This is a genomic window from Aeromonas enteropelogenes (assembly GCF_020097295.1).
In the GTDB taxonomy this organism is placed as follows: domain Bacteria; phylum Pseudomonadota; class Gammaproteobacteria; order Enterobacterales; family Aeromonadaceae; genus Aeromonas; species Aeromonas enteropelogenes.
In genome coordinates, this window is the sequence record NZ_CP083625.1 from 2419550 (window position 1) to 2532617 (window position 113068).

The window sequence follows — 113068 nt, forward strand, 5'->3', positions numbered from 1 at the left end:
CCTTCTGGGAGAGATCGCCGGGCAGGAAGCCGAGCTTCTCACCCGCTTCCACCGCCGGACGGGTCAGCAGGATACGGCGGATCTCCTGGCGCTCCAGGGCATCCACCGCCGCCGCCACCGCCAGATAGGTCTTGCCGGTACCGGCCGGACCAATGCCGAAGCAGATGTCATGGCGCACGATATTGGCGATGTACTGGGCCTGGTTGGGGCTGCGTGGCTTGATGAGGCCGCGCTTGGTCTTGACCGTCACCTCCTTGCCATAGGGGATGCTCGGCGTCGGCTCGTCATCCTGCTCCAGCACCCGCGACTCCAAAATGGTCAGATGAACCATGTCGGGGGTGATGTCGGTCACCTTGCCTCCCTTGAGGGGCTGGGTCTCGACGTAGAGGTGCTTAATGATGACGGCGGCGGCATCCACCTGGGCCTGCTTGCCCAGCAGCTGGAAGTGGTTGTCGCGGTAGCTGATCTCGATGCCGAGGCGGCGCTCCAGCTGCTTGAGGTTGTCATCGAAGGGGCCGCAAAGGCTGGCGAGGCGCTGGTTGTCGGCGGGCTCCAGATGCAGATTCAGGGTCGAGATGTGTCGGCTCACGGTATCCTCGTCTCAAGGCGCTCCCCCTGCGCCCGGGCGCAGGGGGAGGAGGGGATTAATGGGGAGTGAAGGCGGCAACGCCCAGCTCGTCCGGCACGTTGTCGGGACGACGGGCCAGGATCTCGCTCGGGGCGGTGGCGATGCGCAGGTTCATCTCGCTCTCGCCGCGGATGAAGGTGCCGCGCAAGGAGTTGGGCAGCACCTCGGTGATCTCCACGTCGGCAAAGCCGCCGATCAGGGTGTGCGGGCCTTCGAAGTTGACCACCCGGTTGTTCTCGGTGCGACCGCACAGCTCCATGGGATTGAGCTTGGAGGGCCCCTCCACCAGGATGCGCTGGGTGGTGCCCAGCATGGCGCGGCCAATCTGCATCGCCTGGTTGTTGATGGCGTGCTGCAGGCGGGACAGACGGGCTTTTTTCACCTCCATGTCGACATCGTCGGGCATGTCGGCGGCCGGGGTACCGGGGCGCGGGCTGTAGATGAAGCTGAAGCTCATGTCGAAACCGACATCCTCGATCAGCTTCATGGTGGCCTCGAAATCCTCATCCGTCTCGTTCGGGAAACCGACGATGAAGTCGGAACTGATGGTGATGTCGGGACGGGCGGCGCGCAGGCGGCGGATCTTGGACTTGTACTCCAGCACTGTATGCGGGCGCTTCATCATGGTCAGGATGCGATCAGAGCCGCTCTGCACCGGCAGGTGCAGGAAGCTGACCACTTCCGGCGTGTCCTTGTAGACCTCGATGATGTCGTCGGTGAACTCGATGGGGTGGCTGGTGGTGTAGCGTACGCGGTCGATGCCGTCGATGGCCGCCACCAGGCGCAGCAGCTCGGCGAAGGTGCAGATGCCGCCATCGAAGGTGGCGCCGCGATAGGCGTTGACGTTCTGGCCGAGCAGGTTCACCTCGCGCACGCCCTGCTGGGCGAGCTGGGCGATTTCGTAGAGCACGTCATCCATCGGCCGGCTCACCTCTTCACCACGGGTGTAGGGCACCACGCAGAAGGAGCAGTACTTGGAGCAGCCTTCCATGATGGAGACAAAGGCGGTGGCCCCTTCGGCGCGCGGCTCGGGCAGGCGGTCGAACTTCTCGATTTCGGGGAAGCTGACGTCCACCTGGGCGCCACGGCCCTCCTGAACCTGTTTGATCATCACCGGCAGGCGGTGCAGGGTCTGCGGACCAAACACGATATCCACGTAGGGGGCGCGGCTGCGAATGGCATCGCCCTCCTGAGAGGCAACGCAGCCACCCACACCGATCACCAGATCGGGCTTGCTTGCCTTGAGCTTCTTCCAGCGCCCCAGCTGGTGGAACACTTTTTCCTGCGCCTTTTCGCGAATGGAACAGGTGTTCAGCAGCAAGACGTCTGCCTCTTCGGGCTCTTCGGTCAGCGTGTAGCCATTGCTGGCATCCAACAGGTCAGCCATCTTGGACGAGTCATACTCGTTCATCTGGCAACCCCAGGTTTTAATGTGAAGTTTCTTGCTCATTGCTTCTCTTGACTGGTTTTGAAATCGGCATGGTCAAAGGACCGCGCATTTTACTCCGCAATCGGGGTGCTGACCAGTTAATATCCAGCTGCCATGGTGGCCAGCGAGCCTCTTGTTCAATCGAAGGTGCATCCCTTTCCCCTTGATTTGACGCGGCAATTCTCCGTTTGCCTCACTGTTTCCGGCGCGTCCTTGCGTTATGATGCCCCCATCAGGTTCAGGCTCGCGTCATCGTCGGGCCACCCCTCTTCAGGAACAACGTTATGGAACACTGTGATATTGCCATCGTTGGTGCCGGCATGGTGGGCGCCGCCACCGCCTGCCTGCTGGCGGCCCAGGGCCTCTCGGTGCGGGTCATAGAGACCCGGCTGCCGGAATCCTACGACCCGGCGCAGCCGCTGGATCTGCGGGTCTCCGCCATCAGCCAGGCCTCGGTGGCGCTGCTGGAGCAGGCCGGCGCCTGGCAATACCTGCAGCAGATGCGGCTGTGCCCCTATCGCCGGTTGGAGACCTGGGAGCTGGACGGTTTCGCCACCCGCTTCAACGCGGCCGACCTTGGCCTGCCTCAGCTCGGCTACATCATCGAGAATCGGCTGGTGCAACTGGCGCTGCTCAAACGGATGGAGGATTTTCCCAATATCCAGACCCACACCCCGGCGGCGGTGCTGAGCCTGCGCCAGAGTACCGACGATGTGATGCTGCAGCTGGACGATGAAACGATGCTCTCGGCGCGCTGGGTGCTGGCCTGTGACGGCGCGGAATCCCATACCCGCAAACTGGCCGACATCGGCGTGTCGCGATTCGAGTATCGCCAGCACTGCATGCTGATCAATATCGATACCGAGTTCGCGCAAGAGGACATCACCTGGCAGCAGTTTACCCCGAGCGGTCCGCGCGCTTTCTTGCCGCTGCCCGGCCGGCATGGCTCCCTGGTATGGTATGACAGCCCGGTCCGCATTCGGGCGCTGGCCGCCATGAGCAACGAGGCGCTGGCGGCCGAGGTGCGTCGCCACTTCCCGGCTCGCCTCGGTGGTTTTACCGTAACCGGCAAGGGGAGCTTCCCGCTGGTGCGTCGTCACGCCAGCGACTATCACGCCGGGCGGGTGGTGTTGCTTGGCGATGCCGCCCACACCATCAACCCGCTGGCGGGGCAGGGGGTCAACCTCGGCTTCAAGGATGTCGCCTGCTGGGCGGATTTGTTGCACAGTGCCGGTACCGGGTGGCACAAGCCCGAGCTGGCGACCCGCTATGAACGGCGCCGACGCCCGGACAACCTGCTGATGCAGTCGGGGATGGATCTCTTCTACGGCGCATTCAGCAATGAGATAGGCCCGCTCAAGCTGGCCCGCAACCTGGCCCTCAATGTGGCGGACAAGGCGGGGCCGCTCAAGGAGATGGCGCTGCGCTATGCGCTGGGGCTGGTTTAAGGCGCGTGGCGCCATCATGAGGGAGGAGAGCCCATGAACAAGGCATTGCTGGTGATCGATTTCATCAACGACATCGCCCACCCGGACGGGCGCATCGCCGCCTCGGCGGCCCATGTGCTGGAGCAGGACGCCATCGCGCACGCCAACCAGGCGCTGGCCCATGCCCGCGCCCACGGCTGGCTGGTGGTGCAGATCAAGGTGGGCTTTGACCCGCACTATCTGCTGCTGCCCAAGGGCTCCCCCATGTTTGGTCGGGCCCACCAGTTCGGGGCGCTGTCGCTGGCCGACCCCGGCACCGACTTTCACCCGGATCTGGATGTGCAGCCCGGCGATCTGGTGCTGGTCAAATCCAGGATCAGCCCCTTCTACGGCACGGCGCTGGAGCCGGCGCTGCGGGCCAATCACATCGAACACCTCTATCTGTGCGGCGTTAGTACCGGCTGGGCGATTCAGGCGGCGGCGCGGGATGGTCACGATCGGGATTACGCCATCACTATCTTGGAGGATGCCTGCGCGTCAGCGGATGCCAATGAGCACCACGCGTCGCTGCGCCTGCTCGGCCGCATCGCCGAGATCATCAAGGTGGCCCAGCTGGCCTGATCCCGGCGACAGACGGAGTTTGCTCACTGTTTTGACATTTTGTCTGCGGCCCCTGTCGGGCCGCGTCCATTTTGGGCGACATGAAGCAAGCATCGATGGCCACAAGGATGGGGACATGCGTTATCAGGGACGGATCGTGCGCTGGAACGAGTCGCGTGGCTTTGGTTTTATCGCACCCGAGCAGGGGGAAGGTGCTGAAAGGGGCCTAACTGTTCGTGCACATCTCGGCTCGCTGGGTGCAGGCCTGTGACGGCGCCGAATCCCATACCCGCAAGCTGGCCGGTATCGGCGTGTCGCGTTTCGAGTATCGCCCACATGGCCACAACGACAAGGGGGTCGGTTCTGGTGAACCGACCCCCTTGTGTATCAGGCCTGTCGTTACTGCAAGATTACGGATGAGCCGCGCGATAGAGGGTCCACTCCTCGACCACCTGGCCATCCGGCAGATGGCAGTAACCCACGGCGCCATCGGCTTCCTGCTTGATGATGACCTTGCCTCCCTGTTCAGCGCAGTAGACCGAGGCCGGATTGGCCATGCCGACCGGGGCGGGCGCTTTCTCGCTGGCGCAGCCGGCCAGCAGCAGGACGGGCAGTAGCGCAATAACCGTTTTTATCATGTTGATCTCCCTTCAGATGTTGGCTGGGTACTTGCTGCCCCATCTTATGCCTCCCTCATTGGCAAGGCAAAAGATGAGTCCGGCTTATCGTTTGGTCGCGGGGCAGACAGTCGGGTGGGCCTCCAGAACCAGTTGCAGGAAGCGATCCCGGATGGGATCGGCAAATTCCGGGTTCCACACCAGACTGATTTCCCACTCCGAATAGGGACCCGAGAGGGGGTAGAGGGTCACATCCGGGCCTGCAATGAAGCTGACGCTGCGCGGCAGTATGGCGTTGCCGATGCCGGCGGAGACCAGGGCGACCAGGGTCTGGACATCTTCCGTCTCCTGGATCATGCCGGTCAGCCGGTTGGCGCCGAGGAAACCGGCGATCTGCTGGCTAAGGCCGGGGCAGCGATGGCCGACCATCTGCAACAACGGCTGGCTGGTCAGAGCCTGTTCGACGTCGAAATTGGCCGGATCCGATCCCGTGACTTGGGTGGGAACGGCCAGCACCAACCGGTCGGTCAACAACCTGTGCTCCTGCAGTTGCGGCGCCTGGGGCCGACGCATGAAGCCCAGCTGCAGTTGGCCACAGAGCAGCTGTTCGTGCTGGATGGCGGAAGGCATGTCTTGCAGATGGACCATCACCTCGGGAACCAGCTGCCTGAAGCGGGCCACCAGCGAGGGGGCCAGCGCGAAGCTGGACAGTCCGAAACCTATCTTGAGCCGCCCGGCGATGCCGCTCGCCAGCGCCAGGGCATGGCGCTCGAATCCCTTGCCGTGTTCGACCAGGGCGTTGGCCTGGGTAAGCAATTGGGCGCCAAGGGAGGTCAGCTCGGCGCCGTGCCTGCCCCGGTGAAACAGGGTGCAGCCAAGGGCCTGTTCCAGCCCTTGGATCTGCTTGGTGAGGGCCGGCTGGGTGATGAAGAGCCGGTTGGCGGCCTCCCGGTAGTTGGCGGTCTTTGCCAGCATCACGAAAGCCTGCAGTTGCCTCAAGTCGAATTTCATTCCAGTTGGTTATCCAATGTGGCGATTTATTGATTATAAATTATCACACCTCCTTGTTGTAATGGATGTGCGGCGGGCCTGTTGCCCGTCCGGCACACAAGGAGTCACGCCATGTCTAGCGAACGCTATCTGTTCTTAATCAAGGGATCCCTGGTGATGGCACAGCCACTGGCCGCCCCCGAAACGGGAGAGCTCTTGACGAGTCTGCTGCAACAGGGTTTTGCGGTTGGTCCCCTGCAAGTCTGGGCAAGCAACGCCGAGCAGGCCCTCACCTGCTATGAGCGAGCCGCCCAGCAGCGGGCCTTCGGCGATATCCTGGCGGGGGACGAACCCGCCGTGGCAGGCGTTTTGTCATGAGCAGGCTAACCCTGCGGGCCGCTGCCCTGCTGCTGGACATGGATGGCACCCTGGTGCACTCCACCGGTGAGGTAGAGACGGTGTGGCGGCTCTGGTGCCGCCGCCACCGGCTGGCTCCCGAGCCCGTACTGGCCATCTGTCACGGGGTGCGCTCGCGGGAGGTGATCCGCACCCTGACCCCGCAGCTGGACCTGGCGCAGGAGGTGGCCCTGCTCGACGAGTTGGAGATCCATCACACCGGCCAGGCTGAGGCCCTTTCCGGCGCCCGTACCCTGCTGGCAAGCCTGCCGACTGAGCGCTGGGCGCTGGTGACCTCGGCCAGCCAGCGTGTGGCCCGTCATCGGCTGCTGAGCGCCGGCCTGGCGTTGCCCACCCTGCTGGTGGGGGCTGACGATGTGGTAAACGGCAAACCGGATCCCGAACCCTATCTGCTTGCGGCAGAGCGGCTGGGAGTAGTGGCCGCTGATTGCCTGGTGTTTGAGGATGCACCGGCTGGCATCACCAGTGCCCTGCGGGCCGGTTGCACCGTGGCACAGGTGGGAGGGAGACAGCGGCTGGATCCCGGCGTCAGTGCGCTGATCCAGGATTGGCGTCAGGTGAGCATGGTGGAGGCAGATGACGGCCTGCAGCTGACGTTGTTGACCTGAGCGGTCATAAAAACCCCCGGCGAACGGGGCGGGCAGAAGGGTAGCCTGTTGAGTGATGGCTGTCCGCTGTGTGGGAGACTTTGTCACCCTGTTGTTTGGATGGGGTGCCTGATGTCGGCCAGTGATGGATGTCTTTTGCCGCGCTCGCAACAAGCCTCTTTGGTTGAAGTTTGCGGAGAGCTCATGAGCTTCGCTCTTCCCAACACGCGATATTACCTGCGGGGGGGGGGGGGGGGGCCGGGTTTTGCCCGGCTCAGCGGCCATACTCCTGACTGCAGGTCGTGTCCTGATACCACTCTACCCGGTTGCGGCCGTTGTGCTTGGCGCGATAGAGCGCCGCATCTGCGTGGGAGAGCAGCTGTTCCAGGTTGAGATGGCCGGGCTCCCGATAGGCGAGCCCTATGCTGACCGTGATCGTGACGGGGCGCATGGCCTCGTCAATGACTTGCAACTGCGCCACCTCGCTTCGCAGCCGATCGACCAGATCCCAGGCCTGGGACGGCGGGACATCGGGCAGCAGCAGCGCAAACTCCTCGCCACCGAGCCGTCCGAGCAGAGTGCTGCCGGGCATCCCCTGGCTGATGGCCATGGTGAATGCCTTGAGCGCACGGTCCCCCGCCTCATGGCCGTGGTTGTCATTGAGTTGCTTGAAGTTGTCCAGATCCAGCATGCAGACGGCGACCGGCTTATGTTGCTGATCCAGCTGTGCCAGCATTTGTTGGGCGCTCGGCCAGAAGCCCGCACGATTGAGGGCGCCGGTCAGGTGATCGTGGTGGGCCATGTACTCCATCTGGCGCAGCAGGGTGTTGCGGGTCGCCATGATGCTGGCTGCCGTGAGAGGGGTGAGGCCGATCAGCATGATCCCGATCCGCACCGAGAACATCCAGTACTGGGTCTGGGCGTCGTGGTTGATGACGAGATAACCGCTGGAGATGGCAAGCAGGGTCAGGGTTGTAAAGCCGAGCGACAGCAGGGTGGTGGTAAAGAGCGAATAGCTGACGGCGCACCACAGCAGGGCAGGAACCGGGAAGGCGAGGGAGCCCGGACCCGAGACGATCTCCGCCAGCAACAGGGAGCAGATAAACATCAGCAAGGGCAGCACTCTTGCCCAGGAGACGTGCGGCAGCCACAGTGCCTTGAACCAGGTTCGTATCGCGCCGGCATGGGGCAGGGTCAGGAGTACCGGCAGCAAGGCCATGTAGTTGACCAGTTCGCTTGCAAACCAGAAACCCAGTCCGTGCAACGAGCGGCCATTGAACAGGATGGGGTTGATCAGGGCGCCGACCAGCCCGGCGGCAAACGAGGCGGCCATGCTGATCAGCAGCAGGTAAACGATGGCGTTGGGGTGCCTGAGGCGCACATTATCCCTGCCTAGTCGCCGGTAGAGCAGATAGCCGACCCCGACGCCCACCAGGTTGCCCAGGGTCAGCAGGCCGGTTTTCAGCAGCGAGTCATCGGTGAAGAGAGCCGCCAGCAGATAACCGGCTATTCCGCCCAGCCAGCCGGCGGGTGAGGCCAGAATGGGATAGCGGATCATGATGCCGAGGAACACGGCGTTGGCGGGCCAGAAGGCGGCCAGCATGTCGGGAGGACGGGTGAAGATCCCGGCCAGTGAAAAGAGGCATATCAGGGTGGCCATACACAAGAAGGCGCAGGGAGGGGCGCGGAGTACGTCTATGTACGAGGGTTTTATCTCTTCCATGAGAGACTCCTGATGGCGACTTTGGCCATGGCGGTGTATGGAGATGGCTGCGAAAGAATCCATAAAAGCATAGAATAATCATTGCGTTAGGCAACTGTTGATTTCACTGTTATTTAGAGTGGAATGCTGATGCCGGTCAATGATTGATTGTATTTATTGCTTTTAGAATGAGGGTCTCTCCATGGTCATCCAGAGGTACATGTGTGAGTCTCGCTCCTCCCTGCAAACGGTATTACCTGCTGGTACCCATGACCCTGCTGCTGGGTGGCCTGGTACTCATCACGACACTGATATTGGGCGTGCAGGGGTTGCTGCGCGATATCGACAGGACGATCGCCAGTTATGGCCGCATCGCCGCCTCCATCGAAGCCACCCTGATCCATGAGATGATACAGGTCAGTGAGCGCCAGATTACGGTGCTCGACGATTCGCTGGACAGGGAGGCGATTGCCCGTGGCGAGTCGGCCCTGAACCCTTACTGGACCATAGCGCACCGGATCCAGCCCGATGATCACTTCATCTATTTCTATAACCTGCGTCATGATCGCATCGATACCTATCCCGCCTGGGAGCGTCCGCCGCAATTCAAGGCCACCGAGCGACCCTGGTATGCCGCAGTCACCCAGGTCGGGGAAGAGCCATTATGGCTGGGCCCCTATCTGGAATATGACACCAGGGTTCAGACCCTCACTCTGGTCAAACGGGTCATGGACAAGGAGGATCGCCTGCTGGGACTGCTGATGGTCGACATGCAGTTCGCATCCCTGCAGCGGGCGCTGCAAAACTCCCTGGGCGATGAGCAGGCGGTGGCCATCTATCTGACTCCTGCCGGCGGTGATGATGTCATTGTTGCCAGCAACCTCGACTTGCTTGCCCGGCGCGGGGAGAAGCCAGAGGGCATTTGGAGCTGGCTGGGCTTCGGCGTGCTTGGCAACGGGGTGCATCTCACTCATCCCTTGCAGGACATAGGATGGGATCTGCATATCTATCTTTCCGCCCCCCTCTTTCGCGCCATCCTCGGGGAAGATCTGCGGATGCTGGTGTTGCCCCAGCTGCTGCTTGCCGTCATCTGGCTGCTGAGCCTGCTCGTGCTGGTCAGGATCTTCCGGCTGGAGCAGCGTCTGGTGGCCGGCTCCCTCAGCGAGATCTCCCGGGATGTCAAAAGTGGCCGGCGTTTCCTCGGTCACAAGACCTGGTTTGTCGATGACAGCCTCTCCAAGGTGGATCTGGTCAGGGCCAATCTGCTGCGCGGACAGGATGCCCTGCACCACGACCCTCTCACCGGGATCATGAACCGTCGGGCGTTCGATGCCAGGCAGCAAACCCTGCTGAAAGAGGGGCAGCCTCATTGGTTGCTCCTGCTCGATGTGGATTTTTTCAAGAACATCAACGACACCCATGGTCATGCCTGCGGCGATCAGGTGTTGCGCCGGATAGCGGCTCTGCTGGCCGAGCAGTTGGGTGAGGGGAATGTCTATCGCTTTGGCGGGGATGAGTTTGCCGCCTTGCTGACCATGGAACGGGCCGATTTGGAGGGGAGATTGCGACAGCTCTTCATCCGGGTGCGCAACCAGCAGTGGCGCGAGAAGCGGATCGCCGTCACCCTGAGCGCAGGGGGAGCCCACTATCCGGAAGTGCACCACAACCTGTTCGAGCGGGCCGATGAGTACCTCTACCAGAGCAAGCGGCTGGGGCGTGATCGTTGGTCCCTGCCAGCACAGCTCCAAAATGAGCAGAGTAACGCGGGTAGTGCTGACAAATTCTGTCCGAGCGATGATGGCTAAATGCTCCCTGCCTGTCGGGGAACCTTGTCACCAACTTCTCGCCAGCTTTCTGATAAAGTTATTTTTTGATTTAAATTCAATGGATTATGAATTTATTATCCAGGGCAAGAGAGGCACCTGTCGCTCTCCTGCGACACTGGTACATCCTGTCGTAAATCGTATAGTTCGGGAAAATTAATCAGCGTTGACAGGAGTATCCATGAGGATGAACAAGCGTGGCCTGAGTGCCCTGACTCTGTTGGGTGGCTTGTTGTTGGGAAGTTCGGTGGCACACGCCTCCGAGACACTCAATACCATCCTGGGGGGCGGTGCCGGCGGCGTGGCAGGCACCATGATCGGCAAGGAGCTCGGTGGCGACACCGGGGCACTGGTGGGGGCCGCCATTGGCGGTGCGGCCGGTGGTGCAGCAACAGCCAACAGAGGCAACAAGAATGAAGCCGCCCTCGGCGGCGCCGTTGGAGCGCTCGGTGGCGCCGCCATCGGCAAGAGTGTCGGCGGTGATACCGGTCGGCTGATCGGGGCCGGGGTGGGAGGTGCCAGTGGCTCGGCCATCGGTGCCAAGACGGGGGATGGCCACAAGAGCCGGGATCGTTATTACGACGACGATGATCATCATCACCGCCACTACTACAAGAAACACAAGAAGCACAAAAAACACAGATGGCACGATGACGACGATGATTGATGCCCTCCGGTGCGTGTGAATGAAGACGGGGCCTGCAGGCCCCGTTTCTGTTTCTGGCTCACACCAGCCGGTGTTGGCGCCGCCCGGCGGCGAAGGCATTGATGTTGTCGAACAACTGATCCGCGAGGCGCTGCATCGACTCCTCGCTGGCCCAGGCCACATGGGGGGTCAGGATGAAGTTGGGATATTGCAGGGCCTGCATCAGGGGGTGATCGGGGGGCGGCGGCTCGATGCTCGCCACATCGAATCCGGCGCCGCCGAGACGGCCGTTGGCCAGTGCCCGCAGCAGGGCGGCTTCATCCACCAGGCCGCCGCGTCCCACGTTGATCAGCAGAGCGCCCGGTTTCATCAGCCCTAGTTCCCGCTCGCCGATGAGGTTGCGAGTATAGGGGGTGAGCGGGCAGTGCAGGCTCACCACATCCGAGCTTTGCAGCAGGTCATCCAGCGGCAGCCGGTCCTCATCCGCGTTGCCTCCGATCTGGCTCTGGGCGTAACGCACCTCCATGCCTATCCCTTTTGCCCGCTCGCCCAGCGCCTGGCCGAGCGTTCCCTTGCCAATGATGCCAAGCCGCTTGCCGTGCAGATCCGCAATGGGGTGATCGAAGAAGCAGAACTGGCCGCTCTGCTGCCAGCGTCCCTCCAGCAGCGACTGGCGCCAGGCAAACAGGTTGCGCGACAGTGCCAGCATCAGTGCCATGGCGTGTTCCGGCACCGAGGGGCCCGAGTAGTTGCGGATGTTGCACACGCCGACGCCGGCGGCGCGGCAGGCCTCCAGATCCACGTTGTCGCTGCCGGTGGCCGCCAGCGCGATGAGCTTGAGTTGGGGCAGTCTGGCCAGTTCGTCGGCCCCGATACGCACCTTGTTGATGATGGCGATGCTGGCGTCCTGCAGCCGCTCGACCACCTGCTCTGGCGTGGTACTCGGATAGCTCTGCCAGTGATGGGGGAAGTCGGGATGGTGCAGGGTGATGCCTGCATCCAGGGTATCGCTGTCGAGAAACACAATCTGCTGCATGGTCCTTCCTGCCATGAACGGGGCCGAACGGTCATGATGCCAAATAGGGTGCAGCCAGAGCCAGTGTCGCGGGGCGCGAAGGAGGGCTTTCTGCGGCAGATGTGACCGTGCCCGCGCTTTGGCGTGCAGGGGCAGGGCTGGGTCAGAGCCAGCCCAGGTGGTTGAGCCAGCCCTGAATGCGGGTTGGCGTCTCCGCCAGCTCCATCAGGGCGTAGGGGCGATAGTTGAGCTTGTGGCTGCGACGGGTCTCGCTAAGGCGCTCTGCCGCCGCGAGCTGCGGCCATCTGCCGCCTTCTTCCTGATAGAGATCCAGGGTGGGGATGGTGGCCTGGGCCACCTGCTTGGCCAGGGTCTGGTTGCTCTGTTGATTGGGGAAGAAGCCGTCGAGCAGTACCAGCGCATCGGGGGCGGGCAACTGCTCGCTGGCGATGAGGTTGGTGGTCCAGGCAGCCCCTGTGCCCTGGGCCAATATCAGCTTGAAGCCGCCATCTTGCAGCTTGGCCTCGGCCAGCTTGCTGATCCGCTCGGCAAACTGCTTGCGAAAGGCGTCGCTGTCTTTCGCTTTCTTCTCGGCGGCCGGGTCGAGCTCGGCCTGCTCGGGAGAGGGGAGCAGCAGCAAAGTATCGAAGCCCAGCAGGCGAAGATCCCGGGTGAGTTGCCATAGCTGGCCGCTGCGTTGCCAGTCCGGCAGCAAGATGGCGAGCCCCAGATAGTTTTCGCTGTCGTGCTTGGCAAACAGCACCGTCTGCTTGTCGATGCGGGTGACGTCGGGCAGCCCTTGCCAGTCGCTCTCCTGCCAGTGATCGACGGGGGCGGGCGGCGCGACCTCGATGGCTTGCGCGCCATGGCTGGCCAGCATCGTCAGTAACAGCAGTGATAAGGATAATCTGGCCATAGTGTGCTCCCCCGGTTATCTGGGTTAGCGGCCACGGCGTCATTTTCTGAAGGTGCGAGCAAGGGGCAATAAAAAAGCGAGCCGGTGGCTCGCTTTTTTGCATCCTGTTCAAGGGGTCAACTTAGTTGACGCGACGCTTGAATTCACCGGTGCGGGTATCGATTTCGATCTTGTCACCGATCTCTACGAAGGCTGCCACAGACAGCTCGTAGGTAGTGCCTTTCAGACGGGCAGGCTTGGTCACTTTACCGGAGGTGTCGCCACGGGCAGCCGGCTCGGTGTATTCCACTTCGCGAACGATGGTGGTCGGCAGTTCTACGGAGATGGCTTTCTCGTTATAGAAAGTCACTTCGCAGATGTCTTCCATGCCGTCTACCAGGTAGTTCAGCACGTCACCCAGGTTGTCTTTCTCTACGTCGTACTGGTTGTACTCGGTGTCCATAAAGACATACAGGGGGTCGGAGAAGTAGGAGTAGGTGCACTCTTTACGTTCCAGCTGAACCACGTCCAGCTTGTCGTCGGCCTTGAAGACGGTCTCGGTGGCGCTGCCGTTCAGCAGACCCTTCAGCTTCATTTTGACCACGGCGGAGTTACGGCCGGATTTGTTGAATTCAGCCTTCTGGACCACCATCGGCTCGCTGCCGATCATGACTACGTTACCAGCGCGGATTTCCTGTGCGGTTTTCATGTAAAAAATTCCTGTTCGTGAAACGGACGGATAAAAACTGCCAGATTATATACGGCTTTCCAGAAATTTCACCAATCGTGTGACGAGATCCCCATCGTGCTGCAACTTCTGTGACCAGCTTCGCCCATGTTGCTGCCAAATGGCGCTATAGCGTGGCCAGTTAGCCCAGAGTGCGCGGCAATCCTCGCCCCGATTGAGGGCGAGATTGAAGTCGCGCAGCCACTGGCCGCACTCGGCAGGCAGATCGGTAAGATAGTGGTCGAGGAAGTGCGCCAGCTTGATCAGATGGGCCTCTTCCTCCTGCTGGTAGATGTGCCACAGGAAGGGGCGGGCGGCCCACTGGGCGCGTACGAAGGAGTCTTCCCCGCGCACCAGGTTGAGATCGCAGCTCCACAGCAGCCGATCGTAGTCGGCTTGATCCGTCATCGGCAGCAGCTTGATGGCGAGGTTGCCCGAATGGAGCAGATCGCCCGCCCTGGCCGTAGGGATGGCATCTTCCAAACCTGCGCCACGCAGCACGTCGTGCAATGAGCGCCCCAGCGGCAGCAGCAAGGTGACCGGCGTGGCGCTCTGGCACCAGCTTTCGACCAGGCTCACCAGCGCCTCGCTCTCGTAGGTAAAGAGACTGACCCGCAGCTCGTTCTCTTGTTTGGGCGGCAGGCCCAGGCTCGCCCAGTAGGCGGCAAGGCCAGCGTCATCCTGTTGCCAGCGATCCCGCTCGGCCAGCAGCGCACGCTCGCAGAGCAGGCCGCCGGTTCTGGCGCTAAAACCCGGGAAGAAGAAGTATTTGTCGAGGCTCCGGTTGCCCACCCGCTGGGGGGAGGCGAGGCCGTGGCAATCCTCGACCCAACTCTCGGCCGAGAGGTACTCCAGATTGATCCAGCAGGGGGGCGGGCTCTGCTCGGCCATGCGTTCGACAAAGGGGGCGGGCAGCTCGCAGGCAAAGGCCTCGATGACGACCTTGGCCGGGGTGATGTCGGCGGGCAGGGTTTCATGCCAGTGCTGGATATGGATACCCTCGATCCATTGGCCGTCCCGCGCAGGGTTGAGCCCCGGGCAGATGCGGGCGAAGCTCGCCAGATCGTCCACCCAGAGCCGCACCGCACCATGCCCCTCCTGCTCCAGCTGGCGGGCGAGTCGCCAGGTGACGCCGATGTCACCGAAGTTGTCCACTACGCAGCAGAAGATATCCCAGTCGAACCGGGGTAGGGGGCTTGTCATGTCGGGGATCCAGATGCAAAGAAACCGGTGCGCAGGGTAGCACACCGGTTGGCTGGCTTCTAACCGTAAGCAGGTCGCGGGTGGTCTGGTAGATCACTCCTTGCCGTAGACGTTGTTCTCCTGCTCGCGCACCCGGATAAAGGTGGTGCGTGCTTTGTTCAACTCTTTAAGCTGGCTTTTGCCGGGCCAAAGGATTCAAAAGCAGATGAACTCGGTTTACTCCTTGCCGTAGACGTTGTTCTCCTGCTCGCGTACCCGGATAAAGGTGGTGCGCTTGGTCAATTCTTTCAGCTGGCTGGCACCGACGTAAGTACAGGTGGAGCGCACGCCCCCCAGGATGTCGCGCACGGCATTCTCCACCGGGCCGCGATAGGGCAGCAGCACTGTCTTGCCCTCGGAGGCACGGTACTCGGCGACGCCGCCGGCGTGCTTGTCCATGGCACTCGACGAGCTCATGCCGTAGAACTTCATGAAGGGTTCGCCATCCACATCGATGATCTCGCCGCCACACTCCTCATGGGCCGCCAGCATGCCCCCCAGCATCACGAAGTCGGCGCCGCCGCCGAAGGCTTTTGCTACATCCCCCGGGCAGGTACAGCCGCCGTCGCCGACGATCTGGCCACCAAGGCCGTGGGCCGCATCGGCACATTCGATGATGGCGGAGAGCTGGGGATAGCCGACACCTGTCTTGACCCGGGTAGTGCAGACCGAGCCCGGGCCAATGCCTACCTTGACGATGTCGGCGCCGGAGAGGATCAGCTCCTCCACCATCTCGCCGGTCACCACGTTGCCCGCCAGGATGACGTGATTGGGGCAGGCCTCACGGATTTTGCGCAGGAACTCGACAAAGTGCTGGGAGTAGCCGTTGGCCACGTCCACGCAAATGAAGCGCAGCGCCTCGGACATGGCGAGGATCTGGCGGGTCTTGACGAAGTCTTCGTCCGAAGTGCCGGTCGATACCATCACATGACCCAGCAGGGCCGGGTCGGTCTCATTGACGAAGGTTTGCCACTGCTCGAGGCTGTAGTGCTTGTGCACCGCCGTCATCATCTCGAAACCGGCCAGGGCGCGGGCCATGGCGAAGCTGCCGACGGTATCCATGTTGGCGGCGATGACGGGCACCCCCTGCCATTGGGTCCGGGTGTGCTTGAAGGTGAATTGACGGGTCAGGCTGACTTGGGAACGGCTCTTGAGAGTAGAGCGCTTGGGGCGAAACAGGACATCCTTGAAACCGAGCTTCAAGTCTTCTTCGATACGCATTGCAAATTCCTTATTGAGCCTTGAGTGATTCGTCACTGTTGCAGTGGCAAATTTTCGGCAGGCACAAAAAAACCGGGGGTTTTTCAGGGCCTCCGGTTTACAACAGTGTAGGCAAAAATCCCCCCGGAACAAGACTGATATTTCACCAACTGTTATGGTAGCCTTTGGCGTCACAACCTGAGGTTGGCCGATGGTTTCATCCAAGGCTAACCTGGCGTTTCTCTCCCCCCGCCATTTCCCGTCGCCAGACATTGGTTGTCGCCTCGTCATCCCCCTTCGCCCTCCTGGGCTAGCGTCCGGCACAAAGCGATGTCCCCTCGCAAGACAGTGTGATAAGTCTGGGCCTCACCTTGTGAAGATGAGATGGCTGAGGTTGTGGTATGAGCAAGTGGATAGCAGGCACGGTACTGATATGGGCCCTCTGCGGCAGCGCACTGGCGGCGCCGCAGGAAGGACTCGGCTGGGTGGAGAAAGGGCTGATCCTCCCCACCGGCGTGGCGGTCAAGATGAAGCTGGATACGGGGGCGCGCACCTCTTCGATGGATGCCCGGGAGCTACATCAATTCAAGCGCGATGGCAAACACTGGGTGCGCTTCTGGCTGCGGGTGACCGATGTCGACAGCGGCAAACAGGTATCCCAGCAGTTTGAACTGCCGGTGGAACGTCACGTGACGGTGCGCGGCGCCGGGGGCAAGGAGAAACAGAAGCGGCCAGTCGTGACCATGTCCGTCTGTGTGGGGAATCGGGTCTATGAGGGTTGGTTTACCCTGCGGGATCGCAGCAAGATGATCTATCCGGTGCTGCTGGGGCGCCGTATGCTGGAAGAGATGGGGCCGGTGGATGCAGGTCGCACCTTCACTCGCCAGCCGGATTGTCGCTAAATCTGCGCTGCCAATGTGCAGCCAAACAGATGTGCAGCCCAAACAGAGGGGCCGCAGCAAGCGGCCCCTCTTGTTATCTACTTGGTAATCTATTTGGCGCTGACTGACAACGGCAGCCAGAGACTCACTTCCAGACCCCTGTCCGGCAGGTTGTGTACATCGAGATCGGCACCATGCAGCTGGGCGATGCGCGAGACGATGGCCATGCCAAGGCCGACCCCGTCCCCCTGCTGGGGATTGACCCGATAGAAGCGCTCGCACAGTCGTGACAGGGCGTGGTCCGGGATGCCGGGCCCGTTGTCGCTCACATCCACTCTTACCCGGCTTCCCTCCCGCCGCACCTGCACCCGGATCTCGCTACCTGGCTGGGTGTAGCGCAGGGCATTGTCGATGAGGTTGCCAAACAACAGCTCGAGCAGGGTGGCCTGCCCCATTACCCGCAGTGGCGTATCGCTCTCGAGCGACAATTGCTGATCCTTTTGCAGGGCGATGGGAGCCAGGGTCGCCAGGGTACCTTGCAGCAGGTGGCCGATCTCCAGCTCGACCAACACGACCTCCTGCTGGTTGTCGATGCGCGCCTGGGTCAGCAGTTGGCGGATCAGGCGATCGCTGCGATCCAGCGCCTGCAGCATCTTGTGCAGCGACTGGCGGCGGCTCTCCTCATCGTCCGCCGCCAGGGCGTTTTCGCTGTGGATCCTGAGCACCGCCAGCGGGGTGCGCAGCTCGTGGGCCGCTTCGTTGGTGAACTGTTTCTCCCGCTCCAGAGTTTCGGCCAGCGCTTGCATCAGGCGGTTTATCTCGTTGACCAGCGGCGTCAGCTCCTGGGCGTCCGCCTTGAGGTTGAGGGGGGTCAGGTTGGCGGGGTGGCGCTCGCTGATGGCCTGGGCCAGCTGACGCAGGGGGGCCAGGCCATGGGTGATCAGCCACCACAGCAACCCCAGCAGGAAGGGCAGGGTGATGAGCAGCGGCAGCATGGCGAGGGTCGCCATCTTGCTGGCCAGCTCGCTGCGCTCGTCATCCCGCTCCGCCACCACCAGCCAGGTTCGCTCCTCCTCGTTGTAGAGGGTGAAGGTGCGCCAATGGTGGTGATCCTTTTCCACCGTATCGAAGCCGCGAGTCAGGGTGACCAGCGGTTGGCGCGGGGCGCTCGGGGAACTCAGCAGCAGATTTCCCTGCTCGTTCAGCAGTTGAAAGTAGAGGTTGCGTTCGAACTCGTGACCATAGGGGGTGATCTCCCTGTCCTCGCCGGTGATATTGAGGCTCTTGTCTTTCTGCCAGCCATCGGGATTTTGCTGTTCCCACTCCTGATAGATAGTGCCATCCAGGGGGAGCGGCCCCTCCTGTGCCATGTAGCGTGCCAGCAGCTTGTTGGTGATGCGGGCCGACTGGGCAAGACGAGCGTCGAACAGCTCCTCCATCTCGTGGCTTGCCTCCATGTAGCCGATGAAGGTGCTGATGGTGAGGCTCGCGCTCACCAGGGTCAGGATGCCGGTTAGCAGAAAGCGGCGAATGGAGCTCGAGCGTCTCATCGTGCCTGGTTCCGTCCTGCCTGATCGAGCTGGGGAATGATGTAGCCGACCCCGCGGATGTTGCGGATAAGGTCGCTGTAGAACTTCTTGCGCAGGTGGTGGATGTGAACCTCCACCGCGTTGCTCTCGGCCCCCTCATCCCAGCCATAGAGGCTCTGCTGCAACTGCTCCTTGCTCAGCACCCGGCCGCTTTGGCTCAGCAGCTCCAGCAGCAGCTTGTACTCGTGGGGAGTGAGCTTGACCGCTTCCCCCTGATAGGTGACCTGCTGGGATTCGGGATAGATGAGGATGTCGCCATACTCCACCATCGCCTGGGCCTGCCCCTTGCTGCGGCGCACCAGGGCGCGCAGGCGGGCGTTGAGCTCCTGCAGGGCGAAGGGCTTGACCATGTAGTCATCGGAGCCTGCATCCAGCCCGATCACCCGATCGTCGAGGGCATCGCGGGCGGTGAGGATCAGCACCGGCAGCTGGTGCCCCTCCCGGCGCAGCTTGCGCAGCAGGCTTAGGCCGTCGATGTCCGGCAGGTTGAGGTCGAGGATGAGGGCGGCAAATTCGTCGCTCTTGAGGGCCGCCAGGGCGGGCAACCCCTGTTGCAACCAGTCCACCGTGTATCCGCTGTGGCGCAGGGCATCCTGCATGCCATCGCCCAGCATCACGTCATCTTCTACCAGCAGGATGCGCATCTCTCTCTCCATCACGTCAGGGAACAAGCCGGTTACTCGGCTTTACGACATAAACGACTCTGCCCACCAGTATGCAAGCTGGTGGGCAGAGTTTAAATAGCTGTCTGATCAGGCTGGCTTTTTACAGCTTGGCGAGGCGCGCGCGAATTTCGCTGCGGCGACCCTCGTCGGCCAGCTCGCGCCCCGGGCGGGCTGGGGCGGCCAGCGCCTTGTCCAGATAGGTTTTCGCTTCTGCCTTGCGCCCCTGATCGAGCAGGAAGTCGCCATAGAAGAAGTTGGGGTCGATGCCGGTGGGGTTGATGGCGAGCGCCTGCTTGAGCAGCTGCTCCGCCTTCTCGTCATCGCCGAAGCCGACCGGCCAGCCGGGCACCTGATAGTAGAGGGAGCCCAGGCTGGTGTAAGCCGAGCCGTCGAGGGCCTTGGGATCCTGCTTGAGGGCCAGCTCCAGCTTGGCCTTGGCCTCCTTCACCAGCCCGAGCGCCCCCAGGCCGCCCTTGGCGCCGGCCCAGGTGCTCTTGACGATGGCCGACCAGATCAGCAGATCGGTGCGAAAGGGCTCCTTGGCACTGGCCTGTTCGGCCTGGCCGCTCAGGGTCTCCAGGCAGTGCTCCTTGGCCTTGTCGACCTGCTGGTACTGGCAGACGGCCCATTGCTGCTGGATGGGGATCAGGGCATCGTCTGCCGCCTGGGCGCCGGCGGCCCCCAGCAGGATGGCGAGGACGCCGTATTTGCAAGCAATCCGGGTCATATCAGGACTCCTTCTTGGTCGGGATGGAATGGGGCAGCGCCTCATGCGGCAGATGCCGGGCATAGCGTTCGATGATGGGCAGCTGCTTGGCCAGCGCCTTGTCGACGATGCCGGGCAGCAAGGCGTTGAGACGCACGAACAGCTGCTCCGGCCAGCCGAGCCAGCGGCGGCGGGTCTCGTTGCACAGGGCGATAACCGCCTCTTCGGCCACCTCCTGGGGGCTGTCGGTGTGGGTGCCGAGCTCGGCATTCATCTCGTAGGCGGCCTCCGAGTTGAGACGGGTGCGGGTGGCGCGGGGGGCAAAGTGCAGCACCTTGATGCCGCTTCCCTCCAGCTCCCGTCCCAGCGCCTCGCTAAAACCACGCAGGGCGAACTTGCTGGCGCAGTAGACGCTGTAGCCGGGGTAGCCGATGCTGCCAAAACTCGACCCCACGTTCATGATGATGCCAGGTTTGCGCATCTGCGGGAGCAGGGTCCGGGTCAGCTGGATGGGGGCCTCGATGTTGAGCCGCAGCTGCCGTTCCACCTGTTCGCTGCTCTGATCCTCGAGCCAGGCAAACTGGTTGCAGCCTGCGTTGTTGATCAAGACGTCGATCCCCTCTTCCAGCAGGGGATGCTGCAGCAACCTGGCCCGCTCCTGGGACGATCCCAGATCGGCGATCAGCACCTGGTGGCGCTCCGGATGGGGCAGGGACTTTCGCAGCCGCTCCAGTGCCGGACCTCGTCGTCCGTTTAACAGCAGATGGGCCCCCTGGGCGGCCAGCTCCTGCGCCAGCTCTTCCCCTATGCCGCCGCTGGCTCCGGTGAGCAGTACGCGTTTCCCTTCAAGTTGCATGGTATGTGCTTCCTTCACTGTGGGCGGTTCACGCCCGGGCGGTCAGGTTGTAGAGCATCTCGCCATAGAGGCGGTAGACCACGCGGGCGGCATGGATGATGGCGGCCTGGTCGGCAGGGTTCTCCACCCGGTTCATCAGGGATTCGAAGAACTTGAGATGCTCCTGATCCAGGGCACCATGGGAGCTCAGGTAGCTCATCGCCTGGGGAGGCAGTCCGAGCCCGCTCTTGATCTGATCCGCCACCGTCAGGGCGATGGCGACGCTGGTTCCTTCCAGCACCTGCACCATGCCGAAGAAACCCATGGGATTGCCCCGCTGGATCTGGTCGTAGAGGAAGGCCACCATCAGCTCGATGGGCAGACCGGGCTGGCCGTGGCGCACCGCCTCGGCATCCCCGCCGCAGGCGCGGATGTCGCTTAAGATCCACTCCTGATGGCCGTACTCCTCCTCTATGTACTCCTTGATGGCCGCGCGCACCCACTCGTACTCCTGACCCAGCTTGCCACCGGTTGCCATCAGCAGGGGAACCGTGTGGCGCACGTGGTAATAGGCTTCGGTCAGGAAGGCGAGGTAGGTCTCGCGCTGGATGTCGCCACGGCGGCAAGCCTCGATGATGGGCGCATTGAACAGGTGCTCGCGCTCCTGGGAAGTGGCTTGTTGCAGGGTCTGGTAGAAGCTCATGCTGATTCTCCTGTGAGGCCTTCGCTGAGGCACTGGCTGATCTGCCGGGAAAAGTGTTGATAAATCTCGTTGCGACGGGGCCGACCGTTGGCAGTCAGCAGTCCGGGGGACTGATCCAGCGCTACCGGCAACCAGTGGTGCAGGCGGGCGTAGTCGGGCAGCCGGCTGTTCAGTTGTGCGATCTGGCGGGGCAGATCCCCTTCGCTGCCGGGCAGGGGCTGGATCAGCGCCACGTTGGCCGGCTGGCCGTCGCCAAAGACTACGATGCGGGCGATGGCGGGACAGAGCTGGGCCTCGGCCTCTACCCACTCGGGGGAGAAGTTGCGGCCAAAGGCGGTGATCTGGACATTCTTCTTGCGCCCGGTGATGTGCAGGTAACCATCCTCATCCAGGTAGCCGAGATCGCCGGTGGCGATGGTGGCGGCCTCATCGTGGGCGGCATCTCCATGGCCGAGATAGCCCAGCATGGCGTTGCCGCTCACCAGGATCTCGCCATCTCCGGCGATGGTGACCCGGCAGTGAGGCAGGGGGCGACCGACGCTGCCGGGCCTGTCCGCCTGCGGGTTGTTGAGCGCCACCACGGAGCAGCATTCGGAGAGGCCATACCCTTCATAGACGGGCAGACCGGCGGCGCGGGCGCGGGCGATCAGCTCGGGGGCCACCTTGCCACCCCCGACGGCGATAAAACGCAGCCCCTGCAACTGGCGCAGCAGCGCCGGGTTGTTGCCGGCCAGCACCAGCAGCAGGCGCAGCAGCTCGGGCACCAGCACCAGGCTGTGGCTGGGCCAGCGCAGCAGCGCCTGGGCCAGCATGGCCGGGTTGAGGGCACTGGAGCCGGAGAAGCCGATCTCCCCGAGTGACGGGATGCGGCTGCAGGCACCGGTCAGCAGGGGCACGTAGAGGCCGGTCAGGTTCTCGAGCAGGGTCGCCAGCGGCAACAGGGTGAGGTGCTGCTCCACCCGGGCCGGGGCGACCCGTTCTGCCAGCGACTGGCAGACCGCCATCATCCGGGCCAGGGAGAGGCAGACCCCCTTGGGTTGCCCCGTGGTGCCCGAGGTATAGGTGATCTTGGCGGTGCCTGCGGGCAAGGCCGGCGGGTTGAGCGGGACGTGCCGCCACAGGGGGATGGTCAGCTCGCCGGGCGTACCGTCGGCGAGGGAGGTCACCGTCAGCACAAGGGGGGCGGTCGGGTGCCAGTCAGGATGGGACGGGCCCACCAGAGCATCGGCGCCGCTGCTCTCGAGCAACCACGCCTGCTGGGCCAGGCTGAAGAAGTGGGGGACGGGGATCACCACGATTCCCGCCCGGGTGCAGGCCAGATCGATCAGCGCCCAGGGCAGGCCGTTGTCCAGTTGTAGGGCCAGGCGCCGGATCTGCGCCTGTTGCAACTCGTCGGCCAGACGCAGGATCTGCTGCCACAGCTGGCGGTAATCCAGCTGCTGCCGGCTATCCATCAGGGCCGGCTGTGTCGGGTTCTGCTTCGCCGTGCTGGCGATGGCATCAAACAGCGTCATTGGGCGCACCTTTTATCACGAGCCATACGGCAGGTCTCTCGGGAGTCGTCGAACAGGGCGGGCATGGGGGCCAGCAGGTTGAGCAGCAGGCTGCTTTGGGCGAGCACCTCGCGCCCCTGATTGAGGTCACCCACCATCACCCTGGGCTGGCAGCGGTAGTATTCCCCCCAGGCGGCGGCATCTTCTCCCACCTGATGCGCCTGGGCGGGAGCCAGCTCCACCGGATTGAGGCGCAGGCGATGAAAGCTGTTGCGCAGCTTGGCGGTACCGGTGAACACCACGTAGTCGAGGGCGTTGTCGCACAGCAGGCGACAGAGCGCGGCAAACATCAGGCGGGCATTGCCCGGCTCGCTGCAGGCCAGATTGCCCACCTCTATGATGCGCTGGCGTTCCGGGCGTACCCCGAGGCGGGTCTCGATGGCCGCCTCTACGGGGTGCTCCAGATATTGCTCCAGATAGAGCGCCCCCGCGCTGGCCAGGTTGAGACCACAGGCGCCGACCAGTACGCCGTCGGCACGGTAGAGCCCAAGCAGGCAGGGCAGGAAATGGGGAATGCGGGCGTTGAATTCCTGGGTGTAGGCCGCCTGGATATAGGCCTGCAGCGCCATGACCTGCTGCGGGGAGTCGGCCAGCATCAAGCGGTAGGGTGCCTGGATCTCTGTGGTCATGGAATGCTCCTTCTCTTGCGATGAGTTGAGCCTAAAAGGGCAAACTTAAGAAAGCCTTAAGGGGCGCAAAAAGTTGCCATGACCGGATGGAAGTCATGACGGTGGGCAAAGGGCTGCTTGCCTTTATATGCGGTGGCGTGGCGGCGATAAAACAGTTGCCAGCGGCGGGGCGGGCAGGCAATCTGCCCGGCTGTCACTTGCCAGAGGTATCGTCATGTCATCCACCCCCTGCTGCCCCCTGTGTGCCAGCCATCAGGCCTACCCCCTGCCGGTGGCGGGCAAGTGTTATTACCGCTGCGAGCGATGCGAGCTGGTCTGGCTGGATGCGGCGGATCATCTGGATGCCGAGGGGGAGAAGGCGGTCTATGACGGCCATGACAACCGGGTGGGTGATCCCCGTTATCGTGCCTTTTTGATGCGGGCCTTTGGCGAGGTGCTGGCCCGGGTGCCAGCGCCTGCCAGTGGCCTCGATTTTGGTTGTGGCCCGGGGCCGGCCCTGATCGCCATGGGCCAGGAAGCGGGCTATGTGATGGCGGGGTATGACAAGTTCTACGCCGACGAACCGGCGCTGCTGGCACAGCAGTATGACTTCATCACCAGCACAGAGGTGATCGAACACATCGCCGAGCCACGGGTTGCACTGGATCTGCTGTGGCGCTGCCTCAAGCCCGGCGGCATTCTGGTGTTGCAGACCCAGCGGGTGCTCGGTGACGAGCGCTTTAAAACCTGGCGCTATCGCCACGATCCGACCCACATCGTCTTCTTTGCAGAAGCGTCGTTTCGCACCCTGGCGGTCAGCTGGCAGGCAGAGGTTGAGTTTCCCCACGCCGATGTGGCCCTGTTCACCAAACCCTGACCCCGCCATTTTCATTTGGCGATGAGTTGGGCATGCTGATGATCTGATACCAAGGAGCGGTGATCCATGTCCATTCCCCATCTGTCGTTGCAGGATGCCCGTCATCTGCAACTGGCAGCCCAGGGCCTGCTCGCCCCGCGCCGTAGCAAGGCGCGTCCGGCGGATCTGCTGGCTACCATCCGCCGCATGGCGCTGTTGCAGATAGACACCATCTCGGTGGTGGCGCGCAGCCCCTATCTGGTGTTGTTCAGCCGGCTCGGACAGTACGAACCCGGCTGGCTCGAGCAACTGCTGGCCGACGGCGACATTTTCGAATACTGGGCCCATGAGGCCTGCTTCATTCCCCGCGAGGATTACCGGCTGCTGCGTCATCGCATGCTGGATCCTGCCGCCATGGGCTGGAAGTTTTCTGCCCACTGGCTCGCTACTCATCAGCAGGACATTGACCGGCTACTCGAGCAGATCCGCCAGCAGGGGCCGGTGCGAGCAGCCGACTTTGCCCGCAAGGGAGAGAAGGGCAACGGCTGGTGGGACTGGAAGCCGGAGAAGCGCCATCTCGAGGTGCTCTTCACCGCGGGGCGCCTGATGGTGCGCGAGCGGCGCAACTTCCAGCGGGTCTATGATTTGGCAGAGCGGGTCATGCCCGGCTGGTGCGACGAGCGGGATCTGCCGAGCCCTGAGACGGCGCAGCGAGAGATGGTGCGTGCCAGTTGCCGGGCGCTGGGGCTGGTCAAGGCCGGCTGGGTGGCCGATTACTATCGGCTGCGGCGCGGCAAATATGATGCCCTGCTCCATCAACTGGCCGACGAAGGAGAGCTGTTGCCGGTGCGGGTGGAGGGATGGCAACACGGCGCCTTCGTCCACGCCTCGCTGGCTGACGAGCTGGCCAAGGCGCAGGCGGGCAACCTCAGGGCGACCCATACCACGGCCTTGTCGCCCTTTGATCCTCTGGTGTGGGATCGCAGGCGGGCCCGCGAGCTGTTCGAGTTCGACTACCGCATCGAGTGCTATACCCCGGCGCACAAGCGCCAGTACGGCTACTTCGTGCTGCCGCTGCTGCATTGCGGCAAACTGGTGGGCCGGATGGATGCCAAGGCCCATCGCCAGCAGGGAGTATTCGAGATAAAGAGCCTCTATCTGGAGGCGGGGGTCAGGGTGACTCGCACCCTGGCAAGGGAGTTGGCAAATGCGTTGCAAAAGCTGGCGCAGTGGCACCAGACGCCGACCTTGGCCTATGGCGATATTCCGCCCCCCCTGTTGGCGCTATGGCGCCCGGGGCAGGGGCTGTGAGGGTAGCACAGAGGGCAAGACGCTCTGCACTCAGGGGATTGGCACATGGGGGAAGAGGGATGAAGGGATTCTGGCTGCTGTCGGGCGTGATCCTTGCCATGCTGATGCCGGTCGCCTCGGCACAGGAGAGTGACGCGCCGGTGCGGATCTGCCTCGGCAATGGCAGTGAATGGCCTCCCTACACGTATTGGGTGCGCCACAACGGCGTGCCGGAACCCGAACGGCTGACCGGGGCGGCGGCGACCCTGGTGCTCGATGCCCTGCTCCAGAATGGTCTGTCTCACCAAATCCGCTACCTGCCATGGGCCAGGGTCAAGCAGGAACTGGTCGACTATGACCAAAACGGCCTGTGCGAGCTGACCTGGGATGCCAGCTACAAGCCGGAGCTGGCATCCCATGTTTACTACAGTGTTCCCCTCTATCACACCCGTCTCGGCCTCTTCTATCTCAAGCGCCGCTTCCCCGAGGCACCGGATCTGGAGATGGCCAGCCGCGGCCGGATGTGCGGACTGCTCGGCTACAACTATGCCCCCTATGGCATCAACAAGAAGCTGCGGCGGGTCAAGCGGTTGCAGCAGGCACTCGACCTGCTGGCGCGGGGGCGCTGCGATTTTCTGCCAAACTCGGTCGAGCCGCTGCTAAGCGGCCTCAGCCTTGGCATCTACCAGAGTGAACCCGGCTTGACCCATCTGCGCCTACCCAATCGCAAGGGGTTCTATCTGATCGTGAGCAAGGGATCGCCACGGGCCCGGGAGCTCATTACTCAGCTGGATCAGACGCTGGTGGCCTTTGAGGAGGAGGGGCATACCCGCGAGGTGATGGCGAAGTTTCTGCCGCCGCTGGAGTGACGGCGTCGCCGGATATAAAAAAGGCCAGCCGGTGCAAACCGGCTGGCCTTGGTCATGGATGGGGATATCACGCAGCCAGGCGGGTCAGCACCTTCACCAGCAGCTCGATGCGCGGGGCAATGCTCGCCAGATCCAGATACTCCTCGTCACTGTGGAAACCGGCGCCGATAGGGCCCAGACCATCCAGGGTCGGAATGCCGAGGGCGGCGGTCAGGTTGGCATCGGAGCCACCCCCGACCTCTTGCCAGCGAATGGGCAGACCCAGCTCCTGACCACACTCCTCCACGATGGCCATCAGGGCCTTGGTTCCTTCTGACGGTACCATGGCCGGCTTGTGGGCCTCGCGAGTCAGCTTGATGGTGACCCCTTCCAGATGAGGGCGCTCGGCCAGGGTCAGCAGCCGGTCGTTGACCTGGCTGTACTCTTGGTTGTCCCAGAAGCGCACGTCCACCACGGCGCTGGCGTGGGCCGGCACTATGTTGGCGCCATTGCCCCCCTCGACGATGCCGATGTTGAGGGTGGTGCCGCTCTCGAAGTTGGTGAGGGCATTGATGGCCAGGATCCAGTGACCCAGCTCGGTGATGGCGCTGCGCCCCTTCTGCGGCTCGTTGCCCGCGTGGGCCGCCTTGCCGGTGAAATCGAGGCGATAGCGGGCCATCCCCTTGCGCGCCTTGACCAGAGAGCCGTCGGCACGGGCCGCTTCGGCCACCAGTACCTGACGGGCCTGTTTGGCTACCGAGGCCAGCCAGTCGCTGGAGTGCAGGGAGCCAATCTCTTCATCCGGGTTCATGCAGACGCAGATGCTCAGGTTGTCGCGCACCTCGCGGCGCAGGGCGCGCAGGGCATGGACGATGTTGAGCAGGCCGGATTTCATGTCGGAGACGCCGGGACCATGGGCCCGCTCGCCATCGACGCTCATCGGGCGGGCGGCGGCGGTGCCGAGGGGGAAGACGGTGTCCATATGGCCAATCAACATCACATCGATCTGCTCGGCCTCAGGCTGGTTGCGAATTTCCAGTCCCACCCCGGCTACCCCGCAGTCGACCCGCTTGATGTGCCAGCCACCCATGGCCTCGTATTTGGCGGCCATCAGATCAGCCACTGCGGTTATGCCAGGTTGGTGCAATGAGCCGCAATCCAGGTTGATGAGAGGGGCCAGCTCGGCCAGGTATTCATCCAGAGAAAAAGTCATCGGTTGCTCCACTTGTGTGGTTGTACGAAAAGGGTCAGAGAAGGATGTTCATCACCAACATGGCGCCGAAGGCGTTGAGCACTGAGATGGCGACCATGATGGGGATGTAGCGCCCTTCGGTGCCGATGCAGCCGAGGATGCGACCCATGTACTGCACCTGGGAGCCCATCAGGTAGATGGCGGGGGCCAGGATGGCGATGTGGGTACCGTTGAGGATCCCCTGATCGAACAGAGTGATAACAACGCCGACCGCGCCGCCCATGGACATCCAGGCGCCGATCAGCACGGCAGCAGCCTCACCGGGCAGACCGAACACCGCCATGATGGGGGAGAAGATGGCTCCCATGGCGTCCAGGGCGCCGGTGATCTGCAGCGCCTTGATGATGACGAAGGCCATCAGCACGTTGGGGACGGTAGAGGTGGTGGCGATGACCCATCCCTTTTTGGCCCCTTCGACGAAGATATCGGTGACGATGGGTTTCTTGACGTTGGCCTGGCTCATTTGGCTTGCTCCTGGGGGCTGGGGGTCGTGGCGTGCTGGGTGTTGTCGCTGTTTTTGCCTTCGGTCAGGTTGAGGTAGACCCGAAACAGGTTAGCGCCGACAAATTTGAAGGCAAACATCACCACCACGGCGAGACCGATGGAGGAGCTGACCGCCGGGCTGCCATCGGCCAGGGTCAGGGTGAAGAGCACGGCGCCGGAGGAGAAGAAGTTGACTATGGTGGCACCGGCAGAGAACTGGAACATGGTGAAGACATCGGTCTCGCGCTTGCTGATGAGCCCTTCATCCTTGAGCTGGCGGGTCATGGCGGCGCCGGCATCGGTACTCTGCAGGGAAGCGATCAGCGCCAGACCCGTGTTGCCCGGGATCCCCATCAACGGGCGCAGCAGCGGGGTCAGCAGCTTGCGGGCGGCATCCAGGGCGCCGTAGTGTTCCAGCACATTGATCATGCCGAGGGCGAACATCACGGTGGGGATCAGGGTCAGGGCAAACAGGAAGCCGTCGCGGGCGCCATTGCCCCCCTTGCCGCGCATGTCGGTCATGGCGGTCTTGAGGCCGTCGCCGTTCTCGCTGACGCTCTGTACCATGGTGCCGAACGAACCGTTCAGCGTGGTGAAGTCGAACACTCCGTACCACTGGTTGGACTGCAACAGTCCCGAAAAGAAGACGATGGCGAACGCCAGTGCCAGGTAACTGCCTATCGTTACCGAGCGTGATTTGTCAGTCATGATTTAGCTCCATCTGAATAAATATTTAATCGCTCGCAGTATGAATGATGCAATTATCAGTAAATTGATGGCGGTCAAACTGGCGCACTGTCTTTGGTGTTTGTTGTGGTTTTATGTGATGGTGATCGTTGCTTTGATGGATAAAAATCCGGTTTTTGCAGGGATTTTTGAATGGCTGCGTTATGTGGGCGGTATGACAGGGGCGCCGGATGGCGGAAAATAAAAAACCGGGCGCGAGGCCCGGTTTGGTCATGCAAGTCGGTGGTGATTACTGGAATACCAGTACCATCAGCAGACCGATGGTGATGGCGGACACCAGGAAGGCGAAGCCATAGAACACATAGTGGTGCAGCTTGGTGGTGTGGATCCCCAGATCGTGCAGACCGTGATAGATACGGTGCATGCCGTGCCAGATGGGCAGGGCGATGATCACCAGCAGGATGCAGGCACCCCACCAGGAGCTGGCGAAGGCGTGCACGCGATCGTAGCTCATGGTCTCCACGTCCATGATGCCCATGGGCACCAGCAGACCGGTAATGAGGACAATGACCGGCAGCAGCATGGCGACGACCATGCCGCCTGCACCAAACAGACCCCAGTAAATTGGTTCGTCAGAACGTCTCATTGTTTTCTCCTCAAGCCACGATGATCAGGACAAGCAGGGATACCACCGCCAGCGCCACATACTGGGCCAGAACGATCGGTTTCTCCGGCACCAGCTCTTCACCCCGGAAGATGCGCATGGCTTTCGGCGCCAGGGCAAACCAGGTCTTGGCGTGGAACAGGCAGGCCGCCAGGGCAATCACATGGAACAGGATGGCGATCGGGCTTTGCAGGGATTCCAGCCAGCCGTTGAACGCTTCCTGACCCTGTACCAGACGCATCAGACCCCACATCAGCACGACGGCATAGATGGAGACGAAGATACTGGTACCCTCGCGGATCATGTAACCGGTGTAGAAGGCATTCTTCAGCCACCAGTCTTTCTTCATTTCGCGGACGTAAGGCTTACGTTTGCTTTGGGTGTTGTTCATGGTCTCATTCCTGATCTCAATCTGGCTTGAACATGGCGATCATGTAGTCCTTGGCGCTCTCGACCTTGCCAAGCTGGATGGCAGCGGCCGGATCCACGCCTTTCGGGCACACTTCGGAGCAGTAGCCCACGAAGGTACAACCCCAGACACCTTCGTCCTGGCTCAGGATCTTCATCCGCTCCTTGGACGCGCTGTCGCGGTTGTCGGCGTTGTAGCGATAGGCCAGAGCCAGTGCCGCCGGACCGGTGAACTTCTTGTTGATGCCATATTGCGGGCAGGCTGCGTAGCACAGACCGCAGTTGATGCACATGGAGAACTGGTGATACTTCGCCATGTCAGCCGGAGTCTGGGTGTACTCGCCATCGCACAGGCTGCGCGGCTCGCTCGGGATGATGTAGGGCTTGATGCTCTCCAGCTTCTCGATAAAGTCGGACATGTCGACCACCAGATCGCGCTCGATCGGGAAGTTGTTGAGCGGCTCGATAGTCATCTTGCCCGGCAGGTAGTCGCGCAGGAAGGTCTTGCAACCCAGCTTGGGCACGCCGTTGACCATCATGCCGCAGGAGCCGCAGATCGCCATCCGGCAGGACCAGCGGAAGCTCAGGGTCGAGTCCAGGTGATCCTTGATGTACTGCAGGGCATCCAGCAGGGACATCTCTTTGAGGTAAGGCACCTGGAAGGTCTGCATCCAGGGCTCGTTATCCTGCTCGGGACGGTAGCGCAGGATTTCAATTTCGATCATCTCAGCCATTCTTCTTAGCCTCGTCTTGTTTCTCACCCTCGGAACCGTACACGCGTTTCGCCGGTTGGGATTTAGTGATCTTCACATCGGAGTAATCGATGGTCGGGGCCCCTTCATCGTTATAGAAGGAGAGAGTGTGCTTGAGGAAGTTCACGTCATCACGCTCCTCATAACCGTCCAGACGCTGGTGGGAACCACGGGACTCTTTACGGTTGATGGCGGAGTGAGCCATGGCTTCGGCCACGTCCAGCATGTAGCCCAGTTCGATGGCGTACAGCAGGTCGGTGTTGAAGACAGAGGACTTGTCGTTGATCTTGATCTTCTTGTAACGGGCTTTCAGCTCGTTGATCTTGTCGATGGTGCCCTGCATCAGCTCTTCGGTACGGTAGATACCGACACCGGCTTCCATGGACATGCCCAGTTCGTTGCGAATATCGGCCGGGTTTTCGGTGCCGTCGATATCGAGCAGGGAGAGGTGCTGCTTGATGAGCGCCTCGGCCTTGGCGACCAGCGCCTGGGTGTTACCGTGCTGCTGGGTGGCGGCAAATTCGGCAGCCTGTTCACCGGCCACTTTACCGAATACCACGATCTCGGACAGGGAGTTGGAACCCAGACGGTTGGCACCGTGCAGACCGACGGAGGCACACTCACCGGCGGCGTAGAGGCCGGCCAGACGGGTGGCGCACTTGCCGTCAGTTTCGATACCACCCATGGTGTAGTGGGCAGTCGGACGTACCGGGATTGGCTCCTTGACCGGATCCACACCCACGTAGGCCTTGGCCAGTTCGCAGATGAAGGGCAGACGCTCTTTCAGGTACTTCTCGCCGAGGTGGCGCAGGTCGAGGTGAACCACGTCGCCCATCGGGCCCTGGATCACGCGGCCTTTTTGCTGCTCTTGCCAGAATGCCTGGGAGAGACGGTCACGGGGACCCAGCTCCATGTGCTTGTTCTTCGGCTGGCCAACCGGAGTTTCCGGGCCCAAGCCGTAGTCTTGCAGGTAGCGGTAGCCATCCTTGTTCAGCAGGATGCCGCCTTCACCACGACAACCTTCGGTCATCAGGATGCCGGTGCCAGGCAGACCGGTCGGGTGATACTGGACGAACTCCATGTCGCGCAGCGGTACGCCGTGACGATAGGCCAGTGCCATGCCGTCACCGGTGACGATGCCGCCGTTGGTGTTGTAGCGATAGACACGACCGGCACCGCCGGTAGCCAGTACCACGGACTTGGCCTGGATGAAACGGGTGATGCCGTTCTGGATATCGAAGGTCAGTACGCCCTGGACGCGGCCATCTTCCACGATCAGATCAAGGCAGAAATGCTCGTCGAAACGCTTGATGCTCGGGTACTTGATGGAGGTCTGGAACAGGGTGTGCAGAATGTGGAAACCGGATTTGTCAGCGGCAAACCAGGTGCGCGGGATCTTCATCCCGCCGAAACGACGGACGTTGGCCTTGCCATCCGGCTTGCGGCTCCAGGGGCAGCCCCAGTGTTCCAGCTGGATCATTTCGTTGGTGGCGTTTTCGACGAAGTATTCCACCACGTCCTGTTCACACAGCCAGTCACCGCCAGAAACGGTATCGTTGAAGTGGTTTTCCAGGGAGTCATCATCACGGACGACGCCGGCGGCACCACCTTCGGCAGCAACGGTATGGCTGCGCATCGGATAAACCTTGGAGATCAGCGCGATCTCCAGTTCCGGGTGGGCTTCAGCAATGGCGATTGCGGCACGCAGGCCACCACCACCGGCGCCGATGATGGCAACATCGGTCTTGATAATATCCACATCTGCCTCCTTAGGGATAGATTTGCTGGGCACGATTTTGCTCTATGAAAAAAATTCAAGTTTGATACAAGTCAAACAGCTTGGTTTTATTCCATTTTTACTAGTGATTTTTCTATCAAACACCCTGTTCCCTGGATGAAAATGTTGCAATTATCGCCGGTTTTCAGTGTTACTGAGCAATCGAACACACAGCCGCGAAAACTTTAACTACCGGATTGTACGTAGTTTTCTTTCAACAAAATGAGAATTACCTCTCTTTTTGGGTATCCGCAAAAAAGTTTTTAAGTTTTTTATTAAAAATGTTTATTGAGAATTATTACCAGTCATGATTTCGGATTAGTAAATCTAATTTATGTTGTGGGTGTGTGGCGAGGTGACCAGGTGTGGTGCCGTCCCGGGAATCGGGAAGGGAAGGGGGAGAGGTAAATCTGGTCGGTATTGGATTAATCACTGAAAAATAAGGGCTATTATGAAATGAAAGGGGGCCGGTGTGGCCCCCTTTTTAGCGCGTTCAGATGCGGAACATTCCCACCTGATTGTTCAGTTCACCCGAAATATTTTTCAGTTGTTCCGAGAGATGGCGCGAGCTGTCGGCGTCCACCGCCAGTTCGTCAGAGACATCTTTCACCGCCTGAATGTTGCGACTGACCTCGTCGGTCACGGCCCGCTGCTCTTCGGCAGCGCTGGAGATCTGGGTTGCCATGTCGGAGATCTGGTTGATCGAGAGGGTGATCTGCTCGAGCGCCTGGGTGGCGTTGTTGGCATCATCCACGCTGTTTTGCGCCAGCAGCTGGCCCTCGTGCATGGTGCTGACCGCGCCTTGGGTGTTGCGTTGCAGGGTTTCGATCATGTTGCGGATCTCGACGGTGGAGCTGTGGGTGCGTTGTGACAGCACCCGCACCTCGTCGGCTACCACAGCGAAACCACGACCCTGCTCACCGGCACGGGCAGCCTCGATGGCGGCGTTCAGAGCCAGCAGGTTGGTCTGCTCGGCGATGCCCTGAATAGTGGAGAGGATGGTGTTGATCTCCTGGGCGTTCTTCTCCAGTTCCTGAATGATGTTGGAGGCTTGTTCGACCTGGGTTGCCAGATCCGTGATGGAGCGCTGGTTGCGGGCGATGACCTGCTTGCCGTGCTCGCAGCTGCTGGAGGAGGAGCGCGCCGCCTCGGCGGTCTGTTCGGCATTACTGGCCACTTCCACTGCGGTGGCGGACATTTCGTGCACGGCGGTGGCAATCTGGGAGATCTCGTTCTGCTGGCGCGCCAGCCCCTGACTCGATTTCTCGGCCATGTTGTGGGAGGACCTGGCCTGCTGGTTGAGCTGGGTGGAGGAGTTGGAGATATCCTGCACCATGGTGTGGATCCGATCGATGAAGGTGTTGACGTGTTTGGCTACAGTTCCCACTTCGTCGTCCCGCTCGATCTTGATGCGGCGAGTCAGATCGCCATTGCCACGGGAGAGATCGGCAATGGCCTCACCCAGGGTTTTCAGCGGTGCCAGGGAGCCGTGGATGGCCACGTAGGAGAAGCCGGCCACTATGATGATGGTGATCAAGCCTTGCAACAGGGCCGAGGTGACCATGCGTCTGACTGACTGATAGGCCACCGCATCATCCACCACTATGCCGTAGTACCAGTTGGTGTTGGGGATAAGGTTCAGGTCGAACACGCTCAGCTTGCCGCTGATATCCATCTCGGAGATGGTGCCGTCATTGGCAATCCGGTTGACGCCGGCAGCCGTCAGCTCGGGGGAGAGCTCGGTGGCCGGTTTCAGGGTCAGCGAGGTGTCAGGGTGGGCGATGATGGTGCCATTGCTGTCGATCAGCACGGCGTAGGTGCCCTCGGTGTTGACCGCCAGAATGTCGGAGACCAGACCGCTGATGGAGACGTCACCGGCGATCACCCCCTGGGTGTTGCCGCGCTGGAATGGCTCGGCGATGGTGATGATGAGCTGGCCCGTGGTGATGTCGGCATAGGGAGAGGTGATGGTCATCTTGCCCGCAGTCGTGGCGTCCTGATACCAGGGGCGCTTGCGGGGATCGTAACCGGCTGGCAAGTCGGTCGGTTTACTCTGGATCATCCGGCCATCTGTGGTGCCCACATAAACCAGATCGAAGCCGCCTGCGTTCATGGATTGGGCGAGATGGCTGATGGGCTCGTCTTCCTTGGCAAAGGCTTCCTTGGTGGAGCTGACCATGTTCACCCTGGCGTCGAGCCAGCGGGAGATCCCCTTGACGTTGGCAGCAGAACTTTCGTCGATGAAGTTCCAGATCAGTCGTTGAGTCTCGCTGCGCAGTTGCGAGGTGTTGTACCAGACCTGCAGACCGGTGATCACCAGAATGATGACCCCGATGGCGAGGACGAGTTTGTTTTTGATCGACAAGTTCATAATTACATCCTTGTGAGCGTCAGTCTGAAGTAGGTGTATTGCGTTGTTATTGTTGTGAGCCAACTCTTATCGGCCGAGTTTGAACTTTTTGTATCCCGATCAGCTTTCTAAAGTTAGTGCTGATCGGGCGTCTTAGCCATCTACAGGGTCAGGGTGGCCGGATGGGATGAAGCGATCCGGACGATTGGTGAAAATACCGTCGACGCCCCACTGCGCCAGCCGCTGCTGATCGGCGAGATGATCCACGGTATAGACCAGCACCTTGAGCCCCCGTTGGTGGGCATCCTCAATCAGCATCTCGTCGACAAAATCCACATCGCAGTTGATGGACCAGGCCCCCAGGCGTTCGGCGAACAGGGCCAGGTTGAGGGGCAGGTTGGCAGTGAGGGCGCCGAGGCGGATCTCGGGCTGCAGGCCGGCAAACCTGGCCAGCTCGGGGTGATGAAAGGAAGAGACAATCCACTGGGCAGTGGTAAAACCAAGCTCGGCCTCTGCCTTTCTGGTCAATGCCGCGACTGGCTTGGCGGTATTGGCCCCCTTGAGCTCGATATGCAGCTCGCAGCGGCCTCTGATCAGGCTCATCACCTGCCACAGGGTCGGGATGGGCTCGCCGTCGCCTGCATCCAGACTCTGCAGATAGGCGCAGGATTGCTCACTCAGTACTCCCTCGCCATTGGTACAGCGTTCCAGCCGCCGGTCATGGAAGACCCACAATTCGCCGTCGGCGGCCTGCACGTCGATCTCGATGGCCTCAGCTCCCTGTGCCAGCGCCAGGGCGATCGCCTTGAGAGTGTTCTCGGGCGCCAGTCCGCTGGCTCCCCGATGGGCAATGATCTGCATGCTTGCTCCTTTGCGTGCCGGGTCGGGTCAGCCCCGGGTCAGGTGAATGTCTATCTGCTGGTGGGGCAGGGTGAGCCCCTGCTGCTGCAGTTTATCCAGCACCAGCGAATGGACCTCGTGGGTGATGGGCATCCGGTGATCCATGTTGTTGACGTAGAGACGGATCTCGTAGATCAGCGCCGAATCGGTGAACTCGACCAGGAACACCTCCGGGGTCGGGCTCTCCAGCACCAGGGTCGATGCCTGTATCGACTCTTCCAGAATGCGCTGTACCAGCTTGGGATCCCGGGTCAGGCCGATGCGGATGCGCAGCTTGACCCGGGTGATGGCATCCGACAGCGACCAGTTGATGAACTGCTCGGTGATGAATGCCTTGTTGGGGACGATGATCTCCTTCCTGTCCCAATCCACTATGGTGGTGGCCCGGGTCTTGATCTTGGTGACGGTACCGGTCAGATCCCGGATGGTGACGGTATCGCCGAGGCGGATCGGTTTTTCGAACAGTATGATGAGGCCGGAGACGAAGTTGGCGAAGATCTCCTGCAAACCGAAACCCAGGCCCACCGAGAGGGCCGCCACCAGCCACTGGGTCTTGGACCAGTCGATGCCGAGCATGGAGAAGCCGGTGAGGGCGCCTATCAGGATAACCAGGTACTTGCTGACGGTGGTGAGCGCAAAGCCGGTACCCGGCGAGAGGCTCAGGTGCTGGAGCAGGGTCAGCTCCATCAGACCGGGCAAGTTACGGGCCGTCACCACCGTCAGAATGAAGATGAAGGCCGTCATCATCAGATCCTGCAGGGTGATGGCGGAGAGCTGCTCGATGCCGCCTATCTTGTTGCTCACCTGCCATACCTCGATGTTGCTCAGGAAGCTGAAGGCGGAGTTGAGATCCGACCATTGCACCAGCAGCAACATGGTGAAGCCCAGCATCAGCAGGGTGCGGACCAGCCCGAGGGACTGGGCGCTGATGGTGTCGAGGTCCAGCTCCGCCTCTTCCACCACATCGGGGATCTCCGAACTGAGATCGCTGTTGGGATCGTCCCGCTGGGCGAGGATCTCGGCCCGCTTGCTCTTGGCCCGTTCGAAGGCGAGGCGGCGGCGCTGGATCAGCATCCAGCGTCTGGCCAGGTAGTAGACGAGCAGGGCGCCGAGCCCCATCAGCAGACTCAGCTCCAGCTGCCTGAGCAGGGTGCGGGAGGTGTAGAAGTAGCCGAACAGGGAGCCGATCACCGCCAGCAGGGGGGCCAGCATCAGGCTGTTCCAGATGAAATGGTGCAGCAGATGGGGCTTACTCATGTCGCTCTGGCCCCAGGTCAGCGGCAGCCGCTCCCGGTTGAGGCGGGCGAAGAACAGCAGCAGCCAGAGGGCGCCGATGATGAAGGCCAACCTGCCGAGGGAGTCGTAGAAGGCGTGCTCCTGGTAGCTATTCGCCATCCCCTGCACGAAGAAGCTCGGGATCAGCACCAGCAGCAGGGTACGAAATTGCCCCCAGACTCGCTGTACCCGCTCTTTGGACCAGCGGAAGTGGTGGATCAGGATCCCTTTCTCCAGAGTGAGGTGGCGCGCCATCATCAGGGCCAGCAGCAGGAACCAGATCTCGCCAAGCCCCCGGCCCACCGCTACCGCGAAGGGATATTGCCAGACCCCCTCGAGCAGGCCGCGCACCATCAACACCATGGCCGGGAACGGCAGCGAGGCGATCAGGGTACGCAGCAGCAGGCGACTGGTGAGGCTGAACTTGTCCTGGGTGACCTTGCCGATGCGCGGCGCCACGTGTTCGCAGAAGCGGACCAGGTGACCGGCCAGCTTGAACCAGCTCCAGGCCAGCACCAGCAGGCCGATGCCGGCCATCGTGAGGGTCAGGGGATTGTTCTCGGCGATGGCGCGGGGCAGTTGCAACCAGTTGTTCGGGTTGAAGGCCAGCGCCAGGGCGGCGGGGATGCCGAGGATGACCTGGGGGGTGAAGGGGCGTACGTCCGGTAGCCAGAACAGGTGGCTGGCGCTGAGCTCGCGGATCTCGTCGATCTTGCTGTTCTGGCGGCTGTAGAGCAGCTTGAGCCGGGTCTGTTCCTGGATCAGGGTATCGGAGGCATCGTTAAGACGGGTCAGCAGCTGGCGACGGGCCTTGAGCAGGTTGTCGAGCACCGCCAGTTGCGAGCGATCCAGAGTCACCTCTTCGCCAGCCAGCAGTTGTTCGCGCAATTGACGGGGATCGGCAAGGTCATCCTGCTCGGTCTCGTACTGATATTTGGCCCTGCGGGCGTTGACGATGGCCGACTCCAGCTTGTCCAGCGGGAAGTAGGCGGGCAGATCCGCCAGCTTGCTGCGCAGGTTCTCGCCGTAGGCATTGCTGATCTGCAGCCACTCCAGCTGTTCGCGCACCGAGTTGACCAGCTCGTTGAGGGTAAACAGGTTCTTGTCGATGGTGCGCTGCTCGTCCTGAACCCGCTCTATCTCGTCTTCGAGACCGCTGAGTTGCAGGGAGAGGGCCTGGTTCTGCTTTTGTTGCTCTAGCAGCAGCGGCATGTCGGAGGTGAGCTGTTTGCGCAGCCGCTCGCTCTCCGCCAGCGCCTGTTCCGTTTTCTCACGGCGCAGCTGGTTTTGCTGGTTCAGCAGGCTGGTCTGCCACTCATCCTCGTCGGCGATGGCCAGGTTGAGCTCCTGCAGCTTCAGCTTGCCAAGATCGTTGCGTTGTTGAGCCGAGAGCTGCTCCAGCTCCAGCATCTGGATCCGGTCAGAGAGGCTTTGCTCCTTCATGCGGGTCACCAGCTGCTGGGCCTCCAGCAGTCGATCCGACTCGCTCCCCAGACTCAGGCGATCCAGCTGACTGCGAGTCAGCTGCAGCTGCTTGCGCAGATCGTCCACCCGCAGGTGATACTCCTGGCCCGTGCTCTCAAGCTGGTTGAGGCTGTCCATCACCCCCTGGCGCTCCTTGCGCAGGTTGAGCTGGCGGTTGTTGCTCAGGCCAATGGCCTGGCGCAGGGTCTCCTCCTTGAGGCGGGAGAGGGGAGGCCGGGCGGCGGGTTGATAGTTGTGCAGGCTCTCCTTGAGGCGGCTCGACTCCTGGGGATAGTCGATGAGGATCTGCTGGTAGGCCTTGCTCTGCTCCCGGTAGCGTTCGGCCTCTCGGGCAAACTGCAGTGCCTGCTGATAGCTCTCGCGCAGCTTCTGGTTTTCGGGGGTATCGCTTTTGGGCACGCTTTGCAGCAGGGCTTCGGCCTGGGTGACGGCGTCCTCGGCCCAGGCGGATGACAAGGGGACAAGACAGAACAAAAAGAGGGTGAGCAGGCGTTGCAACATGAGGCTCGTTTCTGGTCATGAAGGATGGTCCTAGCCTAAAGCAGTGAAGGGCGGTGGGTAAAGGTGGTTACCCTTAATGATTCATCACATAAATAACAGGAACTCATTCGGACGTTCCGCTATGATGCCGCCGCTTTCTCCTCTTTGAGCCGATTATGTCAGCTGTTGATCTGGGCACAGCCCCCCTCTCTCGCCTCTTCTGGCGTTACGTTACCCCGACCGTGGCCACCATGCTGGTCACCGGCATCTATGTCACCATAGACGGTATCTTCGTTGGCCATGTGCTCGGGCAGGATGGCCTGGCCGGTCTGATGCTGGCCTATCCCATCTGCGCTGTGCTCTATGCGGTGGGGGCCCTGATTGGCATGGGGGCCTCCTCGCTGGTCTCCTTCCATCTGGGGCGGAGCGACCCGGCCAGAGCGCGCCGTATCGTGGGCAACGCGCTGGTGCTGGTGGTGCTTTTGTCGCTCCTGCTCAGCGTTATCGGGCTGCGCTATGGCGGCTCCATGCTGGCCTGGATGGGGGCCGAGGGGGAGATCTTTACCGCAGGCCTCGCCTATCTGCAGGCTTATGCCTGGCTGGGCGGTTTTGCGGTACTCTCGATGACGTTTAGCTCGCTGCTGCGAAATGACGGGCGGCCCGGCTTCGTCAGCCTCATCATGGTGCTTGGCGGCCTGATCAATGTGCTGCTCGACTATCTGTTGATGGTGGTGTTTCCGTTTGGCCTGGCCGGGGTTGCCACGGCCACCATGCTGGCCCAGGCGGTTACTGGTCTGTGCTGCCTGTGGCACTTCTTCACCCCTCGCAGCCAGCTGCGCATCGGTCTGGACAGCCTGCGCCCCGACCCGGCACTGATGGCTGACACCCTGAGGCTTGGTGTCTCCAGCTTTCTGATGTACCTCTATCTGTCTGTGGTGTTGGCGCTGCACAACAAGGCGTTGCTCTCGGTCGGCACCTCCCTCCATGTGGCTGCCTACGGGGTGATCAGCTACACCGAGGCCTTCTTCTATCTGATATTCGAGGGGATTGCCATGGGCATCCAGCCCATCGCCAGCTTCAACGCCGGGGCCGGCCACTGGCAGCGGGTGTTGCGTATACGCAATCTGGCGCTTGGGGTGACCTTGGGCATCGCCCTGTGTGGCATGGTGCCGCTCTACCTGTGGCCGGAGGCAGCTGTCTACCTGTTCGCCGGCGACAACGCGGCGCTGCTTCCGGTAGCGAGCCTCGGGATCTGGCTTTACTTCTGGGGCCTGCCGATGGAGGGATTGTTGCTGGTGGGGGCCACCTATTTCCAGGCCATCAACCGGGCCCGTATTGCCTCCCTGCTGACCGGTGGCAAGCTGGTGCTGATCGGTCTCTTCTTGTGGGGATTCTCCTCCTTGTGGGGCGTGCCCGGGGTATGGCTGGCACTGCCCGGCTGCAGCACCTTGCTAGTGCTGCTGATGTGGCGTGCCATGCGCGGGGAGGCCAGTGCTCACGGGGTGGCGAGCTAGTCGTAGTGATCGGATGGTAGACAACAAAAAGGCAGCCATTGGCTGCCTTTGTCGTCGTGGGGCTTAAGGTTTGAAAGCCCCGATAAAGATGGCGGGATCGACCCGGGTATCGTTGAGGCTGACGTTCCAGTGCATATGAGGGCCGGTGGCGCGGCCGGTGGCGCCCACCCGGCCGACGATGCTGCCGCGGGGCAGGCTCTGGCCCAGCTTCACGTCGACCCTGGACATATGGCAGAACATGCTGATGAGCCCCTGGCCGTGATCGACGAAGACGGTGTTGCCGTTGAAGAAGTAGTCGCCGATGAGGATCACCTTGCCCGCCGCCGGTGACTTGATGGGGGTGCCGGCACCCACGGCAAAGTCGAGGCCGGAGTGGGGATTGCGCTCCTCACCGTTGAAGAAGCGGCGCAGGCCGAACGGGCTGGAGAGGGGGCCATTGACCGGTTTGTCGAACAACAGGTTGCTGGGCTGGTTGGGGCTGAAAGTCTGGTAGGCACGGGTCTGCTCCGCCAGCTCGCGGTTGATGCGTACCATGTCCTCGGCCAGCGGATTGACCTGGCGACCGTTCTTGAGCTTGATGTGCTGCTCGCGGTAGTGCCTGGGAGTGACGGTGAAGTTGAGGATTCGACCATCATTTACCTGCAACTGGTGGGCACCTGTCTTGCTCTTGAGGGAGATGCCGACGATGGCGATCCAGCGCTTGCCCTCTTCACGCACCACCAGCACCGGCTTGCCCTGATAGCGGGCTGTCGGCGCCTGCGCTTCACTGCCCAGCGGCACCACGGCGACACCGCCCGGCACCGGATGATTGAGTAGACGGCTGATAAAGCCTTCGGCCAGTGCCGACTGGCTGGCCAGCAACAACAGACAACAAACAACTCTCATGACGATACCACTCGCGATCAAAACAGGGGAGAAACGGAACTGCTGCAAGGGGCTGATTGTGCCTCGTTCCCGCCGGGACGGCCAGCATGTGAGCCTTCCCGCACCGGTTTTGTGGCGCGGCTGCGTCAGGTTTGTGTGATGAGGGCAGGGCGTTGCCATTGAGTCGCATCCGCCCTGCCTCTAGAATCGGCATCCAGTACTGATGCCCACGATACACAGAGGAGATGACATGAACGGATTACCCACTTTGCGCACAAACCCGGCACGCCACCCAATCGGCCGTGGCTGGGTCTGGGTCCGCAGCGGGTTCGATATCTTCAACAAGGGGATGGGCGTCAGTGTGGCCATGGTGCTGGTCTGGTTTTCGGTCGGCATGGTGCTGGATCAGCTGCCGGCGGGCAGCCTCATCTCCCAACTGCTTTATATGGTGTGGGGGGCGGGGTGGGCCGTGGTGGCCGCTCGGGGCTATCGGGGTGAGGCCCTCAACTTTGCCGATCTGTTTGCCGGATTTCGCCACAAGCTGACCCCGTTGATGCTGGGTGGCCTCCTGGTGCTGGGGCTGTTCAGCCTGATCGGACTGGTGTGTCTCGGACTGCTCTCCAGCTGGGGATTGCTTTCCGTGCTGAGCCAGGATCCAGAGACCATGGTGGTATCGCCCGGCCAGCTGCAACAGCTGTTGCTGGTGCTGCTGGTGGGCACGGCGCTGCTCATTCCGGCGCTGATGGCCGTGACCTTTGCCCCGGCCCTCATCTATTTCCACGATGTGGGCATTGTGCAGGCCGTGCGTCTGAGCTTTGCTGGCTGCTGGCGCAATATGTGGCCCTTCTTCTGGTGGGGGGCCCTGTGCGCCATCCTTTTGCTGTTCGGTGCCGCCTTGATGCTGGTCGGTCTGCTGGTGGTGATCCCGGCGCTCAACTACTCCATTTATGTAGCATATCGGGATATCTTCCTCGATGAGAGCGAAGAGGCGCAGCCGCCCGTCACACCGTTCGGCTTTGAAGCCTGATGCAAGATGAAGAAGGGGCCTCAAGGCCCCTTTTTCATTGTGGTGGTTACTCCTGCCAGAGAGGATCGTCCGCCATGCGCGCCACCAGAAAGTCGAGGAAACTGCGCAGCAGCGGCGACATCTGCTTGCGGGTTGCATAGACACCGTAGACGCCGAGCCGCTTGGGCTGCCACTGGGGCAGCAGGGCAATCAGCTCGCCCCGTTCCAGATAGGGCTGCGCCGAGTAACGGGGTTGCAGGCTGATCCCGGCGCCTTTCAGGGTCGCTTCCAGCAGCAAGTTGGAGATATTGGCGCTGAGATTGCCGCTGACCGGCACCGACTCCGGGCCATCCGGCCCGCTGAACTCCCACAGGCTCTTGCCGAAATAGGTGTAGGTCAGGCAGTTGTGCAACGCCAGATCCTGGGCCTTGTGCGGAGTCGGGTGGCGAGCCAGGTAGTCCGGGCTGGCGCACACCACAGAGTGGCAGGTGCCGAGACGGCGAGCCACCAGATTGGGATCCAGATCGTTGGTGATGCGCACCGCCAGATCGATCCGCTCCTCCACCAGGTTGACGGTTCTGTCGAGCAGCAGAATGTCGACGGCAGTGCCCGGATAGCGGGCAAGGTAGTCGTTGGCTGCCCCTACCAGCAGCGCCTCTGAGAGGGAGTAACTGCTGGTGATCCGCAGCTGTCCCTTGGGGGCGTCATCCCCCCGTATGGCGACCTGCTCCATCTCCTCGCCCAATGTCAGCATGAGGCGGGCGCGGCCCAAGGTCTCTTCCCCCGGGCCGGTCAGGCTCAGACGCCGGGTGGTGCGGTGCAGCAGGCGTGCCCCCATCCAGTGTTCCAGTTCTGCCAGATAGCGGGAGACCATAGCCCGCGACATCTCCAGCTTTTCACCAGCCCCGCTCAGGCTGCCCTGCTCCACGACGGTGACGAAGACCCGCAATGCGGTCAGTCGATCCATGTATGCCCCTCAATATGCTCGATATACGCAACAGTGATGCGCGTTACATGCTGTATTTGCAACTTAATCGTTCCAATAGACTGTGTCCATCCAATGACCCGAATGATGAATGAGGAAAACATGATGAACAGCACCCTGATCCGCAACCTGACCCTGGCCACCACTCTGTTGAGCGGCGCTGCCCTGGCCGGCCCTTTGAGCGTGACCGTTTACAACCCGGGCGAGCAGGGGATCTTCCCCGTCTCCTCCTCCCTGGTGGCGGGCGACAAGGAGGCGATCCTGATCGATGCCCAGTTTGACGTAGAGAATGGCCAGGCACTGGTGGATCTGATCAAACAGAGCGGCAAGAAGCTGACCACCGTCTACATCAGTGGCGGCGACCCGGATTTCTACTTCGGCCTGGAGCCCATCAAGGCTGCCTTCCCCGACGTCAAGGTGCTCGCCGATCAGCATGTGGTGGATCACATCAACAAGACCAAGGATGACAAGCTGGCCTACTGGGGCCCGATCCTGGGTAAGGGGGCCCCGAAAAGCCTGACCGTGCCCGAGGTGATGACCGCTAACCATCTGACCCTCGAAGGACAGCAGATCGAGGTGCGGGAGATGAATACCCCGAATGCCTACCTGTGGGTGCCCTCCATCAAGACGGCGCTGGGCGGCGTGGCGGTATACGGTGGAGTTCACGTCTGGATGGCGGATAGTCAGACCAAGGCGGCTCGCACCGGCTGGGTCGAGGCCCTGAATGGCTTGCTGGCGCTCAAGCCCGAGCGCGTGGTGCCGGGCCACTTCCTGGGCGCCGAGCCCAAGGGTAGCGATGCAGTGACCTTTACCCGCGACTATGTGCAGCGTTTCGAGCAAGAGTTGGCGCAGGTCAAGCACTCAGGCGAGCTGGTCGAGCGTCTGCAGAAAGCCTACCCCGCCTTGCCGGTCGATGACGGCCTGGCCATCGGCGCCAAGGTCAATACCGGCGAGATGAAGTGGTAATACACCGAGCCGTTTCCCTGTGTTTTTTACCGGGCCCTGGGGCCCGGTTTTTTGATCCGGACGATATTCAAGGAAAATTACACCATGAATGCACACACTCTCACTCTGCATTATGTCTATGACTCCCTCTGTGGCTGGTGCTATGGGGCCGCCCCCTTGCTGGCCGCCGCCGCAGGCATCCCGGGGATTGCCATCGAGCTGCATGCCGGCGGCCTCTGGCTGGGGGCCCGTCGCCAGCCGATGGGGATGGCGCTGCGTGACTATGTTCGCCCCCACGATGAGCGGATTGCGGCCTTGACCGGTCAGTCCTTTGGCGAGCGCTACTTCAACGACTTGTTGCTGCGGGAAGGATATATGCTGGACTCCGAGCCTCCCATTCGCGCCATCCTGGCGGTGACAGCTCTGGGGGGAGATGGACTTGCCATGTTGCACCGGATCCAGCAATCCCACTATCGGGACGGCATCTGGGTTGGTGCTCTCGCCACACTGGCCGCCTTGGCGGCGGAGCAGGGCATATCGCAAGAGGCGTTTATCAATGTCTATCAGGAGGTGGATCTGGCCGCTCATCTGGCGGATAGCCAGGGCTGGATGGAGCGGCTGGGTGGCCAAGGGTACCCCACTCTCGGAGTGGAGCAGAATGGCCGGATCCTCGGCATTCGAGTCGCCGATTTTTACGGGGATCCGGAGAGTCTGCGCCGCCAGTTGATGGCCCTGATGCGCTGATCCCGCAGGCTCGATTCAGAGACGCGGAAGAGAGTTTTTTTCATGTGAAATAACATGATGGCAGAAGCGCTATGAGGGACTTCTGTTTTCTGCATGCGGGCTATGCTCTATATGACCATTTCCGGGAGATATTTCGGGAGTGAAGACTCATATCAAGGAAGCCCTCATATGTTCAAAAACATGTCTATTGGCCAGAAATTGAGTGCCGGATTCGCCATTCTGGCGTTGCTTGTCCTTGGGTTGGCCTGGTTTTCCAGCAGTCAGCTGGCGCGGCTTTATGATGATACCGAAACCATCACCAGCAACCTGTTGCCATCGACTCGTCTGGCCGCCCAGATGCATGTTTCCATTCTGGATGCCCGTCGCTCTGAACTGGCCCAGGTGATCGCCAGTCTCAACAAGGATGATGAGGAAGTGAACGAGCGGGCCCGTACCTTTGATCAGGCGAAACAGGAGTTCGAGAAGGCTATTCAGGCATATGGCGCCCTCACGTTCAGTACCAGCGAAGAAAAACAGGTCTATGAGCAGGCGAAGGCGGCCGGAGCCAAGTATTTTGCGGTGCATGACGAGTTAATGAAGGCTTTTGCCGCCGATGATCTGCAGAAGGTCAAGAGTTTGCGTCGTAACGAGACCCGGGTCGCATTGGAGGAAGTCGGCGCCAAGGCATTTCAGTTACGGGAGATCAATACCGAAATAGCCAACAAGATGACCCAGAATGTGGCTGCACTCTACAGCAGTGCCAAGACCATGAGCATCATCGTCAGCCTGGTGACCCTCGGGTTTGTGGTGGCGATAGCCTGGTTGCTGACGGGGCAGGTCCGAAATCCAGTGATGGCACTGCTTGAGCAAACCCGCAAGGTGTCGGCGGGGGATCTCACCTCGCACCTCGACATGCATAAATTCAACAACGATGAACTGGGCACTCTGGCCAAAGGGTTTGGCGAGATGCAGGGCAATTTGCGAACCCTGGTCAGCGAAGTGTCGGGCTCTGTTGTGCAGCTGAGCTCCGCCGCCGAGGAGATAAGTTCGGTAGCCAGCCAGTCCGCCAACAACATGAATGCCCAGCAGCATGAACTGAACCAGCTGGCGACTGCGATGAACGAGATGCAAGCGACGGTACAGGAGGTTTCTCGCAACACCAGCGATGCGGCGAGTGCCGCCACCTCGGCCAGTGAAACGGCCGAGCTTGGCGCAAGAACGGTGAATGATTCCATCCAGCGCATCGAGCGGGTGGCCGGCGCCATCGAAAGCACGGCCGTGGTTATCCGCCAACTGGGGGATGACAGCCGCAATATCGGCATGGTGCTGGAGGTTATCCGCGGCATTGCCGAGCAGACCAACCTGCTGGCACTGAACGCGGCCATCGAAGCCGCCCGAGCCGGTGAACAGGGGCGCGGGTTTGCGGTAGTAGCCGATGAAGTGCGTACCCTGGCCAAGCGTACCCAGGATTCCACCTCCCAGATCAACACCATCATCGCCGAGCTGCAACAGCGCGCCGAGCAGGCGGGCACGACCATGATGCAGAGCCAGGAGCTGATGAATGCGACGGTCGCGACGGCCCGTGAGGCCGGTGAGTCCATCTCCCAGATCAGTGGCTCGGTCAGCAGTATCTCCCACATGAATATCCAGATCGCCACGGCAACCGAGGAGCAGGGGGCGGTGAGCGAGGAGCTCAATCGCAACGTGGTCAATATCAGCCACGCTTCGGAGGAGGTTGCGGCTGGCGCCACCCAGATGGCGCAGGCATGCAACGAGCTCAACCATCTGGCCACCCAGTTGCAGGATATGGTTCGCCGCTTCCGTGTTTGAGGACACTTGAAGGCAAGCCCGGTTACCGCGAGGTGGCCGGGCTTTTGTTATCTGGAGATCGAGTACTTTCCCTTGATGACCTGGGGGCCATGCTTGTTCCAGAAGCCAATCTTGTGCATGCTGATGGCTCTTTTGCCAGTCAGGACTCTTGTTGTATGAATCTTCGCGATCTCGAATATCTGGTGGCACTGGATGAGGAGAAACACTTTCGCAAGGCGGCGGAGCGCTGCTTTGTCAGCCAGCCGACCCTCAGTGGTCAGCTGCGCAAGCTGGAGGATGAGCTGGGGGTGATCCTCATCGAACGTACCTCGCGCAAGGTGTTGTTCACTCCGGCCGGTGATGCCATGGCGCATCAGGCCAGGCGGGTACTCAAGGAGGTGCGTGAACTCAAGAGCATAGGTCAGCACTTCTCCGACCCCATGTCGGGAGAGATCCATATCGGTTTCATTCCCACGGTGGGACCTTATCTGCTGCCCCGCATCATCCAGACCTTGCGTGAAAGCTTTCCCCAGCTTGAGTTCTATCTCTATGAAGAGCAGACCCACGTACTGCTGAAACGGCTGGAAGAGGGGGAGCTGGATTGCGTCATCCTGGCCGAAATGGAGGGGATGGACGGGTTTGGCGCCATCCAGCTCTACCATGAGCCGATGTGGTTGGCCGTCCCAAGCCACCACCCGGAGGCCCAGGCCAGACAGGTACCGCTCGGCAATCTCAAGGGCAAGAAGTTGTTGATGCTGGAAGATGGCCACTGCCTGCGGGATCAGGCGATGGGCTTCTGTTTTGCCGGTGGCATAGGCGAGGATCAGCGCTTCAAGGGTACCAGTCTCGAGACCTTGCGCAACATGGTGGCGGCGGGCAGTGGCATGACCCTGATCCCTCAACTGGCGGTACCGCCCAATCATGATGAAGGTGGGGTAAGCTACCGCCCGGTGATAGAGCCTGTGCCCGGGCGAACCATCGCCATGCTCTATCGTCACTACTCGGTGCGCCGGCCTTGTTTCAACGAGCTGGCCGCCCGCATCATCAAATTGATGGCTGGGCAGTTGACCAAATAAAAAAACCGGCAGCCAAGGCTGCCGGTTCTGTTTTTGCTATGCGGGGATCAGAAGATATCGTCGGTCGAGACGGGGCCTTCGCTGTTTGTGTTGTCACCACCATAGACCTGGTTGCCGTCCGAGCTGGGAGAGGCATAACGGGTCGGTTCTGTCCCCTCCTTGAAGTACTCATTCGTACCGCCACCAGCGGCCAGCAGGCCGGTTTCGCTGTCGATCCTGACCGTCATAATCCCCTCTGGCACAGGCATCTTGTGCTCGGGTACTCCCTTGAGGGCGACTTTCATGAAGTCGATCCACATGGGTTGGGCAGTACCGCCCCCGAACTCGCCACGGCCAAGGCTGCGCTGATGGTTGTCAAAACCGATCCAGGAGGTGGCCACCAGTTCAGGGGTATAGCCGGAGAACCAGGCATCCCTGGATTCGTTGGTGGTCCCCGTCTTGCCGGAAATATCGTGACGCTTGAGGTCACGGGCTGCACGCCAGCCGGTACCACGCCAGCCATTGCCACCCCAGATGGCGCTCGTCAGGGTGTCGGTGATAAGGAACGCGCTCTCGGCACTGATTGTGTGGGGCGCCAGCATGGGGGCGAGGGGCGCCGGATGAGCGTCAGAGCCGGGCTGTTGTGTTGGCTGCGACTCGGGCAGCAGAGCTGCTTGTTGTTCGCAATCGGCACAGGCAATCACGGGGTTGGCCTGATAGAGGATGTGTTCCTGGCTGTCGGTCACCTTGTCGATAAAGTAGGGGGTGACCAGGAAGCCGCCGTTGGCCAGCACAGAGTAACCGCGCACCACCTCGAGCGGAGTAAATTCGGCAGCACCCAGTGCCAGCGACTCATGCGGGGAGATGAAGTCACGCGGGAAGCCGAATCGGGTCAGCCCATCGATGTAGGTATCCAGACCGATGGCGCGCATCAGGCGTACCGACATGACGTTCTTGGACTTGGCCAGCCCTATGCGAAGGGGGGTGGGGCCTTCATAGATGGCGGGCGAGTTTTTTGGTTGCCACATGGGGCCCTTGGACGGATCCCACTGGTTGATCGGGGCATCGTTGATCAGGGAGGCCAGGGTATAGCCGTGCTCCAGCGCTGTGGCGTACAGGAACGGCTTGATGTTGGAACCGATCTGGCGGCGTGCCTGATCGACCCGGTTGAACTTGGACAGCTCGAAGCTGAAGCCACCGACCACGGCCTCAAGGGCGCCATTTTTCGGGTTCATGGCGACCAGTGCCCCGTTGACGTCCGGGATCTGCGCCAGCAGCAGCTCTTCGCCCTGCTCGCGAACCCAGATCTGGGCACCCACTTTCAGGACATCGCGAGCCGATTTCGGTAGATAGCTCTGGCGATCGTCGGTGATAAAGGAGCGAGCCCACTTGATGCCATTCCAGCCAAGCTCTGCCTCCTTGCCATTTTTCAATACCAGAGTGGCACTGCGATCCCCCAGTTTGGTCACCACGGCGGCCATCAGAGGCTCGTAGGTAGGCTGCTTGGCAAGGTGTGCCACTATCTGCTCATAATCCCAGGCCGGTTCACCCGCTTTCCACAACTGTGCAGCCGGGCCACGATAGCCGTGGCGCATGTCGTAGTCAAAGACGCCGTCGATCAATGCCTGTTTGGCTGCCCGCTGACGCTCCGCGCTGACCGTGGTGTAGACATGCAGACCCATGGTGTAGGCATCTTCGCCAAACTGTTCCACCATCTTCTGGCGAACCATTTCACCGAGATAGGGAGCGTTCAGGGTCACCTCGGCGCCGTGATAACGAGCCTTGATCGGCATCTGGGATGCTTCATCAAACTGGGCACGAGTGATCTTGCCAGTCTCCAGCATCCGGCCCAGCACCACGTTGCGGCGAGCAAAGGCGCGTTCGGGGGAGCGGATGGGGTTCAGCATGGAGGGCGCCTTGGGCAAACCGGCAATGATGGCGATCTCGTCCAGCCCCAGATCCTTGACCTCTTTGCCAAAGTAGACCTGAGCCGCAGCCCCGACTCCGAAGGAGCGGTAACCGAGGGGGATCTTGTTGAGGTAGAGCTCGAGGATCTCGTCCTTGGTGAGGTTCTGCTCGATCCGCCAGGCCAGGAACACTTCCTTGATCTTGCGAACGAGCGTCTTCTCGTTGCTCAGGAAAAAGTTGCGGGCTACCTGCTGGGTAATGGTACTGGCGCCCTGGCGAGCCTGGCCCGAAATGGCCCAGACAGAAGCAGCACGGATTATGCCAATCGGGTCAATCCCCGGGTGCTCATAGAAACGGGCATCTTCGGTTGCCAGCACGGCATCGATCATCTGCTGGGGGATTTCGTCAAGGCGCAATGGAATACGACGAATTTCGCCATATTGGGAGATCAATTCACCATCGCGGCTGTAGACCCGCATCGGGGTCGCCAGCTTGACGTCACGCAGGGCGGTGACATCGGGTAATTGGGGTTTGATATAGAAATAGATGCCGATGAGGCTGGCAACACCCAGCACCGCACCCAGCATCATGACAATAAACAGGCGAACGAGCCATTTCAGCATGGAAGAACTACCAATCGTCTTAAAATTAGCCAACGGGCGCAGAGTATAGCCCTTTTGCCATCTGGAATTCGAGGTTTTCCTGTGGCGAGCGACCCACCTAAAAAGGGAGGCGAGAGGTTAGCATTACGGGGAACAATAACCAAGAATGGGATCCCCCTGGCCAGAAAGCGAGGTGGGTCACTTTTCGGTATAAACTTTATGACATTGATACTTAGAGCATTTAGGATTAATCAACCCGTCCTCTTGTGACGAGTGTCCTACACTCAATTCGGGAACAGAACCCCATAACGCATGGATGTGTATATGTTTGGGCTATTTAGCAAAGGCTCCCTCCTCCCCTTGGTGGGCGTTGATTTTGGCAATCAGACCATCAAGGCCGTCACCATCAGCGGACGTCCCGGCAAACTGCACATAGATGCGGTGGCCGATATCGTTACCCCGAAAGGGACGCTGGTCGATTACCAGCTGCAGGATATCGAGCGGGTCAGCCAATCCCTCAAAAACCTCAAACGCCAGCTCTCGGGCCATAGCGACTATGCCGCCACGGCGGTGACGGGCTCCAACGTCATCACCAAGGTGATCCAGATTGATGCCAGCCTGAGTGATAAAGAGCTGGAAAATCAGGTTCAGCTGGAGGCCGAACAGATCATCCCCTTTCCCCTCGATGAAGTGAGCCTCGATTTCGAGGTGCTGGGCACTACCAGCAACAATGAAGATCGCCAGGATGTGCTGCTCAGCGCAGCCCGCACCGAGAGTGTCAATGGCCGGGTCAGCGCCCTTGCCGAGGCCGGTATTGTCGTCAAAGTCGTCGATGTGGGAGCCCATGCGTTGGGGCGTGCCGTGTTGGCCTGCTTGCCTGAGTTGAAGGAGAGCGATCGGCCGGTCGGGGTGATCGATATCGGTGCCAGCGCCATGACCTTTGCCGCTTTGGTCAAGGGGGAGGTGATCTACTCCCGTCTGCAGAACTTCGGTGGGGATCAATACAGTCAGGCGCTCTCCTCTTTTTATGGGATGGCGCTGGATGAGGCGGAGCAGGCCAAGATCAAGGGGACCCTGCCGGTCGACCACGAACTCGATGTACTGATGCCTCATATCAATGCGCTGCTGCAACAGGTTCGTCGCAATATCCAGCTGTTTTGCAGCTCTTCCGGTTATCGCGAGATTTCGAAGCTGGTGCTGACCGGTGGGGGCAGCCTGCTGCCGGGTCTGTCACTACAGGTGCAGGAAGAGGCCAATTGCGAGGTGTTGCACCCGGATCTGTTTGCCATGTTTGGCAAACCCAAAGGGGAAGCCGAAGCGACCCACGGCGCTAAATATATGACGGCATTCGGGTTGGCTCTGAGGAGTTTCACGCCATGTCAAATATAAACCTGCTGCCATGGCGTGAAGCCAGGGCCCAGCGGCAGAAGAAAGAGTTTGGCGCCCTGCTGGGGGCATTTGTGCTGGTGACGGTGGCATTGGGATTTGGCGCCGACTGGTTGGTCAATCGTCAGGTCAGCGCCCAACAGCAGCGCAATCAGCGACTGGTGCAGGAGATGGCTATCCTGGATGCCCAGTTGGGCGAGATCCGCCTGCTCAAGGAGCGTCGCAAGGAGTTGATCGACCGGATGCAGTTGATCGAACAGCTGCAGATGCGCCGCAACCTGCCCGTCCGCCTTTTTAATCAGTTGCCCTCCCTGGTGCCCAACGGGGTTTACCTCAACACGCTCTCCATGCAGAACAACATCATCGATGTGAATGGCAAGACAGAGGCCTATGGCCGGGTTGCCAGCATGATGCGCCGGATCGATGGCTCGGGCTGGCTGAGCCAGTCGAAGATCAGCACTATTTTTGCGGCGGATGTCGCTCCCGTATCCCTGAGTCAATTCTCCATGATGTTTCTGGTGGCCAAGGCCTCCGCGACTGACGATGTGGCCAAGGAGGGCAAATGAATCTTCAGCAATTGAACGAGCTGGATATCAATGACATCGCCAGCTGGCCCAAATGGGCCAAAGGAATCTTCATCTTCTTTTGTTGTGCGTTGACGGGAGGCGCCCTCTATTACTATGTGATCGCCAATTCGCTGACCCTGCTGACTCAGGAGACCGACAAGGAGACCGAGCTGAAAGCCCAGTTTGAAAGCAAGGCGATGCTGGCGGCAAATCTGGGTGCCTACAAGGAACAAATGGTGACGCTCGAGCAGATGGTCGATACCCAGCTCAAGCAACTGCCCAATACCCATGAAGTGGCGGGCTTGCTGGACGATATCAGCTTTATCGCCACCGACAACGGTTTGAAACTCAACCGGATCAACTGGGAACCCGAGGTCAAGCATGAGTTCTCGACCGAGCTTCCCATGCGTATCGAGGTGGTGGGCAGTTACCACGAGATCGGCAAGTTCACCGCGGACATGGCGGCCTTGCCCCGTATCGTCATTCTCGACTCCTTTACCCTGGGGCAAAACAAGGATGCAGGGGATCTGATCTCGATGTCGATGCTGGCCAAGACCTACAAGTACAACGGCAAGACAGGGGAGGCGAAGTAATGAGACGCATCTGCTGGTTGTTGCCTGCCTTGCTGCTGGCTGCCTGTGGTGGCCAGGAGGACATGGATGCTTATGTGGCTCAGACCAAGGCACGCCCTCCCGTCCCTATCGAGCCTCTGCCAGAACTCAAACCCTTTTCTCCCATGGCATACCAGCAGCGGGAGCTGCGCAGCCCCTTCATGGCACCGCAGCCGGAGGCGGCTGGCGGGGGGGACAACAGTGCCAAACTGCAACCGGATTGTGCGCTGGTGGTGAAGGATCGTGAAAAGGAGATGCTGGAAAATTACTCCCTTGCCAGTTTGTCGATGCAGGGTTCTTTGGGCAAAACAGGGCAATTGTGGGCTCTAATCCGTACGCCGGATGGTCAATCGGTACGGGTAGGCCTCAACCAATATATGGGTCTGGATCAGGGGCGCATTATCAAGATCTCCGATACAGCGGTGGATTTGCTGGAAACCATTCCGGATGGGAAGGGGTGCTGGGTAACAAGAGAAACCCAGTTGGCCATGGCCAATATGCAAGAAAAACAATAATCAGGGACGAACAGCAATGAAAACAACAAGAGAGTGTGTAACCAAAGTGGCTCTGCTGTTTTGTGCCAGTGCCTTCTTCGGCCAGGCCTGGGCGGTGGCAACCCTGCAGGAAGTGAAGGTGAATCCCTTGCTTGCAGACCAGTTGCAACTGGAACTCAGTTTTAGCGAGCCTGTCAGCGGCTTTACCGATCGCCTCTCCTACCAACCCAACCAGCTGTTGCTGCATGTGCCCGGTGCGGTGGGTGCATTGAAAGTGAACCCCTTGCCGATCCAGCGCCAAGGGGTCGACAGCATCAAGGTGGAAGGCAAGGGCGCCGGGCTCGACATCAAGATTGCTCTCGATCAGCTGGCGCCCTATCAGGTCAGGCAGCAAGGCAGCAAGTTGCTGGTGTCGCTGGGGGAAGGGGCATCTTCCTCCTCTCTTGGCAGCAATGACAGTGCATTGTTGGCACCCGCAGCCACCGCTTCGACACCCGCCTCCTCCCCGTCGGCACTCATCAATACCCAGGTGGTCGCCAAGTCGATGCCGGCGACAGCGCCGGTGGCTGCCCCGACAGCCTCCAAACCCGTGCTCAACAGTTATCAGAGCAACGGCGGCGGAGCCTATTTCAACTCGGTGACCGGTGTGGATTTTCGCCGCGGCAAGGATGGCCAGGGTGAGTTTCTGGTGACGCTGGACAACAGCTCGGCGGCTGTGGATGTGAGCAGCCGGGGCCAGACGGTGCTGGCCAAATTCCACGGCACCCGGGTGCCGGATGGCTTGCTCAACCTCATCAATGTGCAGGATTTCGCGACGCCAGTCTCCCAGGTGGAGGTGTCGCGTCAGGGCAACGATACCCTGTTTGAACTGTCGGTGAATGGCCAGTTTGACTATCGCTATGATCAGGCAGACAAGCTCTTCATCATCGAGGTGAAAAAGCGTGCAGCTACCGCTGCCAAGCAGTATCAGGGCAAGCCCATCTCCTTGAACTTCCAGGATATCCCCGTTCGTACCGTGTTGCAGTTGATCGCCGATTTCAACAATCTCAACCTGGTGACGACCGATTCGGTCGGGGGCAACATTACTCTGCGGCTGGATGGCGTGCCCTGGGAGCAGGCCCTCGACATCATTCTGAAAGTGCGGGGGCTGGACAAGCGGCTGGATAACAACATCCTGCTGGTGGCTCCTGCCGACGAGATAGCGACCCGGGAGAAACAGCAGCTTGAGAGCCGCAATCAGGTGGCGGATCTTGCCCCGCTCTACACCGAATATCTGCAGATCAACTACGCCAAGGCATCCGAGGTGGCTGCCCTGCTGTCATCCGACAGTACCAAGCTGCTCTCCCCCCGTGGCGCCGTGAGCGTGGATGAGCGCACCAACGTGTTGGTGGTCAAGGATACGGCGGATGTGATCAGCAGCATCAAGCGGATGCTCGACATTCTCGACATTCCGGTCAAGCAGGTGGTGATCGAAGCCCGCATGGTGACCATAGATGATGGCTTTGACGAGGCCCTCGGGGTGCGCTGGGGGGTAACCAAGAACGACGGGCACGGCAACAGCACCTCGGGCTCAATCGAGGGCAACGATGGTTCGGGAAATGGAAGCCTTAATGATGCCGGAAATATCATTACCAACATGACTCGCCCCAGCGCCGATGACAGGCTGAACGTCAATCTGCCGGTGACCAATGCGGCCGGTACCCTGGCCTTCCAGGTGGCCCGTCTGGCCAATGGCACCCTGCTGGATCTCGAACTCTCTGCCCTTGAAAAGGAGAGCAAGGCCGAGATCATCGCAAGTCCCCGGGTCACCACGGCCAACCAGAAACCGGCGTTGATCGAACAGGGTACCGAGATCCCCTATGTGGAATCCTCCTCCAGCGGGGCGACCTCGGTCACCTTCAAGAAGGCGGTGTTGAGTCTGAAAGTGACGCCGCAGATTACCCCGGACAACCGTGTCATTCTCGATCTGACAGTGACCCAGGATACCAAGGGTGAAACCGTACCGACCGGTACCGGCGATGCCGTCTCCATCAACGCCCAGTCCATCACCACCCAGGTGTTGGTCAACAATGGCGAGACGCTGGTGCTCGGCGGCATCTATCAGCAGACCATCAAGAGCGATGTGACCAAGGTGCCGCTGCTGGGGGACATCCCGGGGTTGGGGGCACTGTTTCGCAAGACCACCAGCGAAAATAAAAAGCGCGAGCTGCTGATTTTCGTGACGCCCAAGATAGTGACCGACGCTTTCTGAAGGCTTTACATGTGAAGGTAAAACACATATAACCTTACGCCCCAATGAGGCTGGGGCGTAAGGGCTGCGGTTGCCAGTCCTGATTTCTATTGAGATAATCCCCCTCCTGATCCATCGCAAGATAAGGTTCATAGGTACCCCGATCCAGTATTTATCGGGGTCGTACAGTTTGTAATTACTAACGAAAAGACATGGCTGAGAAACGCAATATTTTCCTGATAGGTCCCATGGGTGCGGGCAAGAGCACCATAGGTAGACATCTGGCAGAACAACTGCATATGGAGTTTTTCGACTCAGATCATGAGATTGAGCGCCGCAGTGGTGCTGATATCAGCTGGGTGTTCGATGTTGAAGGCGAAGAGGGTTTCCGTATTCGCGAAGAGAAGGTGATCGGCGAGCTGTCGGAGCAGCAGGGTATCGTGCTGGCGACCGGTGGCGGTGCCATCAAGAGCCGCGAAACCCGCAACAAATTGTCTGCCCGCGGGATCGTGGTCTATCTCGAAACCACTATCGAAAAGCAGCTGGCGCGCACCCAGCGTGACAAGCGTCGCCCCCTGCTGCAGACCGAAGAGCCGGCACGTGAAGTGCTCGAGCGTCTGGCAAAAGAGCGCAATGCCCTGTATGAAGAGGTGGCCGATTTTGTGGTGCACACCGACGACCAGAGCGCCAAAATCGTTGCCAATCAAATCGTAAAACTGATCGGTATGTAATCTAGAGGACGTCCATGGAACGGTTGAAGGTCGAACTGGGTGAACGCAGCTATCCCATCGAGATAGCCGCAGGCTTGTTGCAGCGCCCCGAGGTGCTGGCATCGGCCATCAAGGGCAAGCGGGTGATGATAGTGACCAATACGGTCGTCGCCCCTCTCTATCTTGAACGGGTCAGCGCCCTGCTGTCGGATTTTCAGGTAGAACACCTGATCCTGCCAGATGGCGAGGCCTACAAGAACCTGGCGACCTTTGAACAGATCATGTCTGCTCTGCTTGAAACCAACCATGGGCGTGATACCACGCTGATCGCCCTGGGGGGCGGTGTGATAGGGGATGTGGTGGGCTTTGCGGCAGCAAGCTATCAACGTGGCATTCCTTTTATCCAGATCCCGACCACACTGCTCTCCCAGGTTGACTCTTCCGTTGGCGGCAAGACCGCCGTCAATCATCCCCTCGGCAAGAACATGATCGGGGCTTTCTATCAGCCCAGACAGGTCATCATCGACACCGAGTGCCTGAGCTCCCTGCCTGCGCGTGAATTTGCCGCCGGAATGGCCGAGGTGATCAAATACGGCATCATTTGGGATGCCGAGTTCTTCAGCTGGCTGGAGCAGAACATGACCCGTCTGCAACGGCTGGACCCTGCCGCCCTCTCCTATGCCATCAAACGCTGCTGCGAAATCAAGGCCGATGTGGTCGGGCAGGACGAGACCGAGCAGGGGGTACGTGCACTGCTCAATCTGGGTCATACCTTTGGTCATGCCATCGAAGCCGAACAGGGTTATGGCAACTGGCTCCATGGCGAGGCCGTTGCGGCCGGCACCATGCTGGCGGCCGACACTGCGCTGGCCAGGGGGGAGATGACCGAATCACAGGTGGCACGCGTTCGCGCTTTGCTGCTGGCGGCCAATCTTCCCATCAAGGCCCCGGCCGAGATGGATTTTGCCGCCTTCATTCGCCATATGCGCCGTGACAAGAAGGTCCTCGAAGGCAAGTTGCGCCTGGTATTGCCGGTGGGTATCGGCCATGCACAGGTGGTGGCCGATGTCTCCGATGCCGAACTGTTGGCGGTGATCGAGTCTGGACGTGACTAATAATAAGCTGCTTAAGCTTCCTTCCCAGCGGCAGCTGGTTGACCGGCTGCTGCATCTGATTGAATTCAATCACCCTTTCATTTTTCTCTCCGGCAAACCGGGCAGTGGTCGCGGCACTCTGTGCGAGACCCTGATCAGCCAGTTACCGGAAAAGGTACGTGTCGTCAGCCTGATTGGCACGCCGGCCATGAAGATGGCGGATGTGCGTCAGCTGCTGCTGCCCCAGGTGGTGGCCCGTCCCCTGTTCAATCCTCAGGACGCGCTGGCAGACAGCTTCTTTCGCATGCTGGAGGGGGCCAAGCCGGCGACCCTGCTGCTGATCATCGAACGGGCCGATGAGCTGCCTGCCGACGTGCTGGGAGAGCTGTGGGCCATCAGTCGTCACAACGACACCCTGGCGGCGCCGCACCAGCTGGCCATCCTGGTCTCGGGCAGTGACACCTGGTGTCGTAGTCAGCGGCCACTGCTCAAGGGACGCGCCATGCCGCCCCTCGAGCTGGAGGTCCAGCCTCTGAGTCCGCCGGAGCAGCGCATCTTCCTGTACGAGAAAGCCAAGGAGCTCAAGATCCCGACGGCCCTCTTGCCCAAAGTGAAAGTGGAAGAGATCCTGACAACGGCAAGTGGACACCCGTCCACCATCATGCAGTTACTGGAGGATATCATGACCGACAGAAGGCCCAAGAAGCGTCAGGCAGAACTGCCTGTCAAGAAGGCTGCCCTCTCTATTGCCGCGCTGGCGGCTGGCCTGCTGGCCCTGAGCTATCTGCTGCCGGCCCTGTTTGGTGGCGACACCTCCACCACACCTCAGGAGTCGACTCAAACGACGGCCCTGCCGCCTCCGGTTCCGGGCGATTCTCCCGTTACCACGGGGGGCGCTGATGACGGAGCCGCCAAGGGACAAGATGAGGGTGCGGCAACCAATCCCAACGCCGTGGTCAAGGATTGGCAGCCGGAGGCAAAAGTACTGCCCAAGTCGGTAGAGAGTGACACTGTCACTACCGAGTCCACCAACTATGAAGGGCGCCGGGTGGTGATCTCCGATGAGGTCGTCCAAAAGCTGATGACGGATCCCGGCGTGAGCGGTGCCCTGCCGACCGAGGTGGTCGACGAGCTGACCGGCAAGAGCACAGTAGCCAGCGGCGCCGTTGCCAGCGCGGCAAGCGGCGCACAGCAAAAGCCTGTCAAGGCAGCCGAGCCTTCGGCCACTACGAGCCAACCGGCCGTTCAACCGGCGGCTGTGCCGGCTCCCAAGGTGGCCCTGACCCCGGTGGCGACCCTGAACAAGAAGGCACGCAACCACTACAGCATCCAGCTGATGGGGGCGAGCAACACCAAGGCGGTGGATCAGTTTGTTGCCGAACATGGTTTGTCCGGCAAGGTCTGGGTTTATCAGACCCAGTTCCGTGGCAGCCCCTGGTTTGTGGTGCTGCAGGGGGACTACGCGACCCTGACCCAGGCCAAGAGCGCGATCCGCAAGCTGTCGCCAGCCCTGCTGAAGGGGCAACCCTGGCCCAAGTCGTTTGCCCAGGTACAAAAAGAGCTGAAGCAATAGCCTTGATACCGGATAAGGGGGTAGAATCATCCCCCTTTTTGGGTCTTGCCTTCTTACACACCGGATTTCCATGAAGAAAACACGCGCTTTTTTAAAATGGGCCGGGGGAAAATACTCCCTGGTTGAAGAGATCGCCGAGCGCTTGCCGGCCGGGCGTGTGTTGCTGGAGCCCTTCGTCGGGGCCGGGTCCGTGTTTCTCAACACCGACTACGACGCCTATGTGCTCAACGACATCAATCCGGATCTGATCAGTCTCTACAATCATCTCAAGCTGACGCCGGATAACTTTATTGACGAGGCGCGCAAGCTCTTTGTAACTGAACACAACCACAAGGCGGCCTATTACCGGCTGCGTACCCAGTTCAACCACACCGAAGACACCTTCGAGCGGGCATTGCTGTTCCTGTTCCTCAACCGTCACGGTTTCAATGGCCTGTGTCGCTATAACAAGAAGGGCGGTTTCAATGTGCCTTTCGGTTCCTACAAGAAGCCCTATTTCCCGGAGAAGGAGCTGTGGGCCTTCGCCGAAAAGGCGCAGAAGGCGACCTTCATCTGCGAAAGTTATGCCGATGCCATCAAGCGGGCTGAGGAGGATTGGGTGATCTACTGTGATCCCCCTTATGTCCCTCTCTCCACTACCGCTAGCTTTACCAGTTATGCCGCCTGCGGTTTTACTCTGGACGATCAGGTGGTGCTGTCGCAGTTAGCTCGACAAACTGCTGCTGAGAAAGGGGTTCCCGTACTTATCAGTAATCACGACATGAAGTTGACCAGAGATCTTTATCGTGGTGCTAGGTTCGACGAGATCCTGGTCAAGCGCACCATCAGCCGCAACGGCGGTACCCGCAACAAGGTGGCCGAACTGCTGGCGCTCTATCCGCCCGGCATCGAGCCCGAGCAGGGGTATTACCCAAGCGACAGCGAGCTGCTGCCGCTGAGCTGATAAAACGGCGCCCGAGGGCGCCGTTTTTTGTTGGCGTTTTGTCATCCTTCAGGCTGGCATTGGGATCGTGGAGGGGATGGCGGGAAGGATTGCCCCCTTTCTCGGCCTTTCGAGTCGTTTTCACCGGATATTTACGCTAAAATTGCGCCGTTTTTTCTCCCTGGCTGCCAATGGATGATGCTGATGAAAGACTTTCTGATTGCCCCCTCGATCCTCTCCGCCGATTTCGCCCGTCTGGGTGACGATGTTGCCAAGGTGCTGGCTGCCGGTGCCGACGTGGTTCACTTCGACGTGATGGACAACCACTATGTGCCGAACCTGACTATCGGCCCCATGGTCTGTCAGGCCCTGCGCGACTACGGTATCGAGGCTCCCATCGACGTCCATCTGATGGTCAAGCCGGTGGATCGCATCATTCCCGATTTCGCCAAGGCCGGGGCTTCCCTCATCACCTTCCATCCGGAAGCCTCCGATCATGTTGACCGCTCCCTCGGTCTTATCAAGGAGCAGGGCTGCCAGGCGGGCCTGGTGCTGAATCCGGCCACCTCTCTCTCCTGCCTCGAGTATGTGATGGACAAGCTGGACGTGATCCTGCTGATGTCGGTCAACCCGGGCTTCGGTGGCCAGAGCTTCATTCCCGGTACCCTCGACAAGCTGCGCCAGGTGCGCCGCCTGATCGACGAGAGCGGCCGCGACATCCGCCTTGAGATTGACGGCGGTGTGAAGGTCGACAACATCCGCGAGATCGCCGAGGCCGGTGCCGACATGTTCGTGGCTGGTTCCGCCATCTTCGGCAAACCGGACTACAAGGCCGTTATCGATCAGATGCGTGCGGAGCTTGCTGATGTCCGTCGTTAATCGTGGATTTGATCTGGTGCTGTTCGATCTGGATGGCACCCTTATCGACAGTGCCGCCCAGCTGGCACTGGCGGTCAACCGTACTCTGGCCGACCTGGAGCTGGCCGAGGCCGACGAGGCGCTGGTGCGCACCTGGGTCGGCAACGGTGCCGACAAGCTGATCCAGCGCGCGCTTGCCCATTGCGAAGCCGATCCGGCGCTGTTTGCCAAGGCCCGTGCCCTGTTTGACGACCACTACCAGGCTTGCCTGCTGCAAGGACTGGGCATGTATGAGGGGGTGGAGCAGAGCCTGCGCCGCCTGCAGAAACTGGGTTACCGCCAGGCGGTGGTAACCAACAAACCGAGCCAGTTCGTGCAGCCCATTCTCGATGCCCTCGGCATTGCCGATTGCTTCGCACTCTGGCTTGGCGGCAACTGCGTGCCCCAGAAGAAACCCAATCCGGAGCCCCTGCTGCACGCCTGCCACGAACTGGGGGTGAGCCCGGCTCGCACCCTGATGGTGGGCGACTCCGAAAATGACGTGCTGGCTGCCAAGGCGGCCGGCATGAAGGTAGTGGGGCTCACCTACGGCTACAACTATGGCCGCCCTATCGCCGATTCCCATCCTGACTGGGTATGCGAGCAGTTTGCACAGCTCGATGCACTTTTGGTCTAATAGCGCAGCTGGGCTGGCTGAATAACAAGGATTACTACTCTCATGACTAAACCTATCGTATTGAGCGGCGCACAGCCCTCTGGCCAACTGACTATCGGCAACTACATGGGAGCCCTGCGTCAGTGGGTCAACATGCAGGATGAGTACGATTGCCTCTACTGCATCGTCGACCTGCACGCCATCACCACCCGTCAGGATCCGGTGGCCCTGCGCAAGGCCTGTCTCGATGCCGCCGCCCTCTATCTGGCGGTGGGGATCGATCCCAAGAAGAGCACCGTTTTCATCCAGTCCCACGTGCCGCAACACGCCGAGCTGGGCTGGATCCTCAACTGCTACACCCAGATGGGTGAGCTGTCACGGATGACCCAGTTCAAGGACAAGTCCGCCCGTTTCGAGAACAATGTCAACGTCGGTCTGTTTGGTTATCCGGTGCTGATGGCGGCCGACATCCTGCTCTATCAGGCCAATCAGGTGCCGGTCGGCAACGACCAGAAGCAGCACCTGGAGCTGACCCGCGACATCTGCACCCGTTTCAACAACCTGTACGGCGAGGTGTTCACCATGCCGGAGCCCTTCATTCCGACCGAAGGGGCGCGGGTGATGAGCCTGCAGGATCCGACCAAGAAGATGTCCAAGTCAGACGACAACGAGGCCAACTTCATCGGCCTGCTGGAAGACCCCAAGCAGATCGTCAAGAAGATCAAGCGTGCGGTCACCGACTCCGATGATCCTGCCGTGGTGCGTTTCGATCCGGAGAACAAGCCTGGTGTCTCCAACCTGCTGACCCTGATGTCCGGGGTGACCGGCCGCTCCATCCCGGAGCTGGAACAGCACTTCGAAGGCAAGATGTACGGTCACCTCAAGACCGAAACTGCCGAGGCCGTGGTGGCCTTGCTGGAGCCCATCCAGGCCCGTTTCCACGAACTGCGTCAGGATGAGACTCATCTGATTGCTATTTTGGCGGAAGGCGCACAAAAGGCGCGCGAAAGAGCTGAAAAAACCCTGACCAGCGTATATGATGTAGTCGGCTTCGTTCCTCGAGCCTGACATACTGGGAAGGTGTAGTTGAAGAGAGCTGGGTATTTGCCTGGCTTTCTTTATTTTCCCTGCTGTTAATTGTTTAATTATTTCCCTTTTTCAACCCGGGTTATTTCCCCAAGAGCAAGTATGTCCGTTCAATCAAATGTCTCCGTTGAAGAGCTGAGTGACAAGGGTCACTGGCTGCGTAAATTCCGCAAGGCTAAAAACCTCAATACCCTGCAACTGATGGTTTCCAATGCCATCGACAAGCATCACAAAACTCCCGCCATCGCTGCCGCCATCTATCTGGCCGAATGCCAGCGTGAACGGGAAATGGAACAGGGTCGTTTTCTCGACCGTTAATTCTCGGCCACTGGTTATCACATGCTGTTATTGATCGATAACTACGACTCCTTTACCTGGAACCTGGTGCAATATTTTGGCGCCCTGGGACAAGAAGTAGTGGTCAGGCGTAATGATGAGCTGACTCTGACCGACATTACGCAATTATCTCCCCGCTATCTGGTTATTTCTCCCGGCCCCTGCACGCCCAACGAGGCGGGTATTTCCCTCGCCGCTATTACCCATTTTTCCGGCCGATTGCCCATTCTCGGTGTCTGCCTTGGTCACCAGTCCCTGGCACAGGCGTTTGGCGCCCGCGTGGTGCGAGCCCGTCAGGTGATGCATGGCAAGACCTCGCTCATTCGCCATCGGGGCGAGGGGGTCTTCAAGGGGCTCAAGGATCCGCTGCGGGTGACCCGCTATCACTCGCTGGTGGTAGAGCAGGCAACGCTGCCCGATTGCTTCGAGATCACCGCCTGGAGCGAGCATGCCGATGGCTCGTTTGACGAGATCATGGGGCTGCGCCACAAGACGCTTGATGTCGAAGGCGTCCAGTTCCATCCGGAGAGCATTTTGAGTGAGCAAGGCCACCAGTTACTGGCCAATTTTCTCGCTCGTTCGTAAAAATTCGTGATCGCCCTCTCAGAATCGAGAGAAGGCAAAAAAAATTTCCCTGATAGTTTATTCACTGCCCCTCCTGCCCAAATTATCTCTTGCCAAGCCCCCTTGATACGTTATGCAATGCGGTTGCCTAAAATCTCAAGGCTAATCGAAGATTGTTCCCCATAGTCCGTTTTGTTACAGACTTTTTACTTTATTTCTGTGATAATCCCGTCACGTTTACACGGATTTAACTTTTGGGCGGTGGATTATTCTGCTGCCAGTTCGAAGGAGAGCTATATGTCAGAGTTGTTGGCAGTGACACGTGAAGTGTTTGATGAAGTGATGGTTCCCAACTATGCGCCGGCCAAGATCATCCCGGTGCGTGGTGAGGGGTCGCGTGTCTGGGATCAGGAAGGCCGTGAATATATCGACTTTGCCGGCGGTATCGCGGTCAATGGCCTGGGTCATTGTCATCCCAAGCTGGTCGACGCCCTGAAAACCCAGGGCGAGAAGCTGTGGCATCTCTCCAACGTGATGACCAACGAGCCGGCCCTGCGTCTGGCCAAGAAGCTGGTCGCCGCCACGTTTGCCGACAAGGTCTACTTCTGCAACTCGGGCGCCGAGGCCAACGAGGCGGCCCTCAAGCTGGCTCGTCGTTACGCCATCGAGAAGTTTGGTCCCCACAAGACCCAGATCATCGCCTTCCATCAGGGTTTCCACGGTCGCACCTTCTTTACCGTGAGCGTGGGTGGCCAGGCTGCCTACTCCGACGGTTTCGGTCCCAAGCCTGCCGACATCACCCATGTAACCTACAACAACCTGGAAGAGCTGGCTGCCGTCATCTCCGAGAATACCTGCGCCGTGGTGATGGAGCCGCTGCAAGGTGAGGGTGGCATCATTCGTCCCACCGACGAGTTTGCCAAAGGGGTGCGCGAGCTGTGCGACAAGCACAATGCACTGCTGGTTTACGATGAGGTGCAGTCCGGTGTCGGTCGTACCGGTGAGCTCTACGCCTATATGGGCCTGGGCGTGACGCCGGACATCCTCACCAGCGCCAAGGCCCTTGGCGGCGGCTTCCCCATCGGCGCCATGCTGACCACTACCGAGATCGCCTCCTACCTGAAAGTGGGCACTCACGGCTCTACCTACGGCGGCAACCCGCTGGCCTGTGCCGTCGCCGAGGCAGTGCTCGACGTAGTCAACACCCCGGAAGTGCTTAGCGGCATCAAGCAGCGCGAGCAGCTGTTCCGCGACGGCCTTGAAGCCATCAATGCCAAGTACCGTTGCTTTAGCGAAGTGCGTGGCCAGGGCCTGCTGCTGGGCGCCGTGCTGAACGAAGACTACAAGGGGCGCTCCCGCGATTTCCTGCTGGCCTCCATCGATCAGGGGTTGATGGCGCTGGTCGCAGGGACCAACGTGGTGCGTTTCACTCCGTCTCTGGTGATCCCGGAAGCGGACATCAAGGAAGGGTTGGCCCGCTTTGAGAAGGCGGTTGCCCAGGTGGTTAACGCCTGATCCAAATTGAGGTGGGGAGTCCTCCCGGCTGGAGCCGGGGCCCCACCTGTCGTCAATGAAAGGGAGTTGTCATTTATGTTGGTTATCCGTCCCATCGAGCAAAAAGATTTTGCCGGGCTCAAGACCTGCGCCGTCGAGTCCGGCACCGGCATGACCTCGTTGCCCGTCAACGATGAGTTATTGCAGCGCAAGATCGATGCCTCGACCCAGACTTTTTCGGACAAACCGGCGGGCAAGGGGGATTGCCTCTACTTCTTCGTGGCCGAGGATCTGGAGACCGGCGAGATGGTCGGTACCTGTGCCATCGACGCCGCGGTCGGCCTGTCCCAGCCGTTTTACAACTATCACATCGGCAAGGTGGTGCACTCTTCCCCCAAGCTCGGTGTCTACAACGTGGTGGAGACCCTCACCCTCTCCAACGACTACACCGGCAATTCCGAGCTCTGCACCCTGTTTCTGCGTGAATGCGCCCGCGAGGGGCTCAATGGCCGCCTGCTCTCCAAGCACCGTTTCCTGTTCATGGCCGAGCACCCAGAACTGTTTGACGAAACCGTCTTCGCCGAGATGCGCGGCGTTTCGGACAGCGATGGCCACAGCCCCTTCTACGAGTGGCTGCAGACCCACTTCTTTTCGATGGATTTCCCTACCGTCGACTATCTGACCGGTATCGGCAAGAAGCGCTTCATCGCCGAGCTGATGCCCAAGTACCCCATCTACGTCAACTTGCTGAGCAAGGAGGCGCGTGCCGTCATCGGCCAGACTCACGAGAAGACCCGTCCGGCCATCAAGATGCTGCAGGACGAGGGGTTTGTGAACCGTGGCTATGTCGACATCTTCGACGCGGGCCCGGCGGTGGAGTGTGAGCTGAAGAACATCCGCAGCGTGCGCCGCAGCCAGAAGCTGCGCGTGCTGATCGGCGAGCCAATCGGTGGTCACCCTTACCTCCTCTGCAACACCCGCTTCGAGCAATACCGCGCCTGCTACGGCAATATCCGGGTCGATCACGACAAGCAGGAGGCCATCATTCCACCCAAGATGGCGGCGGCCCTCATGGTGCAGGATGGCGACATGGTGCGAGCCGTCGATCTCGACTGATCCGGCTGGCGGCAATACCGAATATGAAACAGGCAGCCTCGGCTGCCTGCACACCACAGGGAGTGAATGGATGAGTCATTTAGTGCAGTTTATCGATGGCCAGTGGCTGGCCGGTGAAGGCAAGCCGTTCGAATCAAGGGATCCGGCCAAGAATGAAGTGATCTGGCAAGGGGAAGCTGCCAGCCCGGCCCAAGTGGATGCCGCCGTCAAGGCCGCTCGCACCGCCTTCTACCATTGGTCAGATCTGAGTCTTGAGGCGCGTCTTGACGTCGTGCGCCGCTATGCCGACCTGCTCGGTGAGCACAAAGAAGCACTGGCGCTGACCATCGCCCGCGAAACCGGCAAGCCGCTGTGGGAGACCCGCACCGAAGTGGCTGCCATGCAGGGCAAGATCGCCATCTCCATCCGCGCCCATGACGAGCGCACCGGTACGGTCGAGAATCCCATGCCGGGTGCCAAGGCCTTCGTGCGCCACAAGCCCCACGGCGTGGTCGCCGTGTTCGGCCCCTACAACTTCCCGGGCCATCTGCCCAACGGCCATATCGTCCCGGCGCTGATCGCCGGCAACACAGTCGTGTTCAAACCCTCCGAGCTGACCCCCATGGTGGCCGAGGCCATGGTCGAGGTGTGGCAGGAGGCGGGGCTGCCCAAGGGCGTGCTCAACCTGGTGCAGGGTGAGGTCGAGACCGGCAAGGCGCTGGCGGGCAACCCCGGCATCGACGGTCTCTTCTTTACCGGCTCTTCCCGCACTGGCCACCTGCTCCATCAACAGTTTGCTGGCCAACCGGGCAAGATCCTGGCCCTCGAGATGGGCGGCAACAACCCGCTGATCGTAAAAGGCGTGAGCGACATCGACGGTGCCGTTCATGCCATCGTGCAATCCGCCTTCATCACCTCCGGCCAGCGCTGCACCTGCTCGCGCCGCCTGTTTGTCGAGCGCGGCGAGCGGGGCGATGCCCTGGTCAAGCGGTTGGTGGATGTAGTCGGCCAGATCAAGGTTGGCCATTACGATGATGCGACTCAACCCTTTATGGGCGCTATGATCAGCGAGAAGGCTGCGCTGGGCATGGTGGCGGCACAAGCCAACCTGCAAGCGCTGGGGGGCGAGAGCCTGCTCACCCTCAAGCACCTGGAAGCGGGTACCGGTTTTGTCTCCCCGGGCATCATAGACGTGACCAGGGTCGCTGCGCTGCCGGATGAAGAGTACTTCGGCCCGCTGCTGCAATTGGTGCGTTACGACGACTTCGATGCCGCTATCGACCAGGGCAACGCCACCAGTTTCGGCCTCTCGGCCGGCCTGCTTGGCGACAACGAGGCGGACTGGCAGCACTTCTTCAAGCGCATCCGCGCCGGCATCGTCAACTGGAACAAGCCCATCACAGGTGCCTCCAGTGCCGCGCCGTTTGGCGGTATCGGAGCCTCCGGCAACCACAGGGCAAGCGCCTATTACGCCGCCGACTATTGTGCGTATCCGGTAGCCTCCGTCGAAGACAGCAAGGCGAGCATGCCGGAGCAGCTGTCCCCCGGCCTGACTTTCTGACAATAACGAAAAAGGGGCACCCTTTGGGTGCCCTTGTCTGTACCCGCAATCAAAGGAAAGAGAGATGCAAAAGGATATCGATACCCTGTTCAGTCATCTGTGGGACAACTACATCAAGGTGACGCCGAGCGCCCTCAAGGTGCACGCACTGCTGGGTGGCGGCGAGCCCATCATCAACGACCACGTGGCGTTTCGCACCTACAACTTGCCCAAGCTGGGGCTGGAGAAGCTGGCGGCCCACTTCCTGGCGCTCGGTTACGAGCAGAAGGGGGAGTATGAGTTCAAGGCCAAGAAGCTCTACGCCAAGCACTTCGAGCACAAGGATCCGGACGCTCCCAAGGTGTTCATCAGCGAGCTGAAGGTGGAGGAGCTCTCTCCGGCGGCCCAGGCCATCATTCACAAGCTGGTGGATCAGGTGCCCGACCATCTGACCGATACCCATGCCTTCCTCTATGCCGGTGCCCCCTGGCAGGTCTCCTGGGCCGACTACCAGACCCTGCTGGCGGAGAGCGAGTACGCCGCCTGGATGGCTGCCTGGGGTTATCGAGCCAACCACTTCACGGTCAACATCAATCAGCTCAAGGAATTCGACACTATTCAGCAGGTGAATGGGGTGCTGAAAGCAGCCGGCTTCGTGCTCAACAGCGTGGGTGGCGAGGTGAAAGGGGACCCGCAGGTGATGCTGGAGCAATCCTCCACCATGGCGGACAAGGCCGAGGTGGCCTTCAGCGACGGTGTACACACCATCCCGAGCTGCTTCTACGAATTTGCCCTGCGTTACCCGCAGGCCGACGGCACCCTCTACCCGGGTTTCGTCGAGGCGTCGGCCGACAAGATTTTCGAATCCACCAACGCCATGTAACGACGCTCTCGTCGCCCATGCGGCGATAACCAGAGTGACATAAGCAACGCCTCCTTTCAGGAGGCGTTTTTATTGCTGGCGAGAGAATGGGGACAGTTGTCGAGAATGGGAGAGAGGGAAAGGCTCCTGTAAGTATGTCCATTTTGTTGGCCAAATTGTGAAGGGGATCACCAATTGCGTCCCGGGCAGGGATGGGAAAAGGGGTAGAATGGCGCTTTCTTTTTAGGGGGGTCGTTCGATGCCTTACTATCATTTTTTCAAGCAAGGTCAGGCTCTTACCTATCTCGATGCCAATGCGCCCAGCTATGGTGACGAGCGTGGCCAGCTGATTGAACAGGGTTTTTCCCCCCTCGCGGCCCCCACCTTTGCCGACAGTCCGGCAGCCGCCCTGGCGCAACTGCAAAGTCAGGAGGAGATGGAAAACGCACCCGGGGCACATGACGACTTTTATGTGGCCAACTCGCACCCTGCTACCATAACCGGCGTGTCGGGAGTCTGATCCCGCCTTCCCGGCCAATCGCCTCTCTTTTCCTCGCTTGTGGGGAGCGTTCGCTCAATCTGTACTATCGCGGATCCGGCTCTCCCTCAATCACCAGCATGGTTTCCATCCCTGCCGCCTTGCCGGCTTCGATCCCGATCCGGGTGTCCTCAAAGACCAGGCAGTTGGCCGGATTGACCCCAAGTTGTCTGGCCACCTCCAGGAAGGTGTCCGGATGTGGTTTGTGGTTACTCACATCATCGGCGCTCACCACCACCTGGATATAGGCATCGAGCCCGGTGCTCTTTAAGATCGACTCCGCCTGATTGCGCGGCGACCCTGTGCCAATGCCCATAGGTATCTTGCCGTGGCACTGCCGGACCAGCTCCCACATGGCAGGAAAGACGCTGACCCGATCGATCTGTTCCAGATAGAGAGCAATCTTGCGCCGGGCGAAGGCCTCGACGTCGACCGTCAGCCCCTGCTGCTCGGCCAGCATGGCGATGATCTTGCGGGTCGGAATGCCGCCATACTGGTAGAGCTGAGCGCGCTCGAAGGGGATGCCGAATTCGGCACAGGTGAGCGCCCAGGCGTCCAGATGCAGGGGCATGGAGTCCACCAGAGTGCCATCCATGTCGAAGATCAGGGCGTCGTAATGGGCAAAGCTGTCGTAGGCATGCATGGTGGTTCCTCGGAGCAAATGGGGCAGACTAGCAGATTGGGTGCGGCATGAGTGGGATCTGCTTCATGGTTGTGCGGGGGAGGGCCATTTTTGTCCTCTTGCTGATTTGTGTGACAATGATCTGCCCGTGATAGGCCGAGTTGGCCAGCCTGAATAGCGAGTCGTTCCATGTCCCCAAAAACCATCTTCTCGAGCGTGGCGCTGGTGATCGCCCTGGGCTCACTGGAAAAGAGCATAGTCACCACGCCGCTGCCCATGATAGGCGCCGAGCTGAACGCCGGTGCCGCTCTCACCTGGGTGGTCACCGCCTACTTGCTGGCTGCCACCGCAGTGCTCCCTCTCTATGGCAAGCTGAGCGATCAGTTCGGCCGGGTGAGAATGCTCAACATCGGTATTGGACTGTTTCTGACAGGTTCCGTCGCCTGTGCACTGGCCCAGGATCTGCCGACCTTGCTGGCTGCGCGAGTGCTGCAGGGGATGGGGGGAGGGGGGCTGATCGCGCTCGCCTTCACCGTCATCGCCGACACCATACCGCCGCGGGAGGTGGGCAAGTATCAGGGCTATATCTCGATGGTCTATGCGGTTTCGAGCATCGCCGGGCCCCTGCTCGGCGGCTACTTTACCGAGCAGCTGAGCTGGCGCTGGATCTTCTGGATCAACCTGCCACTGGGGGCGCTCGCCCTCTGGCTCATCAACCGCAACCTCAAGCAGCTCAATGTGCGTCGCCACAGTCGCTTCGACTGGAAGGGGGCGGGCCTGCTCATCACGGTCACCACTCTGACTCTGTTGCTGCTGTCGCCCGAAACCGCCCTGCCCGCCATCTGGCTGGCCGCCGCCCTGGTGCTCGCCCTGTTGTTGCTGATCCTGATCGAACGCCGTGCCCACGACCCCATACTGCCGGCCCATCTGGCGCGGCTGCCCGGTTATCTGGTGAGCGTGCTGCTGGCGATGCTCTCTCAGCTGCTGATGTTCGCCATGCTGGTCTATCTGCCCCTCCAGATGCAATGGCAAAAGGGGATGAGTGCCAGCGAGAGCGGGGTGAGCCTGGTGATCTTCATGGTTTGCATCACCGTCGGGGCTTTCGTCGGTGGCAAGCTCATTAGTCACACCGGCCGCTACAAGCGCTTCGTGGTGGTCGGGTTTGCCCTGGCGGCGCTGGCTCTGTGGCAAATCCACTTCGACGCCTGGGTCAGGTTGGCCCTCGGCTTTGCGGGCCTGGGGTTGGGACTGGTGCTGCCCGCCCTCTCGGTGGTGGTGCAAAATGCCCTGCCACGGGAGGATCGCGGCATCGGCATGTCGTTGTTCAACTTCGGCCGGGAGCTGGGGGGCGCGGTCGGGGTTGCCATCTGCGCCGTGCTGTTCCATTCCGCCCTGCCAACAGGCACCAGCCACAATCTGGCCAGCCTGAGCCCGACCGTGCTGGCCCCGGGTTTCAGCACCACCTATATCGGCATGGCGCTGATCGCCAGCGCCGCACTGCTCATCACGCTACTGGCGTTGAAACGCCACGAGCTGGCCGACATGCACGCCTGATGGCAAGGCAATAGATAAAAAGGGCTCCAGCGGGAGCCCTCTTGTCATTGTGCCTGTTGTACTCAGCCCGGCAGCCGCACCGGGCGCAGGGCGAGGATGGCCCCGCCAAACAGCAGCAGGGCCAGCAGGGCCATGGCCATGGGGCCGGCGCTGTAGGCAAAGCCGGCGACGGCGGACCAGAGCGCCACCCCGAGGTGCATCAGGGTCATGGCCAGCGACATCAGCATGCCGCGCTGGGCCGGGGCGAGCTGGGCGATGTAGCCCTGCAGTGCCGGCGAGCCGATGCCGCCGGCCAGCGCCCACAGGCCCAGCGGCAGGGCGAGGCTGGCCAGGCTGCCGGCCGGATAGAGGTAGAAGAAGGCGCTGACCAGGGCGCACACCACCAGGGCGCCGCGCATCAGGGGGCGGCCGCTCTCCACATAGCCGACCAGGCGCGGCATCAGCACGTTGCCGACCACGCTGATAACGCCAAGGGCGCCGTAGAGTAGCCCCACCGACCAGACGGGCAGCCCTTGGCTGTCGTGCAGGTGTTGGCCGACCAGGTTGAACAGGCCGATGCCGCCCCCCAATCCCAACCCCATGGCGAGCAGGGCGCCGAGCGCCCCCGGAATGGCCAGCACCGAGCCCTGCACCGCGGGGTGCGTGCCGCTCGCATGAACCTGTGGCGTGCGCGCCGTGAGCCAGGCCAAGGCGCCGACCACGGCCCAGGCACAGAGGCCGAGCACGATGAAGGGGGTGCGCCAGCTGCTGAGCTGGGCCAGCAGGGCGCCCACCGCCGGGCTCGAGATCATGCCGAGGGTGAGCCCCGACTGTACCCAGGCGATGCGCTTCATGGCATCGGCCGGCGCGCCGTCTGCCGCCATGGCGAAGGCGATGGGGAGCATGCCGGCGCTGGCCAGCCCGGTGATCACCCGGGTCGCCAGCCCAACCTCGAAGCTCGCCACCAGGCCGGTGGCCACCGAGGCGGCGCCAAACAGCAGGGAGGCCGGCAGCATCACCCGCAGCCGGCCGTGGCGATCCGACAGGCCGCCGAGCAGGGGGGCGATGAGGGCCAGCGCCACGCTGTAGGCGGTGATGAACAGAGTCACCCGCTCCGGGGCGACCCCTAGCTCGGCGCCGATGGGGGCGAGCAGGGGGCCCAGCATCAGCTCATCGGCCCCGACCAGAAATGCAATAAAAAACAGCAGTACTTTCAGTAACATGATTTTTATTCCTTAAGCTTGGGTCGACACGGCGGCGAACTGCTGGATGTCCACCACCCGATCCGGCCAGTCGGCCACAAAGGCCGGCTCGTGGCAGACGGCGAGCACGGTACCCGGGTAGTCGCACAGGGCCTGGCGCAGGGCGGCCTTGGTGCCGGCATCCAGGTGGGTGGTCGGCTCATCCAATATCAGCAGATGAGTGGGCTGCAGCGCCAGTCGGCACAGCTTGACCCGGGTCTGCTCACCGCCGCTCAGGGCACTGATGGGCTGGATGGCCAGCTTGCCGCCGATGCCAAGGCGCGCCAGCTGCTGGCGGGCACCCTTGTCATCCAGCCCGGGGGCGGCGGCCTTGACCAGAGCCAGCGGGGTGGCCGCGGGGTCTGGCCAGTGCAGCGCCTGCTCGAAGTAACCCGACTTGAGGCCGGGGGCCAGGGCCAGTTCACCGGCGAGCGGGGTGAGGCGGCCGGTCAGGGTGTTGAGCAGGGTCGACTTGCCGATGCCGTTGAAGCCGACGATCACCACCTTCTCGCCGCGGCGCAACTGCAGGCTGAGCGGCGCCAGCAGGGGCTGGTGGTAGCCGATCTCCAGCTCGCTTGCGGTCAGCAGTTGCGGGTGGCCCCCTTGGGCGGTGCGAAAGCTGAGGGTGACCGGTTTGGCCTGCTCGGGGGCCGCCAGGCGCTCGATGCGCGCCAGCTGCTTCTTGCGGCCGTTGGCGATGCTGGCGTTGACCCCGGCCCCGTTCTTGGCGATGAACTGCTCGAGCCTGTCGATCTTTCGCCGCTGGGCCTGGTATTGACGGGCGTGCAGCGCCTCGGCGGCGCCCTTCTGGGCCAGCGCCTGGTCGAGGTTGCCGCGATAGGTGTGGATCTGCTGGCGGTCGATGTCGGCGATGGCGGTGGCGATGCGATTGACGAAGGCGCGGTCGTGGGAGACCACCAGGAAGGCACCAGGGAAGCGCTCCAGGTAGCCCGCCAGCCAGTCGACGTGGGCCGTGTCCAGATAGTTGGTCGGCTCGTCGAGCAGCAGCACCTCCGGCGTGCGCAGCAGCAGGCCGGCCAGCATCACCTTGTGGCGCTGGCCGCCGCTTAAATTGGCGAGCAGGGTCTGCATGCCGAGCTGGGTCAGGCCGAGGCCGGCTGCTACCTCGTCGATGCGCGGATCTAACTGGTAAAAACCCTGGCTCTCCAGGTGCGCCTGCAGATCGGCCGCCCGGGCCAGCTGCCGCGGCCCCAGTTCGGGGTCGGCGTAGAGGGCCAGCATCTCGGCTTCCGCCTCATAGAGGTCGGCGAACACCGACTGCAGGTAGCCCCGCAGGGTGAGGTGGCCATCCCGCGCGGCGTGCTGGTCGAGATAGCCCGCCTTGATGCCGGGCTGCCAGAGGATGTCGCCGCCGTCTGGCAGGCGCTCCCCCTGAATCAGCTGGAGCAGGGTGCTCTTGCCGGCGCCGTTGTGGCCGGTGAGGCAGACATGCTCGCCGGCGTGGAGACGAAAGCTCGCCTGCTGGTACAGGGTCTTGTCGCCTATGTGATAGGTCAGGTTGTGGATAGTGAGCACACTCATAGTTGTAACATCCATAAAAAAACGGGGGGCAGGTACGCGACGTACCGGCCCCCCGTCTCAGCAAGGTGAAACGCTGCCAAATGGCAGAGACAAAAAGGCCGGCGATGAAGCATCTCGCCGGCCTGTGTCTCCTGTTTTCATCAGATGCGGGGCAACCTCCCAAAGAGAGGGAATTCGCGCAGCTGATGAAGATTCAGTCGATGGGCTCCGGGCAACACTTCATCGTGTTAGTGCACGGAGCACAGCCTCCTGACCGAGCATTTGAACAGGATGTACAACATTGAAAAGCGGTCCAACAAAAATTCTGGTCGCAAAATACCCAGCTTGCGCCCGTGCGTCAACCCGTGAGTTTTTTGGCCGCCAGGTTCGGGGTGGCAAGGCTTGCTGCCAGCGCCAGGCTTCATCCCGACAACCGGCGCGCCGCCATATCAGGTTTTCTGCTGCTCGCGCTGCTCCTCGAGTTCCTTGCCGAGGAAGTAGTTGAGAAAGGTGCGGATCACCGCGATCACCGCCAGACGGATCAGCTCCTCCTGGCTCGGGGCTATGGTGGTGGCCAGGATGTCGGCGGCGAGCTGGAACTCCAGCGCCAGAATGAGCCAGCTGCCAAAGCAGAGGCGGATGCGCGGGAAGCCGGGTTCATGATCCCGCTGGCGCAGGGCCAGCAGCAGGGTCTTGCCAAGGCCGATGACCACGCAGGCCACCGAGATGAGTTCGAGGGAAAACTGAACCAGCTCCACGCCGTGCAGCATGCCCTCCTTCCACTGGGCTAACGCCAACCAGTCTGTCACTTGGCACCCTCCTGATAAAAACGAGTCCCATGTTATTAACATATTGATCCATAAAGGCCAAATGCGTCCGGCCCGGAAATGGACAATGAGGATGAGCAAAAGGGCTCAAAGATAGAGTTCCACTTGACTGCGAACAATCTCCATCGCGACAATCCAGATTCTGAAATCGACTCAACATACGTAGAGGTATCGTCATGACAGCGGTTCCGACGCCGGCCATCGGCATCGATCTGGGGACAACCAACAGCGCGATTGCCGTGTGGCGGGAGGGCAAGGCTCACCTCATTCCCAATGCCCATGGGGAGGAGCTGACGCCATCGATCGTCTGTATCGGTGAGGACGATACCCTGCTGGTGGGCCAGGCAGCAGCCACCCGCTTGCTGACTCATCCCTCCAATACCGCCTCCCACTTCAAGCGTTTTCTCGGCAGCGAGCGGCGCTACCGGTTGGGCAAGGAGCAGTACAACCCGACCGAATTGTGCGCCTTGATACTGGGTAGTCTGAAGGCGGATGCCGAGGTCTGGCTTGGCCACGGGGTACGCGAAGTGGTCATCTCGGTGCCGGCCTATTTTGGCGATCAGCAGCGCAAGCAGGTGCGGCTGGCGGCCGAGCTGGCCGGGCTCGATGCCGTGCGCCTTATCAACGAGCCGACGGCCGCCGCCATGGCTTACAGCCTGCACGAGCAGCACAGCCGCCGCTTTCTGGTGTTTGACCTGGGGGGCGGCACCTTCGACGTGACCGTGGTGGAGTATCAGGATGGCATCATGGAGGTACGAGCCTCGGCGGGAGACAACCGGCTCGGTGGCGAGGACTTTACCCAGGATCTGGTCGATGCGGTGCTTGGCAGGCTCGACACCGATCGCGGCGAACTGACGCTCTCCCAACTCGGACAAGTTTATCTGGCCTGCGAGCGGGCCAAACGTCATCGCAGTGGTAGCGGCCTTGAGGTCGAGCTTGGTGCGGAGTGGAACCGGACGCTCGGGTTCTCCGAAAGCGAGCTGGCCGACATCTGGCGCGAGACCCTCAACCGGCTGCGCAAGCCGCTGAGCCAGGCGCTCGCCGATGCGCGCCTGCGGCCCGACGAGGTCGACGAACTGATTTTTGTCGGTGGGGCGAGCCGCCAGAGCGAGGTGCAGCAAACGGCGGTGCGCCTGCTTGGCCGCTTTGGCCGCCACGAGCTGGATCCGGATCGGGTGGTCGCCATGGGGGCTGCCATCCAGGCAGCCTGCCGTCTGCGCGACAGTGCGGTGGAAGAGCTCATCATGACCGACGTCTGTCCCTTTACCCTGGGGATTGCGGTTAATCAGGGGGATCAGAGTGGCGTGTTCAGTCCCATCCTCGAGCGCAATATAGTGGTGCCGGCCTCACGGGTAGAGCGCTACCACAGCGGCCATGAACAGCAAAAGTCCGTCTGCATCAGCATCTATCAGGGGGAGCGGTTCTGGGTGCGGGACAACCTGCATGTGGACGATCTCGAGATCCCGTTGCCGACTGGCAAGGGCATTCAGGAAGTGGACGTGCGCTTTAGCTACGACATCAATGGCATGCTGGAGGTGGACGTGACCCTGGTGAACTCGGGTGAGCAGTTCCAGAAGGTGATAGACAGAAGTCCGGCTGGCGTGACCGAAGAGGGCAAGCGGGAGAGCCGCGAGCGGCTTGCACGCCTCAAGCAGCATCCGCGCGATGCGTTGCCCAATCTGACCCTGAGCGAGCGATTACAGCAACTCTATGAAGAGAGCATCGGCGACGAGCGGCGCCAGGTCGAACAGTGGCTGCTGCAGTTTGAACGGGTCCTGGCCAGCCAGGACCCGCAAGTCATCAACTCGTTCCGCCAGCAGATGAACAAACTGCTCAAGCAGTGGCACTAGTCGAGGATGTCGCTCAGCGACATCCTGCCCTGTTTGTAGAACTCCCTGGGCCAGCCACGGCGCAGTGCGCCCGGTCTTAGCCGGCTGCTCATGACGAGGTGGCCGAGCCACAGGGGGACCGCCAGCCAGGCGCTGTTGATGTAGAACGCGATGGCTAGCCAGATCAGGCTCCAGATCAGATAGTTCCGACTGGTACGCGGACGTGTCTGGGCTCGGCAGATATGCCACATCAGATAGAGATTCATGAACAGCATCGCCGCCATATCCAGACCGAGGGAATAATATTCCACCCAATAGGGTGAGCCGGAGGCGAGGACTTCGCGCAGGGATGGTTCCAGTGGAAACACGAAGTAGGGCAGGATGGCGGACAGTATGCTGACGAACATCAGCTGTGCACCGCTTTGTAGCCTGAAACGCTTTCTGGCGTGTGCCCTGTCATGTTCAAGCTGGGCGTTGAGCTTGTCCTCCAGATAGCCCTGCACCAGAGAGCGCACCTCCTGCTGGGCTGGCGTGAGGTCGTCCCGTTGCTTGTAAAGCGGGTCGAGCTGACGGGCCTGAAAGCCATTTCTGCCAAAATCATGAGCCAGCATGGCCAGGGCATAACAGACGGGATAGACAAACTTGGCCGCCGCTTCGTTCGGGTGGTGTTTCTCAAGTTCTTCCAGCGTGGTGATATTGTCGGGGTCTTGATGCAGGTAAGCGTAAATCAGCGACTCTTCGGCGTAGGGGTAGACTTCCAATGCCAATCCCAGTGCCTGGCGCAGTTTTTCGAGCCGTTCGCGCAGCGGTGTCAAAATGTAGCCATAGGCCTCGTTGCTTGCCTTGTGGCTGAGCAGCAGGTTCCACAGCACTATGGTGCAGGCCAGATCCGGTTCGTTATCCAGTCGTCGGTCGATCAGGGCGGCCAGGGCGGGCAGTTCGTTCAAGCGTGCGCGTTCGAGAAGCGCCTCGTCGCCGACATCGGAGCGTTTGAGGAGTTCGGTCTGGTTGCGCAGCTCCAGCGACAACACGTACTGCTGCGGCCAGCGGGCGCAGGCGTCCATGATGGCAGCCTGGTATAGGGTGGGCTGGGCACAGAGACGCAGGAGGGTGGAGAGCGGGGTGTCCTCCTGACTGGCCGGCAGTGAGCCCATCGACTGGCGAATGGCGTCGAGATGCTGTTTCGGCGTCCAGGGCCGGGCATAGTAGAACTGCGCCCAGCGAAAACAGCCGGGCCAGCTCTCGCCATGCCAGGCATCACCGAGCACCGTATCGCTGTAGTAGCGTTGATGGGAGAGACGGGCGCCCAGATGCATCCCCTGCATCATCCGCTCATCCCATTCTTCATTGCTGGCACGTTGGGCGATGGCCTGGAACCAGGCGTCAGGCAGCAGCGGATAGCGGCGCAGGCACTCGAGCCACTGCTCCGGCGTTGCGCAGGCAATCTGTTCGGCACTGGGTGGCGAGGTGGCGAGCCAGTCATCGCTGCCATAGCGGGCAAGCAGTGTGTCAAGCAGGGGCAGTGCTGGCCGCTCGGCCAGTTTGCGGTGAGCGTGGCGTTGCAGCAGGCGTGCGAGGTACTGCCAGCCGCCCTCGGCCTCGGCCAGCTCGGGCTGTGTCAGTGCCGCTTCCAGTGCCTGCCAGGTGCCATATTCGCTGTGCCACCAGAGGCGGGCCAGGGCACCGCGTGTGCCGGGTAGCGCGTCCAGCGCCAGGGCGGTGAGCGGCATATTGTCAAACCCCAGCATCTGGTCGTGCAGCCACTCTTCCACTGGGTCCGGTTGCTGCCAGGGCAGCATCAGCCACTGGGGCTCCCAATAGGCGCTGCGCGAGGTGGGCCACTTCTGGGCGGTGGCGAATGCCTGCAGCCAGCGGGCCAGCGCCTGATCGCTGCCCAGGTGCCACTGGATGAGGTGATTGGCGAGCAGCGCCTCGTGGCCCTTTTCTTCCAGTGCCCCGGCAACCTGCATCACCAGCTGTTCCTTGCCGCAGCGCAGGCTGGCGTCGGAGAGCAGGTGCCAGTCATCTTCGCTGAGGTGATCCTGCTCGAGCAGAGCCAGGGTGAGCGCAAGACGGTGGGTGGCATCGCCGTCAGTGCCGGCGGCATGGAGCGCGCGCAACTGCAGCCGGAGCAGATCCGGGTGGTCACCGACGATGGGCAGGGCATAGTGATAGATGAGCCCCAACACGCCGTTGCGATCGCCGGCCTCCAGTGACAGCAGCAGCGGCTGATAGAAGGCCAGCACGGCGCGCTGACGGGCGTGGTCCAGGGTGGCAAGCCACTCCAGAGGGGCTGCCAGCGGCGCCTGACGCCACCAGTCGAGAAACTCCCCCTTCTTTTGCATGTCGCCGGCGAGGCGCAGCAGTGACGCCCAGTCGAGCGCTTGCCAGAGCCGCTCGATCACCGGTGCCGGCAGCCATTGCCATTGAAAGATGCGTTGCAGCACCTCGTCCGACAGCTGGCTCTGCTGGACCAGCGAAAGCGACTGCAGCGATGTCTGCCACTTATCCCACTCGGTCATGACAAAGCGCCGGCTGGCATCGCCAAGCAGTTCAAACAGGGCGGTCAGTTCAGCGGCGTCGGCCGGACGAACCAGCTCGGTCTGTGGCTTCGAGGCGTCACTCATGGCCGGACGCGGCCGGCTGGCCTCTTCATAAGCCTCACGCAGCAGGCGGAAGCCTTCGGGATCGTCTTCCGGGTGGCAGTCACGCAATTTGATATGGTAGGCGCGCTTGATAGCGGCCAGATCGTCGGTCTCTTGAAGCCCGAGTCGTTGCCAGATATCCATGATTTATTCCTGCGGCTCGCTGTTGAGGAGGTCAATGAGGCTTTGGGGCTGTTCTATGTCGGGTAGGGGGACCTCGTACCAGCTCTGTCCGTGGATCGGGTTCTCCTTATCCCTGAGCGCATCGGCCAGCATTGTCCTCATCTCCCTGGCAATCCAGCCGTGCAGCAGAGCCTGGGCGGCTTGCTCCGGCTCCCCCTCTTCATGGCTGAATTTCCAGAGGCAGCGGCCGGCATACCAGGCCTGGGTGTACTGCTCCCAGGAGTGGTAACGCCGGCGAGCCTGGTGGGCGAGATGGTTGTGGATAAAGCCGAACTCTTCCTCGCTTACCCAACCTAATCTAAGTCCTTCCCGGGTCAGATAGGATGCGCGCCCATAGTCCCACGCCTGCACACCATGAGGGCCGATATAGGGGGCGGTACGAGCCACGAAGTCGAGTGAGGCGCGGTGACGCGGCGAGGTTGCGCGCTCTCGCATGGCTTGCCACTGGCTCGGTTGCAGGCAATGAAAGGCGCCGTACTCCTCGAGCATGAGATGCCCGTGACAGTCGCCAAAGGCCAGCTGACGGACCTGCCGGTGCAAGTCGAGACGATTCTCAATGCCCCAGTCCTCTGCGAGTGTATCGGGTTCTTCAAGCCCCTCTCGCAGGGAGGTGGGCTTGAGGTATTCCCGCCACTCGGTCTGGAAGGCGATCTGCGGCGAGGTCAAAGTCAGCCACCATCTTTCGTGTGGAGCAAGGTTGGCACTATTAAACATGGTCGTAAGCCAGTCGCGTTTGGAACAAGTTGTAGACTATAAAGTCGGACCAAAATGGATGCAATTGCAGCTGTTTTATAACTCCTTTATCAGTGCCGCGAGCCGGGCGATAAGTTGGCGAGCCGCCGGGCTGACTCCTGCCAGCTGGAAGAAACCATGAATCACTCCGAGTTGCCGCTGGCAGGTGGCGCTCACCCCCGCTTGCAGCAGCTTGTGATAGAGGGTCTCTCCTTCGTCCCGCAGGGGATCGTATTCGGCGGTCACTATATGGGTAGGTGGCAGGCCTTGAAGGGCAGGGTAGTGGAGCGGACTCGCCTGCGGATCGCTGGCGGGCAGTTTGCCCAGATAGGCCTGAAAACCGCTTAACAGCATGTCGCGAGTGATGAGGTAGTGGTCACCGAATTGGCGATAGCTTTCGCTCTCTCCCTGGGCATCGAGCATCGGATAGATGAGGATCTGGGCGGCCGGCAGCGGGGCGCCTCTCTTCTTGAGGCGCAAGGTGGTCACGAGGGCAAGATGGCCGCCTGCGCTGTCCCCGGCGAGCACGATGCGGTTCGGGTCTCCCTGCCACTTTGTGATATCACCCATGATGGCAAGGGTTGCCGCCAGGGCATCATCATGGGCGGCCGGATAGGTATGCTCGGGGGCGAGGCGGGTGTGTATGGCAAACACCAGCGCATTGGCCCGGTTGCACAACATCCGCATCTGGCGGTCGTGGGTTTCGAACTCTCCACTGACAAAGCAGCCGCCATGAAAGTAGATCAGCGCAGGAGAAGGGGAGCGTGAGGGAGCGACGGGCTGATAGAGGCGGATGGCATAATGCTCTGCCTGCCACTCTTCGATGCAGCCTACTTCCTCCCGTTCGCCACCCAGTTCGGCAGAGGCGAGGTAGCCTGCTCGCCTCTCTTCCCAGCTCAGATCACTCGCTTTGGGGCAACCCGCTGCAATGAAGTCTGCCACCATGGCTGCAATGGCCGGTTCAAGTTGTTTCTCCATGATGCACAATGCCTGTATATAAAAACAGGCATTGTGCGCTTCCTATTCGGGAGCACAAGCGAAGCGGCATGCGGCGGTTCACAAAATCAGGTTTCAACCAGTTTGAATTCAATCACATAGAGTGGCGGCAGCGCGGGATAGATGGCGCGGATCACCTCTTTCAGTTCGGCCAGGGTCATGTTCTCCTGGCGGGCGTGTGCCTCGCTCAGGGCGTCGAAGGCCACCGGCGTGACCGACAGTACCTCTATGGTGCCAAACGGCTGGTGCTCCGGGTTGGTGAAAAGAGCGAGGCGCTGGCCCGGTTGCCAGCCCGCTTCGCTCTCGTCGCTGATGGTGATGGTCTTGCGGCCCGCCTGGATATCGGCCACGAAACGGCTGAAGAAGGTGAACTCGGGGTAGCTGGAAACAGACATGGTGACTCCGATGGTGAGCAACAAATAAAGGTCAGAGGTCGAGATAGGCACGCAGCTTGTCGAGATCGGCGATGGCGGGGCCGTCGGGCCCCTCGCTCAGGATCCCCTGCTCGATCAGCTCCTTGAGAGCGCGGCGATAGACCCGCTCCGTGGTGCCGAAACGCGCCGCCTCACGGGCCCGTTTGCGCGACCCCAGCATGGGGGTGCGCTGGCGCTCGCGCCATAGCTCGAAGGCGATGTTGTAGGCGATGGGGTGCAGCAAGCGGCTGGTGGTGATCTCCAGGGTATCCAGGTAGTCACTGGCCAGGGCCGAAGCGAAGAAAAGGGTCAGTGCGGGTTCATCCAGCAGCCGCTGGGCCAGCTTGTGAGCGCAGATCACGCTGGCATCCAGCTCGGTCTCGGCCACCACGCTCCACTGCACCTGGGTGGCGCTGAAGAACTCCATCTCGCCGAAGATCTGGTGATGGCAGGCGATTTCCCCGAGCTGGAAGATGCGCCCCGAGTGCACAGTGCTGTTGAGGGAGACTCGCCCACTCTCCACCAGATAGAGGCATTCGCTCTGCTCCCCCTGGCACATGATGGGTTCCCCCGGCAGATAGCGGCGCAGATGCAGGCTGCACTCGGCCAGCGCCGCGGCAAAGCGGGGTTCGAGGGCCTTGAGTTCGGCGTGAAAGCGCCCGATGGGGTAGGGCTGTCGCTGCATGGCAAACCTGATGAACCGGATGAAGGGGCATGAGGCTAGCAAGAGCGCGGGCCGGATACCAGCCCGCGTCAGGCGGGATGTGCCGCAGTTAACGGTTTGCGGCGTTATTGCACCAGTGCCTCGAGGGCGGCGGTGGCGGCGAGCCGCTCGGCAGCCATCATGGCCTGCTCGGCGCTGGCGTAGTCGCCCACCCCCTGCTGCACATCCTGTTCGAACGGTACCACGTTGCAGAGCACGGCGGCGACCCGCACCTGGCGAAAGCGCCCCACCGTCAGGAGCGATGCGGTCTCCATGTCGGCGCCGAGCACGCCCCGCTGATGCCAGTAGCGGCACACTGCCAGCTCGTCATCCCGGTAGAAGCTGTCGTGGGAGCGCACCAGCCCGTGCCAGTGGGGATGGCCGCTGGTGGCGATATGGTCGAGCAGGGTGGCTTGCAGCCGAATATCAGCGCAGGCGGGGTACTCGGCGGGCAGATAGGCCAGGGAGGCGCCGTCATGACGAATGGCCCCTTCCACCACGATAAGATCCCCCAGCGCTATCTTATGCTGCAGGGCACCGGCGGAGCCGACCCGGACTAGAGTGCGAGCGCCGGATTGCACCAGCTCCTCCAGGGCGATGATGGCAGAAGCCCCGCCGATGCCGGTACTGCAGACGGTAATGGCTTGCCCCCGGTAGTGACCGTTGAGCAGGCGAAATTCCCGATGCTGGCCGAGCGACTCGCACTGCTCTAGCTGGCTGGCGATGCGGTCGACCCGGGCCGGGTCGCCGCACAGCACCACCCGTTCGGCAATCTGATCCGGGCGGCATTGCAGATGGGGTAACAGGGTCATGGCTCAGGCCCCTTGTTGCTGGCGTCTGGCGGCCAACACCCAGAGGCGGGTGCCGTTGGCGGCGATGAACAGCAGGATCAGGTACTCCAGGGACATGGCGTAGACCCCCTGGGCGGCGTAGATGCCGACGCTGATGATGTTGATGACGACCCACAGGATCCAGTTCTCCACGTACTTGCGGGTCATCAGGATCTGGGCGACCACGGAGAGCACCGTCATGGTGGCATCCCAGAACGGGAAGGCGTCGGGCTGTGGCTCTGGCAGCGTCAGACCGGCGCCGAAGGCGTTGAGCAGGGAGACAGAAGTGCGAGCCAAAGTGGCAAAGACAGGGTCGATATAGCGGGTCAGCAGGGCGATGGCCAGCACGCTTACCAGCGCGGTGGCGATGAGCTTGGGTTTGCTGAGCCAGCGGATCTGCAGGTGGTCACCCTGATCGTTGGTCGGGCGGGTCCAGGCGTACCAGCCATAGAGGTTGGCGCAGAAGAAGAACAGCTGCAGCAGCAACAGGCCGTAGAGCTGGATCTGGAAGAAGATGATGGCGAACAGGGTGACGTTGATGAGACCGAACAGGTAGTTGATGGTCTTCTCCTGGCTGGCCAGCCAGATGCAGGCCAGCCCAAACAGGGTGCCGATGGCTTCGATCCATGACATGGCGTAGCCACCGCCCAGGGGGATGGTCACCAGGGTGTGATTGATACTGAACCACTCGAATATGCTCATTTGCTTGTCCTTGGCAGTGTGGAATGACGCGAGGTGGCCATTCTAGGGCCGATGCGGATCGCGGGGCAGGACTTTTGTCCGCCCCCGGCTTGCGTCATATCAAAGAAATCGCCAGTGATGTCCCTATTCAAGCCTTGATGAGTTATGGCTCATCAGGGGCCGGGGTTTATTGATGTGCAGCAAGACGATAGCGCTCAGGCTGTGGTCTGATAGAGTCCACTCTTCGGGAGGATAAACCGGGCGGTAAAAAGGAGGTGTCATTGAATTCCGAGTTGATCTGGGTGCTCTGCCTGCTGGCCGGGGCCATCTATCTCTTCATGACCAACAAGGTGCGCATGGATGTGGTCGCCCTCGGTGTGGTCATCCTGTTCGTGCTGAGCGACACCCTGACCCTGCAGGAGGCGCTGGCAGGCTTCAGCGACCCCAACGTCATCCTGATCGCCGCCCTGTTCGTGGTGGGGGAGGGGCTGGTACGCACCGGCATCGCCTATCAGGTGGGGGACTGGCTGGTGAAGGTGGCGGGAAACAGCGAAACCCGCTTGCTGGTGTTGCTGATGGTGGCAGTGGCGACCCTCGGCGCCGTGATGAGTTCGACCGGCGTGGTGGCCATTTTCATTCCCGTGGTGCTGAGCGTGGCGAACCGGATGGAGATACCGGCGGGCCGGTTGATGATGCCGCTCGGCTTTGCCGGCCTTATCAGCGGCATGATGACGCTGGTGGCGACGCCCCCCAACATGGTGGTCAACAGCGAGATGATGCGCCATGGCATCCACGGTTTTACCTTCTTCAGCTTCACCCCTCTTGGGGCCCTGATTCTGGTGTGCGGCCTGGGTTACATGTTGCTGGTGCGTGGCTCCCTGGTGCGGCAGGGGGAGTCCGGCGTCAGCAAGGGGCCGGGGCGGCGCACCCTGCGCGATCTTATCCGCGATTATCGCCTGACCGGTCGGGCCCGCCGGCTGGGGCTGAGGCCCGATTCCCCCCTGATTGGCCATACCCTGGACGAGCTGCAGCTGCGCGCCCGCTTTGGCGCCAACGTCATCGGGGTGGAGCGCTGGCGAAAATTCCGGCGGGTGATGGTGCCCGTCTCCGGCATCAGCGAGTTTCAGGCCCGGGACGTGCTGCTGATCGACATGTCCGATCCCGGGGTGGATGTCCGCCACTTCTGCAGCGAGGCGCGGCTCGAACCCATGATACTGCGCGGCGAATACTTCTCGGATCAGGCGCGGGAGGTGGGTATGGCGGAGGTCTCCCTCATTCCCGAATCCAATCTGCTGGGCAAGAGCATCCGCGAGGTGGCGTTTCGCTCCACCTATGGCCTGAGTGTGGTGGGGATCCGCCGCGACGGGGAGGCGCTGGCGGGCAAGCTGGTGGACGAGCCGCTGCTGATGGGGGATACCCTGCTGGTGGTGGGCAACTGGAGCCATATCCGGCAGTTGCAGACCCATAGCCGCGATTTTCTGCTGATGGGGCTACCGGCCGAGGTGGACGAGATGGCGCCCGCCCGCAGTCAGGCCATTCACGCCCTGATCGCGCTCGGGGTGATGATACTGCTGATGGTGACCGATCCCGTGCCCAACGTGATTGCGGCCCTTATCGCTTGCCTGCTGATGGGCAAGTTCCGCTGCATCGATATGGAGAGTGCCTACAAGTCCATTCACTGGCCAACCCTGATCCTTATCGTCGGCATGCTCCCCTTTGCGCTGGCACTGCAAAAGACTGGCGGGGTGGATCTTATCGTCGATGGTTTGATGGCGCTGGTGGGCAACATGGGGCCCAGGGTGATGCTGGCCAGCCTGTTTGCCCTGTGCGCCGTGATCGGGCTGTTCATCTCCAACACGGCGACGGCGGTGCTGATGGCACCCATTGCACTGGGCACGGCCCAGCAGATGGGGGTTTCTCCCTATCCGTTTGCCATGACCATTGCCATTGCCGCCTCGGCTGCCTTCATGACGCCGGTCTCGTCACCGGTCAACACCCTGGTGCTGGGGCCTGGCAACTATCGCTTCGCTGACTTCATCCGCATCGGCGTTCCCTTCACCCTGCTGGTGATGGGGGTGAGCGTGGTGGCGATCCCCTGGTTTTTCCCGTTCTGAACTGGAACCTGAACGATGGCGGCCTGCGGGCCGCTTTTTTATGGGCAAGCCGGACGATGGGCGTCGTGACAATCGAAAAGGAGAAAAGAGAGAACTGGGGGGGAAGAGGCAAATGCCAGATACAAAAAAACCAGCCTGAGCTGGTCTGTTTGATGACGCTTTCAATGGTGCGGAAGGAGAGACTCGAACTCTCACGCCTAGGGCGCCAGAACCTAAATCTGGTGCGTCTACCAATTTCGCCACTTCCGCAAATTGATGGTGGCTATGACGGGATTCGAACCTGTGACCCCCGCATTATGAGTGCGATGCTCTAACCAACTGAGCTACATAGCCGTTTGTTATCAACCACCTGAGTGGAAGAGAACAGAAAATGGCTGGGGTACTAGGATTCGAACCTAGGGATGGCGAGATCAAAACCCGCTGCCTTACCGCTTGGCGATACCCCAACAGCGTTCTTCACAATCATGAGATTGAAAGGAACATTTTAAAATGGTGGCTATGACGGGATTCGAACCTGTGACCCCCGCATTATGAGTGCGATGCTCTAACCAACTGAGCTACATAGCCGTTTGTTATCAACCACCTGAGTGGAAGAGAACAGAAAAATGGCTGGGGTACTAGGATTCGAACCTAGGGATGGCGAGATCAAAACCCGCTGCCTTACCGCTTGGCGATACCCCAACAGTGATGCCTGACAGAGACTATCAAACATCTTTAAAAAATGGCTGGGGTACTAGGATTCGAACCTAGGGATGGCGAGATCAAAACCCGCTGCCTTACCGCTTGGCGATACCCCAACAGCGATGCCTGACAGAATCTATCAAACATCTTTTAACAGTGGCCGGGATACCAGGATTTGAACCTGGACACATTGACGAGTTCAACACTCATCACGGCTTCCCTTGACCTGTCACCAACACCTATATGCCGGCAACTGAAATAATGGCTGGGGTACTAGGATTCGAACCTAGGAATGGCGAGATCAAAACCCGCTGCCTTACCGCTTGGCGATACCCCAACTAGAGATGGTGGCTATGACGGGATTCGAACCTGTGACCCCCGCATTATGAGTGCGATGCTCTAACCAACTGAGCTACATAGCCAACCTTGCTTCCGGTGAGTCGTTACCTCGTCACCGTGCGGGCCGAATTATGCGTATCTGGCTCTGGGGCGTCAACCCTTTTTTTGCCAGAAAAACTCAATTTGAGTGCGTTTGACCAGTTATTGGCCTCTGTTGCGCAAAAGCCCAACAATCTGCATTTTTTTAAATCATTCCCACTCTTTCGGCAAGCAGGATACAGCAAAACTCGGGCGTGGAATTGCTGCACTGTCATGAGGTTAGGGTGAAGAGAGCGAGCTTGCAGCCCTTTGCCATGGATTCTGTCGTCACAATGATCATTCTCCATGAGTCGCATCGTTTAAAATCAGCCGTTTGGTGCCTCCGGCTGGGAGATAAATGCGCTTTGTATCGGGTTGCTGTAGGCAAATATGCTGTGAGGCCGTTTTTGCCTGCTTCAATCGGGCAGAGGGGGTGGGGATTTTCGCTGCTCCTCTGGGCAAGGTAATAGAGGGCTCAGTGGCAGGGGGGCGGATCCCGTGCTGGCCTGCTGTTGGATGTCGCTCTCATCCGTAGGGCTGTCCTCACAGTAAACGCAGGGTAGCAGGGGTTGCTCAAGGGGCTGGGGGATAGGGAGGATGGAGAAGAAACAGGGGGAATCGCTAAAGAAGAAGCCCATCCGTTGCCGGATGGGCTTCTGGTTGTCTGCCGTATTACCTTGGTCCGGGCCTGTTGACCCGTGGCAAAGGGAAACGCGATTAGACGTTGAACAGGAAGTTCATGATATCGCCATCCTTGACGATGTAGTCTTTCCCTTCGGCGCGCATCTTGCCCGCTTCCTTGGCGCCCTGCTCACCCTTGTAGGTGATGAAGTCTTCAAAGGCGATGGTCTGGGCACGGATAAAGCCCTTCTCGAAGTCGGTGTGGATCTTGCCTGCCGCCTGCGGGGCAGTGGCGCCGACCGGGATGGTCCAGGCGCGAACCTCTTTCACACCGGCGGTGAAGTAGGTCTGCAGGTTCAGCAGCTGGTAGCCGGAGCGGATCACCCGGTTCAGGCCCGGCTCTTCGATACCCAGATCAGCCATGAATTCGGCGCGGTCTTCATCATCCAGCTCGGCGATGTCCGCCTCGATGGCGCAGCAGACCACGACCACTACCGCGTTCTCGGCGGCGGCGATTTCACGCACCTTGTCCAGATAGGGGTTGTTCTCGAAACCATCTTCCGCCACGTTGGCGATGTACATGGTGGGCTTCAAGGTCAGGAAGTTGAGGTGGCTGACGGCGGCCAGCTCTTCCTTGTCCAGCTTCATGCCGCGGATCATCTGGCCGTTTTCCAGGGCCACCTTGATCTTCTCCAGCACTTCCACTTCCAGCTTGGCATCCTTGTCGCCGCCCTTGGCACGCTTGGCCTGGCGGTGGATGGCGCGCTCGCAGGCATCCAGGTCGGAGAGGGCCAGCTCGGTGTTGATCACCTCGATGTCATCGGCCGGGGAGACCTTGCCGGCAACGTGAATGATGTTTTCGTCGTCGAAGCAGCGCACCACGTGACCGATCGCTTCGGTTTCACGGATGTTGGCCAGGAACTGGTTGCCCAGACCCTCGCCCTTGGAGGCACCGGCAACCAGACCGGCGATGTCCACGAATTCCATGGTGGTTGGCAGGACACGCTGGGGCTTGACGATCTCGGCCAGGGCATCAAGACGGGGATCCGGCATCGGCACCACGCCAGTGTTCGGCTCGATGGTGCAGAACGGGAAGTTGGCGGCTTCGATACCGGCCTTGGTCAGCGCGTTGAACAGGGTGGATTTGCCTACATTGGGCAGGCCCACGATACCGCATTTAAAACCCATGGATTGTTACCTTACTTGATGGATGCTGTAAGGGACGCCGGCAGGCGGCCCGTGTCATGCTTTATTCGGCCTTGAAGCTGTGCAAGCGGTTCATGGCCTTGGTCATATCTTGTTTGAACAGGATGTCGGTGGCGCGCAGGGATTCATCCAGCGCGGCATCGATCAGGTTCTGTTCGCTGCTCGGTGCCTTGGTCAGCACGAAACCGGCAACTTGCTCCTTGGCGCCGGGATGACCGATCCCGAGGCGCAGCCGGAAGAAGTTATTGTTGTTGCCCATCTTGGCGATGATGTCCTTGAGGCCGTTGTGGCCGCCGTGGCCACCGCCCTGCTTGAACTTGGCGATGCCCGGGGGCAGGTCAAGCTCGTCGTGGGCAACCAGAATGGCTTCCGGTTCAATCTGATAGAAGCGTGCCAGCGCGGCGACCGCCTTGCCCGAGAGGTTCATGTAGGTGTTCGGGATGAGCAGTCGCACATCCTGCCCCTCGACCTGGATACGGGCAGTGTGGCCGAAGAACTTGGGCTCTTCACGCAGGCTGGCATTGTGCCAGCGGGCCAGTTGCTCCACGTACCAGGCACCCGCATTGTGGCGGGTCTTGGCATACTCCGGGCCGGGATTGCCCAGACCCACGATCAGTTTGATTTGGCTTGTCACGCTTGATGTCTTCACTCGCAGCTGTCCTGGGTACACTACCCAGGGCAATAGGACGCAATATTCTAGCCGCCGAGTGGCGATCACTCAACCGATGTGCACGGGGTGCCCATGAAATGGCGGGATCTGCCCGCGATTTGGCGGCCAACGTTCGGCAAACGGGCCTCTTGCAAGAGGCCCGTGCCGGTTCATCTCGTGGCGCCTTTATTTGGCGCGCAGCAGGGTGACCGTCTCCTCGTCCAGGGCGGTCAGGTTGGGGCGCGCCTCGCGCACGTACTGCACGAAGGAGGCGGCATCTGTGCCGCAATCCACCCCTTTTGCCTTGCAATCGAGCGCCTTGCCGTCGGTATAGATGGCATTGAGCCGCTCGCCGCTCTGCTCCACCTTGAGCACCGGGAAGGCGGCCAGCTTGCCGTTGACGCTGGCGATGTCGACCCGTTCGCTCTGCTGGCGCTGGGCATCGGCCAGGGCCTGCCAGCCATCATTGCCGTTGGCGCTGTAAGCATTCATCACCACCCGGTAGTGCTGGCCATCCATCAGATCCTGCCACTGGCCATCGGCCATCTGGTATTGCAGCTGGGTGAGGGTGCCGGCCTTGCCTGCCTCCGTCTCCTGGAAGGTGTAACGCAGGTGGCCGCCATAGGGGAACTTGCCGGCGTGGGCGCTGGCGGGCAGGGTGGCAGTGATGGTTTCGCTCAAGAGGGCACGCACATCGGCACCGGTCAGGCTCAGCACCGCGAGCTGGTTCTTGAACGGCAGCAGGGTGAGGGCACTGTCCCCTTCGCGCCATTCGCCGGCCGGCAGATCGGCGCGCACGCCACCTACCGCCACCAGGGAGAAGTCCACCGGACCGCCGGTCAGGGCTTGCACCGCCGGGGTGTTGGCCCAGTAATACTGCCCTTCGGCGACCAGGGGGGCGACATCCGAGCCGTGGCTGTCGCTGCCGTTGTCGCCGGGGCGACGGGCATTTTGCAGCTGGGCGGGGATGGTGCCGATCACCGGGCCATAGGCTTTATCCAGCGCCGGTTTGTAGTGGCTGTCGATGATGCCGCGCAGGCGCGGATCCTCATCTACGGTCACCAGGTTGGGCTGGTTGTCGATGAACTGACTCGCCTTTTTGCTGCCTTGCTTGTCGAGGGGTTGGCTGCGGGCCGGATCGGCGAAGAAGTCGCGGCTGGCCAGCAGGCTGTTGTTGCCCTGGCAATCCTGCACCTGACCCTGGCTGTCGAAACTTACCTGGGCCAGACCGATGGCCTGGGCGTAGGAGCCCGCCTGCACCACGCAGGTCTTGCCGATGCCGTCCGGATTGGTCACCAGCTTGGCGTACTCGCCGGTTTTGCCCCAGCCGATATTGCGAAAATCGCCGAGCAGGCTGTGAGAGTGGCCGCCGACGATGGCATCGATACCGTTGACCTTGGCCGCCAGCGCCAGATCCCGCTCGTTGCCGATGTGGGTCAGGGCGACGATCTGGTGAATGCCTTTGGCCTGCAGCATGTCGACCGTGGCCTGGGCCGAGGCCACTTCCTTGTCAAAGCGCAGTTTGCCCACGTTGGGGGCGATATTGCCCATGTCTTCCAGCACCAGCCCCATTACGGCGACCAGCTGTTTGCCTTGCGGCAGGTTGTTGAGATCGGTGACCGGGCTTTTCTGGTTGCCGTCGAAGGCATAGACGACAAAGGGCTTGAGATTGCTGGCCTTGCTCAGGGCCGGATCGTCACGGGTATCCAGGTTGGCGGCCAGCACCGGGAAGTTGACCCCCTCGATGAAGCGGGCCAGCTTCTGGTTGTCGAGATCGAATTCGTGGTTGCCGAGCGCCATGGCATCGAGGCCGAACTGGCTTAGCAACTCGGCGTTGGCCATCCCCTCGTTGAGCTTGAAGTAGCCGCTGCCCTGCCAGGCATCGCCGCCGTGCAGCAGCAGCAGGGGCTGGTTCTTGGCCAGCGCTTCGGCCTGGTAGGCCTTTGCCATGGTGAGCAGGCGCGGATAGCCGCCAAAGCGGGTGTAGAGGGTGTCCGTCTCCTCGTCCTTGTTGAAGATATGTCCCGTCAGCTCGGCGTTGACCGGATCGAACTGGGAGTGGGTGTCGTTCATGTGTGCCAGGGCCAGCACGAAGGGCTGGTTCTCTTTGGCTGGCTGACAGGCGAACAGGGCGGAGGTGAGGGTTGCGAGCAGGAGAGGACGCAAGCAATTCATGGACAAATCCTTAATCCTGCCGGGGGCAGGGTAGTACCAGATATCAGGGTGCTAGAAAGACGAAAACCGCCGGTAGGCGGTTTTCGTTGATACAGCATCCATCAATGCTCGAACATGGCAGAGATGGACTCTTCGTTGCTGATGCGACGAATGGCTTCGGCCAGTACGGTCGAGAGGGTCAGTTGCTTGACCTTGCCAACCGCCTTCATCTCCGGGGTGAGCGGGATGGAGTCGGTGATGATCAGTTCGTCGATCACGGAGTTCTTGATGTTGTCGACGGCGGAGCCGGAGAAGACCGGGTGAGTTGCGTAGGCGAATACGCGCTTGGCACCACGCTCTTTCAGGGCTTCGGCAGCCTTGCACAGGGTGCCGCCGGTGTCGATCATGTCATCGACGATGATGCAGTCGCGGCCGGCAACGTCACCGATCAGGTGCATGACCTGGGAGACGTTCGGGCGGGGACGGCGCTTGTCGATGATGGCGATGTCGGTGTCATCCAGCAGCTTGGCGATGGCACGGGCACGTACCACGCCGCCGATGTCCGGAGAGACGACAACAGGGGCCTCGAGGTTCTTGGACTTCATGTCTTCCAGCAGCACCGGGCTACCGAACACGTTGTCTACCGGAACGTCGAAGAAGCCCTGGATTTGCTCGGCATGCAGGTCAACAGTCAGCACGCGATCCACACCGACGCTGGAGAGGAAGTCGGCGACAACCTTGGCGGTGATGGGCACACGGGCGGAGCGGACGCGGCGGTCCTGACGGGCATAACCAAAATAGGGGATAACGGCAGTGATACGGCCAGCTGAAGCACGACGCAGTGCATCCACCATGACGATCAATTCCATCAAATTGTCGTTGGTCGGGGCACAGGTGGATTGAATGATGAAGATATCGCCACCACGTACATTCTCGTTGATCTGTACGCTGATCTCGCCGTCGCTAAAGCGACCTACGGCAGCATTGCCGAGTTTGATAAACAGGCGATCTGCGATCTTCTGGGCTAGTTCCGGCGTTGCGTTACCAGCAAACAGCTTCATGTCAGGCACGGTTTGAAACCTCGGGGTTGCATCCAGTATGTGGGGGAGTCTGAAATCAGACCCGGATCGTTTGGGGGCAAACGATTTATCAAGATAACGAGCAAGATGTCTGCCGCAGTGAAACGGAGCACTTCAGGTCGGTGGGCGAGCACGACATCGCCCACGCTTCCTCGCTCAAATTGGCTGGGGTACTAGGATTCGAACCTAGGAATGGCGAGATCAAAACCCGCTGCCTTACCGCTTGGCGATACCCCAATCATTTGAACTGTTGCAAAGTGACAAAGAGTGGTGATATGTTCTCGCCCTTGGCGACAAACCCATCCAGCCCCTTCGGCACTTTGGCCAACACTTCCCGAGCAGTCACTTCGTCTTCAAACTGAGCAAAGACGCAGGCTCCTGTGCCCGTCATTCTTGACGGCGCGTATTCTAGCAACCAGCCGAGCGCATTGGCAACCTCGGGGTGGCGCTTTTTCACCAGTAATTCGCAATCGTTTTTCCACTCCCCTTCCAGCAGATTGTGCAATGCCATCTTCGGGGTATCTCTCGGCAGGTCCGGATCCTGGAACACGGCGGCGGTCGCCACATGGCAATCTGGCTTGAGCACCAGATACCAGGCGGAGGGCACTTCGACCGGTTGCAGCCGCTCGCCCACTCCCTCGGCAAAGGCGGCTCTGCCGCGCACGAATACCGGCACGTCGGCCCCCAGCTGGACGCCGAGATCCGCCAGTTCATCTTCGCTCAAACCGGCCTGCCAGAGATGATTGAGGGCCACCAGGGTAGTGGCCGCATCCGATGAGCCGCCGCCGATGCCGCCGCCCATGGGCAAGACTTTTTCCAGCCGGATATGCGCTCCCTGCGGGCTCGGCAGTTTTGCCTGCAGCAGGCGGGCGGCGCGGATGATGAGGTTTTGTTCATCGGGCACGCCGGGAATGGCCGGGCTCAGGGTCAGCAGATTGGTGCCGGGGAGCGGGTCGAATTCCAGCCAGTCGCCGTGATCGAGGAAGATGAACAGGGTCTGCAATTCGTGATAGCCGTCCGGACGACGGCCATTTACGTGGAGAAACAGGTTGAGTTTGGCCGGTGCCGGCCAGCGGGTCGGGTTCATCAGCGAGCGAGAGTCCATTGGTTGATCTGAAGCTTGAGGCGGCTGCCCTGGCCGGTCATGGTGAGCTGGTGCGGCAGGCGGTAGCCATCCTGATCCCGATAATCGCCGTAGGCTATCTGCCACTGACCGTCACGGACGCTGGCCAGGCTGGCGTCGGGATTGAGCTCAAATTCGGCCTGGCCCGGCAGCCCCTTGATCCACTCCGGCAATCCGGCGACCGGGATGTGCCAGCCGGTGAGCTGATAGACCAGCGCCTCGGCATCCTGGCTCTGGTGGCGGTTGCCATCGCTGTCGAGCAGGGTGATCTCGCCCTTGTTGCGGGAGAGCTCCAGAATGCTGGTGCCGATCAGGCTGGTGAGGTTGAGGCGATAGTCATCGCCGTCCTGCTGCCAGTTGAGGCGGGCGCTGCCCTTCTGCTGGGGGGTGATGATGGCCATCTTGCCGGAAAGCTGCCAATGGGTCAGCTGCTCGAGCCGGGTACGCTCCTGGTTCCAGTTCACCTGGTCCCGCTGGGGCTGGGTGGTGGCACAGCCGCCGAGGATCAGCAGGCAGGCGAGGGTGAAAATACGTAGCAGCAAGGCAAGGCTCCAGAGAGGGGAATTTGCCACAGTATACGGGGCGGCCGTATTGCTTTTAAAGACTTACCCTTTCTCGTACAATTGGCAGCCTTTGCACCCAGCGTATGAAATGACTGTCGCCCACTCATGAGTTTGCTTGCCCTCGGAATCAACCACAACACCGCCAGTGTCGCCTTGCGAGAAAGGGTCGCCTTTGGCCCGGACTGCATCGATCGCGCCCTGCGTGAGCTGGTGAGCCAACCCGGCGTCAGCGAGGCGGTGATCGTCTCCACCTGCAACCGGACCGAACTTTATTGCAATCTGGACGGGGAGCAGCAAGAGGCTGTATTGCGCTGGTTGCAGCAGTTTCACGGGCTGGATGCGGCCGAACTGGTCAGCGCCATCTATCAGCACCATGACGAAGAGGCGGTGCGCCACCTGATGCGGGTGGCCTGCGGTCTCGACTCCCTGGTGCTGGGAGAGCCGCAGATCCTGGGGCAGATCAAGCAGTCCTACGCTCATGCCCAGCAGTCGGAAGCGATCAAGGGAGCGCTGGAGCGTCTGTTCCAGAAGTCCTTCTCGGTGGCAAAACGGGTGCGCACCGATACCGAGATCGGGGCCAGCGCCGTGTCGGTAGCCTTCGCCGCCGTCAGCCTGGCGCGGCGGATCTTCTCCGATCTCTCCCAGACCAAGGTGCTGCTGGTCGGCGCCGGCGAGACCATCGAACTGGTGGCCCGCCATCTGCGCGAACAGGACGTCACCCAGATGATGGTGGCGAACCGCACCCTGCAGCGGGCCCAGACCCTGGCGGCCGAATTCGGCGCCCAGGTGATGACCCTCGAAGAGATCCCTGATTACCTGCACGAGGCGGACATCGTCATCAGCTCGACCGCGAGCCCCTTGCCCATCATCGGCAAGGGCATGGTGGAGCGGGCCCTCAAGGCGCGCCGCTTCAAGCCCATGTTCCTGGTGGATATCGCCGTGCCGCGGGATATCGAGGCCGAGGTGGACGAGCTCTCCGACGCCTATCTTTACACCGTGGACGATCTGCAGGGGATCATCGAGCAGAACCTCGAGACCCGCAAGCGGGCGGCCGCCGAGGCGGAGCTCATCGTGCAGGAAGAGCGCGACGAATTCATGGGCTGGTATCGCGGCCAGAATTCGGTGGATCTCATCCGCGACTATCGTCAGCACTCCCAGCAGGTTGCCGACGAGGAGCTGCAGCGGGCCCTGCAGGCCCTGGCCCAGGGCGAGAGTGCCGAGCAGGCCCTCAAGGCGCTGGCCCATCGCCTCACCAACAAGTTGATCCACGCGCCGACCCAGGCCCTGCGCCAGGCGGCCTCCCAGGGTGACGAGAGCGCCCTGTCCCGGTTGCGTCAGGCGCTGGGGTTGTCACAAGAGTCATAGTGTTCGGGCGGCCAGCCGGTCGTCCTCTCCTCCATTGAGATTGCAAGAGTTATGAATCCGTCACTGATCAGAAAGCTGGAAGGCCTCATCGAGCGCCACGAAGAAGTACAGGCCATGCTCGGCGAGCCGGACGTGGTCTCGGATCAGGAGCGTTATCGCGCCCTGACCCGGGAATATGCCCAGCTGGAGGATATCGTTCACGCCTTCCAGCGTTTCCGTCAGGCCCAGGAGGATCTCGAGACCACCCAGCTGATGCTGGAGGAGGAGGATGCCGACCTGCGCGAGATGGCGCAGGAGGAGCTGCCGGTCGCCAGGGCGGCGCTGGAGGCGCTGGAGCAGGAGCTGCAGGTGATGCTGCTGCCCAAGGATCCCAAGGATGACAACAACTGCTATCTGGAGATCCGCGCCGGTGCCGGTGGTGACGAGGCGGCAATTTTTGCCGGCGACCTGTTTCGCATGTATTCGCGCTTTGCCGAGCGCCAGGGCTGGCGCGTCTCCATCGTCAGCTGCAACGACGGGGAATATGGTGGCTACAAGGAGGTGATCGCCAAGATCGATGGCGAGCACGTCTACGGCCGTCTCAAGTTCGAGTCCGGTGGTCATCGGGTGCAGCGGGTGCCGGAAACCGAATCCCAGGGGCGGGTGCACACCTCCGCCTGTACCGTCGCCGTACTGCCGGAAGTGCCGGAGGCTGAACAGATCGAGATCAACCCGTCCGAGCTGAAGATCGACACCTTCCGCGCCTCCGGTGCCGGTGGTCAGCACGTCAACAAGACCGACTCCGCCATTCGCATTACCCACCTGCCGACCGGCCTGGTGGTGGAGTGCCAGGACGAGCGCTCCCAGCACAAGAACCGCGCCAAGGCGATGTCGGTGCTCTCCGCCCGTCTGCAGGCGGCCGAGGATGAGCGCCACCGCGCCGCCGAGCAGAGTACCCGTCGCAACCTGGTGGGGTCGGGGGATCGCTCCGAGCGCATCCGCACCTACAACTATCCCCAGGGGCGTCTCTCCGAGCACCGCATCAACCTCACCCTCTATCGCCTCTCCGAGATCCTGGAAGGGGATCTGGACTGCGTCATCACGCCGCTGGTGCAGGAGTATCAGGCCGATCAGCTCGCTTCCCTGGCCGAGAGCAATTGATGCAAATGCAGATCCGGCAAGCTCGCATTCAGAGTGGGACGAATAAGGTGGGGGAAAACTGATGCAAATCCAGCAAGCCCGCGCCCACATCATGGCGACCCTGGCGGGGGGCGAATCTCCCCGTGCCGATGCCGATGTGCTGCTCTGCCATCTGCTGAAGTGCCGGCGCAGCTACCTGATGACCTGGCCCGAGCGCGAACTCGATGACGCCCAGCAGGCGACCCTGCAGGGCTGGCTCGTCCGTCGCCTCAATGGCGAACCCATCGCCCACCTGGTGGGGGAGCGGGAGTTCTGGTCACTGCCCCTCAAGGTGAGTCCGGCGACCCTGATCCCGCGCCCCGATACCGAGGTGCTGGTCGAACAGGCGCTGGCACGGTTGCCCGCAGGCCCCTGCGCCCTGCTGGATCTGGGCACCGGCACCGGTGCCATCGCATTGGCGCTCAAGTCCGAGCGGCCCGATGCCGATGTATGGGCGGTGGACAGGATGGCGGATGCCGCGGCCCTGGCTCGCGAGAACAGCGCCGCGCTGGATTTGCCCATCACGGTTCGCGACGGCAGCTGGTTCGCGCCGCTTTGCGATCCGCTCTTGGGTAAGGCCCCCCGTTTCGCGGTGATTGTCTCCAACCCGCCCTATATCGACGGCGCCGATCCTCATCTCGAGCAGGGGGATGTGCGCTTCGAACCCCGTTCGGCCCTGGTGGCCGACGAGGCGGGGCTGGCGGACATCCGCCACATAGTGGCCGAGGCGCCCGCCCATCTGCTGGCGGATGGCTGGCTACTGCTGGAGCATGGCTGGGAGCAGGGCGCTGCCGTGCGTCAGCTGCTGCTGGCGCGTGGTTATCGCGCCGTGACCACGGTGCGCGATTACGGGGACAACGAGCGGGTAACCCTGGGCCAGTGTCCGGCCTGCTAAATCCTTTACAACCGGTTTGACGAGTCGCTGGGTGATGACCCAGCGGCCAAGGATTGAATATGTATTTTGTGCTCAAGCATCTGCACCTGACCCTGATTGCCGGGGCTGTGCTCTTGTTCATGGTTCGCTTTTACTGGGTTCAGGCCGGCTCTGACCGGGCCTATAGTGCCCCCGTGCTGAAGGTGAGCGGCCTGCTCAATGGCCTGGTAGTCCTCTCGGGCGTGCTGCTGTGCATGGTGCTGGATCTCAACCCCTTCAACAACGGGACTCCCTGGCTCAGCGAAAAGCTGATGGGCATCCTGGTGCTGGTGTTCCTGGCCGCCATGGCGTTGCGGCTGGCCAAAAGCAACCTGGTGCGCTGGTGCTCCTTTCTCGGAGCACTGGGATGGATCTATTTTATTGCCAAGCTGGCACTGCTCAAACAGGCGAGTTTGTTCGGTTAAGGCATGAAGACGATGTTACGTATAGACGAATGGACCGACTTTGAAGCCCATGACCTCACCGAGCTGGCGCTGGCGGTGAGTCACGAGGTATATGGCCCGGCCGGGCAGGGGCTGCGCGAGCTGGACTTGCTCGACGAGTGGCTGGATGAACAGATAGCCGAAGGCACCTGTGACGAGGTGCGCCAGCAACTGCTGGAGGGCTTCTACCACAGCCTTGGCTTTTACGGCGACTGGCAGGATTATTTCTCGGCGCAGAACTGCGACATCAACCAGGTGCTGATGCAGCGCAAGGGGATCCCGGTCAGTCTCGGTATCCTCATCATCCAGCTGGGACGCAAACTCGGGCTGGATGTGGAGGGGATCTGCTTCCCCGGTCACTTCCTGGTGAGCTTTGCCGGTGGCGAGGGGGAGGTCTATGTCGATCCCTTCACCGGTGACGAGCTGACCCTGGCTCGTATCGAACTGCTGCTGCGCGGCGCCCTGGGGGATCTGGCGACCCTGACCCCGAACTATTTGCAACCCTCCGGTCAGTGGGAGATCATCGAGCGGCTGCTCAACGTCAGCAAGGGAGCCCTGCTGCGGGAAGAGCGCATGGTCGAGGCTCTGCGCTGCAGCGAACTGCTGCTGCGGATGAAACCTGGCGATCCCCTGGAGACGCGGGATCGCGGCTTTATCTACGAGCAGCTCGACTGCCCCCGGCAGGCGGCGGAAGATTTTGAATATTTCATTGAACAATGCCCGGATGACCCGGTGGCCGATGTGCTGAAAGCACAGCTGGCCGCGCTGGATCTGACTTCCAAGCCCCTCCATTAAGGAGGCGGGCTTGGGAACTGAAACAGAAGAATATCAAGGCTGATGTGCCCAGGGCGCAACAGTCTGAGTTGGCTACAACCCCCAAGCCTTTCATTTAAGGATGCCTGAGATGGAACAGAAGAATATCAAGATCAACCAGATCGACGTCGCCAACGACAAGCCGTTCGTGCTGTTTGGTGGCATGAACGTGCTGGAATCCCGCGACATGGCGATGGCGGTGTGCGAGAAGTACGTGGAAGTGACCAGCAAGCTGGGCATTCCATTCGTGTTCAAGGCGAGCTGGGACAAGGCCAACCGCTCCTCCATCCACTCCTACCGCGGCCCCGGTCTGGAAGAGGGGATGAAGATCTTTGAGGAGCTGAAAGCTACCTTCGGCATGCCGGTCATCTCCGATTTGCACGAGCCGTGGCAGGCCAAGCCGGTGGCCGAGGTAGTGGATGTCATCCAGCTGCCCGCCTTCCTGGCGCGCCAGACCGATCTGGTGGAGGCCATGGCCCGCACCGGCAACGTCATCAACATCAAGAAGCCGCAGTTCCTCAGCCCAAGCCAGATGAAGAACATCACCGACAAGTTCGAGGAGTGCGGCAACGATCGCCTGATCCTGTGCGAGCGCGGTGCCAACTTCGGTTACGACAACCTGGTGGTGGACATGCTGGGCCTGGGCGTGATGAAGAAGAGCACCGGCGGCTACCCGGTCATCTTCGACGTGACTCACTCCCTGCAGTGCCGCGATCCCATGGGTGCCGCGTCCGGTGGCCGCCGCGAGCAGGTGACCGAGCTGGCCCGCGCCGGTATGGCGGTAGGCCTGGCGGGTCTGTTCATCGAATCCCACCCGGATCCGAAAGTGGCCCGTTGCGACGGCCCGAGCGCCCTGCCGCTGGAGAAGCTGGAAGGTTTCCTCAAGCAGATGAAGGCTATCGACGATCTGATCAAGGGTTTCGAGCCCCTCGATACCTCTGCCTGATACTGGCAATGGATAGCAAAAGGCCCCGCGATGCGGGGCCTTTTTGTTTGGCGAGTCTGGCTTGTGGCCATGAAAACGGCCCCCGGGGGCCGTTTTTGAGGGCAGGCTGTGCAGCCCGCCGTCACGACAGAGTGTGGATCACAGGCTCTGGGTGAAGGTACGGGTTACCACGTCACGCTGCTGTTCCGGGGTCAGGGCGTTGAAGCGCACTGCGTAGCCGGACACACGGATGGTCAGCTGCGGGTATTTTTCCGGGTTGGCGATGGCGTCTTCCAGGGTTTCGCGACGCAGCACGTTGACGTTCAGGTGCTGGCCACCTTCAACGGCCGGCTCGGCCTGAACCGGCAGCTCGCGGTATTCGAACTGGCCCAGCTCGGCGATCTGGACTTCCTGATCGGCAGCGAAGGCATCGCCTTTGGCGCAGATGCAGCGAGCCTGTTGCTTCTCTTCGTCCAGCAGCCAGAAAGAGTTCAGCAGAGCGGTGTTGGCGGCCTGGGTGATTTGAATGCCTTTGATCATGGTATGACTCCTCAATGGGAAGCGGATCCGACTGTAAGGAAATTACCCTGATGTAGTTAAGCTACCGTGAATTTCGATGGCTTAAAGGGGCCTTGCCTTACACCTTTACTTTGATGGGGTCATATATACCATGGTGGGAATATTACGAAAATTGATCCAAATCAATAAAATCCCACTTAGCCTGCGCTGGGCAGGATTAAATTATTGAGTTGAATCAAAAATAGGTCATTTTTCTGATTTCGTAAGATATCCAAATCATACATCTTTTATCTATTTAATCTAGTAATTTAACTACATGTTTTGCTTTGTTTTTAAGATAAACGGATAGCCGGCAGATGACTGATGGAAAGGAAATTGACGGTGAAGGAAACGGCTGCTGCGCGCGACTCCATCTGCAGCGCTTGCCAGGGAGCAAGCCCGATATCTCCTGATCGGATGGGGCCTGTGTGTGGTGATGTCATGTGATCGCAGGCAAATGATGCTGTCCATCATGCCCTGCCACGGTTGCGTCTTGCGGGCTGGCCCCCTATCCTGAGCCCTTCGCCGTATCAAGTGAGGAGTTCGGGGTGCTGACCTGGAGTGATGTGATTGGCTCGGAAAAAGAGCAGGACTATTTCAAGAGTACGCTGGCGACGGTGCGCAGTGAGCGGGAAGCGGGCAAGGTGATCTATCCACCCGCAGCCGATGTCTTCAACGCGTTCAAGCTCACCGAACTGGATCAGGTCAAGGTGGTGATCCTGGGCCAGGATCCGTACCACGGCCCCAACCAGGCCCATGGTCTCTGTTTTTCCGTGCTGCCCGGGGTGCGCACCCCGCCCTCGCTGGTCAACATCTATAAGGAGATGCAGCGGGATCTGCCAGGGTTTGTCACACCGGATCACGGCTTTCTCGAATCCTGGGCCAAACAGGGGGTGCTGCTGCTCAATACCGTGCTGACGGTGCAGGCCGGCCAGGCCCACTCCCACGCACATCTGGGCTGGGAAACCTTCACCGACCGGGTGATCGAGCAGATCAATGCCAGCTGTCAGGGCGTGGTCTTCCTGCTCTGGGGCGCCCATGCCCAGAAGAAGGGGCGTTTCATCGACCGGCAGCGCCATCACGTGCTGACCGCCCCCCATCCCAGCCCGCTCTCTGCCCATCGTGGCTTCATCGGTTGTGGCCATTTTTCAGAGACCAACCGGCTGCTGGAACAGCAGGGCAAACAGCCCATCCAATGGAATTCAGTCTGCGGCTGACTTGATTGAGTGCAAAGTTTGGCCGGCAGATGACCGTATACTCAGGGAAGTGACAGTTTATTTCAGCGAAGGAGTGCCTATGTTATCCAGTCTGCACAAGGATCACCTCAACATCGCCCGGCTACTTGGGCTGCTCAAGCACAAGCTGGCAGCCATTCAGGCCGAGCAGCCCATCAGCTACTTTCTGATCCGCGATGTCATCGACTACCTGCGGGAAGTGTCTGACAAGTACCATCACCCCAAGGAAGACATGATCTACGAGTACTACCTCAAATACCGGGTCGTGGAGGGGGAGGTCGCCAATCGTCTGCAGGAGGAGCACGCCAAACTGCTGGAGGCGGGCACCGAACTCAAGGAGATGGTGGAGATGATCCTGATGGATGCGGTGATCCCGCTCGACCAGTTCACCGGCAAGCTGGAATGTTTCGTGGCGCTGCAGGAGGCGCACATGAACTACGAGGAAGGGGTGATCTTCCCCCTGCTGCGGGACACCCTGACCGAAGATGACTGGCGTCATCTGGAGCAAAACTGGCAGAACCGTGCCATCGGTGATCCCCTGTTCGGGGCCGAGGTGAGCCAGAACTTTCAGGCGCTGGCCCAGCGTCTCTCGCTGCCTCCGGTGAGCGTGTAATAAGGCCCGGTTGCACCATCAACAAATAGATAAACGGCAAAAGGCCTCCATCCGGAGGCCTTTTCATATCTGGCAAACACCTAGCAGCTTGGTCATTTCGACGACCCATGTGCTAGTTGGGAGCGTCTTTCTCGGGGCCGGATTGCGGGGGAGGGACAGGTCTGCCGATATTGGTGCGGGGTCAGGCCGAACTCCTGCTTGAAGCGGGCGGCGAAGCGACTGGGGGAGTCGTAGCCGCAGGCGAGGGCTACCTCCAGCGGGGTGAGGGATTGCTGCAGCAAGGTGAGGGCATGACTCATGCGCACCTGTGCCAGCAGTTGACGAAAACTGCGTCCTTCGCTGGCCAGCTTGCGTACCAGAGAGGCGCGGCTCATGGCGAAGTTGGGGGCAACCCCCTCCAGAGTATGGTCGGCGCCGGGCTCCACGCCGAGATAGCGGGCCAGCCGTTCCCCCAGCGTCATGGTGCGGGCCGGATAGAGCAGATCGAGGGCCCGGGCGGCGTGCAGTTCGGCATAAAAGCCCTGTAGCAGCTCGGCCTGGGTTGCCTCGCTCACTCCCCGCTCGGCCATGGTGGTGACCAGCTCGAAGCAAAATGCCAGCCCGGGGGTCACCTTTACCCTGGGTTCTCGCAGCCCCTGTGGAGCCGCGGCGGTGGCCGATAGCCAGGCATCGGGCGGCGGCGCCAGCAGGGTCAGGGCATGGGAGCGGAATGTGCCCTGCTCCGGCTGGTTGACGAAGGTGAGCTGGTGGCCCGCCGGGATCAGCAGCCAGCTCTCCCTGTCAAACGTCAGGCGCCGCTCTTTCCACCACAGCTGCTTGTGCCCCTGTTTCACCCAGATGAGGGTCGGGGCATAGATGAGCACCCGGTGCAGGGGCTGCTGGCGGATCCCGAGGTAGTGGTGCTGTTGCAGCAGGGGCGTGCTCATCAGGCTGGCTCCTAGGGGGTGACGAAGGTAGCGGTCAGGGTGGCCTTGCCAAGGGCCATGGCGTTGAGCATGTAGCCTACCATGGCGGGCGGGGTATCTGCCTTCACCTCCAGATCCTGGGGCAGGGCCCAGGCGGTGAACTGGTAGCGATGCATGCCGTGGCCTGCGGGCGGGCAGGGGCCGCCGTAGCCCTGGCTGCCGAAGTCGGTTCTCAGCTCCAGCCCCTGCTTGAGCTTGCCGGAGGCGTTGGTCGGCAGCTCGCTCTGGCTAGCCGGCAGATTGACCACCAGCCAGTGCCACCAGCCGCTGCCGGTGGGGGCATCCGGATCATAGGTCGTGATGGCGACGCTTTTGGTGCCGGCGGGCAGATCCTGCCAGCTCAGCTGGGGCGAGCGGTTCTCGCCGCTGCAACCAAAGCCGTTGAAGCTGAACGTCTTGTCCATCGGCTGGCCTTCGCGTATGTCGGTGCTGCTCAGGGTCATGGCACCGGCAGGCAGGGCGGCCAGACAGAACAGGGGCAGCAAAGCGGAACGCAGGGGTAATCTCATAAGGTGACTCCTCGTGTGGTAACGGGTTCACTTTAGCCAAACAGGAATAAATGGAAGTTACGTAACGGCTCAATGAGGCGCTCTCCAGGCCATTATATGAGTCGATATGTCGTTTGTGAGATTGGTGAGGGGGAAGAGAGAGATAAAAAAACCGGCATCCAGGATGCCGGTTTTTATGTGCCGAGAGGGCGGGCGACTTAGCGCAGGATCATCTCGTCACGACCCGGGCCGACGGAAACCATCGGAACCGGTACGCCGAGCAGCTCTTCGATGCGCAGCACGTACTGCTGGGCAGCCTTGGGCAGCTCTTCGAAGGTGCGGCAGCCGCTGATGTCTTCGCTCCAGCTTTCCATCTGCTCGTAGACGGGCTTGAGGGCGGCAGTTTGCGGCCAAATCGGGTTTTCGGTGTGGGCACCTTCGTAGGCCACGCAGATCTTCAGATCCGGCAGACCGGTCAGGCAGTCCAGCTTGGTCAGGGCCACTTCGGTGGCGGCCTGCAGCTCGACACCGTTCTTGGTGGCCACGGCGTCGAAGTAGCCGACGTCACGGGGACGGCCGGTGGTGGCGCCGAACTCGTTGGTGATCTTGCGGAACTCGTCCTGGTTCTCCATGGCGGTCAGCAGGGTGCCGGTACCGACGGAGGAGCTGAATGCCTTGGCCACGGCGATGACGCGCTCCGGGCGCAGACCCGGCAGGCCGCCACCGATGCCGGCGTAGGCGCCGGAAACGTGGGAGGAGGTCACCCAGGGGTATTCGCCGTAGATGAGGTCACGGCCGGCGCCCAGCTGGGCTTCGAACAGCAGGGTCTTGCCTTCGGCCTGCAGGGCCTTGAGCGGCATGCTGACGTTGCAGACGGCGTCGATCCAGGAGGCGGAGACTTCCAGCAGCCAGTCGGCCATTTCCTGGGCGGTCTGGGCAAATTCGAAGTCCGGGTAGAGGGCCTTCATCTGCGGCAGTTTCCAGTCCAGCATGAACTGGATGCGCTCGACCAGCACGTCCGGCTGTTTCAGCCAGCCAACCAGGATCGCTTTCTTCATCACGCGATCGCCGTAGGCGGGGGCAATGCCCTGACGGGTGGAGCCATAGGCGCCGTCACCCAGACGCTGCTCTTCCAGGGTATCTTCCAGTGCGTGCAGCGGCAGGCACAGGGTGGCGCGGTCAGAGATGGCCAGCTTGGGAGTGATGCCGGAGGCTTTCACTTCGTCGAGTTCGACGGTGAGCTTCTCGGGGCTGATCACCATGCCCGGGCCGAGCACGACCAGGCAATCCGGGTTGAACACGCCACTCGGGACCTGGTGCAGCTTGAAGGTGCCAAGATCGTTGACCACGGTGTGGCCGGCGTTGTTGCCGCCTTGGAAGCGAATGCTGGCACCGGCTTGGCCTGCCAGATAATCCACGATGCGGCCCTTGCCTTCATCACCCCAGTTGGCACCTACGACTACGATAGACGACATGACTCTTTCTCCTAAGACGTTAGGCATCCATCCTAGGAGCCTGATGTGGATTAGAAAAATTAATTATCTTTATAATTCCGATAATAAAACCATATAATTGTGGCCGTTTTAGCGGCAACCTCTCCCGCTGTTGCCGTGCAAAACCCCGCAAGACGGGAGTGGAGGAGCCACATGCTGGATATTCACTGGCTGCAAACCTTTGTCACCCTGGCCCGGTTGCAGCACTTTGGCCAGACCGCCACCGAGCTGCACATGACCCAGCCCAACGTCAGCCTGCACATCAAGCGGCTGGAGCAGGCGACCCGGGTACGACTCATCGAGCGCAGCCCGTTTCGCCTGACCCAGGCGGGGGAGCGACTGCTGCAAAGCGCCGAGCGCGCCATCGCCGAGTTGCAGCTGTGCCAGTCCGACCTTAACGCACTCAATCAACTCAGCCAGGGGACGCTCGCCATCGCCGCCAGCGACATCATATCTCGTCTGCTGCTGATCCAGCCGTTTCAGCGTTTCAAACGGGAGTTTCCCGGTATCGACCTCACCCTGTTCAACACCACATCGGATCAGGCGGCGGAGCTGGTCAAGGCGGGCAAGGCGGATCTCGGCTTCGTGATGGCGCAAAAGCGCAGCGAGCCGCTCTTCTATACCGAACTGCAACAGGTGACTTGGTGCGCCCTGGGCCACGGGCTGGCCCGCTGGCAGGCGCGGGCGCAGGTCGGGGCTGGGGGGGATGAGAGAAAGAGCGATCCCCTCGATGAGCCGACCCTGATCCTGCTGGGGCACGACACCCGCACCCGGGCGCTTATCGACCCCTCCCTGCCGCTGCTGGGGTTGCCCCCCTGTCGCATCATGGAAGTTGGCAGCGTGGATGCCCAGCTGGATTGGGCCGAGGCGGGGTTTGGCGTGGCCATAGTGCCGGACTTCTCGCTGCACCCCAGGCTCAACCTGACGGCTCCCGTCACCAGTCTGACCGATTTTCCCGGTACCAGTCTGGGGTACGTGGTGCGTCAGAATCAGGTGCTGTCGCGGGCCATCAAGCAGTTGCTGGTCTGGGTGGAGGAGGAGATCCAAAAACCCAACCCCTATCTGGCGCGGGAAGCTGCGCAGTGATCAGAACGTCATAAATCAAAGGGGCAGCTGCGGCTGCCCCTTTGATTTTGTTGGGTTTGCCCGTTTCAGGGCTGCGACGGCGTCGTGTCGCCGGCGGTCGCTTCCGGCACAGATTCATCTGCTGGAGTCGTCCCTTGCGCCGCGCTGGTGGTTGCTTGTTCCCTGTTATCCGACGTGATGGCCTCTGGCGGCGTCGCTGCCGACACCGTATCTGGTGATTCGGTATTCGGGGTTGCCGCATCCGGGGTCGCCCGGGTAGGTGAAGTGTCGCTGGCGGGTTCGGTGGCAACGGCGGCGCTGGTGGCATTGTCTGTATCGGCAGGAGGTTCTGTGGTGGCCGGTTCGGGAGTATCCCTTTCTGGGGCATCCTGCAGCGAATCATCCGGCATCAGCAGTTCAGGGGCCAACGGCAGGGGCTCGGGCGCCTGAGCCGACATGCCGGCATGGAGGGGCAGCTCGGTCTGCGCCTGCAGACGCTCCACGGTAATCTTGCTCAAGGCCGGGTGCAGCCGGCTGAACTGCTTGACCCGTGCCAGCAGGGTGTCGCGCACGGTGCGCACTATGGGATCCGGCAGGCTGGCCAGCGCCACCAGTTCGGCGCTCATGCCGATGTTGTTGATGGCAGAGATCTGCCCCGGATAGAGGTTGGCAGCGATGCGGCTGCGCTGGTAGTAGGGATGCTCCTTGAGCAGGCGATCGATCTGATCCCCCTCGATGGGGATGAGGCGCACCTTGCAGCGGCCGGTCAGATCGCCGATCGCCAGGCTGGGGTGCCCGGCAACGATAAAGGCGGCATCCAGGCTGCCATCGCACAACCCTTCCAGCGGATCCCGGCCCGGGGTGAGCTGATAGGTGGCAAACTGGCCGGAGTGCCACCCCATGGCGTTCATCAGGGCCTGGCTGGTAGTGGGCTCGCCGGCGCCGGGTTCACCCGGATAGACCCGCTTTCCTTCGATATCTGCCAGGGTGGTGATGCCGCTGGTGGGGCTGGCCAGCAGGGTCAGCGACTCCTGATAGAGGCGAAACAGACTGCGCAGTTTGTGGTTGGCACCCTGTCCGCTGAAAGGTCCGGTGCCGTGCAAGGCGTGGTGGAGGATATCGGACTGCACCAGCGCCAGCTGCACGTCCCCCTCTTCCAGCGCCTTCAGGTTGGCCAGAGAGCCGTGGGTACTCTGTACCGTGCAGCGATCGCCGCGCAGGGCATGGTCTGCATTGAGCACCCGGCAGATGGCGCCTCCGGTGGGGTAGTAGACGCCATTGACCGGCCCGGTACCTATAGTCAGCGCCTGGCTGGTGACAGGCAGCAGGGCGCAGAGGGGGAGCAGAAGGTGACGCAAGATCCGTAAATGCATAGTTGACCGTCAACTGGGGAATGGGATGAATAGGGATGGGCCATGCCCATCCCGCTTGCAGGGGTATCAGGCTTTGCCGCGACTCAGGATCGCTTTTTCCATTCGAGCCAGCGCCTTGGCCAGGGTGGCACGGGTACAGCCGAAGTTGAGACGCACGAACTGGCTGTCGCCAAACTGGGCGCCCGGCGAGAGTCCGACCCCGGCCTGCTCGAAGAAGGCGATGGGATCGTCGAGCCCAAGGCCACTGACGTCGAGCCAAGCCAGATAGGTGGCCTGATGGTTCGCCAGGGTGACACCGGGCCAGCGGGCGACGGCCTGTTCGATCAATGCCAGGTTGGCGGCCAGATACTCGATCTGCTCGCTGAGCCATTGCTCACCGCCCTCGTAGGCGGCCTCGGCTGCCACGAAGCCCAGCAGGTTCACGTCGGCGCTGATGCCGCGCATCGCCTGCTGCAGCTTGAGGCGCAGACGGGCATTGGGCACCACGGCAAACGAACAGCACAGACCCGCGATGTTGAAGGTCTTGCTCGGGGCCATCATCACGGCCGAGCGTTCGGCGGCGTCCGGGCTGATGGCGCCGTAGGGGATGTGGCGGGCGTTTTTATCCAGCAGCAGGTCGCAGTGGATCTCATCGGAGCAGATCACCAGATTGTGGCGCGCGGCGATGGCGTCGATGGCCAACAGCTCCTCGCGGGTGAAGACGGTGCCCCCCGGGTTGTGGGGGTTGCACAGCAGCAGCAGATCGGCGGAGGGGGCCTGACGCTCCAGCTCTTCCAGATCCAGTACCCAGCGGCCCGCCTCTTCCACCATGGGCACGGTGAGCAGCGGCCGGTCGTTGAAGCCCGGCGCCTGCAGGAAGGGGTAGTAGACGGGCTTGGGAGTGATGATACCGCGCCCGTGCTGGCTCCAGGCCTTGCAGGCGAGGTTCAGCCCCGGCACCACGCCGGGCAGGAACACCAGCCACTCGGGCTGTATGGTCCAGCCGTAGCGGGTCACCAGACGTTCGATGATGAGTTCGATCAGGCGGGGCGAGGGGCGTGAATAGCCGAAAATGCCGTGGGCGACGCGCCGGGTGAGCGCCTCGATGACGGCGGGAGGGGCGGAAAAATCGGTGTCGGCAACCCACATGGGCAGCACGTCCTGACCCTTGTACTTGTCCCATTTCAGGCTCATGGTGCCACTGCGGTCTATTTCCCGATCAAAATCAAACATGCGAACTCCTTGTGCTGGCCGGATGGGCTTTCACTCTACGGGGTCGCGGCCTTGCTCGCAAGGCGCAAGCGGCGGGAGGCAAGCCTTGAGCCGGTTGTTGATAATGGCATAAGATGACTGGCGTTATTTTGAACGGCGACAGCCGTGAATCCCTTCCTTAGATTCTCCAGCCAGTGGTAATGCTATGAGCTTGTCGATAGCGGCGGTTAAACGCCCGGATCCCGTTTCCCTCTCGTTTCTGGCCGTGACCTTCATGACCGGGGTCGCCGTCGCCCTGCAGGTGCCGACCCTGAGCCTGTTTCTGGCCGAAGAGGTGCAGGTGCGCCCGTTTCTGGTGGGGGCGTTCTACACCGTCAATGCGGTGATCGGCATCCTTATCAGCCAGTGGCTCGGCCATCGCTCCGACAACAGGGGGGATCGCAAGCAGCTGATCCTGCGCTGCTGCTTCGCCGGGGTGGCGCTCTCCTTGCTGTTTGCCTGGAACCGCAACTACTGGCTGCTGGTGAGCCTGGGGGTACTGCTCGCCAGTCTGGCCGCCACCGCCAGTCCCCAGTTGTTTGCCCTGGCACGGGAGTACTCCGACAGCCGCAACAAGCGGGCCGACATGTTCAGCTCGGTGATGCGGGCCCAGTTTTCCCTGGCCTGGGTGATAGGGCCGCCCATCGCCTTTGCTCTGGCCATCGGCTATGGCTTCGAACTGATGTACCTCGCCTCCGCCCTGGCCTATCTGCTCTGTGCCCTGGTGGTGTGGCGCTGGCTCCCCTCACTGCCCCTGCCTGCCGCGAGCAGCGACCAGGAGCGGGTGAGCAGCTGGCGGGATCCGGCGGTGCGCGCACTCTTCATCGCCTCCACCCTGATGTGGACCTGCAACAGCATGTACCTCATCAATATGCCGCTCTACATCACCCGGGAGCTGGGGCTGGACGAGAAGCTGGCCGGCATCCTGATGGGCACGGCGGCGGCGCTCGAAATTCCCTTCATGCTGCTGGCGGGTTACTACACGACGCGACTGGGCAAGCGTCCCATGATGCTGCTGGCGGTAATGGCTGGCGTCGCTTTTTACGGGGGACTGGTGACCCTCTCCGGTCAGTACGCCCTGATTTCGCAGCAGCTGTTCAACGCCATCTTCATCGGGAGCGTCGCCGGGATCGGGATGTCCTACTTTCAGGATCTGATGCCGGGGCGGGCGGGGGTGGCCACCACCCTGTTTGCCAACAGCATACGGACCGGCTCCATTATGGCGGGGGCCATCGCCGGTACGGTGGCGGAACTGTGGGGGTTTCACGCCGTCTTCATGGTGGCGCTGGGATTGGCGCTGACGGCGCTCGCCGCCTGCTGGCGGGTACCCGAGGTCTGAGGGTTCAGCCCTCTTGCCGGGTGTCGCTCTGGTATTCACTGCGCAGGCAGCGCAGCAGCAACTCGGTGGCGGGGCCCAGGGAGTCGGGAGAGAGGGTCAGCAGATAGGTGTAGAGATGGCGCTCGCCGCCATTTTCCAGATCCAGCTGTACCAGGGATCCTTCGCTTAGTTCGCGTTCCACCAGATGGCGCGGCAGCCAGGCATAGCCCAATCCCTGATGCAGCATGGCGATCACCTCGTGGTAGTGGGTCGCATTCCAGCCGGTATCGTCTGCATCGTTCCAGTCCACCGAACGGTGAATGGGCGGATGCAGGCTGATCCGGTTATGACCGGTCAGGGCATCGTTGCCCAGTGGTTGTGGCAGCGTGGCCAGGGGGTGATGGGCGGCGCACAGGGGGATCAGGCAGATCTCATCGAGCAGCAGACCGGTGCGATCGCCGGGCAGGTGCTCCGAAATCATCAGATCGCCGGGTTGCAACGCATTGAAGTGACAGTGAATACGCTCATGCAGGTTTACGCGGCAGCCGCGGCTGCGGGGGTAGAAGTGGGCCAGTGCCCGGTAGAGCCTTTCCCTTGGCTGCAGCGCCGAGACGTAGAGGTTGATCTGCGGCTCCCACTGGCGCTCCAGGTTGTTGGCCAGGTTCTCCAGCTCCTCCACCTGCTGGCTTAGCTGGCGGGCACGCTTGAGGAAGATCTCCCCCGCTGCGGTCAGCACCGCCTTGCGCCCGCGCACCTCCAGCAAGGGCACCCCCAGACTCTGCTGCAGCTTGGCGACTGCATGGTTGAGGGAGGACTGGCTCTTGTTCAGGGCTTCTGCGGCCTGGGCGTAACCGCCACAATCGACCACTGCCTGAAAGATCCGCCATTGCTCAAAGGTGCTCTTGGGACGAAACATAGTTCAACCTGGTTGGGATGGAGTTGCCGGGGAAATCACACAGGGGGCCGTGACCCCCTATGGAATTTAACCCCTGCAACAAGTATGGCTCCGGATATTGTATTGATTTATTTGGGTTGGGCCACGAAGGTCTGGCCGGTTTGACCGCGGCTGTCCGGCCCCATCAGGTAGAGATAGAGCGGCATCAGGTCGGCCGGGGTTTTGAGGGTCTGCGGATCTTCCGCCGGGAAGGCGCTGGCTCGCATCCGGGTACGGGTGCCACCCGGGTTGAGGCTGTTGACCCGCACCGTGGTGTTCTCCAGCTCGTCCGCCAGCACCTCCATCATGCCCTCGACGGCAAACTTGGAGATGGCGTAGGTGCCCCAGTAGGCTCGTCCCTTGCGCCCCACGCTGGAGGAGGTGTAGACGATGGAGGCATCGCCGTGCTCCTTGGCGGTCTGGCGAATGAGGGGCAGCAGCGCCTGGGTCAGCAGGAATTCGGATTTGACGTTGACCTGCATCACCTCGTCCCACTCCTTCTCCTGGATGTGTTCGAACGGTGACAGGGTTCCCAGCAGGCCGGCGTTGAACAGCACGCCATCGAGGCGACCAAACTGCTGGGCAAAGGTCTCGGCCATGCCGCGATAGTGGGCGGCGGTGGCCCCTTTCAGATCCACCGGAACGATGGCGGGCAGGGGATAACCGGCGGCTTCAATCTGGTCATACACGGCCTCGAGCTTGGCGCTGGTGCGGCCGAGCAGGATCACGGTGGCGCCGTGAGCGGCGTAGGTGAGGGCCGCCTCGCGGCCGATCCCGTCTCCGGCACCGGTGACCAGAATGGCCCTGTCCTTGAGCAGATCGCGGGGTGCCTGATAATCGAGCATGACAACTCCTGTTAACAAATTCTGGGCATAAGTGCATGGCAATCGGGGGCAAGTGTACTGATCCGGGCGCCTGTTTGGCCAGTCGATGACAAGAAAAATGTGAAGAAAATAGAGAGGTTGTGTTGGTCAAGTTGGTTTTTTGACGCGCTGGCCCAGAGTTTTTGCGCCGCTCTCGCAAACTCCCTAGAATGTGACAAAACCGATCCCTTCTGGAGTCCACAGTGACATTTTTGACCGAATACGGCCTGTTTCTGGCCAAGACAGTGACCTTCTTGCTGGCCATCGGTGCCATCATCCTGATGGTGGTTGCCAGCCGTCAGCCCAAGGCGCGCAAGGGGGAGCTGGAGGTGACCGATCTCTCCGCCGAGCTGGAGCGTGGGCGTTTTCAGCTCAAGAGCGCCCTGGCTGGCAAGGCGGAGCGCAAGTTGCTGGAGAAGCAGCAGAAAGAGGAGCAGAAGCAGCGCGCCAAGGCTGGCGATGAGCGTAGCCGTCTGTTTGTGCTCGATTTCCATGGCAGCATGGATGCCAAGGAGGTCGCCTCCCTGCGCGAAGAGGTGAGCGCCGTGATTGGCGTGGCCCAGCCCGGTGACGAGGTGTTGCTGCGGCTCGAGTCCGGTGGTGGCGTGGTGCACGGGTATGGCCTTGCGGCCTCCCAGTTGCAGCGTCTGCGCGACAAGGGCATCAAGCTCACCGTGGCCATCGACAAGGTGGCAGCGAGTGGCGGCTACATGATGGCTTGCGTGGCGGATCAGATCCTGGCAGCTCCCTTTGCCATCGTCGGTTCCATCGGGGTGATCGCCCAGATGCCGAACTTCAACAAGCTGCTGAAAAAGCACGATATCGAATTCGAGATGCACACTGCGGGTCAATACAAGCGCACCATCACCATGTTCGGTGAGAACGACGATCTGGGGCGCGAGAAGTTTCGCGAGGAGCTGGCCGCCATCCACGAGC

104 protein-coding genes, 9 tRNA genes and 1 pseudogene (2 of these 114 cut by a window edge) are annotated in these 113068 nt (G+C 61.2%); 50 read left to right on the top strand and 64 right to left on the bottom strand.

Going from position 1 to position 113068, the window contains the following annotated elements; genetic code table 11:
* Positions 1 to 589, bottom strand: partial view of a PhoH family protein gene (locus tag LA321_RS11405; protein ID WP_042072323.1) — the 5' portion only. Its footprint begins 455 nt before the window's first position; 589 of the gene's 1044 nt are visible here — the first part of the coding sequence; its start codon is at positions 587 to 589; the stop codon falls past the left edge of the window.
* 55 nt (positions 590 to 644) lie between these two features.
* Positions 645 to 2078, bottom strand: a complete 1434-nt coding sequence (gene miaB, locus LA321_RS11410; RefSeq protein WP_042025709.1) for a tRNA (N6-isopentenyl adenosine(37)-C2)-methylthiotransferase MiaB — start codon at positions 2076 to 2078, stop codon at positions 645 to 647.
* Positions 2079 to 2341: 263 nt separating this feature from the next.
* On the opposite strand from miaB, the gene LA321_RS11415 reads away from it, so the two are divergent.
* A complete protein-coding gene (locus LA321_RS11415) occupies positions 2342 to 3505 on the top strand; it encodes an FAD-dependent oxidoreductase (protein ID WP_042072322.1) in 1164 nt (387 codons plus the stop codon).
* A gap of 33 nt (positions 3506 to 3538) precedes the next feature.
* Positions 3539 to 4105 (top strand): isochorismatase family cysteine hydrolase, encoded by a 567-nt coding sequence (locus LA321_RS11420; protein WP_042072321.1) that lies wholly within the window; start codon positions 3539 to 3541, stop codon positions 4103 to 4105.
* 389 nt (positions 4106 to 4494) lie between these two features.
* Here the strand turns inward: LA321_RS11420 and LA321_RS11425 are convergent, their stop codons facing one another.
* Together LA321_RS11425 and LA321_RS11430 are read right to left on the bottom strand one after the other, a co-directional pair.
* On the bottom strand, positions 4495 to 4722 hold the full coding sequence (locus LA321_RS11425) for a putative hemolysin (RefSeq protein WP_042072319.1): 228 nt from the start codon (positions 4720 to 4722) through the stop codon (positions 4495 to 4497).
* A gap of 84 nt (positions 4723 to 4806) precedes the next feature.
* On the bottom strand, positions 4807 to 5712 hold the full coding sequence (locus tag LA321_RS11430) for a LysR substrate-binding domain-containing protein (RefSeq protein ID WP_042072318.1): 906 nt from the start codon (positions 5710 to 5712) through the stop codon (positions 4807 to 4809).
* A gap of 111 nt (positions 5713 to 5823) precedes the next feature.
* On the opposite strand from LA321_RS11430, the gene LA321_RS11435 reads away from it, so the two are divergent.
* Both LA321_RS11435 and LA321_RS11440 read left to right on the top strand, forming a co-directional pair.
* Positions 5824 to 6069, top strand: a complete 246-nt coding sequence (locus LA321_RS11435) for a hypothetical protein (protein WP_042072316.1) — start codon at positions 5824 to 5826, stop codon at positions 6067 to 6069.
* Complete coding sequence (locus tag LA321_RS11440) at positions 6066 to 6716, top strand: HAD-IA family hydrolase (protein ID WP_042072315.1); 651 nt, start codon at positions 6066 to 6068, stop codon at positions 6714 to 6716. Before LA321_RS11435 ends, LA321_RS11440 begins: the two co-directional genes overlap by 4 nt.
* Before the next feature lie 253 nt (positions 6717 to 6969).
* Here LA321_RS11440 and LA321_RS11445 read toward each other — a convergent pair whose 3' ends face one another.
* The gene (locus LA321_RS11445; protein ID WP_082043434.1) at positions 6970 to 8418 is read right to left on the bottom strand and encodes a GGDEF domain-containing protein; all 1449 of its coding nucleotides are present in this window, start codon (positions 8416 to 8418) and stop codon (positions 6970 to 6972) included.
* Between the two features lie 203 nt (positions 8419 to 8621).
* Between LA321_RS11445 and LA321_RS11450 the strand changes: the two genes are divergently transcribed.
* Together LA321_RS11450 and LA321_RS11455 are read left to right on the top strand one after the other, a co-directional pair.
* Positions 8622 to 10202, top strand: coding sequence for a GGDEF domain-containing protein (locus tag LA321_RS11450; protein ID WP_407929427.1), 1581 nt, complete (start codon positions 8622 to 8624; stop codon positions 10200 to 10202).
* Positions 10203 to 10401: 199 nt separating this feature from the next.
* Complete coding sequence (locus LA321_RS11455) at positions 10402 to 10887, top strand: glycine zipper domain-containing protein (protein WP_026455940.1); 486 nt, start codon at positions 10402 to 10404, stop codon at positions 10885 to 10887.
* A gap of 58 nt (positions 10888 to 10945) precedes the next feature.
* On the opposite strand, the gene LA321_RS11460 is transcribed toward LA321_RS11455, so the two are convergent.
* The 5 genes from LA321_RS11460 to LA321_RS11480 form a co-directional block, all read right to left on the bottom strand.
* A complete protein-coding gene (locus LA321_RS11460) occupies positions 10946 to 11902 on the bottom strand; it encodes a D-2-hydroxyacid dehydrogenase (RefSeq protein ID WP_042072312.1) in 957 nt (318 codons plus the stop codon).
* Positions 11903 to 12044: 142 nt separating this feature from the next.
* On the bottom strand, positions 12045 to 12797 hold the full coding sequence (locus LA321_RS11465) for a DUF3530 family protein (protein ID WP_042072310.1): 753 nt from the start codon (positions 12795 to 12797) through the stop codon (positions 12045 to 12047).
* A 121-nt stretch (positions 12798 to 12918) separates the two neighbouring features.
* Positions 12919 to 13485, bottom strand: a complete 567-nt coding sequence (gene efp, locus LA321_RS11470; protein WP_026457209.1) for an elongation factor P — start codon at positions 13483 to 13485, stop codon at positions 12919 to 12921.
* A 45-nt stretch (positions 13486 to 13530) separates the two neighbouring features.
* The gene (gene earP, locus LA321_RS11475; protein ID WP_042072309.1) at positions 13531 to 14706 is read right to left on the bottom strand and encodes an elongation factor P maturation arginine rhamnosyltransferase EarP; all 1176 of its coding nucleotides are present in this window, start codon (positions 14704 to 14706) and stop codon (positions 13531 to 13533) included.
* A 216-nt stretch (positions 14707 to 14922) separates the two neighbouring features.
* Positions 14923 to 15966, bottom strand: a complete 1044-nt coding sequence (locus LA321_RS11480; protein ID WP_026457207.1) for a GMP reductase — start codon at positions 15964 to 15966, stop codon at positions 14923 to 14925.
* Between the two features lie 380 nt (positions 15967 to 16346).
* Between LA321_RS11480 and rloA3 the strand changes: the two genes are divergently transcribed.
* Positions 16347 to 16847, top strand: coding sequence for a retropepsin-like aspartic peptidase RloA3 (gene rloA3, locus LA321_RS11485; RefSeq protein ID WP_042072308.1), 501 nt, complete (start codon positions 16347 to 16349; stop codon positions 16845 to 16847).
* Positions 16848 to 16936: 89 nt separating this feature from the next.
* Here rloA3 and LA321_RS11490 read toward each other — a convergent pair whose 3' ends face one another.
* From LA321_RS11490 to LA321_RS11520, 7 genes are all read right to left on the bottom strand, one after another.
* Complete coding sequence (locus tag LA321_RS11490; RefSeq protein WP_042072307.1) at positions 16937 to 18376, bottom strand: ATP-binding protein; 1440 nt, start codon at positions 18374 to 18376, stop codon at positions 16937 to 16939.
* Positions 18373 to 19059, bottom strand: a complete 687-nt coding sequence (locus LA321_RS11495) for a response regulator (RefSeq protein WP_042025697.1) — start codon at positions 19057 to 19059, stop codon at positions 18373 to 18375. The genes LA321_RS11490 and LA321_RS11495 overlap by 4 nt, the downstream gene beginning before the upstream one ends.
* 121 nt (positions 19060 to 19180) lie before the next feature.
* Positions 19181 to 19807: a tetratricopeptide repeat protein gene (locus LA321_RS11500; RefSeq protein WP_042072306.1), complete on the bottom strand. Its 627-nt coding sequence runs from the start codon at positions 19805 to 19807 to the stop codon at positions 19181 to 19183.
* 1 nt (position 19808) lies between these two features.
* Positions 19809 to 20642, bottom strand: coding sequence for an SDR family oxidoreductase (locus tag LA321_RS11505; protein WP_042072305.1), 834 nt, complete (start codon positions 20640 to 20642; stop codon positions 19809 to 19811).
* 28 nt (positions 20643 to 20670) lie between these two features.
* Positions 20671 to 21324: a TenA family transcriptional regulator gene (locus LA321_RS11510; RefSeq protein WP_026457851.1), complete on the bottom strand. Its 654-nt coding sequence runs from the start codon at positions 21322 to 21324 to the stop codon at positions 20671 to 20673.
* Positions 21321 to 22838, bottom strand: a complete 1518-nt coding sequence (locus LA321_RS11515; protein WP_042072303.1) for an AMP-dependent synthetase/ligase — start codon at positions 22836 to 22838, stop codon at positions 21321 to 21323. Before LA321_RS11515 ends, LA321_RS11510 begins: the two co-directional genes overlap by 4 nt.
* Positions 22835 to 23506: a thermostable hemolysin gene (locus tag LA321_RS11520; protein ID WP_042072302.1), complete on the bottom strand. Its 672-nt coding sequence runs from the start codon at positions 23504 to 23506 to the stop codon at positions 22835 to 22837. Before LA321_RS11520 ends, LA321_RS11515 begins: the two co-directional genes overlap by 4 nt.
* A 214-nt stretch (positions 23507 to 23720) precedes the next feature.
* Between LA321_RS11520 and LA321_RS11525 the strand changes: the two genes are divergently transcribed.
* The 3 genes from LA321_RS11525 (at position 23721) to LA321_RS11535 (ending at position 26500) form a co-directional block, all read left to right on the top strand.
* Complete coding sequence (locus LA321_RS11525) at positions 23721 to 24362, top strand: class I SAM-dependent methyltransferase (RefSeq protein ID WP_042072301.1); 642 nt, start codon at positions 23721 to 23723, stop codon at positions 24360 to 24362.
* Positions 24363 to 24428: 66 nt separating this feature from the next.
* Entirely contained in the window at positions 24429 to 25652 is a 1224-nt protein-coding gene (locus LA321_RS11530; RefSeq protein WP_042072299.1) for a winged helix-turn-helix domain-containing protein, read from the top strand.
* Positions 25653 to 25711: 59 nt separating this feature from the next.
* Entirely contained in the window at positions 25712 to 26500 is a 789-nt protein-coding gene (locus LA321_RS11535) for a type 2 periplasmic-binding domain-containing protein (RefSeq protein WP_407929428.1), read from the top strand.
* 67 nt (positions 26501 to 26567) lie between these two features.
* Here LA321_RS11535 and LA321_RS11540 read toward each other — a convergent pair whose 3' ends face one another.
* From LA321_RS11540 to LA321_RS11550, 3 genes are read right to left on the bottom strand one after another with little or no spacing between them, the layout of a single operon-like run.
* Positions 26568 to 27692 (bottom strand): M20 family metallopeptidase, encoded by a 1125-nt coding sequence (locus LA321_RS11540; protein ID WP_042072298.1) that lies wholly within the window; start codon positions 27690 to 27692, stop codon positions 26568 to 26570.
* A gap of 34 nt (positions 27693 to 27726) precedes the next feature.
* Positions 27727 to 28194 carry a YjiG family protein gene (locus tag LA321_RS11545; protein WP_026457021.1) on the bottom strand — a complete coding sequence of 156 codons (468 nt, stop codon included), beginning with the start codon at positions 28192 to 28194 and terminating at the stop codon, positions 27727 to 27729.
* Complete coding sequence (locus LA321_RS11550) at positions 28191 to 28922, bottom strand: nucleoside recognition domain-containing protein (protein ID WP_042072296.1); 732 nt, start codon at positions 28920 to 28922, stop codon at positions 28191 to 28193. Before LA321_RS11550 ends, LA321_RS11545 begins: the two co-directional genes overlap by 4 nt.
* Positions 28923 to 28962: 40 nt before the next feature.
* Here LA321_RS11550 and LA321_RS11555 point away from each other — a divergent pair, with 40 nt between their 5' ends.
* A complete protein-coding gene (locus tag LA321_RS11555; protein ID WP_156141117.1) occupies positions 28963 to 29145 on the top strand; it encodes a hypothetical protein in 183 nt (60 codons plus the stop codon).
* A gap of 45 nt (positions 29146 to 29190) precedes the next feature.
* On the opposite strand, the gene frdD is transcribed toward LA321_RS11555, so the two are convergent.
* From frdD to mscM, 7 genes are all read right to left on the bottom strand, one after another.
* Positions 29191 to 29547: a fumarate reductase subunit FrdD gene (gene frdD / locus LA321_RS11560; RefSeq protein WP_026457019.1), complete on the bottom strand. Its 357-nt coding sequence runs from the start codon at positions 29545 to 29547 to the stop codon at positions 29191 to 29193.
* 10 nt (positions 29548 to 29557) lie between these two features.
* Positions 29558 to 29956, bottom strand: a complete 399-nt coding sequence (locus LA321_RS11565; protein ID WP_042072295.1) for a fumarate reductase — start codon at positions 29954 to 29956, stop codon at positions 29558 to 29560.
* Positions 29957 to 29972: 16 nt separating this feature from the next.
* Positions 29973 to 30707 carry a succinate dehydrogenase/fumarate reductase iron-sulfur subunit gene (locus tag LA321_RS11570; RefSeq protein ID WP_026457017.1) on the bottom strand — a complete coding sequence of 245 codons (735 nt, stop codon included), beginning with the start codon at positions 30705 to 30707 and terminating at the stop codon, positions 29973 to 29975.
* A complete protein-coding gene (gene frdA, locus LA321_RS11575; RefSeq protein WP_026457016.1) occupies positions 30700 to 32484 on the bottom strand; it encodes a fumarate reductase (quinol) flavoprotein subunit in 1785 nt (594 codons plus the stop codon). Before frdA ends, LA321_RS11570 begins: the two co-directional genes overlap by 8 nt.
* A gap of 511 nt (positions 32485 to 32995) precedes the next feature.
* Positions 32996 to 34873, bottom strand: coding sequence for a methyl-accepting chemotaxis protein (locus tag LA321_RS11580; RefSeq protein ID WP_042072293.1), 1878 nt, complete (start codon positions 34871 to 34873; stop codon positions 32996 to 32998).
* A gap of 132 nt (positions 34874 to 35005) precedes the next feature.
* The gene (locus tag LA321_RS11585) at positions 35006 to 35713 is read right to left on the bottom strand and encodes a glycerophosphodiester phosphodiesterase (RefSeq protein WP_042072292.1); all 708 of its coding nucleotides are present in this window, start codon (positions 35711 to 35713) and stop codon (positions 35006 to 35008) included.
* A gap of 27 nt (positions 35714 to 35740) precedes the next feature.
* Positions 35741 to 39013 carry a miniconductance mechanosensitive channel MscM gene (gene mscM / locus LA321_RS11590; RefSeq protein WP_042072291.1) on the bottom strand — a complete coding sequence of 1091 codons (3273 nt, stop codon included), beginning with the start codon at positions 39011 to 39013 and terminating at the stop codon, positions 35741 to 35743.
* A 155-nt stretch (positions 39014 to 39168) separates the two neighbouring features.
* On the opposite strand from mscM, the gene LA321_RS11595 reads away from it, so the two are divergent.
* On the top strand, positions 39169 to 40506 hold the full coding sequence (locus LA321_RS11595; RefSeq protein ID WP_042072289.1) for an MATE family efflux transporter: 1338 nt from the start codon (positions 39169 to 39171) through the stop codon (positions 40504 to 40506).
* Between the two features lie 63 nt (positions 40507 to 40569).
* Here LA321_RS11595 and LA321_RS11600 read toward each other — a convergent pair whose 3' ends face one another.
* The gene (locus LA321_RS11600; protein WP_042072288.1) at positions 40570 to 41391 is read right to left on the bottom strand and encodes a M23 family metallopeptidase; all 822 of its coding nucleotides are present in this window, start codon (positions 41389 to 41391) and stop codon (positions 40570 to 40572) included.
* A gap of 229 nt (positions 41392 to 41620) precedes the next feature.
* On the opposite strand from LA321_RS11600, the gene LA321_RS11605 reads away from it, so the two are divergent.
* Complete coding sequence (locus LA321_RS11605; RefSeq protein WP_042025682.1) at positions 41621 to 42397, top strand: BPSS1780 family membrane protein; 777 nt, start codon at positions 41621 to 41623, stop codon at positions 42395 to 42397.
* A gap of 46 nt (positions 42398 to 42443) precedes the next feature.
* On the opposite strand, the gene LA321_RS11610 is transcribed toward LA321_RS11605, so the two are convergent.
* Positions 42444 to 43343: a LysR family transcriptional regulator gene (locus LA321_RS11610; RefSeq protein ID WP_042072286.1), complete on the bottom strand. Its 900-nt coding sequence runs from the start codon at positions 43341 to 43343 to the stop codon at positions 42444 to 42446.
* Between the two features lie 123 nt (positions 43344 to 43466).
* On the opposite strand from LA321_RS11610, the gene LA321_RS11615 reads away from it, so the two are divergent.
* From LA321_RS11615 to oxyR, 4 genes are all read left to right on the top strand, one after another.
* On the top strand, positions 43467 to 44327 hold the full coding sequence (locus tag LA321_RS11615) for a Vmh family MBL fold metallo-hydrolase (RefSeq protein ID WP_042072420.1): 861 nt from the start codon (positions 43467 to 43469) through the stop codon (positions 44325 to 44327).
* An 84-nt stretch (positions 44328 to 44411) separates the two neighbouring features.
* A complete protein-coding gene (locus tag LA321_RS11620; protein WP_042072285.1) occupies positions 44412 to 45050 on the top strand; it encodes a DsbA family protein in 639 nt (212 codons plus the stop codon).
* 168 nt (positions 45051 to 45218) lie between these two features.
* A complete protein-coding gene (locus LA321_RS11625) occupies positions 45219 to 46859 on the top strand; it encodes a methyl-accepting chemotaxis protein (protein WP_026456064.1) in 1641 nt (546 codons plus the stop codon).
* Between the two features lie 155 nt (positions 46860 to 47014).
* Positions 47015 to 47914 carry a DNA-binding transcriptional regulator OxyR gene (gene oxyR / locus LA321_RS11630; RefSeq protein WP_042072284.1) on the top strand — a complete coding sequence of 300 codons (900 nt, stop codon included), beginning with the start codon at positions 47015 to 47017 and terminating at the stop codon, positions 47912 to 47914.
* Between the two features lie 47 nt (positions 47915 to 47961).
* Here oxyR and LA321_RS11635 read toward each other — a convergent pair whose 3' ends face one another.
* Positions 47962 to 50424: a penicillin-binding protein 1A gene (locus LA321_RS11635; RefSeq protein ID WP_042072282.1), complete on the bottom strand. Its 2463-nt coding sequence runs from the start codon at positions 50422 to 50424 to the stop codon at positions 47962 to 47964.
* Positions 50425 to 50727: 303 nt separating this feature from the next.
* Between LA321_RS11635 and tapM the strand changes: the two genes are divergently transcribed.
* From tapM to LA321_RS11730, 19 genes are all read left to right on the top strand, one after another.
* Positions 50728 to 51792 (top strand): PilM family type IVa pilus assembly protein TapM, encoded by a 1065-nt coding sequence (gene tapM, locus LA321_RS11640; RefSeq protein ID WP_042072281.1) that lies wholly within the window; start codon positions 50728 to 50730, stop codon positions 51790 to 51792.
* Positions 51780 to 52355 carry a PilN family type IV pilus biogenesis protein TapN gene (tapN, locus tag LA321_RS11645; RefSeq protein ID WP_042072279.1) on the top strand — a complete coding sequence of 192 codons (576 nt, stop codon included), beginning with the start codon at positions 51780 to 51782 and terminating at the stop codon, positions 52353 to 52355. The genes tapM and tapN overlap by 13 nt, the downstream gene beginning before the upstream one ends.
* Complete coding sequence (gene tapO / locus LA321_RS11650; protein ID WP_026455954.1) at positions 52352 to 52948, top strand: PilO family type IV pilus biogenesis protein TapO; 597 nt, start codon at positions 52352 to 52354, stop codon at positions 52946 to 52948. The genes tapN and tapO overlap by 4 nt, the downstream gene beginning before the upstream one ends.
* Positions 52948 to 53481: a pilus assembly protein PilP gene (locus tag LA321_RS11655; RefSeq protein WP_042072277.1), complete on the top strand. Its 534-nt coding sequence runs from the start codon at positions 52948 to 52950 to the stop codon at positions 53479 to 53481. Before tapO ends, LA321_RS11655 begins: the two co-directional genes overlap by 1 nt.
* Before the next feature lie 16 nt (positions 53482 to 53497).
* Positions 53498 to 55711 carry a type IV pilus secretin PilQ gene (locus LA321_RS11660; protein ID WP_042072276.1) on the top strand — a complete coding sequence of 738 codons (2214 nt, stop codon included), beginning with the start codon at positions 53498 to 53500 and terminating at the stop codon, positions 55709 to 55711.
* 191 nt (positions 55712 to 55902) lie between these two features.
* Positions 55903 to 56421 (top strand): shikimate kinase AroK, encoded by a 519-nt coding sequence (gene aroK, locus LA321_RS11665; RefSeq protein ID WP_042025672.1) that lies wholly within the window; start codon positions 55903 to 55905, stop codon positions 56419 to 56421.
* Between the two features lie 14 nt (positions 56422 to 56435).
* Positions 56436 to 57515, top strand: a complete 1080-nt coding sequence (gene aroB / locus LA321_RS11670; RefSeq protein ID WP_026455952.1) for a 3-dehydroquinate synthase — start codon at positions 56436 to 56438, stop codon at positions 57513 to 57515.
* Entirely contained in the window at positions 57508 to 59067 is a 1560-nt protein-coding gene (locus LA321_RS11675) for an SPOR domain-containing protein (RefSeq protein WP_042072274.1), read from the top strand. The genes aroB and LA321_RS11675 overlap by 8 nt, the downstream gene beginning before the upstream one ends.
* 70 nt (positions 59068 to 59137) lie before the next feature.
* Positions 59138 to 60010 carry a Dam family site-specific DNA-(adenine-N6)-methyltransferase gene (locus LA321_RS11680; protein WP_042072273.1) on the top strand — a complete coding sequence of 291 codons (873 nt, stop codon included), beginning with the start codon at positions 59138 to 59140 and terminating at the stop codon, positions 60008 to 60010.
* A 183-nt stretch (positions 60011 to 60193) separates the two neighbouring features.
* Positions 60194 to 60868, top strand: coding sequence for a ribulose-phosphate 3-epimerase (rpe, locus tag LA321_RS11685; RefSeq protein ID WP_026455949.1), 675 nt, complete (start codon positions 60194 to 60196; stop codon positions 60866 to 60868).
* On the top strand, positions 60855 to 61523 hold the full coding sequence (locus tag LA321_RS11690) for a phosphoglycolate phosphatase (protein ID WP_042072271.1): 669 nt from the start codon (positions 60855 to 60857) through the stop codon (positions 61521 to 61523). The genes rpe and LA321_RS11690 overlap by 14 nt, the downstream gene beginning before the upstream one ends.
* A 42-nt stretch (positions 61524 to 61565) precedes the next feature.
* Positions 61566 to 62570, top strand: coding sequence for a tryptophan--tRNA ligase (gene trpS / locus LA321_RS11695; protein ID WP_026455947.1), 1005 nt, complete (start codon positions 61566 to 61568; stop codon positions 62568 to 62570).
* Positions 62571 to 62690: 120 nt separating this feature from the next.
* Complete coding sequence (locus LA321_RS11700; protein WP_026455946.1) at positions 62691 to 62906, top strand: hypothetical protein; 216 nt, start codon at positions 62691 to 62693, stop codon at positions 62904 to 62906.
* 21 nt (positions 62907 to 62927) lie between these two features.
* Positions 62928 to 63509, top strand: coding sequence for an aminodeoxychorismate synthase component II (locus LA321_RS11705; RefSeq protein ID WP_042025665.1), 582 nt, complete (start codon positions 62928 to 62930; stop codon positions 63507 to 63509).
* 276 nt (positions 63510 to 63785) lie between these two features.
* Positions 63786 to 65003, top strand: coding sequence for an aspartate aminotransferase family protein (locus LA321_RS11710; protein ID WP_042072270.1), 1218 nt, complete (start codon positions 63786 to 63788; stop codon positions 65001 to 65003).
* Between the two features lie 75 nt (positions 65004 to 65078).
* Positions 65079 to 66098, top strand: a complete 1020-nt coding sequence (astA, locus tag LA321_RS11715) for an arginine N-succinyltransferase (protein WP_042072268.1) — start codon at positions 65079 to 65081, stop codon at positions 66096 to 66098.
* A gap of 70 nt (positions 66099 to 66168) precedes the next feature.
* On the top strand, positions 66169 to 67638 hold the full coding sequence (gene astD, locus LA321_RS11720; protein WP_042072266.1) for a succinylglutamate-semialdehyde dehydrogenase: 1470 nt from the start codon (positions 66169 to 66171) through the stop codon (positions 67636 to 67638).
* Positions 67639 to 67702: 64 nt separating this feature from the next.
* Positions 67703 to 68500: a DUF1338 domain-containing protein gene (locus LA321_RS11725; RefSeq protein ID WP_042072265.1), complete on the top strand. Its 798-nt coding sequence runs from the start codon at positions 67703 to 67705 to the stop codon at positions 68498 to 68500.
* A gap of 238 nt (positions 68501 to 68738) precedes the next feature.
* On the top strand, positions 68739 to 68999 hold the full coding sequence (locus LA321_RS11730) for a hypothetical protein (RefSeq protein WP_042025658.1): 261 nt from the start codon (positions 68739 to 68741) through the stop codon (positions 68997 to 68999).
* Positions 69000 to 69063: 64 nt separating this feature from the next.
* On the opposite strand, the gene LA321_RS11735 is transcribed toward LA321_RS11730, so the two are convergent.
* A complete protein-coding gene (locus tag LA321_RS11735) occupies positions 69064 to 69660 on the bottom strand; it encodes an HAD family hydrolase (protein WP_042072264.1) in 597 nt (198 codons plus the stop codon).
* A 168-nt stretch (positions 69661 to 69828) separates the two neighbouring features.
* Between LA321_RS11735 and LA321_RS11740 the strand changes: the two genes are divergently transcribed.
* Entirely contained in the window at positions 69829 to 71193 is a 1365-nt protein-coding gene (locus LA321_RS11740; RefSeq protein WP_042072262.1) for an MDR family MFS transporter, read from the top strand.
* Between the two features lie 62 nt (positions 71194 to 71255).
* Here the strand turns inward: LA321_RS11740 and LA321_RS11745 are convergent, their stop codons facing one another.
* From LA321_RS11745 to LA321_RS11755, 3 genes are all read right to left on the bottom strand, one after another.
* On the bottom strand, positions 71256 to 72395 hold the full coding sequence (locus LA321_RS11745; protein ID WP_042072261.1) for an MFS transporter: 1140 nt from the start codon (positions 72393 to 72395) through the stop codon (positions 71256 to 71258).
* A gap of 12 nt (positions 72396 to 72407) precedes the next feature.
* Positions 72408 to 73955, bottom strand: a complete 1548-nt coding sequence (locus LA321_RS11750) for an ABC-F family ATP-binding cassette domain-containing protein (protein ID WP_042072259.1) — start codon at positions 73953 to 73955, stop codon at positions 72408 to 72410.
* Positions 73956 to 74383: 428 nt separating this feature from the next.
* A complete protein-coding gene (locus tag LA321_RS11755) occupies positions 74384 to 74704 on the bottom strand; it encodes a DUF1622 domain-containing protein (RefSeq protein ID WP_042072256.1) in 321 nt (106 codons plus the stop codon).
* Between the two features lie 233 nt (positions 74705 to 74937).
* On the opposite strand from LA321_RS11755, the gene LA321_RS11760 reads away from it, so the two are divergent.
* Complete coding sequence (locus tag LA321_RS11760) at positions 74938 to 76611, top strand: Hsp70 family protein (RefSeq protein ID WP_042072253.1); 1674 nt, start codon at positions 74938 to 74940, stop codon at positions 76609 to 76611.
* On the opposite strand, the gene LA321_RS11765 is transcribed toward LA321_RS11760, so the two are convergent.
* The 7 genes from LA321_RS11765 to pnuC form a co-directional block, all read right to left on the bottom strand.
* Positions 76608 to 79379 (bottom strand): J domain-containing protein, encoded by a 2772-nt coding sequence (locus tag LA321_RS11765; protein WP_042072252.1) that lies wholly within the window; start codon positions 79377 to 79379, stop codon positions 76608 to 76610. The two genes, LA321_RS11760 and LA321_RS11765, sit on opposite strands and share 4 nt — an antisense overlap.
* A gap of 3 nt (positions 79380 to 79382) precedes the next feature.
* On the bottom strand, positions 79383 to 80132 hold the full coding sequence (locus LA321_RS11770; RefSeq protein WP_042072250.1) for a DUF1266 domain-containing protein: 750 nt from the start codon (positions 80130 to 80132) through the stop codon (positions 79383 to 79385).
* Positions 80133 to 80207: 75 nt separating this feature from the next.
* A complete protein-coding gene (locus tag LA321_RS11775) occupies positions 80208 to 81128 on the bottom strand; it encodes an alpha/beta hydrolase (RefSeq protein WP_042072418.1) in 921 nt (306 codons plus the stop codon).
* An 86-nt stretch (positions 81129 to 81214) separates the two neighbouring features.
* Positions 81215 to 81541: a N(4)-acetylcytidine aminohydrolase gene (gene yqfB, locus LA321_RS11780; protein ID WP_042072248.1), complete on the bottom strand. Its 327-nt coding sequence runs from the start codon at positions 81539 to 81541 to the stop codon at positions 81215 to 81217.
* A gap of 31 nt (positions 81542 to 81572) precedes the next feature.
* Positions 81573 to 82244 (bottom strand): Crp/Fnr family transcriptional regulator, encoded by a 672-nt coding sequence (locus tag LA321_RS11785; RefSeq protein ID WP_042072246.1) that lies wholly within the window; start codon positions 82242 to 82244, stop codon positions 81573 to 81575.
* Between the two features lie 104 nt (positions 82245 to 82348).
* A complete protein-coding gene (locus LA321_RS11790) occupies positions 82349 to 83074 on the bottom strand; it encodes a nucleoside phosphorylase (RefSeq protein ID WP_042072245.1) in 726 nt (241 codons plus the stop codon).
* A 3-nt stretch (positions 83075 to 83077) separates the two neighbouring features.
* The gene (gene pnuC / locus LA321_RS11795) at positions 83078 to 83794 is read right to left on the bottom strand and encodes a nicotinamide riboside transporter PnuC (protein WP_042072244.1); all 717 of its coding nucleotides are present in this window, start codon (positions 83792 to 83794) and stop codon (positions 83078 to 83080) included.
* Positions 83795 to 84054: 260 nt separating this feature from the next.
* Between pnuC and LA321_RS11800 the strand changes: the two genes are divergently transcribed.
* Positions 84055 to 85887 (top strand): SLC13 family permease, encoded by a 1833-nt coding sequence (locus LA321_RS11800; RefSeq protein WP_042025638.1) that lies wholly within the window; start codon positions 84055 to 84057, stop codon positions 85885 to 85887.
* A gap of 165 nt (positions 85888 to 86052) precedes the next feature.
* On the opposite strand, the gene LA321_RS11805 is transcribed toward LA321_RS11800, so the two are convergent.
* The 15 genes and pseudogenes from LA321_RS11805 to lolB form a co-directional block, all read right to left on the bottom strand.
* Positions 86053 to 86136: transfer RNA gene (locus LA321_RS11805), tRNA-Leu, on the bottom strand.
* A 7-nt stretch (positions 86137 to 86143) separates the two neighbouring features.
* Positions 86144 to 86220 (bottom strand) — tRNA-Met (locus LA321_RS11810).
* A 38-nt stretch (positions 86221 to 86258) separates the two neighbouring features.
* A tRNA-Gln gene (locus LA321_RS11815) sits at positions 86259 to 86333 on the bottom strand.
* A 44-nt stretch (positions 86334 to 86377) separates the two neighbouring features.
* Positions 86378 to 86454, bottom strand: a tRNA-Met gene (locus LA321_RS11820).
* A 39-nt stretch (positions 86455 to 86493) separates the two neighbouring features.
* Positions 86494 to 86568: transfer RNA gene (locus LA321_RS11825), tRNA-Gln, on the bottom strand.
* A 41-nt stretch (positions 86569 to 86609) separates the two neighbouring features.
* Positions 86610 to 86684: transfer RNA gene (locus tag LA321_RS11830), tRNA-Gln, on the bottom strand.
* Positions 86685 to 86830: 146 nt separating this feature from the next.
* Positions 86831 to 86905 (bottom strand) — tRNA-Gln (locus LA321_RS11835).
* An 8-nt stretch (positions 86906 to 86913) separates the two neighbouring features.
* Positions 86914 to 86990 (bottom strand) — tRNA-Met (locus LA321_RS11840).
* Between the two features lie 712 nt (positions 86991 to 87702).
* On the bottom strand, positions 87703 to 88794 hold the full coding sequence (gene ychF / locus LA321_RS11845; RefSeq protein ID WP_026457962.1) for a redox-regulated ATPase YchF: 1092 nt from the start codon (positions 88792 to 88794) through the stop codon (positions 87703 to 87705).
* Between the two features lie 61 nt (positions 88795 to 88855).
* Positions 88856 to 89446 (bottom strand): aminoacyl-tRNA hydrolase, encoded by a 591-nt coding sequence (gene pth, locus LA321_RS11850; protein ID WP_026457963.1) that lies wholly within the window; start codon positions 89444 to 89446, stop codon positions 88856 to 88858.
* 201 nt (positions 89447 to 89647) lie between these two features.
* Positions 89648 to 91636: a bifunctional metallophosphatase/5'-nucleotidase gene (locus LA321_RS11855; RefSeq protein WP_042072243.1), complete on the bottom strand. Its 1989-nt coding sequence runs from the start codon at positions 91634 to 91636 to the stop codon at positions 89648 to 89650.
* Between the two features lie 101 nt (positions 91637 to 91737).
* Positions 91738 to 92685, bottom strand: a complete 948-nt coding sequence (locus tag LA321_RS11860) for a ribose-phosphate pyrophosphokinase (RefSeq protein WP_026457470.1) — start codon at positions 92683 to 92685, stop codon at positions 91738 to 91740.
* A 171-nt stretch (positions 92686 to 92856) separates the two neighbouring features.
* Positions 92857 to 92931: transfer RNA gene (locus LA321_RS11865), tRNA-Gln, on the bottom strand.
* Positions 92911 to 93781, bottom strand: a pseudogene (ispE, locus tag LA321_RS11870) (4-(cytidine 5'-diphospho)-2-C-methyl-D-erythritol kinase). The gene LA321_RS11865 and the pseudogene ispE overlap by 21 nt, the downstream one beginning before the upstream one ends.
* The gene (gene lolB, locus LA321_RS11875; RefSeq protein ID WP_042072242.1) at positions 93781 to 94359 is read right to left on the bottom strand and encodes a lipoprotein insertase outer membrane protein LolB; all 579 of its coding nucleotides are present in this window, start codon (positions 94357 to 94359) and stop codon (positions 93781 to 93783) included. Before lolB ends, ispE begins: the two are co-directional and overlap by 1 nt.
* A 126-nt stretch (positions 94360 to 94485) precedes the next feature.
* Between lolB and hemA the strand changes: the two genes are divergently transcribed.
* From hemA to kdsA, 6 genes are all read left to right on the top strand, one after another.
* On the top strand, positions 94486 to 95745 hold the full coding sequence (gene hemA / locus LA321_RS11880; RefSeq protein WP_042025634.1) for a glutamyl-tRNA reductase: 1260 nt from the start codon (positions 94486 to 94488) through the stop codon (positions 95743 to 95745).
* Between the two features lie 51 nt (positions 95746 to 95796).
* A complete protein-coding gene (gene prfA / locus LA321_RS11885; protein WP_042072240.1) occupies positions 95797 to 96885 on the top strand; it encodes a peptide chain release factor 1 in 1089 nt (362 codons plus the stop codon).
* 61 nt (positions 96886 to 96946) lie between these two features.
* Positions 96947 to 97798 carry a peptide chain release factor N(5)-glutamine methyltransferase gene (gene prmC, locus LA321_RS11890; protein WP_042072239.1) on the top strand — a complete coding sequence of 284 codons (852 nt, stop codon included), beginning with the start codon at positions 96947 to 96949 and terminating at the stop codon, positions 97796 to 97798.
* Between the two features lie 59 nt (positions 97799 to 97857).
* The gene (locus LA321_RS11895; protein ID WP_042072238.1) at positions 97858 to 98241 is read left to right on the top strand and encodes a SirB2 family protein; all 384 of its coding nucleotides are present in this window, start codon (positions 97858 to 97860) and stop codon (positions 98239 to 98241) included.
* Positions 98242 to 98253: 12 nt separating this feature from the next.
* Positions 98254 to 99054: a SirB1 family protein gene (locus LA321_RS11900; RefSeq protein WP_042072237.1), complete on the top strand. Its 801-nt coding sequence runs from the start codon at positions 98254 to 98256 to the stop codon at positions 99052 to 99054.
* 109 nt (positions 99055 to 99163) lie between these two features.
* Positions 99164 to 100018, top strand: a complete 855-nt coding sequence (kdsA, locus tag LA321_RS11905) for a 3-deoxy-8-phosphooctulonate synthase (RefSeq protein WP_042025631.1) — start codon at positions 99164 to 99166, stop codon at positions 100016 to 100018.
* Positions 100019 to 100156: 138 nt separating this feature from the next.
* Here kdsA and grcA read toward each other — a convergent pair whose 3' ends face one another.
* Entirely contained in the window at positions 100157 to 100537 is a 381-nt protein-coding gene (grcA, locus tag LA321_RS11910) for an autonomous glycyl radical cofactor GrcA (RefSeq protein WP_042025630.1), read from the bottom strand.
* Between the two features lie 566 nt (positions 100538 to 101103).
* Between grcA and ung the strand changes: the two genes are divergently transcribed.
* Together ung and LA321_RS11920 are read left to right on the top strand one after the other, a co-directional pair.
* Positions 101104 to 101772 carry a uracil-DNA glycosylase gene (gene ung / locus LA321_RS11915; protein WP_042025629.1) on the top strand — a complete coding sequence of 223 codons (669 nt, stop codon included), beginning with the start codon at positions 101104 to 101106 and terminating at the stop codon, positions 101770 to 101772.
* A 79-nt stretch (positions 101773 to 101851) separates the two neighbouring features.
* Complete coding sequence (locus LA321_RS11920) at positions 101852 to 102403, top strand: hemerythrin domain-containing protein (protein ID WP_042072235.1); 552 nt, start codon at positions 101852 to 101854, stop codon at positions 102401 to 102403.
* A 92-nt stretch (positions 102404 to 102495) separates the two neighbouring features.
* On the opposite strand, the gene LA321_RS11925 is transcribed toward LA321_RS11920, so the two are convergent.
* The 3 genes from LA321_RS11925 to LA321_RS11935 all read right to left on the bottom strand — a co-directional run bounded on the left by LA321_RS11925 (position 102496) and on the right by LA321_RS11935 (position 105331).
* The gene (locus LA321_RS11925) at positions 102496 to 103329 is read right to left on the bottom strand and encodes a helix-turn-helix transcriptional regulator (RefSeq protein ID WP_042072234.1); all 834 of its coding nucleotides are present in this window, start codon (positions 103327 to 103329) and stop codon (positions 102496 to 102498) included.
* 11 nt (positions 103330 to 103340) lie between these two features.
* Positions 103341 to 103877 (bottom strand): YbhB/YbcL family Raf kinase inhibitor-like protein, encoded by a 537-nt coding sequence (locus LA321_RS11930; RefSeq protein ID WP_042072232.1) that lies wholly within the window; start codon positions 103875 to 103877, stop codon positions 103341 to 103343.
* A gap of 197 nt (positions 103878 to 104074) precedes the next feature.
* Complete coding sequence (locus LA321_RS11935; protein WP_042072231.1) at positions 104075 to 105331, bottom strand: adenylosuccinate synthetase; 1257 nt, start codon at positions 105329 to 105331, stop codon at positions 104075 to 104077.
* Positions 105332 to 105502: 171 nt separating this feature from the next.
* Between LA321_RS11935 and LA321_RS11940 the strand changes: the two genes are divergently transcribed.
* Complete coding sequence (locus LA321_RS11940; protein WP_042072229.1) at positions 105503 to 106435, top strand: LysR family transcriptional regulator; 933 nt, start codon at positions 105503 to 105505, stop codon at positions 106433 to 106435.
* Between the two features lie 65 nt (positions 106436 to 106500).
* Here the strand turns inward: LA321_RS11940 and LA321_RS11945 are convergent, their stop codons facing one another.
* Positions 106501 to 107787, bottom strand: a complete 1287-nt coding sequence (locus LA321_RS11945; protein WP_082043432.1) for a TAXI family TRAP transporter solute-binding subunit — start codon at positions 107785 to 107787, stop codon at positions 106501 to 106503.
* A gap of 66 nt (positions 107788 to 107853) precedes the next feature.
* Positions 107854 to 108999, bottom strand: a complete 1146-nt coding sequence (locus LA321_RS11950; protein ID WP_042072228.1) for a MalY/PatB family protein — start codon at positions 108997 to 108999, stop codon at positions 107854 to 107856.
* Between the two features lie 184 nt (positions 109000 to 109183).
* On the opposite strand from LA321_RS11950, the gene LA321_RS11955 reads away from it, so the two are divergent.
* A complete protein-coding gene (locus LA321_RS11955; protein ID WP_042072227.1) occupies positions 109184 to 110356 on the top strand; it encodes an MFS transporter in 1173 nt (390 codons plus the stop codon).
* 4 nt (positions 110357 to 110360) lie between these two features.
* Here the strand turns inward: LA321_RS11955 and LA321_RS11960 are convergent, their stop codons facing one another.
* Both LA321_RS11960 and LA321_RS11965 read right to left on the bottom strand, forming a co-directional pair.
* Positions 110361 to 111251: a LysR family transcriptional regulator gene (locus LA321_RS11960; protein ID WP_042072226.1), complete on the bottom strand. Its 891-nt coding sequence runs from the start codon at positions 111249 to 111251 to the stop codon at positions 110361 to 110363.
* Between the two features lie 107 nt (positions 111252 to 111358).
* Positions 111359 to 112114 carry a YciK family oxidoreductase gene (locus LA321_RS11965; RefSeq protein ID WP_042072225.1) on the bottom strand — a complete coding sequence of 252 codons (756 nt, stop codon included), beginning with the start codon at positions 112112 to 112114 and terminating at the stop codon, positions 111359 to 111361.
* A gap of 221 nt (positions 112115 to 112335) precedes the next feature.
* On the opposite strand from LA321_RS11965, the gene sohB reads away from it, so the two are divergent.
* Positions 112336 to 113068, top strand: the 5' portion of a protein-coding gene (sohB, locus tag LA321_RS11970) for a protease SohB (protein ID WP_042072224.1). 275 nt of this gene lie beyond the right edge of the window; 733 of the gene's 1008 nt are visible here — the first part of the coding sequence; the start codon lies at positions 112336 to 112338; the stop codon falls past the right edge of the window.

Excerpts from the sequence above, each read along its gene's own strand:
- miaB (WP_042025709.1), bottom strand. The coding sequence starts at position 2,078 with ATGAGCAAGAAACTTCACATTAAAACCTGGGGTTGCCAGATGAACGAG.
- LA321_RS11415 (WP_042072322.1), top strand. The coding sequence starts at position 2,342 with ATGGAACACTGTGATATTGCCATCGTTGGTGCCGGCATGGTGGGCGCC.
- LA321_RS11420 (WP_042072321.1), top strand. The coding sequence starts at position 3,539 with ATGAACAAGGCATTGCTGGTGATCGATTTCATCAACGACATCGCCCAC.
- LA321_RS11425 (WP_042072319.1), bottom strand. The coding sequence starts at position 4,722 with ATGATAAAAACGGTTATTGCGCTACTGCCCGTCCTGCTGCTGGCCGGC.
- LA321_RS11430 (WP_042072318.1), bottom strand. The coding sequence starts at position 5,712 with ATGAAATTCGACTTGAGGCAACTGCAGGCTTTCGTGATGCTGGCAAAG.
- LA321_RS11435 (WP_042072316.1), top strand. The coding sequence starts at position 5,824 with ATGTCTAGCGAACGCTATCTGTTCTTAATCAAGGGATCCCTGGTGATG.
- LA321_RS11440 (WP_042072315.1), top strand. The coding sequence starts at position 6,066 with ATGAGCAGGCTAACCCTGCGGGCCGCTGCCCTGCTGCTGGACATGGAT.
- LA321_RS11445 (WP_082043434.1), bottom strand. The coding sequence starts at position 8,418 with ATGGAAGAGATAAAACCCTCGTACATAGACGTACTCCGCGCCCCTCCC.
- LA321_RS11455 (WP_026455940.1), top strand. The coding sequence starts at position 10,402 with ATGAGGATGAACAAGCGTGGCCTGAGTGCCCTGACTCTGTTGGGTGGC.
- LA321_RS11460 (WP_042072312.1), bottom strand. The coding sequence starts at position 11,902 with ATGCAGCAGATTGTGTTTCTCGACAGCGATACCCTGGATGCAGGCATC.
- LA321_RS11465 (WP_042072310.1), bottom strand. The coding sequence starts at position 12,797 with ATGGCCAGATTATCCTTATCACTGCTGTTACTGACGATGCTGGCCAGC.
- efp (WP_026457209.1), bottom strand. The coding sequence starts at position 13,485 with ATGAAAACCGCACAGGAAATCCGCGCTGGTAACGTAGTCATGATCGGC.
- earP (WP_042072309.1), bottom strand. The coding sequence starts at position 14,706 with ATGACAAGCCCCCTACCCCGGTTCGACTGGGATATCTTCTGCTGCGTA.
- LA321_RS11480 (WP_026457207.1), bottom strand. The coding sequence starts at position 15,966 with ATGCGTATCGAAGAAGACTTGAAGCTCGGTTTCAAGGATGTCCTGTTT.
- rloA3 (WP_042072308.1), top strand. The coding sequence starts at position 16,347 with ATGAGCAAGTGGATAGCAGGCACGGTACTGATATGGGCCCTCTGCGGC.
- LA321_RS11490 (WP_042072307.1), bottom strand. The coding sequence starts at position 18,376 with ATGAGACGCTCGAGCTCCATTCGCCGCTTTCTGCTAACCGGCATCCTG.
- LA321_RS11495 (WP_042025697.1), bottom strand. The coding sequence starts at position 19,059 with ATGCGCATCCTGCTGGTAGAAGATGACGTGATGCTGGGCGATGGCATG.
- LA321_RS11500 (WP_042072306.1), bottom strand. The coding sequence starts at position 19,807 with ATGACCCGGATTGCTTGCAAATACGGCGTCCTCGCCATCCTGCTGGGG.
- LA321_RS11505 (WP_042072305.1), bottom strand. The coding sequence starts at position 20,642 with ATGCAACTTGAAGGGAAACGCGTACTGCTCACCGGAGCCAGCGGCGGC.
- LA321_RS11510 (WP_026457851.1), bottom strand. The coding sequence starts at position 21,324 with ATGAGCTTCTACCAGACCCTGCAACAAGCCACTTCCCAGGAGCGCGAG.
- LA321_RS11515 (WP_042072303.1), bottom strand. The coding sequence starts at position 22,838 with ATGACGCTGTTTGATGCCATCGCCAGCACGGCGAAGCAGAACCCGACA.
- LA321_RS11520 (WP_042072302.1), bottom strand. The coding sequence starts at position 23,506 with ATGACCACAGAGATCCAGGCACCCTACCGCTTGATGCTGGCCGACTCC.
- LA321_RS11525 (WP_042072301.1), top strand. The coding sequence starts at position 23,721 with ATGTCATCCACCCCCTGCTGCCCCCTGTGTGCCAGCCATCAGGCCTAC.
- LA321_RS11530 (WP_042072299.1), top strand. The coding sequence starts at position 24,429 with ATGTCCATTCCCCATCTGTCGTTGCAGGATGCCCGTCATCTGCAACTG.
- LA321_RS11535 (WP_407929428.1), top strand. The coding sequence starts at position 25,712 with ATGAAGGGATTCTGGCTGCTGTCGGGCGTGATCCTTGCCATGCTGATG.
- LA321_RS11540 (WP_042072298.1), bottom strand. The coding sequence starts at position 27,692 with ATGACTTTTTCTCTGGATGAATACCTGGCCGAGCTGGCCCCTCTCATC.
- LA321_RS11545 (WP_026457021.1), bottom strand. The coding sequence starts at position 28,194 with ATGAGCCAGGCCAACGTCAAGAAACCCATCGTCACCGATATCTTCGTC.
- LA321_RS11550 (WP_042072296.1), bottom strand. The coding sequence starts at position 28,922 with ATGACTGACAAATCACGCTCGGTAACGATAGGCAGTTACCTGGCACTG.
- LA321_RS11555 (WP_156141117.1), top strand. The coding sequence starts at position 28,963 with ATGAATGATGCAATTATCAGTAAATTGATGGCGGTCAAACTGGCGCAC.
- frdD (WP_026457019.1), bottom strand. The coding sequence starts at position 29,547 with ATGAGACGTTCTGACGAACCAATTTACTGGGGTCTGTTTGGTGCAGGC.
- LA321_RS11565 (WP_042072295.1), bottom strand. The coding sequence starts at position 29,956 with ATGAACAACACCCAAAGCAAACGTAAGCCTTACGTCCGCGAAATGAAG.
- LA321_RS11570 (WP_026457017.1), bottom strand. The coding sequence starts at position 30,707 with ATGGCTGAGATGATCGAAATTGAAATCCTGCGCTACCGTCCCGAGCAG.
- LA321_RS11580 (WP_042072293.1), bottom strand. The coding sequence starts at position 34,873 with ATGAACTTGTCGATCAAAAACAAACTCGTCCTCGCCATCGGGGTCATC.
- LA321_RS11585 (WP_042072292.1), bottom strand. The coding sequence starts at position 35,713 with ATGCAGATCATTGCCCATCGGGGAGCCAGCGGACTGGCGCCCGAGAAC.
- mscM (WP_042072291.1), bottom strand. The coding sequence starts at position 39,013 with ATGTTGCAACGCCTGCTCACCCTCTTTTTGTTCTGTCTTGTCCCCTTG.
- LA321_RS11595 (WP_042072289.1), top strand. The coding sequence starts at position 39,169 with ATGTCAGCTGTTGATCTGGGCACAGCCCCCCTCTCTCGCCTCTTCTGG.
- LA321_RS11600 (WP_042072288.1), bottom strand. The coding sequence starts at position 41,391 with ATGAGAGTTGTTTGTTGTCTGTTGTTGCTGGCCAGCCAGTCGGCACTG.
- LA321_RS11605 (WP_042025682.1), top strand. The coding sequence starts at position 41,621 with ATGAACGGATTACCCACTTTGCGCACAAACCCGGCACGCCACCCAATC.
- LA321_RS11610 (WP_042072286.1), bottom strand. The coding sequence starts at position 43,343 with ATGGATCGACTGACCGCATTGCGGGTCTTCGTCACCGTCGTGGAGCAG.
- LA321_RS11615 (WP_042072420.1), top strand. The coding sequence starts at position 43,467 with ATGAACAGCACCCTGATCCGCAACCTGACCCTGGCCACCACTCTGTTG.
- LA321_RS11620 (WP_042072285.1), top strand. The coding sequence starts at position 44,412 with ATGAATGCACACACTCTCACTCTGCATTATGTCTATGACTCCCTCTGT.
- LA321_RS11625 (WP_026456064.1), top strand. The coding sequence starts at position 45,219 with ATGTTCAAAAACATGTCTATTGGCCAGAAATTGAGTGCCGGATTCGCC.
- oxyR (WP_042072284.1), top strand. The coding sequence starts at position 47,015 with ATGAATCTTCGCGATCTCGAATATCTGGTGGCACTGGATGAGGAGAAA.
- LA321_RS11635 (WP_042072282.1), bottom strand. The coding sequence starts at position 50,424 with ATGCTGAAATGGCTCGTTCGCCTGTTTATTGTCATGATGCTGGGTGCG.
- tapM (WP_042072281.1), top strand. The coding sequence starts at position 50,728 with ATGTTTGGGCTATTTAGCAAAGGCTCCCTCCTCCCCTTGGTGGGCGTT.
- tapN (WP_042072279.1), top strand. The coding sequence starts at position 51,780 with ATGTCAAATATAAACCTGCTGCCATGGCGTGAAGCCAGGGCCCAGCGG.
- tapO (WP_026455954.1), top strand. The coding sequence starts at position 52,352 with ATGAATCTTCAGCAATTGAACGAGCTGGATATCAATGACATCGCCAGC.
- LA321_RS11655 (WP_042072277.1), top strand. The coding sequence starts at position 52,948 with ATGAGACGCATCTGCTGGTTGTTGCCTGCCTTGCTGCTGGCTGCCTGT.
- LA321_RS11660 (WP_042072276.1), top strand. The coding sequence starts at position 53,498 with ATGAAAACAACAAGAGAGTGTGTAACCAAAGTGGCTCTGCTGTTTTGT.
- aroK (WP_042025672.1), top strand. The coding sequence starts at position 55,903 with ATGGCTGAGAAACGCAATATTTTCCTGATAGGTCCCATGGGTGCGGGC.
- aroB (WP_026455952.1), top strand. The coding sequence starts at position 56,436 with ATGGAACGGTTGAAGGTCGAACTGGGTGAACGCAGCTATCCCATCGAG.
- LA321_RS11680 (WP_042072273.1), top strand. The coding sequence starts at position 59,138 with ATGAAGAAAACACGCGCTTTTTTAAAATGGGCCGGGGGAAAATACTCC.
- rpe (WP_026455949.1), top strand. The coding sequence starts at position 60,194 with ATGAAAGACTTTCTGATTGCCCCCTCGATCCTCTCCGCCGATTTCGCC.
- LA321_RS11690 (WP_042072271.1), top strand. The coding sequence starts at position 60,855 with ATGTCCGTCGTTAATCGTGGATTTGATCTGGTGCTGTTCGATCTGGAT.
- trpS (WP_026455947.1), top strand. The coding sequence starts at position 61,566 with ATGACTAAACCTATCGTATTGAGCGGCGCACAGCCCTCTGGCCAACTG.
- LA321_RS11700 (WP_026455946.1), top strand. The coding sequence starts at position 62,691 with ATGTCCGTTCAATCAAATGTCTCCGTTGAAGAGCTGAGTGACAAGGGT.
- LA321_RS11705 (WP_042025665.1), top strand. The coding sequence starts at position 62,928 with ATGCTGTTATTGATCGATAACTACGACTCCTTTACCTGGAACCTGGTG.
- LA321_RS11710 (WP_042072270.1), top strand. The coding sequence starts at position 63,786 with ATGTCAGAGTTGTTGGCAGTGACACGTGAAGTGTTTGATGAAGTGATG.
- astA (WP_042072268.1), top strand. The coding sequence starts at position 65,079 with ATGTTGGTTATCCGTCCCATCGAGCAAAAAGATTTTGCCGGGCTCAAG.
- astD (WP_042072266.1), top strand. The coding sequence starts at position 66,169 with ATGAGTCATTTAGTGCAGTTTATCGATGGCCAGTGGCTGGCCGGTGAA.
- LA321_RS11725 (WP_042072265.1), top strand. The coding sequence starts at position 67,703 with ATGCAAAAGGATATCGATACCCTGTTCAGTCATCTGTGGGACAACTAC.
- LA321_RS11730 (WP_042025658.1), top strand. The coding sequence starts at position 68,739 with ATGCCTTACTATCATTTTTTCAAGCAAGGTCAGGCTCTTACCTATCTC.
- LA321_RS11735 (WP_042072264.1), bottom strand. The coding sequence starts at position 69,660 with ATGCATGCCTACGACAGCTTTGCCCATTACGACGCCCTGATCTTCGAC.
- LA321_RS11740 (WP_042072262.1), top strand. The coding sequence starts at position 69,829 with ATGTCCCCAAAAACCATCTTCTCGAGCGTGGCGCTGGTGATCGCCCTG.
- LA321_RS11745 (WP_042072261.1), bottom strand. The coding sequence starts at position 72,395 with ATGTTACTGAAAGTACTGCTGTTTTTTATTGCATTTCTGGTCGGGGCC.
- LA321_RS11750 (WP_042072259.1), bottom strand. The coding sequence starts at position 73,955 with ATGAGTGTGCTCACTATCCACAACCTGACCTATCACATAGGCGACAAG.
- LA321_RS11755 (WP_042072256.1), bottom strand. The coding sequence starts at position 74,704 with ATGCTGCACGGCGTGGAGCTGGTTCAGTTTTCCCTCGAACTCATCTCG.
- LA321_RS11760 (WP_042072253.1), top strand. The coding sequence starts at position 74,938 with ATGACAGCGGTTCCGACGCCGGCCATCGGCATCGATCTGGGGACAACC.
- LA321_RS11765 (WP_042072252.1), bottom strand. The coding sequence starts at position 79,379 with ATGGATATCTGGCAACGACTCGGGCTTCAAGAGACCGACGATCTGGCC.
- LA321_RS11770 (WP_042072250.1), bottom strand. The coding sequence starts at position 80,132 with ATGTTTAATAGTGCCAACCTTGCTCCACACGAAAGATGGTGGCTGACT.
- LA321_RS11775 (WP_042072418.1), bottom strand. The coding sequence starts at position 81,128 with ATGGAGAAACAACTTGAACCGGCCATTGCAGCCATGGTGGCAGACTTC.
- yqfB (WP_042072248.1), bottom strand. The coding sequence starts at position 81,541 with ATGTCTGTTTCCAGCTACCCCGAGTTCACCTTCTTCAGCCGTTTCGTG.
- LA321_RS11785 (WP_042072246.1), bottom strand. The coding sequence starts at position 82,244 with ATGCAGCGACAGCCCTACCCCATCGGGCGCTTTCACGCCGAACTCAAG.
- LA321_RS11790 (WP_042072245.1), bottom strand. The coding sequence starts at position 83,074 with ATGACCCTGTTACCCCATCTGCAATGCCGCCCGGATCAGATTGCCGAA.
- pnuC (WP_042072244.1), bottom strand. The coding sequence starts at position 83,794 with ATGAGCATATTCGAGTGGTTCAGTATCAATCACACCCTGGTGACCATC.
- ychF (WP_026457962.1), bottom strand. The coding sequence starts at position 88,794 with ATGGGTTTTAAATGCGGTATCGTGGGCCTGCCCAATGTAGGCAAATCC.
- LA321_RS11855 (WP_042072243.1), bottom strand. The coding sequence starts at position 91,636 with ATGAATTGCTTGCGTCCTCTCCTGCTCGCAACCCTCACCTCCGCCCTG.
- hemA (WP_042025634.1), top strand. The coding sequence starts at position 94,486 with ATGAGTTTGCTTGCCCTCGGAATCAACCACAACACCGCCAGTGTCGCC.
- prfA (WP_042072240.1), top strand. The coding sequence starts at position 95,797 with ATGAATCCGTCACTGATCAGAAAGCTGGAAGGCCTCATCGAGCGCCAC.
- prmC (WP_042072239.1), top strand. The coding sequence starts at position 96,947 with ATGCAAATCCAGCAAGCCCGCGCCCACATCATGGCGACCCTGGCGGGG.
- LA321_RS11895 (WP_042072238.1), top strand. The coding sequence starts at position 97,858 with ATGTATTTTGTGCTCAAGCATCTGCACCTGACCCTGATTGCCGGGGCT.
- LA321_RS11900 (WP_042072237.1), top strand. The coding sequence starts at position 98,254 with ATGTTACGTATAGACGAATGGACCGACTTTGAAGCCCATGACCTCACC.
- kdsA (WP_042025631.1), top strand. The coding sequence starts at position 99,164 with ATGGAACAGAAGAATATCAAGATCAACCAGATCGACGTCGCCAACGAC.
- grcA (WP_042025630.1), bottom strand. The coding sequence starts at position 100,537 with ATGATCAAAGGCATTCAAATCACCCAGGCCGCCAACACCGCTCTGCTG.
- LA321_RS11920 (WP_042072235.1), top strand. The coding sequence starts at position 101,852 with ATGTTATCCAGTCTGCACAAGGATCACCTCAACATCGCCCGGCTACTT.
- LA321_RS11925 (WP_042072234.1), bottom strand. The coding sequence starts at position 103,329 with ATGAGCACGCCCCTGCTGCAACAGCACCACTACCTCGGGATCCGCCAG.
- LA321_RS11930 (WP_042072232.1), bottom strand. The coding sequence starts at position 103,877 with ATGAGATTACCCCTGCGTTCCGCTTTGCTGCCCCTGTTCTGTCTGGCC.
- LA321_RS11935 (WP_042072231.1), bottom strand. The coding sequence starts at position 105,331 with ATGTCGTCTATCGTAGTCGTAGGTGCCAACTGGGGTGATGAAGGCAAG.
- LA321_RS11940 (WP_042072229.1), top strand. The coding sequence starts at position 105,503 with ATGCTGGATATTCACTGGCTGCAAACCTTTGTCACCCTGGCCCGGTTG.
- LA321_RS11945 (WP_082043432.1), bottom strand. The coding sequence starts at position 107,787 with ATGCATTTACGGATCTTGCGTCACCTTCTGCTCCCCCTCTGCGCCCTG.
- LA321_RS11950 (WP_042072228.1), bottom strand. The coding sequence starts at position 108,999 with ATGTTTGATTTTGATCGGGAAATAGACCGCAGTGGCACCATGAGCCTG.
- LA321_RS11955 (WP_042072227.1), top strand. The coding sequence starts at position 109,184 with ATGAGCTTGTCGATAGCGGCGGTTAAACGCCCGGATCCCGTTTCCCTC.
- LA321_RS11960 (WP_042072226.1), bottom strand. The coding sequence starts at position 111,251 with ATGTTTCGTCCCAAGAGCACCTTTGAGCAATGGCGGATCTTTCAGGCA.
- LA321_RS11965 (WP_042072225.1), bottom strand. The coding sequence starts at position 112,114 with ATGCTCGATTATCAGGCACCCCGCGATCTGCTCAAGGACAGGGCCATT.